The sequence below is a fragment of the Gleimia sp. 6138-11-ORH1 genome, assembly GCF_024814355.1.
Taxonomy (GTDB): Bacteria; Actinomycetota; Actinomycetes; order Actinomycetales; family Actinomycetaceae; genus Gleimia.
Window position 1 is genome coordinate 229,196 of the sequence record NZ_JANUXV010000002.1, and the last position, 88,585, is coordinate 317,780.

Annotated in this window: 70 protein-coding genes, 1 tRNA gene and 1 pseudogene (1 of these 72 only partly in view); 26 read left to right on the plus strand and 46 right to left on the minus strand. The window is 48.9% G+C overall.

Annotation, left to right across the window (positions count from 1 at the left end; translation table 11 throughout):
* The 5 genes from hemH to NXS08_RS04725 all read right to left on the minus strand — a co-directional run.
* Positions 1-230: the 5' end (the start) of a ferrochelatase gene (gene hemH / locus NXS08_RS04705; protein ID WP_259137852.1), read on the minus strand. Its footprint begins 775 nt before the window's first position; 230 of the gene's 1,005 nt are visible here — the first part of the coding sequence; it begins with the start codon at positions 228-230; the stop codon falls past the left edge of the window.
* 205 nt (positions 231-435) lie between these two features.
* Positions 436-1,275, minus strand: coding sequence for a hypothetical protein (locus NXS08_RS04710; protein WP_259137854.1), 840 nt, complete (start codon positions 1,273-1,275; stop codon positions 436-438).
* An 81-nt stretch (positions 1,276-1,356) separates the two neighbouring features.
* Positions 1,357-1,429, minus strand: a tRNA-Thr gene (locus NXS08_RS04715).
* A 92-nt stretch (positions 1,430-1,521) separates the two neighbouring features.
* Positions 1,522-2,301: a thioredoxin domain-containing protein gene (locus NXS08_RS04720; RefSeq protein ID WP_259137857.1), complete on the minus strand. Its 780-nt coding sequence runs from the start codon at positions 2,299-2,301 to the stop codon at positions 1,522-1,524.
* Between the two features lie 109 nt (positions 2,302-2,410).
* The gene (locus tag NXS08_RS04725; RefSeq protein WP_259137859.1) at positions 2,411-4,126 is read right to left on the minus strand and encodes a serine/threonine-protein kinase; all 1,716 of its coding nucleotides are present in this window, start codon (positions 4,124-4,126) and stop codon (positions 2,411-2,413) included.
* 226 nt (positions 4,127-4,352) lie between these two features.
* Here NXS08_RS04725 and NXS08_RS04730 point away from each other — a divergent pair, with 226 nt between their 5' ends.
* Complete coding sequence (locus NXS08_RS04730) at positions 4,353-5,489, plus strand: ABC transporter ATP-binding protein (protein ID WP_259137861.1); 1,137 nt, start codon at positions 4,353-4,355, stop codon at positions 5,487-5,489.
* Between the two features lie 218 nt (positions 5,490-5,707).
* Here NXS08_RS04730 and NXS08_RS04735 read toward each other — a convergent pair whose 3' ends face one another.
* The 5 genes from NXS08_RS04735 to NXS08_RS04755 all read right to left on the minus strand — a co-directional run bounded on the left by NXS08_RS04735 (position 5,708) and on the right by NXS08_RS04755 (position 13,921).
* Entirely contained in the window at positions 5,708-6,499 is a 792-nt protein-coding gene (locus NXS08_RS04735; protein WP_259137864.1) for a glycerophosphodiester phosphodiesterase family protein, read from the minus strand.
* A gap of 56 nt (positions 6,500-6,555) precedes the next feature.
* Positions 6,556-7,821 (minus strand): DUF4032 domain-containing protein, encoded by a 1,266-nt coding sequence (locus NXS08_RS04740; protein WP_259137866.1) that lies wholly within the window; start codon positions 7,819-7,821, stop codon positions 6,556-6,558.
* Positions 7,822-8,003: 182 nt separating this feature from the next.
* Entirely contained in the window at positions 8,004-10,646 is a 2,643-nt protein-coding gene (locus NXS08_RS04745) for a 5'-nucleotidase C-terminal domain-containing protein (RefSeq protein WP_259137869.1), read from the minus strand.
* A gap of 185 nt (positions 10,647-10,831) precedes the next feature.
* Positions 10,832-13,069: a 1,3-beta-galactosyl-N-acetylhexosamine phosphorylase gene (gene gnpA, locus NXS08_RS04750; RefSeq protein WP_259137872.1), complete on the minus strand. Its 2,238-nt coding sequence runs from the start codon at positions 13,067-13,069 to the stop codon at positions 10,832-10,834.
* Positions 13,070-13,123: 54 nt separating this feature from the next.
* Positions 13,124-13,921: a DeoR/GlpR family DNA-binding transcription regulator gene (locus NXS08_RS04755; RefSeq protein WP_259137874.1), complete on the minus strand. Its 798-nt coding sequence runs from the start codon at positions 13,919-13,921 to the stop codon at positions 13,124-13,126.
* 259 nt (positions 13,922-14,180) lie between these two features.
* On the opposite strand from NXS08_RS04755, the gene NXS08_RS04760 reads away from it, so the two are divergent.
* The 4 genes from NXS08_RS04760 to NXS08_RS04775 all read left to right on the plus strand — a co-directional run bounded on the left by NXS08_RS04760 (position 14,181) and on the right by NXS08_RS04775 (position 17,955).
* On the plus strand, positions 14,181-15,065 hold the full coding sequence (locus NXS08_RS04760) for an SIS domain-containing protein (RefSeq protein ID WP_259137876.1): 885 nt from the start codon (positions 14,181-14,183) through the stop codon (positions 15,063-15,065).
* A 98-nt stretch (positions 15,066-15,163) separates the two neighbouring features.
* On the plus strand, positions 15,164-16,150 hold the full coding sequence (locus tag NXS08_RS04765) for an ROK family protein (RefSeq protein WP_259137879.1): 987 nt from the start codon (positions 15,164-15,166) through the stop codon (positions 16,148-16,150).
* On the plus strand, positions 16,151-17,116 hold the full coding sequence (locus NXS08_RS04770) for a 1-phosphofructokinase family hexose kinase (RefSeq protein ID WP_259137881.1): 966 nt from the start codon (positions 16,151-16,153) through the stop codon (positions 17,114-17,116).
* Positions 17,116-17,955 carry a class II fructose-bisphosphate aldolase gene (locus NXS08_RS04775; RefSeq protein ID WP_259137883.1) on the plus strand — a complete coding sequence of 280 codons (840 nt, stop codon included), beginning with the start codon at positions 17,116-17,118 and terminating at the stop codon, positions 17,953-17,955. Before NXS08_RS04770 ends, NXS08_RS04775 begins: the two co-directional genes overlap by 1 nt.
* A 221-nt stretch (positions 17,956-18,176) precedes the next feature.
* On the opposite strand, the gene NXS08_RS04780 is transcribed toward NXS08_RS04775, so the two are convergent.
* The 6 genes from NXS08_RS04780 to NXS08_RS04805 all read right to left on the minus strand — a co-directional run bounded on the left by NXS08_RS04780 (position 18,177) and on the right by NXS08_RS04805 (position 31,300).
* Complete coding sequence (locus NXS08_RS04780; RefSeq protein ID WP_259137885.1) at positions 18,177-19,433, minus strand: anaerobic sulfatase maturase; 1,257 nt, start codon at positions 19,431-19,433, stop codon at positions 18,177-18,179.
* A gap of 185 nt (positions 19,434-19,618) precedes the next feature.
* Positions 19,619-26,731: an SdrD B-like domain-containing protein gene (locus NXS08_RS04785; RefSeq protein WP_259137888.1), complete on the minus strand. Its 7,113-nt coding sequence runs from the start codon at positions 26,729-26,731 to the stop codon at positions 19,619-19,621.
* A gap of 263 nt (positions 26,732-26,994) precedes the next feature.
* The gene (locus NXS08_RS04790) at positions 26,995-28,509 is read right to left on the minus strand and encodes a sulfatase-like hydrolase/transferase (protein WP_259137890.1); all 1,515 of its coding nucleotides are present in this window, start codon (positions 28,507-28,509) and stop codon (positions 26,995-26,997) included.
* Positions 28,510-28,616: 107 nt separating this feature from the next.
* Positions 28,617-29,636: an aliphatic sulfonate ABC transporter substrate-binding protein gene (locus tag NXS08_RS04795; RefSeq protein WP_259137892.1), complete on the minus strand. Its 1,020-nt coding sequence runs from the start codon at positions 29,634-29,636 to the stop codon at positions 28,617-28,619.
* A gap of 37 nt (positions 29,637-29,673) precedes the next feature.
* Positions 29,674-30,483 carry an ABC transporter ATP-binding protein gene (locus NXS08_RS04800; protein ID WP_259137894.1) on the minus strand — a complete coding sequence of 270 codons (810 nt, stop codon included), beginning with the start codon at positions 30,481-30,483 and terminating at the stop codon, positions 29,674-29,676.
* Between the two features lie 4 nt (positions 30,484-30,487).
* On the minus strand, positions 30,488-31,300 hold the full coding sequence (locus NXS08_RS04805) for an ABC transporter permease (protein WP_259137897.1): 813 nt from the start codon (positions 31,298-31,300) through the stop codon (positions 30,488-30,490).
* Between the two features lie 268 nt (positions 31,301-31,568).
* On the opposite strand from NXS08_RS04805, the gene NXS08_RS04810 reads away from it, so the two are divergent.
* Positions 31,569-32,729 carry an ROK family transcriptional regulator gene (locus NXS08_RS04810; RefSeq protein ID WP_259137900.1) on the plus strand — a complete coding sequence of 387 codons (1,161 nt, stop codon included), beginning with the start codon at positions 31,569-31,571 and terminating at the stop codon, positions 32,727-32,729.
* A 27-nt stretch (positions 32,730-32,756) separates the two neighbouring features.
* Here the strand turns inward: NXS08_RS04810 and NXS08_RS04815 are convergent, their stop codons facing one another.
* The 9 genes from NXS08_RS04815 to NXS08_RS04855 form a co-directional block, all read right to left on the minus strand.
* Positions 32,757-33,536: a sulfite exporter TauE/SafE family protein gene (locus NXS08_RS04815; protein WP_259137902.1), complete on the minus strand. Its 780-nt coding sequence runs from the start codon at positions 33,534-33,536 to the stop codon at positions 32,757-32,759.
* A gap of 118 nt (positions 33,537-33,654) precedes the next feature.
* Positions 33,655-34,680: a class II fructose-bisphosphate aldolase gene (gene fbaA / locus NXS08_RS04820; RefSeq protein ID WP_259137905.1), complete on the minus strand. Its 1,026-nt coding sequence runs from the start codon at positions 34,678-34,680 to the stop codon at positions 33,655-33,657.
* A gap of 188 nt (positions 34,681-34,868) precedes the next feature.
* Positions 34,869-35,519 (minus strand): RNA methyltransferase, encoded by a 651-nt coding sequence (locus NXS08_RS04825; RefSeq protein WP_259137907.1) that lies wholly within the window; start codon positions 35,517-35,519, stop codon positions 34,869-34,871.
* Between the two features lie 306 nt (positions 35,520-35,825).
* The gene (locus NXS08_RS04830; RefSeq protein WP_259137909.1) at positions 35,826-36,152 is read right to left on the minus strand and encodes a YbjQ family protein; all 327 of its coding nucleotides are present in this window, start codon (positions 36,150-36,152) and stop codon (positions 35,826-35,828) included.
* A gap of 39 nt (positions 36,153-36,191) precedes the next feature.
* A complete protein-coding gene (locus NXS08_RS04835) occupies positions 36,192-37,262 on the minus strand; it encodes a glycosyltransferase (protein ID WP_396232251.1) in 1,071 nt (356 codons plus the stop codon).
* A 271-nt stretch (positions 37,263-37,533) separates the two neighbouring features.
* Positions 37,534-37,986, minus strand: coding sequence for a PTS glucose transporter subunit IIA (locus NXS08_RS04840; RefSeq protein ID WP_259137923.1), 453 nt, complete (start codon positions 37,984-37,986; stop codon positions 37,534-37,536).
* 2 nt (positions 37,987-37,988) lie between these two features.
* The gene (locus tag NXS08_RS04845) at positions 37,989-38,252 is read right to left on the minus strand and encodes a PTS glucose/sucrose transporter subunit IIB (RefSeq protein ID WP_259138046.1); all 264 of its coding nucleotides are present in this window, start codon (positions 38,250-38,252) and stop codon (positions 37,989-37,991) included.
* A 132-nt stretch (positions 38,253-38,384) separates the two neighbouring features.
* Entirely contained in the window at positions 38,385-38,633 is a 249-nt protein-coding gene (locus NXS08_RS04850) for a PTS transporter subunit EIIB (RefSeq protein WP_259137925.1), read from the minus strand.
* A 37-nt stretch (positions 38,634-38,670) separates the two neighbouring features.
* Positions 38,671-39,396, minus strand: coding sequence for a GntR family transcriptional regulator (locus NXS08_RS04855; protein ID WP_259137927.1), 726 nt, complete (start codon positions 39,394-39,396; stop codon positions 38,671-38,673).
* Positions 39,397-39,955: 559 nt separating this feature from the next.
* On the opposite strand from NXS08_RS04855, the gene ptsP reads away from it, so the two are divergent.
* Positions 39,956-41,614, plus strand: coding sequence for a phosphoenolpyruvate--protein phosphotransferase (gene ptsP / locus NXS08_RS04860; RefSeq protein ID WP_259137929.1), 1,659 nt, complete (start codon positions 39,956-39,958; stop codon positions 41,612-41,614).
* Between the two features lie 243 nt (positions 41,615-41,857).
* A complete protein-coding gene (locus NXS08_RS04865; protein WP_259138049.1) occupies positions 41,858-42,628 on the plus strand; it encodes an HAD-IIA family hydrolase in 771 nt (256 codons plus the stop codon).
* Between the two features lie 124 nt (positions 42,629-42,752).
* Here the strand turns inward: NXS08_RS04865 and pyrE are convergent, their stop codons facing one another.
* Entirely contained in the window at positions 42,753-43,319 is a 567-nt protein-coding gene (gene pyrE / locus NXS08_RS04870) for an orotate phosphoribosyltransferase (protein ID WP_259137931.1), read from the minus strand.
* Between the two features lie 218 nt (positions 43,320-43,537).
* Positions 43,538-44,299, minus strand: a complete 762-nt coding sequence (locus NXS08_RS04875) for an SDR family oxidoreductase (RefSeq protein WP_259137933.1) — start codon at positions 44,297-44,299, stop codon at positions 43,538-43,540.
* 218 nt (positions 44,300-44,517) lie between these two features.
* On the opposite strand from NXS08_RS04875, the gene NXS08_RS04880 reads away from it, so the two are divergent.
* Positions 44,518-45,285, plus strand: a complete 768-nt coding sequence (locus NXS08_RS04880; RefSeq protein ID WP_259137935.1) for an exodeoxyribonuclease III — start codon at positions 44,518-44,520, stop codon at positions 45,283-45,285.
* Between the two features lie 93 nt (positions 45,286-45,378).
* On the plus strand, positions 45,379-46,191 hold the full coding sequence (locus NXS08_RS04885; RefSeq protein WP_259137937.1) for a serine hydrolase: 813 nt from the start codon (positions 45,379-45,381) through the stop codon (positions 46,189-46,191).
* A gap of 184 nt (positions 46,192-46,375) precedes the next feature.
* Here the strand turns inward: NXS08_RS04885 and clpB are convergent, their stop codons facing one another.
* The 5 genes from clpB to nrdF all read right to left on the minus strand — a co-directional run bounded on the left by clpB (position 46,376) and on the right by nrdF (position 52,737).
* Entirely contained in the window at positions 46,376-48,982 is a 2,607-nt protein-coding gene (gene clpB / locus NXS08_RS04890; protein WP_259137939.1) for an ATP-dependent chaperone ClpB, read from the minus strand.
* A gap of 196 nt (positions 48,983-49,178) precedes the next feature.
* On the minus strand, positions 49,179-50,024 hold the full coding sequence (locus NXS08_RS04895; protein ID WP_259137942.1) for a hemagglutinin: 846 nt from the start codon (positions 50,022-50,024) through the stop codon (positions 49,179-49,181).
* Between the two features lie 3 nt (positions 50,025-50,027).
* The gene (locus NXS08_RS04900) at positions 50,028-50,570 is read right to left on the minus strand and encodes a low molecular weight protein-tyrosine-phosphatase (protein ID WP_259137944.1); all 543 of its coding nucleotides are present in this window, start codon (positions 50,568-50,570) and stop codon (positions 50,028-50,030) included.
* A gap of 7 nt (positions 50,571-50,577) precedes the next feature.
* Complete coding sequence (locus tag NXS08_RS04905) at positions 50,578-51,645, minus strand: polysaccharide biosynthesis protein (RefSeq protein WP_259137947.1); 1,068 nt, start codon at positions 51,643-51,645, stop codon at positions 50,578-50,580.
* A 120-nt stretch (positions 51,646-51,765) separates the two neighbouring features.
* Positions 51,766-52,737 (minus strand): class 1b ribonucleoside-diphosphate reductase subunit beta, encoded by a 972-nt coding sequence (gene nrdF, locus NXS08_RS04910; protein ID WP_259137950.1) that lies wholly within the window; start codon positions 52,735-52,737, stop codon positions 51,766-51,768.
* A gap of 296 nt (positions 52,738-53,033) precedes the next feature.
* Between nrdF and NXS08_RS04915 the strand changes: the two genes are divergently transcribed.
* Genes NXS08_RS04915 through NXS08_RS04925 form a run of 3 tightly spaced genes read left to right on the plus strand, consistent with a single transcriptional unit; the run spans position 53,034 to position 56,640 of the window.
* Entirely contained in the window at positions 53,034-54,023 is a 990-nt protein-coding gene (locus tag NXS08_RS04915; RefSeq protein WP_259137952.1) for a hypothetical protein, read from the plus strand.
* A 12-nt stretch (positions 54,024-54,035) separates the two neighbouring features.
* Positions 54,036-56,141 (plus strand): alpha/beta fold hydrolase, encoded by a 2,106-nt coding sequence (locus NXS08_RS04920; protein ID WP_259137954.1) that lies wholly within the window; start codon positions 54,036-54,038, stop codon positions 56,139-56,141.
* 10 nt (positions 56,142-56,151) lie between these two features.
* Entirely contained in the window at positions 56,152-56,640 is a 489-nt protein-coding gene (locus tag NXS08_RS04925; RefSeq protein ID WP_259137956.1) for a hypothetical protein, read from the plus strand.
* 146 nt (positions 56,641-56,786) lie between these two features.
* Here the strand turns inward: NXS08_RS04925 and NXS08_RS04930 are convergent, their stop codons facing one another.
* Together NXS08_RS04930 and NXS08_RS04935 are read right to left on the minus strand one after the other, a co-directional pair.
* Positions 56,787-59,153 carry a S9 family peptidase gene (locus NXS08_RS04930; protein WP_259137957.1) on the minus strand — a complete coding sequence of 789 codons (2,367 nt, stop codon included), beginning with the start codon at positions 59,151-59,153 and terminating at the stop codon, positions 56,787-56,789.
* A 54-nt stretch (positions 59,154-59,207) separates the two neighbouring features.
* Positions 59,208-60,098 carry a hypothetical protein gene (locus NXS08_RS04935; protein WP_259138053.1) on the minus strand — a complete coding sequence of 297 codons (891 nt, stop codon included), beginning with the start codon at positions 60,096-60,098 and terminating at the stop codon, positions 59,208-59,210.
* Positions 60,099-60,465: 367 nt separating this feature from the next.
* Here NXS08_RS04935 and NXS08_RS04940 point away from each other — a divergent pair, with 367 nt between their 5' ends.
* Positions 60,466-61,170, plus strand: coding sequence for an MgtC/SapB family protein (locus tag NXS08_RS04940; protein WP_259137959.1), 705 nt, complete (start codon positions 60,466-60,468; stop codon positions 61,168-61,170).
* A gap of 135 nt (positions 61,171-61,305) precedes the next feature.
* Here NXS08_RS04940 and NXS08_RS04945 read toward each other — a convergent pair whose 3' ends face one another.
* The 6 genes and pseudogenes from NXS08_RS04945 to purD all read right to left on the minus strand — a co-directional run.
* Positions 61,306-61,764: a heat shock protein transcriptional repressor HspR gene (locus NXS08_RS04945; RefSeq protein ID WP_259137961.1), complete on the minus strand. Its 459-nt coding sequence runs from the start codon at positions 61,762-61,764 to the stop codon at positions 61,306-61,308.
* Between the two features lie 117 nt (positions 61,765-61,881).
* Positions 61,882-62,895, minus strand: a complete 1,014-nt coding sequence (locus NXS08_RS04950) for a DnaJ C-terminal domain-containing protein (protein ID WP_259137963.1) — start codon at positions 62,893-62,895, stop codon at positions 61,882-61,884.
* Positions 62,896-62,958: 63 nt separating this feature from the next.
* On the minus strand, positions 62,959-63,546 hold the full coding sequence (locus NXS08_RS04955; protein WP_259137966.1) for a nucleotide exchange factor GrpE: 588 nt from the start codon (positions 63,544-63,546) through the stop codon (positions 62,959-62,961).
* Between the two features lie 106 nt (positions 63,547-63,652).
* The gene (gene dnaK, locus NXS08_RS04960; RefSeq protein WP_259137969.1) at positions 63,653-65,512 is read right to left on the minus strand and encodes a molecular chaperone DnaK; all 1,860 of its coding nucleotides are present in this window, start codon (positions 65,510-65,512) and stop codon (positions 63,653-63,655) included.
* 236 nt (positions 65,513-65,748) lie between these two features.
* Complete coding sequence (locus NXS08_RS04965; RefSeq protein WP_259138051.1) at positions 65,749-66,669, minus strand: phosphoribosylaminoimidazolesuccinocarboxamide synthase; 921 nt, start codon at positions 66,667-66,669, stop codon at positions 65,749-65,751.
* A 27-nt stretch (positions 66,670-66,696) separates the two neighbouring features.
* A pseudogene (gene purD / locus NXS08_RS04970) lies at positions 66,697-67,935 on the minus strand (phosphoribosylamine--glycine ligase); the annotation flags it as partial.
* 273 nt (positions 67,936-68,208) lie between these two features.
* Here purD and NXS08_RS04975 point away from each other — a divergent pair.
* The 5 genes from NXS08_RS04975 (at position 68,209) to NXS08_RS04995 (ending at position 71,943) form a co-directional block, all read left to right on the plus strand.
* Entirely contained in the window at positions 68,209-68,904 is a 696-nt protein-coding gene (locus tag NXS08_RS04975; protein WP_259137972.1) for a LysE family translocator, read from the plus strand.
* A 154-nt stretch (positions 68,905-69,058) separates the two neighbouring features.
* Positions 69,059-69,487: an N-acetyltransferase gene (locus tag NXS08_RS04980; protein WP_259137974.1), complete on the plus strand. Its 429-nt coding sequence runs from the start codon at positions 69,059-69,061 to the stop codon at positions 69,485-69,487.
* 238 nt (positions 69,488-69,725) lie between these two features.
* Positions 69,726-71,054, plus strand: a complete 1,329-nt coding sequence (locus NXS08_RS04985; protein WP_259137977.1) for a M18 family aminopeptidase — start codon at positions 69,726-69,728, stop codon at positions 71,052-71,054.
* Between the two features lies 1 nt (position 71,055).
* Positions 71,056-71,340, plus strand: coding sequence for a helix-turn-helix transcriptional regulator (locus tag NXS08_RS04990; protein WP_259137980.1), 285 nt, complete (start codon positions 71,056-71,058; stop codon positions 71,338-71,340).
* A gap of 309 nt (positions 71,341-71,649) precedes the next feature.
* Positions 71,650-71,943: a hypothetical protein gene (locus NXS08_RS04995; protein WP_259137982.1), complete on the plus strand. Its 294-nt coding sequence runs from the start codon at positions 71,650-71,652 to the stop codon at positions 71,941-71,943.
* A 173-nt stretch (positions 71,944-72,116) separates the two neighbouring features.
* Here NXS08_RS04995 and NXS08_RS05000 read toward each other — a convergent pair whose 3' ends face one another.
* Positions 72,117-73,688, minus strand: a complete 1,572-nt coding sequence (locus NXS08_RS05000; protein WP_396232248.1) for an aspartate:alanine exchanger family transporter — start codon at positions 73,686-73,688, stop codon at positions 72,117-72,119.
* An 86-nt stretch (positions 73,689-73,774) separates the two neighbouring features.
* Here NXS08_RS05000 and NXS08_RS05005 point away from each other — a divergent pair, with 86 nt between their 5' ends.
* Positions 73,775-74,164 (plus strand): RNA-binding S4 domain-containing protein, encoded by a 390-nt coding sequence (locus NXS08_RS05005; RefSeq protein WP_259137988.1) that lies wholly within the window; start codon positions 73,775-73,777, stop codon positions 74,162-74,164.
* 170 nt (positions 74,165-74,334) lie between these two features.
* Here NXS08_RS05005 and NXS08_RS05010 read toward each other — a convergent pair whose 3' ends face one another.
* The gene (locus NXS08_RS05010; protein ID WP_259137991.1) at positions 74,335-74,967 is read right to left on the minus strand and encodes a hypothetical protein; all 633 of its coding nucleotides are present in this window, start codon (positions 74,965-74,967) and stop codon (positions 74,335-74,337) included.
* Between the two features lie 171 nt (positions 74,968-75,138).
* Between NXS08_RS05010 and NXS08_RS05015 the strand changes: the two genes are divergently transcribed.
* The 4 genes from NXS08_RS05015 (at position 75,139) to NXS08_RS05030 (ending at position 79,451) form a co-directional block, all read left to right on the plus strand.
* Positions 75,139-75,972: an aldo/keto reductase gene (locus NXS08_RS05015; RefSeq protein ID WP_259137995.1), complete on the plus strand. Its 834-nt coding sequence runs from the start codon at positions 75,139-75,141 to the stop codon at positions 75,970-75,972.
* Between the two features lie 329 nt (positions 75,973-76,301).
* Positions 76,302-76,709 carry an ACT domain-containing protein gene (locus NXS08_RS05020; protein WP_259137998.1) on the plus strand — a complete coding sequence of 136 codons (408 nt, stop codon included), beginning with the start codon at positions 76,302-76,304 and terminating at the stop codon, positions 76,707-76,709.
* 550 nt (positions 76,710-77,259) lie between these two features.
* A complete protein-coding gene (locus NXS08_RS05025; protein ID WP_259138000.1) occupies positions 77,260-78,573 on the plus strand; it encodes a DUF4921 family protein in 1,314 nt (437 codons plus the stop codon).
* Between the two features lie 203 nt (positions 78,574-78,776).
* The gene (locus NXS08_RS05030) at positions 78,777-79,451 is read left to right on the plus strand and encodes a phosphatase PAP2 family protein (protein ID WP_259138004.1); all 675 of its coding nucleotides are present in this window, start codon (positions 78,777-78,779) and stop codon (positions 79,449-79,451) included.
* Positions 79,452-79,550: 99 nt separating this feature from the next.
* On the opposite strand, the gene NXS08_RS05035 is transcribed toward NXS08_RS05030, so the two are convergent.
* From NXS08_RS05035 to NXS08_RS05045, 3 genes are all read right to left on the minus strand, one after another.
* Positions 79,551-80,462, minus strand: coding sequence for a metal ABC transporter permease (locus tag NXS08_RS05035; protein ID WP_259138006.1), 912 nt, complete (start codon positions 80,460-80,462; stop codon positions 79,551-79,553).
* The gene (locus NXS08_RS05040) at positions 80,459-81,229 is read right to left on the minus strand and encodes a metal ABC transporter ATP-binding protein (protein WP_259138008.1); all 771 of its coding nucleotides are present in this window, start codon (positions 81,227-81,229) and stop codon (positions 80,459-80,461) included. Before NXS08_RS05040 ends, NXS08_RS05035 begins: the two co-directional genes overlap by 4 nt.
* 157 nt (positions 81,230-81,386) lie before the next feature.
* Positions 81,387-82,316 (minus strand): metal ABC transporter substrate-binding protein, encoded by a 930-nt coding sequence (locus NXS08_RS05045; protein WP_259138011.1) that lies wholly within the window; start codon positions 82,314-82,316, stop codon positions 81,387-81,389.
* A 319-nt stretch (positions 82,317-82,635) separates the two neighbouring features.
* Here NXS08_RS05045 and NXS08_RS05050 point away from each other — a divergent pair, with 319 nt between their 5' ends.
* On the plus strand, positions 82,636-83,130 hold the full coding sequence (locus NXS08_RS05050) for a hypothetical protein (protein WP_259138013.1): 495 nt from the start codon (positions 82,636-82,638) through the stop codon (positions 83,128-83,130).
* A gap of 3 nt (positions 83,131-83,133) precedes the next feature.
* On the plus strand, positions 83,134-85,977 hold the full coding sequence (locus NXS08_RS05055; protein WP_259138015.1) for a GDSL-type esterase/lipase family protein: 2,844 nt from the start codon (positions 83,134-83,136) through the stop codon (positions 85,975-85,977).
* Between the two features lie 530 nt (positions 85,978-86,507).
* Here NXS08_RS05055 and NXS08_RS05060 read toward each other — a convergent pair.
* On the minus strand, positions 86,508-88,585 hold a 2,078-nt coding region (locus NXS08_RS05060; RefSeq protein WP_259138017.1), incomplete at its 5' end, for a DUF5979 domain-containing protein.

The window sequence follows — 88,585 nt, forward strand, 5'->3', positions numbered from 1 at the left end:
CCCGCGTCTGTCCAAATCGTCTGGTAGGCGTGGGCAACTTTTTTGGGGCGCACGCGCAAAATGATGCCTTCTAAAAGAGGGCGCCACAGGATTGGGGAATATTCAATCACCCGGCGGTCAGAGAGGAATTCTCTCAAAAACTGGCGGACTTCTTTCTTTTCCGGTGCGCTGGGAGTACCCAGATTAACAATTACGAGGGCGGTAGAAGAACCTTTTAGTTTTTCTGACATTTGCTTTCTTTCTGTCATTACTTAAGTAATCTTAGCGAAAGCTCCCTCTAGATTTAGGTAAGCCGAATGACAGTTTGTCAGAAACAAATCGTTAAAGGATTATCTCTCCGGCACCCCCAATGGGTCGCATAGACTTTCAGTACCGTAGCAGACTCTCTACCAAAACCAAGTCTCTGCGCAACCAGGTGCTGCCTGCTGGTTTTATTCAGAACGCGTTACGCTCAGGCGCGGTTTCTTGCGATACGTCTAACAAACCCACCTTTTTTAGGGCGCGTAACCGATTCCGTACCGGAACTCTGACGGTAGTCCACCGGGCGATAAAACCAAATATGCCCGGGGAATATAGTTTTTCAGAAAAATCTTCCGCCGGATTCAAATAGGGGAAATTATCTTTACCCACTGCACAAAGCGTCAAGGCACGGAACGCACCTGCAGGAATTTGCTGTGCTGCCCACGCATCAGCCGAATATTCAAGATTCTTAGCCATCGCCATCCCAAATCCTGGGGTAGCAAAACCAGTTGCAGAAAAGATCAACCAATAATTGCGATGGTGGTTAAAGACAAAATGACCTACCTGATGCGCCACCATAAACCGCAGGGCTTCAGGAGTCTGATTTTCTCTACAACCTGCTAGAAAATCAGAACTAATCACGATACTTTTTCTCAGCCCGGGAGTTTGTACACAAGGATCCACCTCTAAATCGTTTGAAAGATAGACAGAAGGTATTTTCTTTAGACCGGCTTGTTGACAAACCTCCACGACTATCTCATACACTTCCGGTAATTGCTGTGGCGAAATTGGAACTAAGTTTAACCTTAACTTAGCCAGTTTTAATCGGTGGAAAAGCACAAGCCCGATAGGAAAATATAAAATCGTAAGGGCCATATTAAAGATATCCTGATCAAGCGGAAACCAAAGAAGCAGAATAAAGGAACTGATCAATAAAAGTATCAATAGTAACGCTGATGAGATTAACCAGCTTATCCCTTGGCGGTAGTAAGCGCGTAATAGTCTTCCCTGCTTTTGGTTTAGCGTTACTTTCACAGTTGTCTCCGTGCTTGATTAGCAAAAATACTTCAACCTAGTAGTAAGGCGTCCTGCGTAAACCGCAGGACGCCTTTTCTGAGCCACCTGTCGGACTCGAACCGACGACCGTCCGCTTACAAGGCGGGAGCTCTACCAACTGAGCTAAGGTGGCACCTTCATAAGTTTGCCATTAAAAACGGTCCCTGTCACATATTATTGCTGTGGAATAGCTAATAAGTGACAGAGACCGCTAAAAGCATTTAGTTACTTAGTTAAAAATGCGTTTTCAAAGTTACTGTAGAGTTCTTCTACAGTTGCGCCACTTAGTTTGATTACTTTATTGTCTGCTTGGAACTCTGGGGTACCCAGGTTTTCGCGTCCTTCGGGAACATTACTCTGCCAGAAGTTACGGTTAGTTTCCAACAGGCCAGTTGATGCTTTAGCGTCAAACTTTTCAATCACTTCGTCAGGTACTCCAGCTTCTTTCGCCAGTTCTTTCACCTTAGCTAACGAGGCTTGATCATTTTGAATGATTGACACGTTCTTGCTATCAAACTGGGTTTTGAAGAAGGATAGGAGCGAGTTGTGGAACTTAACAAAATTCTCTGGGGATTCTGCGTAAGTTAAAGCAGCTGCGTTAGTGGCTGCGTAGTGCCAAGACATTCCCACTACGGTTACCGGCACAAAACGAATATTGTATTTACCGGCAGCTACAGCTTCATTAATTTGTGCTCCGATGAATCCGTCTACGTCAGCGCACGCATGGCAAGAGTAATCAAAATACTCTGTTACCGTGGGGACTCCTTCACGGAGTTTGCCTACACCATCGGCAGAGACAGCGAAAGCGGTTACTTCAGTAGGAGCTGGTGTAGCGCCCTCTTTACCCTTAGAATTCCAGATAACCCAAACGGAAAGAACTACCGTTAAAGCCACCAAAGTAGAAACTACCGCGATGAGAATATTCCGAGTTTTCGCGTCTTGTTTTGCCTGCGCTGCCCGGAGCTGTTCTGCTTTCAGGCGAGTAGCATCTGATTTCTTAGCCATTTAATAAAGCCTTTCTTAAATCTTCTATCCATTGGAATTATTGCCCACTACTTAACAAACTGCAATGCCAAAGACTGAAACCACACTTTAGGACTTTGCATGCCGATTTTTAAAACAACCCAAAAGACTGATTTATTCCAACCACACTGAGTGCAATCAATCCACCTACGATTACGAATCTAAGTAAACGCCCTTTGAAAATATCGCGCATAATATAGGCAGTTCCCTCACGAAATTCGCTTCCGACCGGCCCTAAAATCACTGTCATAACTGTAAAGAACCCACTGCCAAAGAATGCACCCAGATAGTAACCTAACTGATTGCGAGGAAACAGGTAGGTACCTGGCTCAAAGTAAGCGGTTCTTGTCATGATTGCTTGGTATAGGGCCAACCCGTCCCAACCCAATCTCAATCCAATCAAATACCAAACTAACAGCATGGCTGCTTGGGAAAAAACAATCGCTAAACCTAAGCCAAGCACGACTTGGAGAAGGTGGATGGGAAAACGGGCTATGGCAATTGCCCGGTCCTTTGAAGTTAGCTGTAGCTGATCGAAGTATCGCATTCTTAAGAAGCTGCGGTGGATTCCCACATAGGCAAAAACCAGTAAGATTACCCCCAGTGCTACCACTCCCCCAGCTCCGAAAGCTAACGGGAGACTCCCTAACCATAAGTAGAATAGGAGGCCGGTGATTAGAGGTATTTTTCTTCGCCGGTAAGTTTGTCCAATCGGATTTTCTACCACATTTGCTATTTCCACACCTCCCACCGGTACCGCTAATCCCTGGGTGGGAAGTAATGATGTACCTTCGGTGGGAAGCTGCGCAGTTGGCTCTGCCGGGGCGGTGGGAAGTAATGATGTACCTTCGGTGGGAAGCAGCGTGGTCCCAGCTTCCAGTACTTCAGTATTTCCCAGATTCACTCCCTCAACTGGCAGGTTTGTTGCAAAACCGCCCTCGGGAAAATCAATTGCAACCGTATTCGTAGCCTCGGCCGCACTTTCAGAAGAATAGGAAGAATGAGAGGCAACGGAATCTAAAAATGCCAGCAACTCTCGCGGCTGAGGGCGCTGCGATAAACCCCCCAAAGCCCGCTGAAAAGCATTCGCAACCGCAGAATCCAACCCAGCCGTATCCACCTGCCCTGAAGCCATCCGCGCCAAAATTGTTTCCCAACTGCCCGCCCCATAGGGAGAACGGCCCGTCAGCATAAACAAAAAAGTCGCCGCCCAACCCCACAAGTCAGCAGTCTTATCCGGGTGCTTACCATCAATCACCTCCGGAGCAACCCACCCCGGTGTCCCAGAAACTAACCCAATCGCTGTTAAACGATCATCATTAAGCGTATGCGCAATCCCAAAATCAATCAGCACCGGCCCCTGCTGCCCCAGCAAGATATTTGCAGGTTTAACGTCACGGTGAACTACCCCCACCGCATGCACAGACTCCAAAATTTCTAAAAGCTCCCGCGCAATCTGAGTTGCTTCAACAAGTGAGAGCGCACGCTGAGTCTGCACATACTGCTTCAAACTGGGACCGTGAACCAGTTCAGTCACCACGAATGGTTCAGCCCCATCTACCTCAACATCGCAAACTTGAATCACACCCGGGGACTGCACTTTTGAAAGTAACTGCGCCTCTCGTAAAATCCGCTTCCGGTAAGTCTCGTCCACAGAAAGTTGCGGATGTAAAAGTTTCAGCGCGTAGGAAGTTCCGCCTCCATCTCTAACTTCCCAAACCTTGCCGGTTCCCCCAGTGCCCAGCAGGCGCACCAATTGGTATCCCCCTATTTCATCACCGGGAAGTAGCTCGCGTTGTAAACTCATGTTAATTAAGGTAGCTAATTTCCGTTTCTAAAATGGGACATCCGCGCGGTAACTAAGAAAGTTAAAAATTGTTACCTAATAGTCACATATATAAAGATGCTAGTGTGATAAGCTGTTTTCAGTCGTTTGCATTCTAATGACGGAAGCAAATGATCGTGTCAGTGAAGACATTTGACACCTCTTACAACGGATCGTTCGACACGTACCTGTCGATGGAGGAAATTATATGGCAACCGTAACCTTTGAAAATGCTACCCGTATTTACCCGGGTAACGATACCCCATCAGTAGATAAACTGAACTTAGAAATCGCAGATGGCGAATTCCTAGTTCTAGTTGGCCCTTCTGGCTGTGGTAAATCCACTTCCCTGCGTATGCTCGCCGGGCTAGAAGATGTAAACTCTGGTCGCATTCTGATCGGTGACCGCGACGTTACCGACGTGCAGCCAAAGAACCGTGACATTGCAATGGTTTTCCAAAACTACGCACTGTACCCACACATGTCCGTACGCGACAACATGGGTTTCGCCCTGAAGATCGCTGGCGTTCCGAAGGAAGAAATCAACAAGCGCGTTGAAGAAGCTGCAGCTATCCTAGACCTCACCCAGTACCTGGATCGTAAACCAAAAGCTCTCTCTGGCGGTCAGCGTCAGCGTGTAGCTATGGGACGCGCCATCGTGCGTAAACCACAGGTATTCCTAATGGACGAACCCCTCTCCAACCTGGACGCAAAGCTACGTGTACAAACTCGTACCCAGATTGCTGCGCTCCAGCGTGAACTGGGAGTTACCACCGTTTACGTTACCCACGACCAGACTGAAGCACTCACCATGGGCGACCGGATTGCAGTTCTTAAAGACGGCGTCCTGCAGCAGTGCGACAGCCCAGCTGTCATGTACGATCGTCCAGCAAACGAATTCGTAGCTGGATTCATTGGCTCCCCAGCCATGAACATGGGTACTTTCGACGTACACGAAGATGGCACCGCAGTCCTTGGAAAAGCCCGCGTCCACGTATCTGAAGCTGCTCGCGCCGCAATGGTACCTGAAGATGGGGGCAAGATGGTTATCGGCTTCCGCCCTGAAGCACTAGAAATCGTAGAAGCCTCTGAAGACGCAATCCCTGTGAAGATCACCCTAGTTGAAGAACTCGGTTCCGACTCTTTCATCTACGGTCACTTAGTAGGTGGCGGATCCCTCGGCTCCGGCACCGACGCTAACCCAGATGATTCCGCTTCAGACCTAATCATCATCCGTACCGCTCCACGTACCGCTCCACCAATCGGTGAAACAGTTTACGTGCGGATTAGAGAAGGCAACCAGCACAACTTCTCTAAGGCCACCGGTATGCGCTTACCAGACTAATTAAATACATAGTTTTGGGGGTTCCGCTTTCTAAAGCGGAACCCCCAAAACTATATTCAACTAACCTATTTCCATCACCTCAAGCAGCCGAAGAACAGTCCCCTTCCTCAGGCCACCGAAAAGGAGTCCCGTTCCTCAATCCACCGAAAGACAGTCCCAGAGATAAACTACCCTGGAATTAAACGGCTACAAAAACAAAACTCCCGGAAATAAGTTACTTAAAACGCTGAAACTGCCCGATCAGCCTCAGGGAATAAATGAGCATTATCAGTGAAAATCGCGTCCACTCCCCACTTTGCTAACTCAGCGGCACGTTCTAAATCATTTACCGTCCACACACGCACCTGATAGCCAGCCTCATGTAAGGCGGCAACTGCCTGCGCAGTTAAACCATCATTTTCAACGTGAAGCGCTTCAATAGTTGCCCCAGTTTCCTTAAACTTCTCAGCAGTTTCTAACCAAACCTGCACCTGCTCCATAACCGGAACATCTGGTTCAATAGGAGCCAATCCGGCAAAACGACGCTCAGGCATCGCTTTACCAGCCATCAAAAGCAGCTCCGCATCAAAACTAGAAATCACCAGTCCCCGCTTCGGATCCAACTGCTGCAAAGCAACTGCAATGCGCTCAATCAATTTCTCCCGCAACACAGTTCCACCTAAACAAGGTTTAATTTCCAAGTTTGCATCCAACTGCGACTTATTCATCAGCTCGATTACCGAAGCCAGTTCAGGGATCCGTTCAAACGTGTACTTTTCGTCAAACCATTTCCCCGCGTCCAGTTTACGAATCGCCGAAAAATCAAGGTTGTAATAGCCGCCCTTACCATTGGTAGTGCGATCTAACTTGTCATCATGAATACAAATTAAAGAACCGTCCCCAATAATATCCACGTCGAATTCGAAGCATTTAACTCCGTAATCTATACAGGAAGCGAAAGCTGCCATTGTGTTTTCTGGAGCCAGTGCACTCATCCCCCGGTGGGCGATGATCTTTGGGTAATGGGACATAACTAATCCTTACTTTCTGGTTTAAAGACGACGCTTCATTGGCGCCCTCGAAATTATTATTCTCCGTCAATGTCGGAAAAATTATCCATTGAGAAAGTGCCTGTTGGATCCAACTCCAGGTAACGGGCTTCGTCAGGACGCGACGGAAGCACTTTCGCAATATAAGATTGAGTTGCTTCTGAAAGGGGCACGTCTCTTCCCTGCTGCTGCGCTAAGAACCAACGGTGGTCTAACACCTCATGGAAAATCTGTGCCGGTTCCAATTTCGCTCGGAAATGCGGCGGAACAGCTCTGATCGTCGGTTCAAATACTTCAGCCAACCACCGGTGAGCCACAATTTCATCAGCTTCATGGTTCAAACCGTTAATCGCACGATAAGTTTTCAGATCGTTAAGCATTCTTCGCGCTTGGCGTTCTTCCACATCTAAACCTGTCAAACGCATGATTTGCCGGTGATGATGGCCCGCATCAACTACACGCGGTTGCAGCACAATCCGAGTCCCATCCAAATCAGTGGACATCGTTAATTCCCCAACATCGAAACCCAGCTCATTCAAGCGTTTGATTCTTTCAGAAACCCGCCATCTTTCACCATTATAGAAAGTTTCCTCAGCAGTAAGTTCTTCCCATAGCTCGTGGTAGCGTTCTTCAATCCGGTTACCAATCGTGATTACATCAACGTCTTCGTCTAAAAGCCCTCCGGCTTGTAAGTCCATTAGCTCACCGATGATATTAACGCGAGCTACTTCCACATCGTAGTGGCGTTGGCCCTTAGTTAGCTGCGGGTGGAGCTCCCCGGTTTCCGCGTCCACCAGGTAGGCGGAAAAAGCGTCTGCGTCACGGCGAAATAGGGTGTTTGAAAGGGAGACATCTCCCCAGTAAAAGCCTAAAAGATGTAGCCGCACCAGCAGAACTGCCAGTGAGTCAATCAGGCGAGTGGCTGTTTCCGGGCGCATATACTGTGAAAATACGGCGCGGTAAGGAAGGGAAAATTGCAGGTGTTCGGTCACCAGGCAGGGGGTGAGTTCTTCCCCAGTTGGGCTGGTGCGGCCGGTGATGACGGCGCGCGGTTCCACGCTGGGAGCGTTTAGCCGATTTAGGTCGCGAAGCAACTGGTATTCGTGGTATGCCACGGTTTCGCCGATTTCTTTGACGGCGATCACTCTGCCAGATAGGTTCACGAAACGTACCACGTGGCGCGATATACCTCGTGGCAGGGCTGCCAGTACTTCTTCTGGCCATTCCTCTAGCGGTACTTCCCAGGGCAAGTCCAATAGGGCGGGGTCGAGGGAAGCTGCGGTGATCTGCATTGATTGACCCATAGTTTTATTTTCTCAAATTCAAGTTGATTTTTCGATTTCCCGAGGGCGCCATTTTAAGTTTCCTAAGTTCAAAAGCGTCTTTTCAAGGAAACTATGCGTAAGCGTGCTCGCGTTGAAATGTTTTCAACGCGAGCACGCTTTAAGGTTTTAGATTCTAAATGCCTTTTGGGCTTTGAATCTGATTAGGAGCGTTTGCGAGCAGCTAATAGTCCGCCACCTAAGGCAAACATTCCCAGAGTAAATATTCCCAGAGCGTTGAAGAGCAAAGTTAAAGAGTCAGCACCGGTGTTTGGGAGCTTCTTCATTTGCTTAGCAACGATTTCTACTGGAACTTTCGCGGTCTTACCGGTTGTTACGTCAGTGAGTACCACGTGGTGTTTACCAACGGTGATGTCAGCGGGAACTTTGAAGTTGAAAGTTACTCGTCCGTTGGCATCGGCTTTAACTACTCCCAGGGTGTAAACCTTTGAGTGTAGTTCTACCCGTACGTCTCCACCTGGGGTGAAGCCAGTTCCTTCACCTGAGAGTTGGTCTCCGGCGTGTAGAGTGGCTACTTTGACGGAGGCTTGTGGGTTTAAGCCACAGTCAATTTCAATAGCGAACTGGTTTTCAGGGGTAATCACGTCACCAAATTCGGTGGCTACGCTAAGTGGTAGCTTCTGTTTTCCGTTCAATCCGGAGCATAGTTCCAAACTGCTGAAAGCTGCGGTAGCTTGTCCAGCTCCGTCGGTGGTGATTACCGATTCAGCGGAGCTTGCGTTTGGTTCAAGTAGGGTGTTGTCTACGTTGAAGCTCTTGGAAACTGTACCAACGGTTACTTTGACGGTCTTGGTGATACCAGGGCCTTCTGAGAAGGATAGTCCGCGTAGGTTTAGTTTGATTCCGTCGGTAACTTTTTCTTCAGAAAGGCCAACCCCACGCTTTAGGTTGGAGGCTTTGAGGTTTGCGCCGCCTACCTTCTTCAGGTAGTTGTTGAATCCGTCGCGGTCTAAGACACCGAAGGTTTTAACTTCCATGCCCTTTTCAAAGTATCCGTCACCACCGTGTAATACGAAGGTCATAGAGCCTACATTGTAGGTCTTTGCCATGTCCATTGGTTTGCCGTTCAGCAAAATGGAGGTGATCCGGTTACCTTCTGCGGCGGTGGGGTCATAGGTGTAGGTTAGGTTGGAAGAGGTTAGTAACCGTAGCATGGGGCGGGAGTTCTGCGAGTTCAGATTGCTCTTCCACTGGTTTTCCAGGGCTTGCTTGAACTGTGCGCCGGTCATCGAAGAGTATCCCAGTTCGTTTGAGAATGGGAGGGCTTTGAAAGTGTCGGCGTAGGTGATGACCCCGTTATTCGGTACTAGGTCGGCGCGCAGACCCCCGGCGTTAACTACGCCGATGTCTACTGGGGTGGATCCGTCTACAGTTACCTGGTCCAAAATGGAATCGGCTACGAGGTTTCCGAAGGTGGATTCAATCCCACGGTTTGATCCTGGGCTTGGGTTGGCTTCTCCCGGTGCCAGGTAGACGCCGCGGTGCCAAGCTACGTTTACTTTATCGACAACTACTTTGTTACCAGCTTCTTTAGAGGCTTCTACTGCACGTGCCACTACCTGCCCTACGGTGCCGTTAGCTACACAGTCTGCGTCTGCTTTGGCAACTACTTCAGCGGCTGGGATTAGGATTGAGTCAGCTTTTTCAACAGTCTTAGTGGTCTTGTTGTAGGTGATGCGAACTAATCCGAGGTTGTCAGTGTATGAGCCAGAAGCGATACCTGCTAGCTTCGGGTTGGCGGATTCAAGTTTTACAGTGGAATCCACTTTGTCGAATTCGTATGGTACGTGGGTGTCGCCACCCATAATGACGTCTACTTCAGCTGGCATAGCTGGGTAGTTATTCTTCACGTCATCATCGAGCATTGCCACAACCAGGTCAGCTTTGCCTTCTTCTTTTAGTTGTTTAGCGAGGCCGGTGATCTTAGCAATTGGGTCGTTGAAGGTTAGACCTGCAGTTGCTTCTGGGCTTAGTTTGTATGGAACGTCCTGGGCAATAGCACCAATGAAAGCGACTTTTACTCCACCCAGGTTAGCGATTTTGTAGTCTCCCAGGTAGGGGAGTGTTTCGCTACCTTCTTGGTAGGTGCCCATTCCGTCTACGTTAGCACCCAGGTAGGGGAATTTGATTTTCACGAATTCGTCTGGAGCTGAACCATCTACGCGTTTTTTGAATACTGCTTGGCCCAGGTCAAGTTCGTGGTTGCCGATGGTGGAGGCAACTACGGGGAACTCGTTGAGGGCTTCGATGGTGGGGTTATCTAAGAGCGCCCCGGAAGTGAATGGGGTGGCTCCGATGTTGTCACCCAAGAGGGTGAAAGAGGAGTTAGGGTTAGTACCGTATGCGTTTGCTAGGTAGCATTGCATTGCTGGAAGTCCAGCTTCGGTTACTTTCTTTTCTTTAGTTTTACGATCTGTTTTTTCAACCAGTTCAATGTGACCGTGAATGTCGGTGAGGTTGTACAGGTCTAGGACAACTGTTTCATCTCCGTTTGCTGCGGGAGCTGGGTTGGCCTTATCACCGGCAGGAGCTGCTTGAGCTGGGGTTGCGGGTGCTTCTGCGGCAGGAGCTGTTTCAGCTGGAGTTGCTGATTCAGCTGCTGGCTCACTGTCAGTAGGCGTGGTTGGGGTGGTTTCTTCCGGTACTGCGGGGGCTTCCAGAGCGGGAGTTGGGTTCTTTGGGTCGGTAGCTGGATCAGCTTCAGTTGCGAAAGCTAGTCCTGGCATGGCCACCAAAGAAACAGCGGTTGCTACTCCCAGGCTGGAGCGTAGGAATTGTTTCTTCATTGAATTTTTCTCCGTTTGTCGGTTTGGGAAAAACAGCTCCAGTTTATCAACTTTAGTAGGGAAATATAATCCTTTCTCAAAGGTACATCATTAGTTTTTCAGCGAGAAAAACCTGTAAACAAAACAGATTCCGCGCCAAAAGCGATGCTCTGGCGCGGAATCTGTAACTTAACTGTTAGCTTATTTTACTTGTTGAACCAGATGCTTCCCAACGCGTCTAGCTCTACTTCAACGGTTTCTCCGTTGAGGTTAAACACCTGGGTCGTGACTGCTTCAAGTGAAGAGTTGTAAACGAAAACTGACCCATTATCGTAAACTGCTACATCTACCGCTGGTGAAGCAGCGTGGATAGATTCTTTGTAGGTTTCTTCTTTTCCAGCTGCCCAGTAGATGGCTTTTTGGAGCAGTCGCGCATTCTGCTGGCTAAATGGTAGTCCCGCGAAGTAAACTGAGCGCCCTGCACCAAAGTTTCGTGCAGAAAGTTCCACAGATACGCCATTCATTTGCAAAATATCGACGTCTGTAACGACGGGTACCCAGTAGCGGGCTCCGCCGGTGACATCTACCTTCAACTGTCCGCGCACGTTTCCAGCGCCCGGTCCTGCAGCGTCCCCTACTTTGGCTCCGCAAGAACAGCCACATCCTGATTCGGAAGCGGTGATAAAGTGTTCTGCAACCAGGTGCGGGTACTTGTCAGTTGAAAGTGACCAAGATTGTTCACGGTCTACCCCGAAAATGTCAGAAAGCTGGTTGAAAGCTCCTCCGTAGCTTAATCCGGCTGGTTCCCCAACCCCAATTAACCCGCCTCCGCGAGCGACAAACTGGCGGACGGTGGCTTGTAAAGCGGGGTCTGCCCAGTAGCGTCCTCCGGAAAATGCGGTTCCCGCTTCACCTACGTTGATAACTACGTCGAAGTTATCTAAGGCACCGGCCAGGGCGTCCTCGAAAGAAATGAATTTAACATCGAAAGGAAGCCCTGCGAGGGATTCTAATACGCCCACGTAGGGTTGGGTTTGTTCATAGGCGAGGGCGTGGGCAACCATGTGGGTTTGCCAGGTGCGTAAAGAACCCCAGGCGTTCATTACGGCTACGCGCACCGGGGAGTTTACGGGGGTTTTCCCTTCGGCAGCTTGGTAAATGTCTCTGAACTCTTGGCAGATGGCTTCGATCCGGTCAACGAATTCGGGGAATTTAATCGCTAGGGATAGGTATCCGCCGTAGCCGATGCGATCGAGTGGTTTGCGTACAATTGCGCGGCGCGCTGCCATCCAAGAGACGTTGGCTTCTCCTACGGGATCGCCGTTTTCGTTGAATACATCTGGGAAGAAGTAGGGAAGGAAGCGTCCTTCAGTGTATTTTACGTGTGGAATATCTGAGATCATTCGGCAGGTCGCAGCATTTCCAACTGAGCCTACTACTGCGTCCAGTCCGGTGTCTTTAAAGTGGGGGCCGTATGGTTCGGTGCCGATCCAGTTGTCGCCCAGGAACATCATCGCTTCTTTACCGGCGGCGTGTACGGCGTCAGTTAGTTCGCGGACGCGGGAGGTGACGAAACGGTGTTGGAAGTTTACCCAGTCGCGGAAGGCTTTGCTGGGGACGCGGAATGAGCAGTTGTAGTAGCCTTCGTCTACGAAATCTTCCGGGGTGATGTGGTATCCGTATTCTTCTTTGAAAGCGTTGATTGCTTCGGGGGAAACTGAGGCGGTGTAGCCGAACCAGTCTACGAATTTTTCTTTCCGGTCAGAGTTGAATACCAGGGTGAAGTGGTAGAAGAAGGTGGTGAAGCGGACTACGTCTACTTCGGAGTGTTCGTTGAGCCAGTTCCCCAGTTCGCTGCGCACGCGGTTCCAAACTTTTTCTTGGCGAACGTTGTAGGGGCGTTCTTTGTGGCGTTTGGGGTCTTCATCCCAGTTGTTGGTGATGTAGTTGTACATTTGGGTGCCGTCCCAAATTTGGCGGGCCAGGAAGTTTACGGTGTAAACGTGTCCGGTTTGGGCGCGTTTGATGCGGACTTTTCCATCTGCGTCGAGGATTTCCCAGTCTGTAGTGGGGAGGGTTTCGCCGGTGGTGCGGTCAATTACTTGCCAAAATAGTTCGCGGTCTACTTCCACGTCGGGTTGGATTTGTTCGCGCAGGTACCCTTCCATAATGTCGATTTCGAGGGTTTCTTCCATTGCTGCGGTGCGTGGTGACATTAGGTAGAGGTGGGTGGTGGTTTCTGGGTTGGCTACCGCCCATTCTTGGTCGCCGCGGGCTGGGAAATAGGTGGAGTAAACTTTGGCTGCCAGCTCATGTACCAGGTCGGGGAGTTCAGTACCGTCTGAGTTTCGCACTGCGTCAGCGCCTAAGCGTTGCATGAGGGTTTTTACCTCATCGTCGATACCAACTTCGATTGGTAGGGTTACGCGACCGGTTGTCGTCATATTGTTTCTCCTCGGTTACTTAGGGATTATTTTCCTAGGGCGGCGGTGAAGTCTTTATTTTTCTTTTTCAGCCAAAATGACTTCGATTCCTTTGGCTTGTAGGTTTTGTAGTTGTTGGTTGCTGATTCCAGTATCGGTGATAATGGTGGAAACTATTGAAAGTGGGGCGATGCGGGCGAAAGCTGTTTGTCCAAGTTTAGTTGAGTCGGTGAGGACCACTACTTTTTTAGCGGCTTTGGCTAAAGCGGCGTTTACTTCTGCTTCGCCCTCGTGATTGGCGTAGATTCCGGATTCTAAATCGACTCCGTTTACTCCCAGGAAGAGGGTATCGACGCTGATGTGTGGGAGGATGAGGGAAGCTAGCGGGCCGATGAGTTCATAGGAGCGGGCGCGGGCTACTCCCCCGGTGACAACAACGCGGACTCGAGGGCGCACTATCAGGTCGTTAGCAATGTTAATGGAATTGGTTACCAGCGTAATTCCGTCTTCTGCGAAACTGTCTTCTGCGCTGACTCGCACTCCTGTTTCGTAGGCGGCTAAGGTGGTGGTGGTGCCACCGTTGAAGCCGATTACTTCGCCTGGTTTCACTAGGTTGGCGGCGGCTAGGGCGATCGCGGTTTTTTCGTTGGTGCAGGTGACGGCGCGGTAGCGGAGGGGGAGTTCGCCGGTGGAGGCGTTGGTGGTGGCTCCGCCGCGGGTGCGGACGATTAGCTGCTGTTCGGCGAGGGTATCTAAATCTCTGCGTACGGTGGCGGCAGATACGTTTAGAACTTCGATAGCGTCTTCTACTCTGATGGAGCCTCGTTCGATTACTAAATCTACGAGTTTTGAGAGACGATCCTGTCTGTTCATTGCCGTGTTCCTAGAGTTTTATGCAGTTTTGCGCAAACATCGTTATTTGCGTTTTCTGACTATTCTGTGGGTGTATAAATCACTGTGAGTGTAGGTTCTTTGACTATTTTAATCGATCGATAATAAAGTTCCGCAGAATCACTACCGTCGATTTATTGTGATTGATATACTCTAAGTGTAATCAATATTTATCATTTGGTACAGGGACTATCGAAGGTGTAGTCAACAAATGATTAACTTTTTCAAGTGAGGTAAAAATATGAGCATCACTAGCATGGAAATTGCTTCTCAACCTGAAATTTGGGCTCGCGTAGTTGAGCTTGCCGCCGCAGACGCGCCCTTAGCTAATGACGGCGAATCCGTTGCGGTAATCGGTTGCGGTACTTCTTGGTTCATCGCTCAGTCCTACACTCGCGCCCGCGAAGTAGCTGGCAAGGGCATTTCAGATGCTTTCACCGCTACGGAATTCCCAATCGAACGCGATTACGACCGAGTTATCTGCCTGTCTCGTTCCGGTACCACTACCGAAATTATTGACATTATGAAGCACCTGCACGAAAAGGGTAAGCCAGCTACTTTGATCACTGCAGTAGCACCTGGCCCAGCTTCTCCCTATGCAGCTCGCGAAATCGTCTTGGACTTTGCCGACGAAAAATCCGTTGTCCAAACCCGTTTCGCCACCTCCGCACTGGTTTACTTCCGTGCTTCTTTGGGCGAAGACCTCACCCAAACGATTGCCGACGCTAAAACTGCTGTTGAGGTAGAAATCCCCCAGCGTTGGATTGACGCCACCCAGATTACTTTCCTGGGCACTGGCTGGACTATTGGGATCGCTAACGAAGCTGGTTTGAAGCTCCGTGAAGCAAGCCAGTCTTGGACTGAAACCTACCCGGCAATGGAATACCGTCACGGCCCCATTTCCATCGCTGAACCCGGTCGCCTCACCTGGGCTTTCGGAGAAGTTCCCGTAGGATTGCGTGAACAGACTGAAGCCACAGGCGCTGAATTTGTTCACTCAGATTTAGATCCTTTAGCAGACCTGATTGTGGCACAGCGCGTGGCAGTGGCGCGCGCTGAAGCTAAGGGACTAAACCCTGATACTCCCCGTAACTTAACTCGTTCAGTCATCCTAGACGAACAGTGAGTTTACTGCGGCGGGTATGCGCGCATACCCGCCGCTTAACTTTAACCAAAGGTACATCATTACACTTTTGGGCATGATTTCAATAAACAGGAGATAAAGTGGCTTACGCAATTGGTATTGACGTGGGAGGTACCACCATCAAAGCTGCCGTCACCAGCTCAACCGGCGCTATCTGTGACACCTGGCAAACCCTCACCCCCTCGTCTGAGCAAGAACTTATTTCCAGCCTGCAAACTATAGTCGAACGCTTCCACCAGCGCCTAGCTGCTAAAGAAATCAAAGACGGAGAAACTACCGTAACTAGTTTGCTGCAAACTGTTGGCTTCGACGTACCTGGCATTGTCAACGAAAAAACAGGGATAGCTGAGTTCTCAGCCAATCTAAATTGGAAAGACTTTCCAGCTAAAGCCAGGTTAGAATCCCGTTTAGGGACACCGGTTGCTTTTGGCCACGATGTACGTTCAGGGGCCTTAGCTGAATCATTTTGGGGAGTTAAACTTCCCGACTTCTTCTATATCGCCATTGGCACCGGTATTGCTTCAACCCTGATCCTAGATAAGCGAATTGTTGCCGCCCACCCCTGGGCAGGCGAAATTGGGCAAATCCCCGTTTTCCCTGAATACCGAGGAATTGAAGGCGCCTTACGCCCCGCAGTACTTCACCAGCCACTTCCCTTAGAACAGATTTGTTCCGCCGCGGGGATCACTCGTCGCGCTGTTGAACTGGGATTAGTTTCTGAATCTGACGGTTCCGCCGGAGTTTACGCTCTGGCTGATAAGCTCCCTAATCCAATAGATGCCAATGAGTTCCTCAAAGCCCAAAAAGCTCAGTCGATTATTGATACAGCGCTAACTACCTTAGCTCATGCGGTTGCACACTTCTTAGCTGGTGTGGGCCCGATTCCCGTAGTTTTAGGTGGCGGCTTAGCTAACCGTGGTCAGCAGTTACTTGACCATTTCCAGGCTGAACTTAAAGTCGCTTTAGGGATCGTCCCCGCCCCCAGTGTTCACCTGGCGCAGCTGGGCTCCTGGTCGCAGGTGCAGGGCGCCGCGTTACGAGCTTTTATCGCAGAAGAGGTACTTTAAATGGCTGCTATTTGGACACTTACTCCAAACCCAGCGTTAGATATTACTCACCGTATTCCCAAGCTGAACGTAGGGCTCCCCCACCGGGTTGAGAATGTTACGGTACGCCCCGGCGGAAAAGGTTTAAATGTTTCCCGCGTGTTAGCACAACTGGGTGTTCCCACTGTAGCCACCGGCTTCTTGGGGGGCACTAATGGGGCGCGGTTACAAGAGCTGCTCGCCGATTTAAATACCGGTCAGTTAATCACGTCTCGGTTCATTTCCACGTTAGGGCAAACTCGTCTTTCCCTGGCGGTTGTAGATGACGACGGGGAAGCCACGGTTTTTAACGAGGCCGGCTCTACTCCCAGCGACACGGAATGGGAGGGTCTGCTGAGTTTACTGGCAGCTTCTTTACAACCGGGCGATTTAGTTGCCTGCAGTGGTTCTTTCCCCGGGAGTTCTTCCCCCAGTTGGATGTCCCGCCTGGTCGCTTGCGCACATGATGCTGGCGCGCGGATTTTAGTGGATGCTTCCGGCCCGATTTTAGTTGCTGCCTGCGAAGCGGGAGCAGATTTTGTTAAGCCCAATGATTTGGAGTTAAAAGAAACTACCGGCTGTGACACTGTGGCAGAAGGCGCTGCACAGTTGCTTTCTAAAGGCGTGCGGGTAGTGATTACTTCCGAGGGCGCTGCCGGAATGTCAGTTTTCACTAAGACAGGTGCGTATCGGGCAAAGCCCGCCCAACTGGTAAGTGGTAATCCCACTGGGGCTGGTGACGCGTCGGTAGCTGCTTGGTGTAAACACTTAGCACAGTTATTTGCTGACCATGAGTTAGCTTGGGCGCCCTCGGCAGCAGAAATCGCCGCTGGCCTGCCAACTGCTGTAGCTCTTTCCGGCGCTGCCGTGGCCTGCCCGGTTGCCGGAGAAGTTGATTTTGAACTGTATAAAACTATGGAACCGAAAGTGAAAGTGGAGGACTACTAATGCCTTTAGTTGATATTCGTAAAATGGCGGCTGAAGCTGCCGCTCAAAAAGTTGGCTTAGGTGCTTTTAACGTGGTGCTACTTGAGTTTGCTGCCGCACAAATTGACGCAGCTGAGCGCGTTAATCGCCCGATTATTTTGCAGCTTTCGCAAAATGCGGTGAAATATCACGGTGGGCGTTTAGCGCCTTTGGGGAAGGCAATGATTGCTTTGGCTGAGGGCGCTTCTGTGCCGGTAGCTGTTCACTTAGATCACGCCGAGGACGTAGATTTGTGCCGCGCGGCAGTGGATCTGGGCTTTAACTCGGTAATGTATGACGGCTCCCATTTAGATGATGAAACTAACCGCGAAACTACTGCGAAAGTTGTGGAGTTTTGCCACGCTGCCGGAGTAGCTGTGGAAGCTGAACTGGGGGAAGTAGGCGGGAAAAACGGCGTGCACGATCCGTCAGCTCGTACTAACCCGGAAGACGCTGCGAAGTTCGTAGCCGATACGGGGGTTGATTTACTGGCAGTTGCGGTGGGTTCTTCTCATGCGATGACTACTCGCGGTGCGGTTTTGGATACTGATTTAATTGCTGCGATTCGCGATGCTGTGCCAGTTCCGCTGGTGTTGCATGGTTCTTCCGGGGTTTCCGATGAGGGTATGGTAGCTGCAATTAAGGCGGGGATGACAAAGATTAACGTCTCCACCCACTTGAATGTAGGGTTCACCGCAGTGGTACGCGAAATTTTAAGTGGTGACGAAAAGCTAGTAGATCCTCGTAAGTACATTGGTCCAGGACGCGACCATGTGACCGAGGAAGTAGCTCGTCTGCTGACTCTGTACGCCACCGCCTAATTTTTCCCCACTAAGGTACGTGCTTGCAAAAACCACTAAGGTACGTGCTTACATAAACCCTTGATTACTTAATAGTTTTCACATTTAACCAAAGGTACGTGGTTGCATTTTCGGTTCCGAAAATGCAACCACGTACCTTTAAATTATTTGAGTTTAAGTACCCTAAAGAAGTTTTAAACGGGTAACTATACTTAACTTCGCCAACGCCCTTAGCCCGGACATTAGCCTCCCAGATATTTGGCTCGAAAATCAGGATCTAAAAGCTCTTGCGGAGAACGCCCTCGGGCAAGCAACTGCCCCATCAGCCGCACAGCAGGTGCCGCATGGGAAAAGAAATCGTAGTATCCTGCGCACAAATAATTTTGCGGATAATCACCAGCTTGGCTAACAAAACGATCCTTAGGACAACCACCGTGGCAGAAAACCCGCACCGGACACGCCAAGCACTTTTTCGACAAAGTCTCTAACTTCGCCCGCCCAAACTCCTGTTGGAAAGGAGATGAAAGCATTTGAATGAAGTCCGCTCCTTCACCCAAATTGCCAAGCACGTACCCTTCTTCAACATAGTGATCGCAAGAATAAACATCCCCATTATGTTCAATCGCCAACGCCGCACCACACACCGGGGAATGCACACACACCGTAGGTACGTTCATTAAATTTCCCAACATAGTGTCAAAATGTTGCACGAAAACCCTACCAATATCCCGCGGCAACCATTCGTTGAAAATATCCTTCATAAACTGCCCAAAACCAGCCGGAGAAACAGAGCGATCCGTCACGCAATCCCCCGACTGCCGGTACATGATTTGATGCTGGCGATTAACCTGCCAACCCGCTTGGGCTAACGGTAAATACTCTTTCGGAACTCGTTCCACAATCGGAATGAACTGCAGGTAGGTAGCGTTTAACTCATCTGTGAAAAAACGATAGACTTCCGTGCCGCGCTTTTCGTTTTCCGCGTGAACTGTGCAGAGAATATTTCGCTCCACCCCATGTTTTTCTAAAAAATGCCACCCTCGTAAAACTTGGTCAAAAGACCCCCTACCCGCTTTATTCACGCGGAAAGCATCGTGAATATCCTTCGGCCCGTCAATTGAAACGCCCAGCAGAAAATTATTAGCTTTAAAGAACTCAGCCCATTCATCGTTAATCAACGTGGCGTTAGTTTGCATCGCGTGGAAAACGTTTTGGGTGGGGCGCGCGTATTTTTTCCCTAACTTCACAGCCAGCTTAAAAAAGTCCAGTCCTCGTAAAGTTGGTTCGCCGCCTTGCCACACTAAGGTTACATCGCCATCTGCGTGACTATTTAAATAGTTTTCAATATATTTTTCCAACGCTTCCGGGCTCATCATTTGTGACCCGTGATCATATAAAAGTTCTTTGGAAAGGAAAAAACAGTAGGTGCAATCTAGGTTACAAGCGGCTCCCGTAGGTTTGGCAACCACATTGAAAGGAAGATGTTTCGGTGTTTCCATCTGTCCCCTCCGCTTCATTAAAGATGTACCTTATGCAAAAACACTAAGCACGTACCTTGCTTAAATTATAGAGGTACGTGCTTAGTTTTATTTAACTGGTTTAGAGAAACTAAAAGCGGGTGGTTTTCCAAAACGTTGGAAAACCACCCGCTGATTAGGTTTAGACCTTAGGTGTCACAGAGGTCTTAGCTGTGGCGACGGCGGGAAGCTACGAGAGCCAGAACGCCAGCACCTGCTAAGGTCACTGTAGCTGCTGCCAGACCCAGTGCATCCACACCGGTCTTAGGTAGCGGAGTCTTAGGAGGTACAACACTGTGTAGGGTATCGCAGCCGACCTGAACATCACAGGTGTGACGATCCTTAATCGGGTCTTCGCTGACAACAGCGTTAACTAGATCTGCTTTAACCTTGGAGTTTACAGTCACTGAGAAAGTCACCGTGACAGTCTGGCCAGCAGCCAGATCGCCGTTCCAAGTGAGGATACCGTCCTTAACCATTAGTTCACCGGCGCCGTCAACGACCTTTGCATCATTATTGTAGGTAGCGTGAGCCAGGACCTTAGAGAGGTCATCCTTAATGGAAGCCATCTTTACGCGGTCACCGGAAGCATGCTTAACGGTAATGGTGTAGTCGATCTTGTCGCCAGCCTTAACGGCCTTTGGTGTGGTTGAGGTCTTAGAGTAAGTGTACTTACCCTTTTCAACTGTATGACGTACTTCGCAACCTACTGTGTCATCACAGGAGTGGCGTGGCTTATCGTCTAGAGACTTAACTGCGTTAATCAGTTCAGCATCTCCATCAGCATCTACTGTTACAGAGAAGGTGATGGTTACGATTTGGCCGATCGCCAGGTCGCCGTCCCACTTCAGTAAGTTACCGTTTTCAACGGTAACAGTACCGGAAGTAGCTGCTGCGTCATCATTGTAAGTCGCATTCTGAAGGACATTCTGCAGGTCATCAACAATAGATGCACCGGTGATGCGAGTACCCTCAGTATGCTTCACTGTGATTGTGTAGTTGATCTTATCGCCAGACTGAACTACCGAAGCGTTTACTGGGGTAGAGGACTTAGCGTAAGTGTACTTTCCTTCCGGAACTTCGTTGGTAACTACACAAACTTCTGCAGGAGTACAGGTTCCGCGTGGGTCACCTGGGGTAACGGTGTTAACCAAGGAAACAGCGGTATCTGCATTTACATCCACACTGAAAGTGATGGTTACGGTAGCGCCGATTGCTAAATCGCCGTTCCAGGTGAGCAGTCCATCAACAACTTCAACGGTTCCTGCGCTGGCAGTTGCGTCATTGTTGTAGGTTGCCTGACCATCGGTGAGGATCTTCTTGAAGTTATCAGTGATAGAAGCACCCTTTACACGGTCTCCGGAAGCGTGCTTTACAGTCAAGGTGTAGACGAGTTTCTCGCCTGCAACGACGCTAGTGCCATCCTTAGGAGTTCCGTCCTTAACCACGGCGGAGGCTTTAGCTACGTTGTAGGTGCCGCCTTCCACCAGGTGACGGGTAGAACATCCTTCTGGAGCACATGACCAGCGTTCCTTAACTGGGTCTTCGCTGATAACTGCGTTTAGCAGCTCAGCTGAGCCGTTTGCGTCCACAGTTACAGAGAAGGTGATTACCACTGCTTCGCTTGGAGCCAGATCACCAGTCCAGGTAAGTACGTTATCTTTAACGGCAACTGCGCCTGGGCCGGAAACTAGGGTGGCATCGTTGTTGTAAGTAGCGTTTGCCAGTAAGCCAGTAAAGTCATCCTTGATAGATGCAGCCTTTACACGGTCTCCGGATACATGGTTTACCTTCAAGGTGTAGGTAATCTTTTCACCGGAGGTTACCTTTTCAGGCTTATCAGCGGTCTTAGAGAAGGTGTACTTACCTAATTCCACGTTGTGTACAGTGGTACAGTTTTGATCTACTTGTTCTTCACAGTCGTGACGTTCTTTATCAGGATCGATAGAAGTTACGACGTTAACGAGTTCAGCTGCACCATTGGCATCAACGGTTACTGAGAAGGTGATGGTTACTACGTCGCCGATTTCCAGGTCACCGTTCCAGTTCAGGACTCCATCTTTAACCTCTACTGCTCCCTTAGACGCTTTCACGTCGTTATTGTAAGCAGAGTTGGCCAGAACGTTGGTTAGATCGTCCTTGATGGATGCCTTCTTTACGCGGTCACCGGAAGCGTGCTTAACGGTAATGGTGTAATCAATCTTCTCACCAGACTTCACTACCTTTGGAGTAGTGGAGCTCTTAGCGTAGGTGTACTTACCCTTTTCAATGGTGTGGGTGGTGGTACAGTTTTGGTCTCCGTCTTCACAGGAGCCACCGTTTCCACCTGGGGTAACTACGTTAACTGCGGTTAGGTCACCGTCAGCATTTACGCGAACGCTGTAGGTTACCTTAATAACGTCACCTGGCACGAGGTCGCCAGTCCAGGTCAGAGACTTGGTTGCGGCGTCGAAGTTTGCAGTTCCCTTATTAGGTGTTACTACAGGAGCACCAACTAGTTCTGCATCGTCTAATACACGAGTCAGGTCGTCGGTGAAGGTTGCAGCAGTAACCTTGGTTCCATCGGTGTGGCGTACGGTAACGGTGTAGTCAATAACATCGTTGCTTAGTACGGCATTGCCGGCTTTACCCTGTACTGCAGCAGCCTTCTTAACTGTGTAGGTGCCTGGTTTGAAAGTGTGGTTGGTGGTACAACCAACAGTGTCGTCACAAGATCCCTTTGGATTGGTAGGTACTACCACGTTGCGTAGTGCATTGGAGGTACCCACCTTAGCGTTAACAGAGTAGGTAATGGTAACTACCTGGTCTTTAACTAAGGTGCCGTTCCACTTGATCTTGTTATCTGCGAAGGTAACTGTTCCCTTTTCACCATTGTTGGTGGTTACTACCGCGTCATTGTTGTAATCAGCGTCAGTGAGAACTGCAGCCAGATCGTCTTCCAAGGAAGCGTTGGTTACGCGTAGGTTACCGACGTGGGAAACCTTAACGGTGTAGGTTACCTTTTGTCCTGGAACTACGGCAGTGCCGCTTGCAGGATCGGAGGTCTTGGAGACCTTGTAGGTGCCATCATCAACTGGTGGCAGTTTCTTTTCTGCCGTTGCGGTTACAGGAGTGTCACGTGGGGATACGCCGGTAACTTTCGCGGTGTTGTCGATGGTGGTTCCCAGTTCGAGGTCGCTTGCCTTAACGGTGTAGTTCGCGGTCCAAACGATCTTCTGTCCAGGAGCCATAGCGTCAACTGTTCCAGTTGATGCTGCGGTGTCCACTACGGGAGCTGCATCCAAGGTGATCGGCTGGCCGAAACCGTTGGTGAAGGCTTCTTCAGTTAGAGCAACATTGTGCAAAACTGCAGTTCCGGTGTTGGTTGCGGTGAAGGTGTACTTCACTACGTCGCCTGCACGAACTTCGTCCTTATCGGCAGTCTTTACCAGTTCGATTGCTGGCTTAACAATACCTGCGTCGATGTCGGTGCGAGCTTCACCTGGTTTGAGAACTACGTTAGTTACTACTCCAGCGCCATCTGGGTCAGAGTCGATGGTAGTGTCCGTTCCAACCTTAGTGGTGGTGAATTCGTACTTTTCAGCGACTTTGTCTGCTGGGATGGTGAAGGTTACCTTGTAGCCAGCTGCGTCAGAGGCGCGGAGGCTTGGTACTAGGTAGGTACCGTCTGCCTTAGTCTGGACGGTAACGTCAACTGGGTTACCCAAGTCGTCAGTACCGGTTACGCGCACGTCAGCACCTGCTACGGCAGGTTCGCCATCTTCGTAAAGTCCGTTACCATTTGCGTCGATGAAGAAGCGGTCGCCAATTGAAGCGGCGATGGTGGTTTCTTTACGGTTGATTGGTCCAACGGGGAAGGTTAGTCCCTGAGCAGATGCACCAACGGTGTTGATGTATTCTTCTGCTTTCTTATTGGCGATACCTTCCATGGCAACTTCGAATTCAACAGACTGGCCTACAGAGAAAGCGCCTTCACGCTTCACGTATAAACCGGTTACTTCGGTGAGGGATGCGGGGCATCCGCCGCCGTTGTCGATTACTGGGTTACCATTTACTGCCGCGTCACACCAAGTTGTGGTGCCTCCGGGGAGGTTGCTTGCATCTGAACCATGTACGTGGATGGATGCGCTGTCAGCCTTGGTGTAGAGAATCTTTTCACCAGATTTTGCAGTTGCCGATACAAAGTTGAAATCACCGTCGTAGGCGGAGCCGTTGGTGCCGCGCTTAGGTAGCACGTCGATTACAATCGGATCGCTTACTGCAGCTGCTGATGGTTCGTTGTTGTTTACCAACAGAACACGCCACTTGTGAATATCGCGATTTTGAGCTCCTGCTGGGTTTACCTGGAGAACAGGGGTTAAAGCAATCTTTGCGAGCTTCATACCAGCTGGGTTAGTGATCGAGATGGTTGCTTCAGAAGTGCGTAGGCTTACTGGAGACTGGTCGCCTTCTGCCCAGATTTCTACCTTGTTAGCGTAGGAACCGGTCTTAGCGATGTCCAGAACTTCAGTGGTGACATTAATTGGTTTCCACTTGCCGTTGATTTCGGCATTTGGGAATTCCCAACGAATGTAGGTATCGCCTGGCTTACACTTGTTGGCAAGTTTAGCATCAGCCGGTACACCATCAGTTGAAACGATGGTTGGTTCTGGGACAGAACTTACAAATGCAGATGCGCCTGGTAGACAGTCTTCAATCCAAACTGGAGCAGTGTTACCTGGTAGTTTGGTTGCATTTGAGGTGAGTGAAGGTGAAAGCTGGTATTGGACAATGTCACCACCAGAAACCTGTGGAGGAGTTGAAGTGAATTCTCCGGCTTCTCCCTTTCGTACCTTCTTATCAATACGAACCTGTACGTCACCAACAATCAGACGGTCACCCAAAACACCGTTAAATGTGTCGGAGGCAACTTCACCTGGGTTATAGGTAGAGCTGTTCCAATTCACCTTAGGATCGGCTAGGACTTCGTCAAGGGTGTAGCTGGTTCCGTCAGTACGGGTAACGCGCTTCATGCTTGCCCAGTTAGGGATTACGGTTCCTGGTTTTAGATCTGGTGCAACTTCCATACCTACTGCGAAGTTGGTACGGGTACCGTAGCCAAGTCCTTCGAATTTACCAACTGCTGGAGGTAATACTACGAAAATACGAACGCGACCAACGCCGGTGTAAACGCCTTCAGCTGCTTTGGCTGGGTCGTTACCTGGTACTGCAGCTGGGTCGTCAAACCATGGTCCCTTGTCATTTCCACAAGCAGAAACGTGATTGTTGCCGTAATCGGTAGAAGATCCACCTGGCAGAGCAGAATACTGTACTTTGATGGTCGGTACTTGAGATTTCATCGTAGCGTCCATGCTGTTAGTACCTTCTGGGTTAGCTACGTTGTCATAGCCGGTAATCCAGACTGCTTCACCTTCGGAAGGAACGCCTCGTCCCCAACCAGTTGGGCGTGGCTTGTCAAGATAAGTAGTTCCAAGCCAGTTCTTCTTCTTTAGGTAGAGTTTTGAGTTATCCCAAGAGTCACAGACAACCATAGAGTCGGTAACGTCTACCGCAGGGTTAGGGCCTGTGAAACGAATAATGGAAACTACTTCCTGGGTAGGAGCAACAGTTTGCTGTCCGTCACGGTAAGTACCTCCACCTGGTAGGCCTTCGCCTCTCCACTTATCGCTAGAGACGAATTGTTCTGGCGGAGTGTTATTTTCTACGCCAACTACACCTGCGAAGTACTTTGAAACGCTACCGGTAACAGAGATGTTAAAGGTAGTTGATCGGTAATCGTTAGTTGGATTAGCATCCCCATTTTGCACATCTGCGTCGGTGAAACCTTGAACTCGTAAATTCTTGAATTTATTTACGGATTTTAAGGATTTGCTTTCAGGATCCTTAGGGTTTGGAGTACCGAAATCTTTGGTGGTTGCTACCGGGGTGTAAACGTAGAATGCGCGTGAAATCGCGTATCCCTTGCTAACGTCCAAAGGTACTCCAGAACGAGCAGTCATAGTTGGAGAGGTACGCAGTGATAGGTCAGGATTCTCGAAAGTTAAGGTTACTTCCTTACCTGGCTGACTACCGCCGTTAGCTTGTCCGTCGATTTTCATCGTGCCGGAGTCAATTACAGCGTTAGTAGCATCTAGCTGGATGCCGTTTTCACTAACGCCAACCTTTGAACCTGCAATACCAAAGTTATTGATAGCTGGGTAAATTCGCGCCCCGTATTTGTCAATATTTGCTTTGATCTGCTGGTGCTGCTCTGGAGTTAGTTCTGGGTAGAGAGATTCTGGACTTAAATCGTCTACTAAAGTGACATCTCCGATACCAGGCATAATACCCTTACCGCCGTTAGGTGCCATTAGCATCACGCTATGGGTAACTCGGAAACAGCTTTGCTTTGTATCCCAAGGGCAAGGAGCGAATACTGGTGTGGATACGTAACCCGTATCTGGGGTGGTTTGGAAGGTGTTCTTAGAAACATCCCACTTCAGCTTCGATGAAGCAGTAACAGATGGAAGGTTCGCATTAACAACCTCTTCTGCAATTCCATCTGCCTTGTATGAGAAGGAAGCAGGGGTTAGCTTGTGTCCCTGTGGAGCTAAGTTAGATAGTTTCACGGAGAAACCGTAGTTTAGGGAAGCCCCTCCATCAACGTCACCGAGATTACAGGTAACGGTCTGCTGTGCCATCTGATCCAGCGCATTAGCAGTCAACGGGAAGGTGACACCCGCGAAAGGATCCTGTGGTTCCAGGCTTGAGCCTTCTGCTTTACAAATACCTGGCAGTTCTGCCAAGGTTACACCTTTAGGAAGAACAATCTTAGTTGTAAAGTTCTTTACTGGATCTGAACCAGTCTGGTAGTTAATCCGGTAGACGAAAGTATCGTTTACACGAACAATTCCGTTATTTGCGCTTGAGTCATTACCGGCGGTGTCGTCACCGTCGAAGCTGGCAGTACCGTCACTGGCCAGTTCTACAGAAGCGTTAATTGGACCGCCTGCAGCGAAGAAGCTGGTACGTCCAGCTGGAATCGGCTTTGCAGAAGTCTCATTCTTCGGAGCTTCAGTTACAGCTGCAGGTTCGTTAGCATTTTTTTCACCCCCCAAAACATCGTTTTCGGAGGTCTTTGAATTTGAATCTGCTACAGATTTATCGTCTGCAACAGGTGCGTTAGCTTCACTAACGTCTGTAGCAAGGGCGAGGTTTCCTGCCCCTACCATCAATGCCAAAGAGAGAGTACCTACCATGGCCGCGCGCGATGCGCGTCCAAACGGCAGTTTCTTAGACATACGTTATCCTTTCCCAACATGAACATTTTTTGTGGATTTTACGTATTTACTTGTTTTTTAGGCATAGAAATACAAATCTACATTCTTAATATAACAAACTAACTATTAACAAGAAATAGCAATGTAATGAGTTATACATTCCATACAAGCTAGTTCAATTTATTAAAAACTTATTAAAAGATTCTCATACATTCAATAAAAGGGTGGCTGGAAATGATTTGAAACAATTTCCAGCCACCGTAAAACACTATCGGCAAATTACTCTATTCTGCATCACCCAAATCATCGTAGTCATCATGACTGGTATTTCCCAGTTCCACGTCGAAATCTGTCATTGCCGCCATCCACTTAGCAAAAACTACGTCCCCGCGCTCCACTAACTGCCGGTGCAGATTCTTCGACAAGTCGGTACGCACTTCCCGATAGGTAGGTGCATCGTAAACATTATTCATCTCATACGGATCGTGCCGTAAATCGTAAAGTTCATTTACTGACTCAGGGTTAATCACCAGCTTAAAGTCCCGGGTTCGCAATCCTCTTTGCTGTAACGGGAAATGATGCCCGTGGAACTCTAAAATGATGTCTTCTCTCCAGTTAGGCACTTCCTTACCGCGAGTAAGATCAACTAAGGAACGCCCGTCCTCAACTTTAGACGCGTCTAATCCAGCCAAATCCATAATGGTGGCAGGGACATCTAAAAGCGAAACGAAAGCACTATTAGACCCGTGATGAGAAATCCCTGGAATATGCACCAGCATGGGGATATTGTAAATATCCTCATACATAGCGGGGCCCTTATCGTTTAATCGATGTGCGCCGGTAAACTCCCCATGATCGGCAGTGAAGAATACGGCAGTTTCATCTGCCAGACCCAACCGCTCTACTTCAGCTCTAATCAATCCTATTTCATTATCAATTAAAGCCACATACCCCCAGTAAACGGCGATGAGCTTCTTCCATTCCTCGTTAGAGAAAGAAGAAGTGGACCAGTAGGTAGCGTAGTTAGCTTGGATCGGTGGTTTGCCAACTAAAGTATCCCCAAAGGATGGTGGAAGAGTAACTTTTTGTGGATCAATTAAATCAAAGTACTCATCTGGAATCATGTACGGCAAGTGCGGCCCATAGTAGTGCAGGTCTAAACAAAATGGTTTCCCATTTTCCTTATAGTCTGCAGCGTACTGCCGCAATCGTTCTATGGCGCGTTCAGTGAGGAAGCGTTCAAAGGTAGCTTCTACCGGTTGCTGCAGGCGTCCCGCCAGCGTATGTCCCGGACGGCCCCCCGGTAACACTCCTTTAATTGGGTCTTTAATTTCTGGTGGCGGGTAGCCTTTTTCTTCAAGCCAAGCGCGGTAAATCGGATTATTTACCGGGTTCACTGCGCCGATGAATGAATCATCGTCCATTCCAAATTCGTCAGGTAGGTGGACTTCTCCGGCGTGGAATTTCCCCACAATTCCTACGTTGTAGTTATGGTTGCGTAACTCTTGGGTATAGGTCCAAAAATCTGGGGTGATATCTGAGGTGTAGACGATATTCCATTCGTGGTTTGCAGCTACCTTATGTTTAAAGGGGGCAAGGCCTGTTAGGAGTGAGGCGCGCGCCGGAGTGCAGATTGCAGTTGGCGTATATGCCTGCGTAAAGGCGAATCCCTGTTGCGAAAGAGCGTCTATATGGGGGGTTTGCGCGTGCGGGTTTCCGAGGGCGCCGATAGTATCGACTCGGTGCTGGTCGGTTACAATCACTAAAAAGTTTGGTATACGAGGGGAGTTTTCGCTCATGTTCTTCTTCCTACAAATTAAGCTAAGTTAGAAGATTTTGATGTTTTCGAGGGCGGTAATTCAACCGAGAAGTTAAACCACCGCCCTCGGAAAAATAATCGCGAGGATTACTTGCCAGCTGCTTCCTTCAATAGGTCAATCTTGAAGTAACTATTTGGTTCCAGCAGGTCGCTTTCTTGGACTTTGCCGTTCTTTACGAAGAAGGCGCCCATAGTTTTCAACCAGTTCTCAATGGTGCCGTTTTCCCATAGTTCAAGCTGTTCTTTGGAAGAAAGTACCTTGATGTACTTTGCTTCACCCTTTAGCTTTTCTACGTCTTGGCCTGAGAGGGCGGCTACCAGTTCTACTGTCTTATCTGGGTTTTCTGCGCGGAAATCGAGGGCTTCTGCTAGTACTTTTTCAACTCGTTTTGCCAGTTCTGGGTTTTCTTGATCCAGTCCTTTGCGCATAACGATTGCTGAGGGGAAGGCCATTTGGTCCTCGAAATCTTTATCTTCTGCCAGTTCTACCAGGTCGGGCACTTGCGCTTTAATGGTGTCTACCATCGGGTACCACAGGCCGGCAGCATCAATTTGTCCGGCTGAGAAAGCGGAAACAACCGTACCGGGGTCCATGGGGACGCGTTCAATATCGGCAGTGGTCATCCCTTCTTTTTCTAATGCCAGAGTTAAGATGGTGTCTCCGGAAGTGCCTTCTGGTACGCCAACTTTCTTTCCTTTAAGGTCTTTAATGGATTTAATACCAGGTTGGGCGATGAGCCGGTCGGCTTGAGAGGTGGCGATTAGGCAGGCCATATCGGCTTTACCTGAGGCGGGTAGCCAGAAAGCCCCGTTGCCGATATATCCGTAGTCAAGGTCTTTGGTTCCCAGAGCTTGAATCTGGAGAGGGCCGTTTGTGAAAGTCTTTAGGTTTACTTTGAGATTGTGTTTTTCCCAAAGTTTCTGATCGTTAGCAATGGCGATGAGGGCGGTGCCGTTTAGGTCAGGAATATACCCGAAGTTCACTTCCATCATTTCTGTTGCGGTGCCGGTGGTTTCAGGTTTTGTTTCTTTCGTTTCTCCGCAGGCTGCCATTGAGAATGAGAGGGCAGCTACCGCTACGAGGGCGGTGAGACGACTTAATTTCATTTCGATTCTCCTTTGAATTTCTATGTTTTGTAAGGTTTTACTGGGGCCCTACTGGGCCGGTGTAAGTATGATTGGGGTCTTGGTGGTAAACGGCTTTCCAAATCCGGTTACGTAGTTGCGCGAACTCTGGGGAGAGGCGCATTTCGTCGGTTCGCGGATAGGGTAGGTCGATGGGGATGATGTCGTAGATGCGTCCAGGTTTGGCTGCCATGACCACTACGCGGTTGGCTAGGAATACGGCTTCATCTACGTCGTGGGTGATGAACATGACGGTGCGTTTATCTTGGCTCCAGGCTTCTAATAGTTGGGATTGGAGTTGCACGCGGGTGAGGGCGTCTAATGCGCCGAAGGGTTCGTCCATGAGGAGGATCGAGGGGTTTACGGCGTAGGCTCGGGCAATCGCACAACGCTGTTTCATTCCTCCGGAGAGGGTTTTGGGCAGCGCATCAGCGAATTGAGTTAGTCCCACCATTTCGATGAAATGTTCAGCGATTTCGCGGCGTTGTTGTTTGTTGATGTCTTTGCGGGAGCGGAGTCCAAATTCGACGTTTGCGCGTACGGTGAGCCAAGGAAATAGTGCGTACTGTTGGAAGATTACGCCGCGTTCAGGTGAGGGCCCATCGACTTCTTTTCCGTCTACGGTGACGCTTCCTTCTGAGGGGGTGATAAGTCCAGCTAAGAGGTTCATCATAGTGGATTTGCCACAACCTGATGGGCCTACGACGGTTACGAATTCTGATTCGCCTAACTCTAAAGAAACGTGGTCTAATGCTTGGAAGTATTCTTTGCCCAGGCGGAATACTTTAGAGACGTCGTTGAGGATGATTTTATTCGGTTTGGTAGTCATTAGGTTACATCCTTTCCTGCCAGCCGGTTAGCTTATTTTCGGTGAACAACAAGATGCGGTCCATGATTAAGCCAAATACTCCAATGGTTACTAGAGAAACGAAGATGGTGGGCATATCGTAGTAGATTTGCGCATTTTGCATTCGGTAGCCGAGGCCCACCGATGCGGCGATAAGTTCTGCGGCTACCACTGTTGCCCAGGCGGAGCCTAAACCAACTCGCATACCTACCAAGATGAATGGCGTAGAGGCGGGAACTACAACTTTGGCGAAGATTCGTCCGTCGCCGGCTCCCAGGACGCGGGCGGCGTTGATTAGAGTTTTGTCTACGTTAATTACGCCTTGGAAAGTTGAGATTACACAGGAGAGGAAGGCGGCTAGGAAAATAACGAAGATTTTTGGTTGTTCGCCGATTCCCATTAAAACGATGGCCAGAGGAATGATTGCCAGTGGGGGGACGGTGCGGAAGAACTGAATCCAGGGTTCAAAAAGTCCGCGAGCGGGAACGTACCAGCCCATGAGGAATCCGACGGGGATGGCTAGGGTGGTTCCTAAGGCGAAGCCGGTGAGTACGCGCGCTAGTGAGGCGAGGGTGTCGCTCAGCCAGATTCCGTTTGAGAGCATGGATCCGAAACGTTGAGCTACTTCCATGGGGGTGGGGAGATTTATCCCGAGTTTTGCGAGCGCCCACCACATTCCGATACCACCGATGACGGATACGATGTTTAGGGTGAGTAGTAGGCGTTTTTTGCGTGCTTCCTCAACTTTGGGGTCACGCATTTGTGAGTCTTTGGCCGGTTTTTTAACGGCTTTACTCATTGTGATCTCCTTTCCACAATAAATGTGAAGAGAATGTTGGTTCTTCTTTGAATCCAGGTAAATCTACGGTGATTTACTTACCTACAGAAATAGCTTAATAAGAATTATTTTGTATTACTTAAAATTCATAATTAATTTAAGTAACCATATTATTAAGCGCGAAAATTAGGGTAATGAATGTACAAGATCCGCTAGAATACCATTTATGTAATCTAAAAAATACAAAAATAGTTAGATTAACCCCTCCCCCACTCAAAGGTACGTCCTTATGAAAAACCCCCCAAAAACCGCAGTAAACACCCAACATTTCAACGAAGAAAATCCCCAACCCACCCCCCAGCGCCAAACTATCGTTAATCTTCTACACACCCAGGGGCCACTAACTCGTCAAAAACTGGTAGAAATAACCGGTTACACCAGAGCCACCGTGAGCACCCTGGTAACCCAACTCCAAGAATGCAATGCTCTTTTAGCAACCGAAACACAAAAAACCAGTGGCAGAGGCCGCCCCACCCAACTACTGGCCCTCAACCGCGACTGCCCCCAATACATTGGGGTTGCCATCCAAAAACTCCGCGGCACAGCCACCATCCACAACGTTATTCACGAACCCCTACTCAGTATTGAAGTACCCAACCCCAGCGGAATAATCAGCTTAGAAATCCTAGAAAAAACTGTCCGCGAACTATCCGTAAGCGCCCGCCAACACGGACTCAACCTCCACCACCTACAAGCAGTCGGATGCGCATTTCCAGGTCTACTACCTAACCAACGCCTCAACGTCTTACCCAATACCGACAGTCGTGAACTAGCCTACGCCTTCGAAGCCTTCATAGAAGACTGGTTCGGTTACAAACCAATTATTGACGGAACCGCTCGGGTAGCCGCCCTCGCCGAACTACGCCACCGCCCCGCCCTCACCGACTGCCTCTACTTTCGCGTCTCTGACGGCGTAGCCATGACCCAAGTAGTCGCTTCAAACCTGGTGACCGGCACCTACCGACTAGCCGGAGAAATCGGACATATCACCATAGACCCCAACGGAATCCCCTGTTTTTGCGGCAAACAAGGCTGTTTGGAAACTATCATTTCCAACCCCGCACTTTGCCGCCAAAGCAACGTCCCCTCCACCTACGTGCTTTTACAAGAATGGTCTGCAGGAAACCCCCAGGTACGCACCCTACTCACACAGGCAATGCGCATAGCCGGAGCCGAACTTGCCCACGCTGCACTGATTACCGACCCCGGTTCCATAATTGTCTCGTGGAACCTCACCCAACAAATCCCCGAACTATTCACCATCTTAGAAGAATCAATCCGCAATGGACTCTTACCCGCCCTGCGCCGAAGTATCCAAATCGAACCGGCAATCCTCCCCGAAGTTACCTCTTGTTCCCGCGGAGCAGCCTACCTTGCAGCCATGAAATAAAACCAACCACAACAACACTTGAAGAAACTAAAAAACTAAAGCCACCGCAGTTGCCGCCCCAACGCCAGCCAATAAAGCAGAAAAAATAAGCGTAAGCACATAAGGTTTTGCCCGCTGCGAAAGAGGCGCCCCCACAAATGAGCCAGCCATCGAACCAGCCATAAAAGCAAAAACAATCAGCCAATCAACCTCAATCGGCTGCCCCCACCGCGAAACTAACCCAGAAAAAGCCGCCAAAATCATGATCAGCAAAGACGTACCTGCCGCTTCGCGAATGTTAAAACCCAAAACGGTAATCAAAATCGGCACAATGATGAAACCACCACCCAGGCCCAAAAAGCCAGTTAAAAAGCCCGTAACCAAAGCAGCCAGAATAACTACCCCCAAGGCTTTGCGCTCACCAGAACGCTCACTCAAATTACCGCGTTTAGCTCTCCTAGCTTCAATAAGGCCCTTGCGAAGCATCACCACCGACATGAGGGAAACCATCACCGCAAAGCTGGTCAGTAAAAAAGTTGCAGACACCCAGCCGGCAACTCGCGCCCCAAAAACTGAACCACTCATCACAATAGCTGCAAAAATCAAACCCTCTTTATAACGTACGTTGCCAGCGCGAATCCGACTAGGCAAAGCCGTCAGCGCAGTTGCCAAAACAATGGCGAGCGACCCCATAGCTGCCCCGTGCGGAGACTGCCCCAACAAATAGATCAAAGCGGGGATCGCTAAAATTCCGCCGCCGGCACCGAGGGCGCCCACAACCGTACCTACAGCAAGGCCAACAATAATCGCAATAATGATTGATTCCACGTTAAAAGTTGTACTACAGTTTTCCCTTCAGAAGCAAGAAGTCAAGCAGAGCATAAAAATCCCGACCTCAGCTGAGGTCGGGATTTTCGATTTAACTAACTAGGTAAACTAGCTTAAGTTACTTAATCTTGGTGCCTGCGGAACCGAGACGTTCACATGCTTCAACTACGCGAGCTGCCATGCCAGCTTCTGCAGCTGCACCCCAAGCACGAGGATCGTACTTCTTCTTATTGCCAACTTCGCCGTCAATCTTCAGAACACCCTCGTAGTTGGTTAGCATCCAATCAACCACTGGGCGAGTGAATGCGTACTGAGTGTCAGTGTCTACGTTCATCTTGATAACGCCGTTAGCCACAGCGGTAGCAATTTCTTCAGCAGTAGAACCGGAACCACCGTGCATAACCAGATCGAATGGGCGATCGCCAGCACCGAACTTTGCGCCAACTTCTTCCTGAATAGTACCCAAGAGTTCTGGACGCAGCTTAACTGCGCCTGGCTTGTAAACGCCGTGTACGTTACCGAAAGTCAGTGCGGTTAGGTAACGGCCCTTTTCACCCAAGCCCAGGGCTTCAACAGTCTTAATACCGTCTTCAGTGGTGGTGTAAAGCTTTTCGTTGATTTCTGCGGTCACGCCATCTTCTTCGCCACCAACAACACCAATTTCAACTTCCAAAATGGTGCGTGCACGGTAAGCCAGATCTAGCATTTCCTGAGCAATCAGCAGGTTTTCTTCCAAAGGCACAGCAGAGCCATCCCACATGTGGGACTGGAAGAAGGGGAGACGACCAGCTTCAACTTCAGCGATTTCCAGAGCCAACAGTGGCTTAATCCAGGAATCCAAGTTGCCCTTAGAGCAGTGGTCGGTGTGCAAAGCTACGGTAACATCGTAGTTCTTTGCGATTTCACGAGCGTATGCTGCCATTGCCAAAGAACCAGCTACACGGTCCTTCACAGTGGAACCGGACCAGTATTCTGCGCCACCAACAGATACCTGCAAGATACCGTCAGATTCAGCTTCTGCGAAACCACGGATTGCTGCGGTTAAAGTCTGAGAAGAGGTAACGTTAATCGCTGGGTAGGCAAACTTGCCTTCCTTAGCGCGGTCGAGCATTTCGTTGTAGACCTCAGGGGTTGCAATTGGCACTTCCCTGCCTCCTTGATCAAATAGGTGATTTTTACTTAATAATTGTCCCACACTTTGACAACTTTTTGGTAGACAGAAAGGCCCGTTAAAACAAAGTCGCTTCTCACACCAAACAAAGACTGACAAACCCTTGCATTTAGGGCATTTCCCCACCCTAAATGCTTAGACAAACCGCCCTCGGGAAATTTTTAACGGTGCTGCAACACCCAAGCCCACATCGAGATTGCTGCCGCATGCCCCACATTCATTGAACGAGTCGAACCATACTGGGTAATATGCACCACCTTTTCAGCCGCCTGCGCCATCTCTTGACTTAACCCAGCAGATTCCTCCCCCATTACCAGCACGCAATTTTGCGGCAGCTGAGTCTCTTCGAGGGCGGTAGAAGCCGGAATATTATCCACTCCCACGATCCTTAAACCAGCGGAACGCATAGCTTCAGTGAAGGTTTCCACATCCGGATAATGGTGAACTTGCAGATAACGATCCGTCACCATAGCGCCACGACGATTCCACCGACGCCGCCCCACAATATGCACGTGGCGGACTCCCATAGCGTTTGCGGTACGCACAATCGAACCGATATTAAAATCGTGGCTCAGATTTTCAATCGCCACTTCCAGCCATTCGCCGCGGTTGTTCACCGCATTCAGCTCAGCAACAATCGCGTCCATCCGCCAGTAGCGGAAATGGTCTTCCACATTCCGATAGTCGCCGTTTTCTAACAGCTCCGGATCGAACTGTTCGCCCGTAGGCCAGTTTTCACGGCCTCCCGGCCAAGGACCCACGCCTACTCCTGGCTCTGATTGGATCACCACAGATTCAGTTTCTTCATTCACCTTTCGACCTTACCACGGGATTCGATTCTCTCTAAAGCAATCCCCCCAAAGGTACGTGCTTGTGTTTTTAAGCCACCAAAGCCTATTTCCCCCAAAGGTACGTGCTTGTGTTTTTGCCTGCATTTACAAGGCTATTTCTTCAAGCACGTACCTTCAAAACTGCGCGAACTAGCTAAAAATTACTAAGCACGTACCTTTGGGAGGGTGGGTGCACTTACAGAACATAAGCAAAACGTCCTCGGAAAAATTCCGAGGACGTTTTTTCGCAAACTAAATAAAACTATTTAACTCACCGCGCGAATACCACTACCTAACTGGAGTAAAACGCACAGCCGTTCCAGTGATCGAAACCATCAGCATATTCCCTTGCCCCATCGTAGTGTAAGCATAGCGAACCCCGACAATTCCTTCGGCTCCCATTCGATGGGCCCGCGCAACCATTTCGTCATAGGCAGACAAACGCGCCTTAATCAGCTCATTCTCATATCCTTCAGCGCGGCCACCAAAAACGTTACGCACGCCCGCCCCGAAGTCTTTGAGGGCGTTAATACCAGCTACAGTTTCGCCTGAAACTACCCCTAAATATTGGCTTACGGGGTAGCCTTCAACCTGGTCAGTTGTTGTTACTAACATAATGATTTCCTATCGTTAAACCGTTTACAGTAATACCCGCTAGTTGAATCCCAATACGGCGGTGGAAACTCGATAGCCAACTATCGTGATATGTTGCCCAATCCGCCCTGGGATAGAAATTCCTCTTCCCAATGGGCCTCTTGAAAGTGAACGGTAAATATCTGGGCGTTCATTCTTCACCTTTGCCCACAGCAGTTCACGCTGTTCCAAATGCTCTTTCGAACCCGCCAAAATCAAAAATACCGAGAGCGCCGCAAAATTAATCCGCATGTAATGAATCATGTATCTAAATAAACGCGGGTGCAGGTCCTCTTTCCTTGGCATCGCATCCACCAAAGCGTTATTGACTCGCTGCAGCTGGTCAGTGCGCGTGATCATCACTTTTTCGTTGACAGACTGGTCATCGCGCCCAATGAAATAACGGTAAAGATCTACATCCACGTACCTTAGGGTCTTTACGTATGGAAGTGGCACGAATGAGTAGATGAAGTCCACGTAGAAAGTATTTTCTAAAATCCGTAACCCACTGTCGCGCACAACTTGGGTGCGGAAGGTGACGGCGTGCATCATCAAATACTGTTCGTAGCGCAGGCGCCCGAGAGATTCCCAGCCAACAGTTCTTCCGACTGGGAGGGCGTTGCGGTAGCGCATTACCGCTTTGCGGTCTCGCCCTTGTTTTTCGTAAACATAGTTGGTGACCAGCATATCGAGGGTTTCACCGCGCGCGATTGAGTCATTCAGTTCGGCGAGGACGGTTTCCATGGCTTCTCGATTTACCCAGTCGTCTGAATCGACAACCTTTAAGTAAAGTCCCGTAGCGGCAGCAATTCCTGTGTTTAATGCCCCTCCGTGCCCTTTGTTTTCTTGTTTACAAACGCGAATGTTCTGCGGGTATCGTTTCGCCCACGCTTCAGCCAGTTCTTGGGTGCCGTCTGTTGAACCATCATTAACTACGATTACTTCAACCTGATGCTGGTAATCGACCAGCGTTTCCAAGCAACGATCCAAATATTCTTCAGAATTATAGGCTGGCACTATGACACTCAGAAGCGGTTGTTGAGACTTAGCGCCCCCTTGATCAAGGTCAGTGTCTGAATGAGTCGCTGCCATATCTGCAGTTTTTTCCATGTCTAGAGAAGTTTTTTCTGTTTCCACGTTTTTAATCATGCCCAATTTTTAAGCGGTTTTACGAAATTTCAGGAGAAAAATAGCAATTAGTGGGCGTTTCAACATTTTGTGGAGCCACTTTCAAGAAGGAGTTGAACTGTTCTAATTCTTGTGTTTCCTGTTGGGCGCGCGTTTGCGGACGCAGTTAAACGCAACAAGGTGTTCTTATAGCTCAAAACTTTAAGTTCTTTCTTAAAGGTAAATTATCCTCAGTCTATTCCATAAAGCTGGCGACCAGTTGAGCTTGCTTAACTGCCGTACCGATTTCCATTAGCGTAGTTACTGGGGAAGTAGTATCTAAGACCACTATGGGGCAAATCGTAGAAACACCTTTTGCTTTAGTGCCTTTAGTGTCCCATTTGACGATTACTTGCCCTGCTTTTACCTCGTCGTTTTCAGAAGCTACTACACTAAAGCCGGCTCCGTTGAGTTTCACTGTGTCGATTCCCAAATGAACCAGCACGGTTAGGTCATCTTTCACGACGATAAACGCATGGGGAAGCACCTTAGCTAGCGTTCCAGAAATTGGGCTGACTGCTTCAACGCTTTCACCAATTTCTGGTTCTATTGCAAACCCGGGGCCAACGATTCCTTCAGCAAATACTGGGTCTGGAACGTCAGCTAAAGAACGCATTACGCCGTTTAATGGAGAGGCGAGCTGCGTCATGATTACATCAGGTCTTTAATGTCTTCTGCGATGGTGTCTGCCTCTGGGCCAACTACCACTTGAATGGAGTCAGAAGCGTGAACTACCCCGTAGGCGCCAGCTACTTTCAAACCGGCTTCATCGACAAGAGTTTCGTCCTTAACTTCAACGCGAAGGCGAGTTATACAGGCTTCGAGATCTTTGATGTTTTCTGCTCCGCCGAGTGCTTGTAGAATTTGATTTGCCTGGCTCATTTTTACTCCTAGACTAGCTTCATCTTCTCTGATAGGTATTCTATGGTCTAGACCATTCTTGTTTGCTTCGATGCAAATGGTTTTCTAATAGATAATCAGCTTATTTACTGGCAAAACTACTATTTTAGAAACTCACTTACCTACTATTCTATAGTGTAATTTAGTTTATTCCTCTTTAAGCTGGTCAATTACCTCAGCTAACAGGTTTTCAGCTTCGGGACCAACGATAACTTGCACGGCACAACCAAGTACAGTTGCCCCGTGGCAAAGTGGTTGGTGCAGTTTCGTTGCATCAACTTCGGTAGCATCTGCCACTTCAAAACGAAGCCGAGTAATACAAGGTTCTACAGCTAAAATATTGTCAGTTCCCCCTAAAGCGGCGATAAGCTGCGCGATACGTTCAGTTTCGTTCATTTTTCTATCCTTTAATAACGAGCTTTCTTTTCGAGATCTATTTTTTGCGGCTCACAGTGGCAAAGGGTTGGGCGATGGGAACCCAGAGTTTGTGCCTGTCTCCGCGGTAAAAAGATTTAGTCAAACAGATGAGTTGGTGGTCTGCGTAGGCACGTCGATTTACCAGCAGCCCAGCCGCACCGGGTTCTACTTCCAAAAGATTAGTAAGGTCTTCATCTAAAACTATGCTTTCAATAACGTCCTCGCCCCAGGTAGGAGAGTAACCGCGCGCATCTAGTTCTGCGTAAATCCCTTCAGGAGGGTGCGGGATAATAAATCCCGGCAAAAGGTGGGCGGGGAGAAGGGCTACTTCAACACACATGGGAGTTTCGTCTGCGAAACGAAGTCTACGAATGGCGTACAGGTTTTGTCCGTCTTTAAGTCCAAATACGGTAGCTTCTGAAAGCGTGGGGGTACGTTCTTCACAGTTTAAAACCCGTGTGGCTGGCACCATGCCTCGCATCCGCATTTCTTGAGAAAAACTGGTGATGCGCAATTGCAGATCTAGCTTTTCGTGGGCAACAAAAGTTCCTTTTCCTTGGATTCTCTCTAATTTTCCTTCTGCTACAAGCTCGCCAATGGCTTGCCGCACGGTCATGCGGGAGACCCCGAATTTTTCGCATAATTCGCGTTCTGAAAGGACTTTGTCACCAGGTTTAAGCTCCGTTGCAAAACTGTTGACAAGATAGTCATATATTGCTTGGTATTTCACAGTTTCTATCATATCTTCCCCAAGGTACGTGCTTAGTGTTTTTGAATTTATAAAGGTACGTGCTTAGTGTTTTTAAGTTTTTAAGTGGCAGAAAATCCCGTATTTTGGGCGATTTTTGCAAGCACGTACCTTTGGAGGGTTTCTGCGCACCCCCTCCTTGCACTCTTAAATTATTTTCTTGCACAAATGTGCACGGTGGGGTAAGTCGCTTGACTGACCCATTTACGAGACACAAACTAAAAAAGACTGGTCTAGACAACCGTTAGCTGCGTGAACCTTCGCAACCAACATGATTTCTCTCAAGGAAGTGAGAATAAAATGTCAAAAACCGAAGTACCTGCACACACAGAACCTTCAGCGATACAACCACTTCACCCACAGCTACAAGACACCTCTCCCAACACAAACTCTGATCAGCAAACAACCGCCCCCTAACGCCCTCGGAAAAGAAAATAACCAACTTTCCCCAAATAAACCACACCGGCCAACGAACCAAAACCACACGCAACAAACCCAGCGCAATAAACCCCGCAAGCCAAACGCACCAGAAAAAGATAATCTAAGGACCAACATGACCGCATACACCGGCACCCCCGTAGTTTCAGGAAAAGCCTACGCCAAAGTACTCTGGGCCAGCCCCCAAATCCAACTAGGCACCTGCACCACTTTCCTCACCCCAAACCAACACGAAACCGCTTTCGAAGCCTTCCGCAACGCCGCCCAAAAAGTCTCAGACAGGCTCTTTGAACGCTCCGCAGAATCCGTAGGCACCCCCTCAGACATCCTCGCAATGGCAGCCACCCTCGCCACCGACCCCGGCCTCGAAGAACGCGTAAAAAACTACATTTTCAACGAAAACCTCCCCGCCACCTACGCCACCGACAAAGCCGCCCACGAATTCGCTGACACCCTCCGACTAGCAGGCGGATACCTAGCCGAACGCACCACTGACCTGCTCGACGTAAAAAACCGCATCATCGCCGTCCTCCAAAACAAACCCGAACCAGGCATCCCCCAACTCAACGAACCCACCATCATCTTCGCCGAAGACCTGGCCCCCGCAGACACCGCCGGACTCAACCCCGAAATGGTAAAAGGATTCGTCACAGTCCTGGGCGGCCCCACCTCCCACACCTCAATCATCGCCCGCCAAATGGGAATCCCCTGCATCGTAGCTGCCCGCGACCTACAACAGATCCCCCAAGGTACGTGGGTACTAATCAACGGAGACTCAGGTGACATCTACACCGACCCCAACCCCGAATACGCCACCGCAGAAGTTACCCAAGACAACGTCTTAAGAGAACGCGCCCGCAACTGGCAAGGCCCCGCCCAACTTGCCGACGGACATAAAGTACAACTCCTCGCCAACGTCCAAGACGGAACCTCCGCCGAAAAAGCAGCCCGATTCCCCGTCGAAGGAGTCGGCCTACTCCGCTCAGAACTCGGCTTCCTAGCCACCTCCACCGAACCTTCCTTCGAAACACAACGCGACTTCTACACTTCCGTATTCAATAAATTCCCCAACCACAAAGTAGTAGTCCGCACCCTTGACGCAGGCTCAGATAAACCCATCGCCTGGGCCTCACTAGACGACGAAGAAAACCCCGCCCTAGGTGTACGCGGAATCCGCGCCGACGGAGTACACCCCCACATTCTGCCCACCCAAGTAGCCGCCGTTGCCGCAGCCGCCACCGGCCGAGAAACACACACCTGGATCATGGCCCCCATGGTCTCAACCGTGGCAGAAGCCCGCTGGTTTAGCTCCCTGGTAAAACCCTACGGATTAAAAGCCGGAGTCATGATCGAAGTCCCCTCAGCTGCCCTCATGATTAACGAAATCTTCGCAGAAGTCGATTTCGTATCCATCGGCACAAACGACCTCACCCAATACGTGATGGCAGCAGATCGCCTAAACTCACACCTAGCCACCTACACCAGCCACTGGCAGCCAGCCGTGCTACGCCTCATCGGACAAATCACCGCCGCCGGACAAAAAGCAGGAAAACCCGTAGGAGTCTGCGGAGAAATGGCAGCCGACCCATACCTTGCCTGCGTCTTAATTGGCTTAGGAGTAGATTCACTTTCAATGGCCGCTCCCACCGTAGGGTCAGTGGGCGTACAACTATCCGAAGTCACCTTGGAACAATGCCAACTAGCAGCCCAAGCTGCCCTAACTATCGCTGACCCAGACAAACTAAGAGAAAAAGTCCGCGAAATCCTCAGCTGAACCCCCTCTCCCCCAAAGGTACGTGCTCACATTTTTCACTGAAAAATCAACAAAAACCTTCCAAAACATAGGTACGTGGTTGCAGTTTGCATCTTCTGCAACAGCAACCACGTACCTACCCGCAAATTAAGTTAGGATAAAACTAAAAGACCACACGCACCGCCCTCGAAGGAGAAAAACGTGACCCTCAATGCCATCCGCTCCCTAGACGAACTACCCCCCGTAACCGCCTGGCTAACCGACATGGACGGAGTATTAGTCCACGAACAACACCCCATCCCCGGAGCACAAGACTTCCTGGACACCCTAAGAGAACTAAACCTTCCCTTCCTAGTTCTCACCAACAACTCCATCTACACAGCACGCGACCTCTCCGCCCGCCTAGACCACTCAGGACTACAAGTCCCCGAAGAAAACATCTGGACCTCCGCCCTGGCCACCGCCACCTTCCTCTCCCAACAATCCCCTCGCTCCACCGCCTTCGTTATCGGAGAAGCCGGGCTAATCACCGCCATGCACGAATGCGGCTACGTCATGACCGACCACAATCCCGAATTCGTAGTCCTTGGAGAAACCCGCTCATACGACTTCGCAGCCATCACCCACGCAATTCGACTCATCGAACGCGGCGCAAAATTCATTGCCACCAACCCAGATGCCACCGGCCCCTCCCAAGAAGGAACCCTCCCCGCCACCGGAGCAATCGCCGCAATGATCCAAGAAGCAACCAACAAAGCCCCCTACTTCGTAGGAAAACCCAACTCAATCATGTTCCGCGCCGCCCTCAACCGATTAGACGTCCACTCAGAAACCACTGCTATGATCGGCGACCGTATGAACACCGACGTACAAGCCGGAATCGAAGCCGGATTAAGAACCCACCTGGTACTCACCGGCTCCACCAAACGCGAAGATATTGAAAACTACCCCTACCGCGCCTACCAAGTACACGAATCAATCGCCGACCTCGTGCCACTGGTCCGCGAAAACGCAAAAGCCGCTGGACTAATCTAACAAACCACCTAAGAAAATACCTCCGCAACTTAAAAACAAAGGTACGTGGTTGCAGTTTTGAAAACTCAAACTGCAACCACGTACCTTTAATAAAAATATGAAAACTAAACTAAACTAAACCAACCTAAACTAAACCAATATCGCTCAAACTTAACGCAGCCAAATACTTATAACCAGCCGCTTCAATCTTTTCCTTAGCTCCCGTATCACGATCAACCACCACAGCAACCGCCTCAATAATCGCCCCCGCAGCCTCCAACGCTGCAGCCGCTTCCAACGGAGAACCACCCGTAGTAGAAGTATCTTCTAAAACAACTACCCGACGCCCCGTCACCGAAGGACCCTCAATCTGGCGTTTCATACCATGATCTTTCGCCGCCTTACGCACCACAAACGCATCAACAGCTAACCCACGTGAAGCCGCCGCATGCAAAATAGCCGTAGCAACCGGGTCAGCACCCATAGTTAAACCACCTACCGCATCAAAATCATACGGGGCTAAATCATTATCTTCCAACAAGTCCAACATCACGTGCCCAATCAACGGAGCAGCCTCATGATGTAAAGTTACCCGGCGCATATCAACATAAAAATCAGATTCCAAACCTGAAGCCAAAGTAACCTTCTCATGGATAACAGCGTGTTCTTTAACAAGTTCAGCCAAACGGGCTTTGCGAGGATCATTAATCATAACCCCAGTCTATCGAACGCACTCACCGTAAGGTACATCATCACCACAATCTGAGCTCGATTCTCACAAACTACATATCTCAAAGAAGAAGAAAAACATGATGATGTACCTTCAGGTGAAAGTGGAAGAAAAACGCAATGACGTACCTTGCGGTAAAACGAAACGCCACTCGCCCCCCTACCACTCACAGTAGTTTCACAAAGGCCCCTTCGGAACGCTTAAACATGAGGCAAACGAGAAGTAACTTCCCTCACCAGCCAGCGCGGAGCTAACTTCGTAACTGTTGTAGACAACTTATAACGCAAAGTAGGAGTCACCAGAACCCGACCAGCCCGCACTGCCTGCAAAGACTGCCCTACCACCTCATCAGCTTTAATCCACGCAAATGAAAACACATTCGAAGTATCATAACCAGAACGCTCATGGAAAGCAGTTGCAACCAATCCCGGCATAACTGCCGTAGCTGTCACCCCCGAGCCTTTCAGCTCTACCGCCAGCCCTTCTGTAAAAGCACGTACCCACGCTTTATGCGCTGAATAAGTTCCCATACCAGTATCAGAAGCCACAGAAGAAACATTCAAAATCGCGCCTCTTCCCCGAGCAACCATTGTCCGCGCCGCCGCGTGCGACAACTCCATCACCGCCGTAACCATCACATCTAACGCAGTTTTTTCTGTCTTGAAAGATGATTCTAAAAAAGTCACATCCTTCCCATAACCCGCATTATTTACCAACAATCCCACCGGGCGACTAGTGTCGGTAAGACGTTCACAAACCCTTGCTCGATCTTTCGCTTTCCCTAAGTCAGCAGCCATAACTTCCACTTTCACTCCCGTGTAGTTACGGATTTTCTCTGCTAAACGGTTAAGCACTTCTTCACGGCGAGCAACCACCACCAGATCATGTCCTGAAGCGGCTAATTGCCAGCAATATTCTTCTCCTAAACCGGAACTTGCGCCGGTAACTAATGCAATACCCATAGTTACTAGCCTAAATGGTTTTATCTCTAACGCATAGAGTGACAGATTTTTTGGAGGCAAGGTACATCCTTGGGTTTTTGGAGGTGGGGTACATCCTTGGGTTTTTGGAGGTAGGGTACGTCCTTGGGTTTTGAAGGCAAGGTACGTTCTTTGCTGCTTAAGTAATGGATGCTTCTGCTTGTGTTGGGTGGATTCTACTTTTGCGGTAAGTTTAAGCTATGAGAATAGTGACTTGGAATGTGAACTCTATCCGTACCCGGATCGATCGGGTAATTGATGTACTTAAACGCTGGGATATTGATGTTCTGGCCATGCAAGAGTTGAAATGTAAGCCTGAGCAGTTTCCTTACGACCGCTTTTTGGAAGCCGGTTACGAAGTTGAAATGGTGGGATTGAATCAGTGGAACGGCGTGGGAATTGCTTCTCGCGTGGGGCTTGAGAACGTGCAAATTGGTTTCCCCGGACAGCCTACTTATGAGGGGGTTTTAGAAGCTCGCGCTCTGGGAGCTACCTGCGGTGGGGTTGATGTGTGGAGTCTTTATGTTCCCAATGGTCGGGAGTTGAACCATCCGCATTATGTTTATAAGTTGGAATGGCTAACTGCATTACGTGATTATATGGTTGATTCCATGGGTGATAAGAAAGTTGCTTTAGTTGGCGACTGGAATGTGGCGCCTTTTGATCACGATGTGTGGGATATGCAAGCTTTCGAGGGCGCTACTCACGTTTCTTTACCTGAGCGGGAAGCTTTCCGCGCTTTTGCTGAGATTGGGATGACGGAAGTTACTCGCGATCGGGTTGATAACTACACTTACTGGGATTATCAAAAGCTCCGTTTTCCGAAGAATGAGGGAATGCGGATTGATTTTGTCTACGCTTCCCCTGCTTTAACTGCAACTTTATTGGATGCGCAGATTGATCGTGATGAGCGAAAGGGTAAAGGCGCTTCTGACCACGTGCCTGTAATCGTTGATTTCGCGGTTTAACTAGTTTTTAGGGTACGTCCTTGTATTTTCGAGCAAGGTACGTCCTTGTTAAATTAGTTAAGCACGTACCTTAGTTGTGTTTTGGAGTAGCCGATGATTCCCAGTTCATTAACTGCCGCTTTTCCTTTTTCTGTAGCGTTTTTTGACGCGGATGGGATTCGCTTTTCCGCGGGAGATTTGGGTTCTGAGTTTGCTTTTGCTTCGGTCACTAAGCTTTTGGCTTCGCGAGCTTTTTTAGTTGCCGTGGAACATGGTCTGATTGATTTAGATGATTCGATTTTGGTGGGTGAGCCGGCGCGTCCTACTTCTTTACGGCAGCTTTTAGCTCATGTTTCGGGGGTTTCTTTCGCGTCTGCGAAGCGCGCTGCTGAGGTTGGGGCGAAAAGGATTTATTCAAATTATGCGATTGATGTGGCGGCGCAGTGGCTCGAAAAACGTATTGACGTACCTTTTGGCGATTGGTTAGATGAGCAGGTTGTTGCCCCGCTTTTGTTGCAAGATTCTTATGTGGATGGTTCGGCTGCTCATGCGGGGCGTGGTTCGGTCCGTGATTTGGTTCGTTTTGGGCAAGAGTTGTTGGTGCCGCAGTTGATTTCTGATTCTTTGGCGCAAGAGGCTGCTTCTGTGCAGTGGCCGGGGTTGCGTGGGGTGACTCCAGGGTTTGGTCACTATGCGGATAATCAGTGGGGTTTGGCGATGGAGATTCGGGCGCGGAAAGAACACACTTGGTTTCCGTCTTTGTCCGAGGATGCTACTTTTGGTCATTTTGGTTTAGCAGGTTCTTTTTTGTGGGTGGCTCCAGAAAGTGGTTTTGGAGCGGCCTTTTTAGGTGCTGAACCAACGGGGGATTGGCATAAAACGCATTGGCAGCAGTTGAATGATTGGTTGATTTCTAACTTTGGTTAAAGAAATTTAGGGTTTTTCGGTTGCGATTATTTCCGAGGGCGAAGGTACGTCCTCATCTTAAAAGGTACGTCCAGGATTTATAGGTACGTCCCCACTTTAAAGGTACGTCCTTATCTTTAATAAAGAATTTTGGGGGGCGACTCTTATCGAGCCGCCCCCCAAAAAAGTAATATTAGTATTTCGGTTAGTGAACTGTGACGGTTAGTTCTCCTTCATTTTCGTCAACTTTCACATGGTCGCCGTCATTAACGCTACCGGAAAGGATTAGCTTAGCGAGTTTGTCGGCAACTTCTTTTTGTACTAGGCGTCGCAGTGGGCGAGCTCCGTATACTGGGTCATATCCGTTTTCAGTGAGCCATTGTTTCGCTGAATCGGAAATCTCTAGTTGAATCCGACGGTTTTCCAAGCGACGGCTAAATTCAGCTACTTGCAGGTCAACGATCTGACTAAGTTCAGCTTTGGTGAGGGGGCTGAAGATAATGATTTCATCAAGCCGGTTGAGAAACTCGGGTTTGAATGAAGCGCGTACAATATCCATGATTTTCGCTTGAGTTTCTGCTGGGTTTTGCATTGATGTACCTTGGGTGAGGTACTGCGATCCCAGGTTTGAGGTTAAGACGATGATGGTATTGCGGAAGTCTACTATGCGCCCTTGTCCATCTGTTAAACGCCCGTCGTCTAAAACTTGGAGCAAAATGTTAAAGACTTCCGGGTGAGCTTTTTCGACCTCGTCAAGGAGCACCACGGAATAGGGGCGTCGGCGCACAGCTTCGGTTAGTTGCCCGCCTTCTTCGTAACCGACGTACCCGGGAGGAGCTCCCACCAACCGGGCTACGGCATGCTTTTCTGAGTATTCACTCATGTCGATCCGCACGATTGCCCGTTCGTTATCGAAAAGGAAATCCGCTAAGGCTTTGGCAAGTTCTGTCTTACCCACTCCGGTTGGGCCTAGGAAGAGGAAGGATCCGGTGGGTCGGTTGGGATCTGCTACGCCGGCGCGTGAACGCCGAACCGCGTCAGAAACAGCGGTGACGGCAGCTCGTTGTCCGATTAGTCGTTTGCCCAGATTGGCTTCCATTTCAATAAGTTTTTGACTTTCTCCTTGCAACATTTTTCCGGTGGGGATCCCCGTCCAGGATTCGATTACTTCTGCAATCTCGGCTGCTCCGACGCGGTCAGCTACCAGTTGAGTTGGTAATGATGTACCTTCGGTGGGGGTGGTCGTTGATTTGTTTTCTGCTTCGGCAATGGCGGCTTCTACCGCGGGAATTTCGCCGTTTTGTAGGCGTCCTGCTTCTTCCCATTTGCCAGCTCGGATAGCGAGTTCAAGCTGGGTGTGTAACTCATCTAGTTTCACGCGGAGTTCACCAACTTGGTTTCGTCCTTGTTTTTCAGCTTCCCATTGGAGGGTTAGCTCGTTTAGGCGCTGGGTTTTGTCCGCTAGTTCGGCAGTTACTTTCTCAAGTTGGGCAGTTCCTGAAGCGTCAGGGTTTTCTTCTTCCTTCAAGTAGGATTGTTCCATTTTTAGGCGATCGACTTGGCGTTGAAGCGCGTCGATTTCTACAGGGGAAGAGTCTAGCTCCATGCGCAAACGTGAGGCTGCCTCATCAATCAGGTCGATTGCTTTATCCGGCAATTTCCGTCCGCTAATATAGCGGTCAGAAAGTTGCGCGGCAGCGATGAGGGCGCTGTCTGTGATGGTGATTTTGTGGTGTGCTTCGTATTTAGGGGCGATTCCTCGGAGGATTGCGATGGTGTCTTCGACACTTGGTTCGCCTACGAATACTTGCTGGAAGCGGCGTTCTAAGGCGGGGTCTTTTTCAATGTTTTCGCGGTATTCGTCTAGGGTGGTTGCGCCGACTAGGCGTAGTTCTCCGCGAGCGAGCATTGGTTTGAGCATATTTCCGGCGTCCATGGCGCCCTCGGATCCACCTCCGGCTCCAACTACGGTGTGGAGTTCGTCAATGAAGGTGATGATTTCTCCTTCGGCGGCGGAGATTTCGGCGAGGACGGCTTTGAGGCGTTCTTCAAATTCTCCGCGGTATTTTGCGCCCGCTACCATGGAGGCTATGTCTAGGGCGATTAGTCGTTTGCCTTTTAGCGAGGTAGGTACGTCACCGGTGATAATGCGTTGTGCTAGGCCTTCTACTACGGCGGTTTTTCCTACTCCGGGTTCGCCGATTAGGACGGGGTTGTTTTTGGTGCGGCGGGAGAGGACTTGTACAACGCGGCGGATTTCTTCGTCGCGTCCGATAACTGGGTCGAGTTTTCCGTTGCGGGCGACTTCGGTTAAGTCGCGTCCGTATTTTTTGAGGGTTTCGAAGGTGCCTTCTGGGTCTGGGGTGGTCACTGGTTGCGTCCTTAGGGTGTCCAGGGTTTGGGTTAGTTTTGTTTCGTTTACGTTGGCATTTGCCAGTATTTTCGCGGTTTGTTCGCTTACTTGTGGTTGGGCGAGGGCGATAAGTACGTGTTCGGTGGAGACGTATTCGTCTCCACGTTTTTCAGCGTATTCTTGGGATTTGTTGAGGGTTTTTACGATTGCTTTGCTGGTTTGGGCTTCGCGGGTAGTGGTTCCGCTGCTGGCAGGGAGATTCACGAGGGCGGTACGTGTTTGGCTGCCGATGGTTTTTAGGTCTGCTCCGCTGGCGTTTAGAAGGCTTACGGCGATGCCGTCGGTGTCTTCTAAAATGGCGTTTAGGAGGTGGAGTGGTTCGACGGTGGGGTTTTTGGCGGCGTTGGCGTGTTGTATCGCGTTACTGAGGGCTTGTTGGAGGCGGTTGGTTAGTTGCATTTTGGTTCTGCTTTCTTTTGTTTCAAGGTACGTGCTTGGTTAAAAACAGTAACCTTGAGCGTATCTGACTCAACTTTATAGGTTTAGTCTACTACGCTCAACTTTGTTTGTCTTGTAATAAACAGCGATTAACGCCCTCGAAAAAATGCAAGCACGTACCTTGCCTCGAAACTGCAAAACCGCAAAAAACCAAGCCTTACGGTTTAAACCACGCCTGATACAACCCGTAAAAATTCAAATTTCCCCAAGTTGAACAAGCCTCACTAACCCCAGATAAAGTCAGGTCACTCGGCTGATAAGGCGTGTAGTTATACAAACCTGCCGTAGCCTGATTCTCCACCCACACCGGCCGAGAACCACACGCACGATCTGGGTGAAAATAAAGCAAATTCTCTTGCTCAGCCTTCACCGCATAAAGCTGCGGGCGCAACCGGTAACGCTGAAACTGCTGCGCCGCCCCATAAACTTGATTCTCAAACCCATAAAACTGCTCATCACACTTCGCACTGTCCGGACACCCGTAACCCATCGCAATCTGATAACGCTCCGAAGTCAGTTTCCGCCCCGACGCAGTCAGCAATCCCTGCTCTTTTTGTAAAGTAACCAACAACACCTGCGGGTTCACCTGGCACGCCTGCGAAACCTGATAAATCACGCCCGCAGCATCCAAATATCCACCCGCCAACGGATAAGGACAGTACTGGCTCGCCGGACGCGGGTCCACCCGCACCGAAAAATCCGCCAAACAAGGAACATCACCATTCCCCACACACCCCTTATTCCACTCTTGAATAAAGGTACGTACTTGCGATTCGCTCATCGCATCCGCATTAAAAAACTCTGCGTCAGAAATTAAATTCCCCGGATTAAACCCCGCCAACTTTAACTGCGGAGTTCGCGGCGCACTCTGCCCACCCTCAGCAGGCAAATTAAAATGCGCAAATTCCTTTTGCATCTGCTCATAAAGATGAGAATACGCAAAATAACAAGCCACCCCCAGCCCCGCAAAAAGCAGCACTTTAAGTACATTCTTAAAACGCATAACCTACTGCTGTTCCAAACGCACTTTAATCTCAGCTAACAAAGCTGGCACGCTTCTCTCAATCGTCGCTAACGTCTCTTCAAAATCCGCTTGGTCACCATACCAAGGGTCAGGAACGTCCAAAACCCGCTCAGAAACAACTACTTCATTTCCCGAGGGCGCCCCCAAACCTCCCTGCGGATCAAAAGCTCGAAACATAACCAACCTACTAAAACCACCCTCATCCACCAAAGGAACACGAAAACGGTTTGCCAAACCCTCCACCGCTTGAAAATGACGGTACGTCATTGCCAAAATCAAGTCACACGAAAGTAAATCTTCCCCAGAAAGCTGCTTTGCACTGTGTTCTGGAAGCACGTACCCTGCGTTTTTCAACGTGCGTTGCGCTCGATAATCAATCGGATTCCCCTGCTCTTCAGCAGAAATTCCCGAAGAAACAACCTCAACTTCAAGACCAGCTTTTTGCAAATGCTCGTTAAGTACAATCTGCGCCATCACAGAACGGCAAATATTCCCAGTACACACCATCATCACACGGTACGTCATCGCCAAATCACCTTTCTAACAAAACCTCATTAAAACTAACGCCACCTACATCTAAAGGTTGTCCCTTAATAAACCAACACCGTTCACTCTCAGACACCACCACTTCCGCAGCTCCTACCAGCACTTCACGAGTCTTATCTCCCCTACGCGGCCCCGTAAAAACTAAAGGTACATCAACGCCCATTTCATCCATCACCTGCTCAGCCAATTTCACCACAGGAACTTCCTGCCCCATTTTTAACACGGCAGTCTGCCCATTTCGTGCCTTCCCAATAGATAAAAGCACCAGTTCGCAAGCTTCTTCTAAAGACATCAAAAACCTGCTTGCTTCTTCTGTAGTGATCGTCAAAGGCAAGCCCCTTTCAATTTGAAACTTAAACGTCTCAGAAACTGAACCGCGTGAACCCACCACATTTCCAAAACGCACATTGACGTACCTTAGGGATGAAGAACGAACACCGCCCGCATGAGACGAAATCGTTTGCTGTGCGCCCTCGGAAAAAGTCCTTCCAGCTTCTTTCTTAGGATGGGGATCTGTCTTTTGAATCTCCCAGCCGCCTGCAGCAACCTCAAAGCCTTGCCCCAACCCAGCTGTGGTAACTAACCGCTCAGCCAAATGCTTGGATTTTCCCAAAACCGTGGTCGGATCGGCAGCTTTATCAGTTGAAATATGCAAGAACGTACCTACGTTAAAAGCCTTAGCCAACGAAAGCAAATGCACCGTCCCCAATACGTTTGTTTTCCACGCTTCAGCGGGAAAACGCTCCAAGAGAGGCACGTGTTTAAGCGCTGCCGCGTGGATCACCACCGAAGGTACATACTTAGCGAAAACCTCCGCTAAAGCCTCCCTATCGCGAATATCAGCAAGCACAAAACGCTCATCCGAAAGCAAGCCGGTTCCCAAAAGCTCCAGCTCTAAAGTGTGCAAATGCGAACCATCTCTATCTAATAAGACAAGTTGCTCACACCCTAAGGAAAATAGTTTCCGCGCCAATTGCCTACCAACGCTTCCACCTGCGCCAGTAATCAATATCCGCCTATCTTTAAGAAAAGCTAAATCCATTTCCCCACTCATTAACACAAGCACGTACCTTCAAAACAGACGAAAAACGCTACAAACCTTACATTTTCTAATCCGTTATAAAACAGCTGGCCACCCCATATAGAGCGCCAGCTGCCTAAGAAACTTTACCTACTAGAAATCCCAGTCTTCATCTTCAGTCTCTTCAATATCACCAATCACATAAGAAGAACCAGACCCAGAGAAGAAATCGTGATTCTCATCAGCATTTGGAGACAAGGACGCTAAAATCGCTGGATTAACATCACAAGCTTCCGGTGGGAAAAGCGCTTCATAGCCAAGATTCATCAGCGCCTTATTCGCGTTATAACGCAAGAACTTTTTAACATCCTCAGTTAATCCCAGTGGATCGTAAAGATCTTCAGTGAACTTTTCTTCATTATCGTAAAGCTCATCTAACAAATCGAAAGTGTACTCTTTCAATTCTGCCTGACGCTCTGGGCTAGATTCACGCAGCCCTAACTGGTACTTGTAACCAATGTAGTATCCGTGCACTGCTTCGTCACGAATAATTAAACGAATCAAATCCGCAGTATTTGTCAGTTTCGCGTGTGAAGACCAGTACATAGGCGCATAAAAACCAGAGTAGAAAAGGAAAGACTCCAGCATCGTCGAAGCAATTTTCTTCTTCAACGGATCATCCGCCACATAATAGGAATTAACAATCTCAGCTTTCTTCTGCACTTGCTCGTTTTCTTCAGACCAACGGAAAACTTCGTTAATTTCCTGGGTAGAAAGCAAAGTAGAAAAAATAGAAGAATAGGAACGAGCATGGACTGATTCCATAAAAGCAATGTTCGTCAAAACAGCTTCTTCATGCGGAGTCCGCGCATCTGGAATTAACGAGATTGCCCCTACAGTCCCTTGCAAGGTATCTAACAAAGTCAAGTTAGTGAATACCTTATTGGTCATATCCTGTTCTTCGGGCCGCAGAGTATTCCATGAAGGAATGTCATTCGACAAAGGAATTTTTTCTGGCAACCAGAAATTACCGGTTAGCCGATCCCACACCTCTAAATCTTTTTCATCTTCAAGCTTATTCCAGTTAATAGCTTCAAAAACGTGCTTTCCTTCATGATGCAGCATGAGTCAACTCCTTTTTCCTTGTTGATTAAAGTATATCTACGCAGCCGCTGTTTTAAGTGCTGGACACCTGATCGTGAGACTATCTAATAATCTACAAACACGTACCTTTGGTAGAAAATACACTTTAGCCTTAAAAACTGGCTTTAGGTACAACAACGTACCTTTGGTGGAAACTGCGTCCCAAGGTACGCCCTCGGAGAATACCTAACTGTCCACATGCCAATTTGTAAGCAAATTATCCACAGTTTCTGAAACAGACTGCGGCGTTAAAACACATTTTTTAGTAAACAAAAGATATGCAAGCAACTTTTTCTTTAATTTCCACGGCGCATATCGCGTTAAATAAGCTCCTAAAATCACTTCCCAGCCCGCCAACTCCACCAAAAATTGTTTCCCGCCGATGGTGTGTACTATTTTTACCCACCCAACTGTGGGAACGAAATAGAATAATCCACTTAGCTCGTCTAAGAGAAACTATCGGAAACTCAGGGCCACACACATACGCTACTTTAGAGTCCGCCAGTCTCTTATATGAAACTGAAGTTTTAGACTTTAATGTTGAAGTCTACTTAACTTTTCGGGCGAATCATCAAAGAAGGAAAACACGGGTAGGAGCTTTCATTCGCGACCTGCAGGCTTCTACCGTGCATCGAATCCGCCGCAATCATTTACCTAAAGAAGCTTATACTCTTGTGCAGGGCGTCCCAACGTTAAAACCTGAATACTTGATTTTGGAATACCTGTCCTTAAAAGATACTGAAAGGGCATTCGTTGGGGCAGAAAGCCTATTTAGAAAACTCTGCGGAGATAATAAGTGGAAACGCAAAGAAGTTGAAGAAGCTGCATTAAAGTTAAAAAGAAAACTACGCGCGTTGGTGTTAAACAAAGGCTACCCGTATGCGCGTAAAAGAATCCTAGGTCGCTTAGATTTTATTGGCCCGTGGAGTGATTCTGCTGCGGAAAGCCGTTTTAAAGCACAGCTTTTCTTGCGTGGTTTTCCTACTCCGGTGCAACAAAAGCTCGTGGTTATCGATGGGCGTGTATTTTTTGTCGATGCAGCTTGGCTTAAATTTGGGGTATTCGCTGAAGTTGATGGTGACATAAAATATCAAAATGATGCGGCGGGAAAAGTTCGTTTAGCTGAAAAACGGCGGGAAAGTTTCATTCGCCGGGTTATTCCTCATGTGGTGCGGTTTAGTTGGAAAGATTTATCCGAGGACGCCAAGTTCATGTCTTTAAGTAGATTCTTCCCACCGGGCACGATGAATGTTCCACGGGTTTTGTGACATGATGAATGCATGACTATTATTGCCGCTGCAGATGGTTCTGCCTTAAAAAATCCCGGCCCTACTGGATGGGCGTGGGCGATTGATGAAAGTTCTTGGCGTGCCGGAGGGTTTGCGCATGGGACGAATAATATTGGTGAGCTTTACGCTGTTTTGGATTTGTTGCAAGCCACAGCTGAGGTAAATGAGCCCCTACATATTTTGGCTGATTCACAATACGTTATTAATACTTTTACGAAGTGGATTTACGGTTGGAAACGTAAGGGGTGGAAAAAGGCTGATGGTTCTGCCGTACTAAATGTTGAGTTAATTAAACAGATTGATGAGCTTTTGCAAGGTCGTGTAGTTACCTGGGAGTGGGTTAAGGGACACAGTGGCCATGCTTTGAATGAGTTTGTTGATAAAAAAGCTCGTGCTGCTGCCTCCGCATATAAGGAAAGTTCCCCCGTTGAAAGCGGCCCCGGTTTAAATCTTTCTAAGGTACGTGCTTACCCAACAAACTCTGAAGGTACGTCCATAGACTTTGCTGCAGAGCATACTTCCCCTGCTCAAACTGCACCAAAGAGCAGTAATGCGAAGACTGCAGCGCAAGCAGAAATGGATCTGTTTTCTTTTTCCACTTCAAGTTCCCTTTCAGGTTCCACTTTAGGTTCTGTTGAAAACTCCTCCCTCCCCAGCTCAGTACCGCCTAAAGAAACACAGGGAAACACTGAAAACCCCGCGCTCGTGGAAGAATCCGCGAAAACTGCGCCTTCCAAAACCGTTATTTCTAGCGAAAGAATAGGAGCTGAATCAGTGAACACCTATAAGGTACGTGGTCTCAATGTGGCAGATCATTTTCTGACTGTTCCTTTAGACCATGCAGATCCTAACGGAACGCAAATCACTTTATTTGTGCGTGAGATTTGCGATGGTGAGCTGGGGGATATTAAAAAACCCGCTTTGATTTATATGCAAGGTGGCCCCGGAGGAAGAGGTCCTCGCCCCGGAGATTATCGTTCCGGCTGGATTGGTGAAGCACTAAAGAAGTACCGTGTGCTTTTACTTGATCAGCGGGGTACGGGGCTTTCCACGCGCCTTGACGAAGATACGTTATCGACGTTTAGAACCGCGCCAGAAGCTGCGAATTATCTGAAGTTTTTCCGAGCTGATTCGATTGTCAAAGACGCTGAGCTGGTCCGCGCCCGCTTTAATGGGGGTAAGTCGTGGGTTAGTTTAGGCCAGTCTTATGGTGGTTTCATCAATACTACGTATTTGTCGCTTTATCCTGAGGCTTTAGAAGCGGTTTTCTTTACGGGCGGTTTGCCTGGTTTAACTAGTATTGATGAGATTTACACAAGGACGTACCTTGCAACGGCGGAGCGGAATAAGGTTTACTTTTCGCGTTTCCAGCAGGATGAACGCGTTTTACGTGATTTGATTGCGCATTTACAGTCTCATGAAGAAAAACTTCCCAATGGCGAAGTTCTTTCTGCAGGGCGTTTGAGAATGTTAGGTCTTCTTTTAGGTGGCCAGTCCGGTTTTGATCGGCTTCATTATTTCTTTGAAGCTCCTTTCTCTACGGTTAATGGTGAGAAGCGTTTAAGTAAGCAGTTCCTTGATTCGGTGTATAGGGAAGTTTCGATGGGAGATTCTCCTTTGTATGCGCTGATGCATGAAACAATCTATGCGGGGGCGCTTGCATCACTTTCGGGAACTGCAACTAACTGGGGGGCTTGGCGTTTATTAGAGCAAGTGGGGTCAAAGATTCCTGAGGGGTTTGCTTTTAATCCTGACCCGCGTGATCTTTCTACTCCTGTTTATTTGACGGGGGAGCATATTTATCCGTGGCTTTTTGAGGAAGATTTCGCGTTAAAACCGTTAAAAGAAGTTGCAGATTTGCTTGCTAAGGAAACTGCCTGGCCAGTGTTGTACGATGAGGGTATGTTGGCTTCTTCTGAGGTTCCCGCTGCCGCAGCGGTTTACTTTGAAGATATGTTTGTTCCTACTGAGCTTTCCTTGCGCACTGCCGAGCTAGCAAAAGTTCGCACGTGGGTGACGAATGAGTTCCAGCATGATGGTTTACGAATGGATGGCGCGCGTATTTTTGAGCGTTTGTCTTCTTTAGCTTTTGAATAGATTTGGAGTGATGATGTCGAGTTTTCTTGAAAGCGGCAAGGACGCTTTAGTTTCAGCGCATGTTTGGTCTGAGAATAATCCTAAGGCCTCTTACCTGTTGGTTTGGACTGGTACAACGTTTGCTTGGTATGCCCTGCCAGATTTTTGTCGCAGTAAGGTTTTGCGTTTTTTGATTAAGTCAAAATTAACTGCTGGTCTTTTCTGGCATGAGTTGCATTTAGATGCTACTGCCGCGCAGGTGTCTCAGTTTGAAGCGGCCACAGAGAAGCTGGTTTCTGACTGGCCAAAAGAGCGTATTTTGCTTGTTGGTGGCGCGGTCTTGGTTGCGTCTTTGGGAGCGGCTATTGCGTTTGAGAAGTTCCTTTTCCAGCGGGCAGAGCGCAAGCGTGCTTTGGGAAGCCGGTTTGCGCATACTAAGCAGGCTCTGGTGTTGGCTGGTTTAGCTGCTGCTGGTGCAAAGCTGGTGGGTGACAGTCTCTACAGCGAAGTTTCTGCTTAGTTTTCTTTTTCCGAGGGCGCCCCGATAGGTTTTTTAACGTTTATACCTATCGGGGTTCTCTTATTTTTAGGTTCGGTTTCTGCACTAATGTAGGTACGTGGTTGCATTTTTATTGCAACCACGTACCTTTGGGAATTTGTGGTTAGCTACTTTTGAATTCCTAGTTTATAGAGGATAAATGCTAACGATCTTGAGTATTCGTCCCATTTCTTTGATCGGCCGGATCCTCCGGCGTGCCCGGCGATTTCTTCGATTAGGCAGATTACGGGATTTTCTGTTTTTACTTTACTTACGTCCCTTAGACGCTGTACCCATTTAAGTGGTTCCACGTATGAAACACGAATGTCGTTCAAACTTGTTTCCGCAATTATCGTTGGGTACGTGGTTGGTTGCACGTTTTCATAAGGTGTGTAGGCGCGCATCACCTTATAGATGTGTGGGTCCTCTATTGGGTTTCCCCATTCGTCCCATTCACCTGTGGTAAGTGGCTTACTGGGGTCTAGAATCGTGTTAAGCGCATCCACGAAGGGTACTTGTGCGTTAACCACGGTGTAAAGCTCTGGAGCTTGATTTGCTATTGCCCCCATCAGTAAGCCACCGGCAGAGCCGCCTTGTGCCGCTAATCTTCCCGCGGCAACCCAGCCGCTGGAAATCATCCATTTAGAAACATCAACGAAATCATTGAATGTATTTGTTTTTTCCGCGAATTTCCCTTGTTCATACCAGTTTCTTCCCAGTTCTCCGCCGCCGCGAACATGAGCCATCGCATAGACTACTCCGCGATTAAGTAAACTGAGGCGATTGACTGAAAACCAGGGTTCTAAACTCACTTCATAGGAGCCGTATCCGTAAACTAGCCCAGGATTGGTTCCGTCTGCTTCCAGATCCGCACGGTACACCATTGATACGGGGATTTTTGTGCCGTCACGGCCTTCTACCCATTCCAAACGTGTTTTATATTCTGCTGGCTTAAAACCGGGGACTTTGAGTTCTTTAATGATGGTTATATTAGCGCCCTCGGGACTTTCTGTTGCTATTTGGGGGATCGTCTGCTTCCCGTCAGTTACCTGCCGGTGCACATGATAGTCGGCATAGATGATGGGCTGGGCGAAAGATTCAATGGTGAAGCGGAGCCGGTCGCTTTCCCATTCTGGGTTTGCGCTGATTTCCAGTAGGCGCACTTCTAAGGGCCAAGCAATATCAGTTGGCTGGGCGTAAATGCCCCGCAACTGCGCCTCATCTAAAGGTACGTCATTACTGTTTTGAGCCTGTTTTTGACTATTATTTCGCCCATCGACGCGTTTCCAAATGCGGATCGCTGTTTGCCCGTTAGCGCGCATTCCAAAAGCGACAAAACTTTCAAAAGCGTGGATTTCCAAAAGCCGCTCATTAGCTACCAGCGGCCAGTGCTCAATCCAGGTTTCAGAAGGGCACAGGGGTTTTTCTAATGATGTACCTTCGAATTTTTCGTGTGAAGGGGCGGCCACTAAAGCCAGTGATTCATCTGGAGTTAGCTGATTGTGCGCGATTAGAATGTGGTCTCCGGCGGGTTCAATACTGTAGCGGAGCCCTTCTGCCGGAAGTGTAAACATACGTGGCTGATGCCGTTTCCCATCTGCGGGGATCAGCCAGTGTCGGGTGCTGAGAGTAGCGTAAGCACTGATGATTATCCACTGTTTGTCCCGCGATTTGGTTACTCCAATTTCAAATTTTTCGTCGGGTTCTTCTAAAACCAGTTGGTCTTCTGTCGCGTCTGTACCGATGCGATGTACCCAGATTTGGAATGAGCGCCAGGCTTCATCAACTCGCGTATAGTAAATGTCTTCGTCAACTACGGCGATTGAGTAGGCAACTTGTTTCACTGTTTCGTCGATGATTTCTTTGGTGTCTAAATCCATGACGTAGAGGTCGAAGAGTTCTCCTCCGGTGGTGTCTTCTCCCCAGATGAACCGGTTTTTGTCTGCGTCGATAGTTTGGTTGGCGACGTTGTAGAAGGGTTTTCCACTGGCTCGTTTAGCTTGGTTTAGGATTGTTTCTTCACCGGGGTGTGGGTTTTCTACGTTAAGTGAAGGTACTTCCTTGCTTTTTACTCGCGCTAAGAGCGGGTAATCTACCCCGGCGAAGGTGCGGGTGAAGTACCAGTATTCGCCGTTTTTCACCGGCGCACTCACATCTGTTTCTTGCGTGTGGCTGCGAATTTCAGCAACGATTTTTTCGCGGAGGGGGCGGGTTGGTTCAAGCACGGCGTTTGCGTGTTCATTTTCGAGGGCGACTAGCTTCTGTACGGTTTCATAGTTAGCGTCGTTTGGGTTTACGTCCAGCCATTTCCAAGGGTCGGTTTCTGGTTTTGTGTGAAATCTGCGTACGTGGTCGCCTTTTTCGGCGATGGGCCCTTGGGGAGTTTGGGTGATGAGCATTGAGGTTCTTTCTAGTTTCTCTAATGATGTACCTTTGTTGTTAATGATAACAATCTGGAATTTTGCTTGTCTTTCCAGCGTATAAAGTGTTCCCACCTCCAAATGGAGGTGGGAACACTTTATATCTTTTCTCTATTGAAAGAGTAGAAATCACCAACCGTATGGGTTAGCTTGTAATCTGCGTTGCTTATTGACTTTCACTAGCTTCACGATTCCTACAATCAGTAGGATAATGCCGATGATTCCAACGATAGTAGAGATTATTAAACCGGCAAGTGCGGTTCCGTTCAAGAGCATCTGTACTGCTTCATCACCAGAAAAAGCAATCACCCTATCTGCGGCGGTGACATTGTCACAAGCCACCTGGTAGGTTCCGGCAGGCACATTTGGATTATCGAATTGGCCGTTACCTCTGGGGTATAGATCAACAATTCCGTCTGCACCGACTAAGCCACATATCGCAGTGTCTGAGCTTGGTCCATTAACGATCACTTGTACGTTTGGGATGTTTCCAACGACAACTTCAGTCTTGTTCGTCAGGCCGAAGTTTTGAGCGAAGCCAATTCCGATGCCACCGAAGAAGATGATTGGAGCCAGAACAAACATCATAACTAAGCCCATGACGATCATTACTATCGGCTTTGTTTTGCTTGGACCAGAGGCTGGTTTTTCACCGTATCCGGCTGCCTGTAGAGGCATCCCATAGGAAGTTTGTGTCGGCTGTTCTGCTGGGTTAGTTGGTGCTCCATACTGGTCCGCTGGTTGTGGTGCGTAGGCACCGTACTGCGGTTGAGCTGGAGCCTGTTCGTAACCACCTGCTTGTGGCTGTGGTGCGTAGGCGCCGTACTGTGGTTGGGGCGCAGCAACTGGCTGTTGCGGCGCAGCGGGTTGCTCAGGCATAACCGGCTGTTGCGACGCAGCGGGTTGTTCAGGTACAATCGGCTGCTGCGGCGGAATTGGATTTCCAAATTCGTCAATTTGCGGTTGTGCTGGAGCTTCATTCTCGGGTTGATTAATTCCCCAAGGATTCTGTTCAGACATATCTTTATCCTTACATTGTAGGTCTCTCTTACATGATACCGAGTTAAAACGTTGTCGGCTAGGTCTGCGACCGGTTATTAGAGCTTGAAAACGCTTTATTCTCACGTTTTACATCTGATGTTCGCCCTCGGAATTTTTCTTTCCTAGGGCGCTAGGAAAACTCGTTTTAACCCGGTCAGTGCGAAACCAAATGGTATCTTAAGGATAATTTTTGTTGGACTCTAAGCACGTACCTTCGGATCGTGGAAATTATCTGTATATGTAGGGACAAGCTGTTCTAAATTTACTTTCTCTTCCCGGTTTGGGCGTAACATACATTTAAGACATTCCCGCCACAGTTCTAACTCTTTAGTTTTAGGATGATTTCATGTTTGGCTTCACTGAACTTTCCCCAATCACGCAGCAGCTTCTTTCTCTCACGATCTGCTTTATCCTCTGTTCGCTGTTGGGAGTTGAACGCCATGTTCACCATAAGAATGCCGGGGTGAAAACCCATGTTTTAGTTGGCGTGGGAGCCTGTCTTTTCACGTTGGTTTCTGCTTACGGGTTTGCACATTTGGAAAGTGCAACTATTTCTACCGACCCAGCGCGAATCGCAGCGCAGATTGTTTCTGGCATCGGTTTTATTGGAGCTGGGGTTATTTTCGTAAATAATGACACTGTCAGAGGTTTAACTACCGCGGCTACGGTTTGGCTCTCAGCCGCCCTCGGAGTGGCCTGCGGGGCGGGAATGTTCCATTTGGCAATTTTCGCTCTGGTTCTTCACTATCTGGCTATTTTTGTAGTTGGACCTGTCTTAAACCGGCTTCCGCATATCAATCGAAACATACATACAATTATTGAATATGAGTCCGGGTATGGGGTGATGCGGCAGATCCTTTCCGTTGCTTCTGCGCAGGGGTATAAAGCGGCGGTTACTTCTACTTCGCAGATTGAAACTGAAGAAGGGACTGGAACGCGGGTGGTAATGAAATTTGAAGGGCCTTATCCGCAGACTGAATTAATCAACGCGATTACTACGATTTCTCGAGTAAATGCGGTGGATCAGGTGGATCGTAATGATCTTGATTAAAATAAAATCGCGGTGAACTCCCTGGGAGAGGAGGCTTCCACCGCGATTTCCAAGTTTATTATATAAACGAAATTTCGTATCATACAATGCCATTTACGTCGGTGTGACAAAGTCCATTTTTATGCACGAACAAACTCAGATAATGCCCAAATGTCTCAGCACTTTTAGTGCCTGCAAGTGATTGGCTGGAATCAGTTCCGTACCCGGCGCTTCAGCGCGGACTCGGCTGCCTCGTTTCACCGTCACCACGTCACCGGTGGAAGACGCGGCAAATACGCGTGTCCGACGTTCTTCAAGCAATTCCAATTTCGCTTGTAGTAAGGCGTTTTCGGCCTTTAACTGGGCCAGTTCATCTGTAGCGGCTTCTAGTTTTGCCTGCAGTTGTAGGATCCGTCGGATTCCTTCTAGATTAATCCCCTCGTCCTGGGAGAGTCTTTGCACTTCCCTTAGTCGCTCTACGTCACGGGTTGAGTAACGGCGTCCTTTACCTTTCGTTCGCGCTGGAATGACGATCCCTAAACGGTCATATTGCCGGAGGGTTTGCGGGTGCATTCCTGCCAGTTCCGCTGCAACTGATATTACGAAAGTAGTCATACTTTACTCGAATCGTTAGAAAGTGTTTGTCTCTAGTTTAGGAGTTTACTGTGCTTCCCAGTCAAGAGTGCCCTTACCATGAGTGTTCCGGTTATGAGCGCCCTCGCCATGAGCGCCCTAGTCAAGAGTCCCTGATAAGCCGGCTCGCGGATCCCAATCTGCTATGGCTGAAGCATAGGTATCCAGCGCTTCTAATGCTGCTGGGGAGTGCTCCGGCGGAGTCTGTACTTCCAGTTCAATCAGCAAGTCACCGCGTTTACCTTTTACTTCCAAGCCCTGCTGGCGAACCCGCAGGCGTTTCCCGCTGACGGAACCGGCCGGAATTTTCACGGTTATCTTTTCTCCGCTTAGCATCGGCACTTGAATTTGTGCTCCCCGGACTGCTTCTGGCAAAGAAATTGGCAGTTTCATTTGCAATCCTTGTGGAGTGATGCTGTATACCGGGTGCGGTTCAACGGTGATACTCACTACCAAATCTCCGGCAGGTCCTCCGTTTTTTCCGGGGCGCCCTTTGCCTGCTAAACGTAGTTTCTTCCCGTCACTAACTCCCGCGGGGATTCGCACGGTGTAAGTTTGCCCTTCTACAGTTAAGCGGACTGTGGCTCCTTCGGCGGCTTGGCGGAAAGTCAATTTTGCCGAGGTCGCTAAGTCAGCACCTTTCGCTGGTTTAGCAGTGGTATACCCAGCATTTTGTGGGGACCCTCCGGCAAATCCGGTTCCTGAACCTCCTCCGAACAGACCACTTAATAGATCTTCAAGACCGCCAAAGTTTCCTGAGAAATGGGCTTGTCCCCCATTTTGTCCGAACTGTCCCGTTTGGAAGAACGGGTTAGAGCTTCCTCCTGCGCCAGCGAACCCGTTGAAGCCACCTCCTTTGAAACCGCCGAAGCCGCTTGCACCTAAAGTGCGAATTTGGTCGTATTCTTGGCGTTGTTTTGGATCGGAAAGAACTTTGTAGGCTTCGCCAACTGCTTTGAAACGTTCTTCGGCTTTTTTGTCGCCGGGATTTTTATCCGGATGATTGTTTCGTGCTAGTTTCCGGTAGGCTTTCTTGATAGTGGCTTCGTCCGCATCTTTAGATACGCCCAAAACCTTGTAGAAGTCTTTTTCTAACCAGTCTTGTGTCGCCATTATCTTCTCCTCAAGGCACTTAAAAACGGTTCTGTTTTTAAGTTAGTTTTGTGTCTGCGTGAACTACTGTGGGTTAGCTACGATTACTTTCGCTGGGCGAATAGTAGTTTCTCCGAGTTGGTAGCCGCTTTGGATTACTTGTTGGACGGTTTCTACTTCAACTTCTGAAGAGGGTGTGGCCATAACTGCTTCGTGGAACTGTGGGTCAAAGGTGTCTCCATTAGTTCCAAAGCGAGCAAATTGGTAGCGGTTTTCTAAAAGCTGTTCAAATTTGGTGGCGATCGCAGCAAAGGGCCCCGATTCAAGCTCTCCAGCGGCGCGGGCTGCTTCAATATCGTCTAAGACGGGTAGTAGCGCTTCGATTACTTCGGCTTTACCAGCTGCTTTAGCGTTAGTTTGATCTGCTTTTGAGCGTCGAACGTAGTTATTGTATTGCTGGTCTAGGTTGTATAGGTCTGCTCGGGCGCGCGCTAGATCATCATGTAGTTGCGCATTTTCTTGCTCAAGTGCTTCAAGACGTTGTTCTACCGTGGGTTCTGCTTCGGGAATTTCTACGTCGGCCAGTTGTTCTGCTAAATGCGCGATGTCTTCACCTTCGGTTTCTTCAACTGGGGTGATTTCTTCTTCCGGGTTTTGGGGATTATTTTCCACGGATACAACCTACTTCTTAAATCAGCGTGCTATCTAGTTTTGCACTCGTGGGGGCGGAGTTATTCCGCCCCCACGAGCTGTAGTTTTTAGGTTCTGTTGAACTTAATCACTTAGTTTCTTCGTCATCAACGATTTCTGCGTCGATTACGTCATCTTCTGCGGGTGTTTCCGGTGCGGTTTCACCTGCTGCTGCTTGTTCAGCTTGGGAAGCTGCGTAGACTTCTTGACCGATCTTTAAGCTAGATTGGTTGAGTTTATCCAGTGCTGCGCGAACCTGTGCAGAGTCGTCTCCTGCCAGGGCTTCTTTCAATGAATCAATGTCAGCTTTAACTGCGGTTGCGGTTTCGTCTGAGATCTTGTCTGCTTCATCTTTAAGCACTTTTTCAATGGCGTAAACGGTTTGTTCTGCGGTGTTGCGCAGTTCAGCTTCTTCACGACGCTTCTTATCTTCTTCTGCGTGTACTTCTGCTTCTTTAACCATGCGGTCGATTTCGTCCTTGGAAAGTCCTGATCCTCCGGTGATGGTCATTGATTGTTCCTTGCCGGTACCCAGGTCTTTAGCGGATACGTGAACGATGCCGTTGGCGTCAATATCGAAGGTAACTTCAATCTGGGGAACTCCGCGTGGAGCAGGTGCGATTCCGGATAGTTCGAAGGTTCCCAGTGGCTTATTGTCGCGTGCGAACTCGCGTTCACCTTGGTATACCTGAATCAGTACGGAAGGCTGGTTGTCTTCAGCAGTTGAGAAGATTTCCGTGGACTTAGTAGGAATAGCAGTGTTACGGTCGATCAGTTTGGTCATGAAACCACCCTGAGTTTCGATCCCCAAAGAAAGTGGAGTAACGTCGATCAGCAGAACGTCTTTACGGTCCCCCTGAATAACGCCTGCTTGCAAGGCGGCGCCCATTGCTACTACTTCGTCTGGATTAACTGACTTGGATGGTTCTTTACCGCCAGTCATTTCCTTTACAACTTCAGCTACTGCTGGCATGCGGGTAGATCCGCCCACTAAAATCACGTGGTCGATTTCGCTTACGGAAATACCTGCGTCACGAATTACTGCGTGGAATGGAGCTTTGGTTCGTTCCAACAGGTCTGCGGTCATTTCTTCGAACTTTGCCCGGGTTAAGGTTTCGTCCAAGTGTACTGGCACGCCATCAACCATGGTGAGGTACTGCAATGAAATGTTGGTGGAGGTGGAGGAGGAAAGTTCCTTCTTAGCTTGTTCTGCTGCGTCGCGCAGACGTTGCATTGCTACTGGGTCTTTAGAAAGGTCGTTTCCGGTCTTTGCCTTTACTTGGATTACCAGCCAGTTAACGATAGCGCGGTCCCAGTCGTCGCCACCAAGGCGGTTATCGCCAGAGGTTGCTCGTACTTCGATGGTGGAGAAAGTGGAGCCTTCTTCAACGTCTTTGCCGATTTCCAGGAGGGAAACGTCAAAGGTGCCGCCACCTAGGTCGAATACCAGGATTAGTTCATCCTGCTTACCTTTTGCCAGGCCGTAAGCTAAGGCTGCTGCGGTTGGCTCGTTTACGATACGGGTTACGTTTAACCCCGCAACTGCGCCGGCGTCTTTAGTTGCCTGACGTTCTGCGTCGTTAAAGTAAGCTGGAACGGTGATAACCGCATCGGTTACTGGTTCACCTAGGTATTCTTCGGCGTCACGCTTTAGCTTGGAGAGGATACGTGCAGAGATTTCTTCTGCAGTGTATTTTTTGTCGTCTACGTTCATGGACCAGTCAGTGCCCATGTGGCGCTTAACTGACATGATGGTGCGATCAACGTTAGTTACTGCCTGACGTTTCGCAATTTCACCTACCAGGACTTCACCTGTCTTGGAAAACGCCACTACAGAAGGAGTGGTACGCATACCTTCTGCATTTGCGATGATAGTTGGTTCGCCACCTTCGAGGGTAGCGATTGCTGAGTTGGTGGTTCCCAGGTCAATGCCTACTGCACGTCCCATGTTTGTCCTCCTATTATCTTGAGTCTCTTTCGCTCAATTTTTCATTCTTGAGCTGCACATACTCAAGTTTACGCATCTACCAAAAACTGTCAACCTGAAAATCCGAAAGTTGAGCAAACCCTACTCAACTTCACATTACTTCCCCAAACCCCCACAACAAACAAAGGTACGTGCTTGGGTTTTTCCGCTCAATTCCAAAGAAAAACCCAAGCACGTACCTTTTGAAGAAAATAAACTCAGCTTATAAACTTCTGCCCCGTCAGCCTCTCATAGGCTTCCACATACCGCGCTCGCGTAGCTTCAACTACTTCTGCTGGCAAACTCGGCGGATTAGAAACCCGATCCCAACCAGCCTCTGCAGAAAGCAACCAATCGCGCACAAACTGTTTATCAAACGAGGGCGTAACCTGACCTTCCACCCATTGTTCAGCTTCCCAAAACCGAGACGAATCCGGTGTTAGCACCTCATCTGCTAACACCAACTTTCCACCTACAGTCCCAAACTCAAACTTAGTATCAGCCAAAATAATCCCGCGCGCAGCCGCAATCTCCGCAGCCCGTTTATAAATACTTAAAGTTGCTTCCCGCAAACTCTCAGCCACTTCAGCGCCCACCATCTCAACTACATGAGCGAAAGAAACATTCTCATCATGTTCCCCCACTTCAGCTTTCGCCGCGGGAGTGAAAATCGGTGTTTCCAAACAAGACGCTTCCTTTAACCCCTCCGGTAAAGAAACCTCACAAACTCTCCCACTAGCCTGGTACTCTTTCAACCCCGAACCAGTCAAATACCCGCGAGCGACACATTCCACTGGATACATGGAAAGCCGTTTACAAATCATTGCCCGCCCAGCCACTGCAGCTGGCACGTCCAGAGAAACTAAGTGATTTTCAACTCCCAGTTGCTCAAACCACCAGGCAGAAAGTTGAGTAAGAATTTTCCCCTTATCAGGAATCTCCGTATCTAACACGAAATCGTATGCAGAAATTCGATCCGAAGCTACCACTAATAAGAGGGAATCGTCCGCGTCATTTACGTATAAATCACGTACTTTACCCTGTGAAATATGCGTCCAACCAGAAAGCTCTAAGACCGGAAATGATAAAGGACGTACCTTCGGACCTTTTTCAGTTTCCGCATTTTTAGGTGCTGGCACAGTGATTTCTTCATTTATTGCCTTCAAAGCAATATCGGTTCGATATTGGGCGCCCTCGAACTTTATCTTTGCAACTGCTTCATATGCCAGGTCGCGAGCTGCCCGCAAATCTTCAGCCTGCGCACAGACTGTAAAAACTCGACCACCCGAAGTTTCCAAACTAGATGGGTAGTCTCCGCGCGCCCCCGCCAAAACCACCTGCACATCCGAGTGTTGCACGGCTTGTTCTACCCCGGAAATCTGCGCTCCGACGCTAACTGTTCCCGGATAACCAGCGGCAGCCATCACCACCCCTACCCCAACTTTGTTAGACCACTGTAGCGCGGGGATTTCCGCTAGCTTCCCTGTGGCCGCCGCGTACAATACTTCCGCTAAAGGCGTCTCTAACAGCGGTAGCACCACCTGTGTTTCGGGATCGCCAAAGCGCGCGTTAAACTCGATAACTTGAATCCCTTTTGAAGTGCACGCCAAACCGCAATAAAGTAACCCAACAAAAGGAGTGCCTCGCTGCGCCATTGTGTCAATCACCGGCTGAGCAACCTCAGTAACAACTTGCGCTACGAATCCTTCTGGAAGCCACGGAAGCGGAGAGTAAGCCCCCATTCCTCCTGTATTTGGGCCTTTGTCGAAATCGAAGATTCGTTTAAAATCCTGCGCCGGTTGCAGGGGCACAACTGTTTTTCCATCGGAAATACAAAAGAGCGAAACTTCTGGGCCATCTAAGTAGTCTTCAATCACCACAGCTCCGCCGGGAGCGTTAATACAATCAAGGGCGTGCTGTTTTGCAGTTTCATAATCCTCGGTAACTACCACTCCCTTTCCAGCTGCCAAACCATCATTTTTTACAACGTAGGGGGGTGCGAAATCAGCCAAAGCCGATTCCACTTCAGCTTCAGTTAAACAGGTGTAAGCTCGAGCGGTTTTCACGCCCGCGGCATTCATGATTTCTTTTGCGAACGACTTTGATCCCTCTAGCTGCGCCGCATCTTGGTTAGGGCCAAAAACAGGAATTCCGCTGGCTCGCACTGCATCTGCTACGCCGGCAACCAAAGGCGCTTCCGGGCCAATAACTACCAGGTCGATTTGGTTTTCTTGGGCCCAAGCGGAAACTGCTTGCGGGTCGGTTTCCTTGAGTTCTAGATTAGTACCCAGGGCCCTGGTTCCGGGATTGCCGGGGGCGCAGTACAGTTCGTGATTAGCATTTTGGGTGATTGCCCGAGCCAGGGCGTGTTCGCGCCCTCCGGATCCAAGCAGCAGAATTTTCATTTTTTCTCTTCCTAGAAAACCTGGGTGGGAGGCGATTTTCCGTGGAGTTTAGCTGGCTTTTCACGGCAGTTAGCTGACTTTTCCGCAGTTTTAAGCGAGTTTTCCACGGTATCTAACCGTTTTTATTGTCGCATTTTCCGCTGCCATAAAGGAGGTAACTTCCAGCTTTTGAAACGCTTTCTGCAAGTCCACCTGTTTTTTCCCGAAGGTACATCATCGTATTTTTCTTTGATTTTTAAGCTATCCTGAGATTGATTTTCGAAAGGATGTACCTTGCTTTCAACTTCAATGTGGGTCACTTTGCTGGGCACTTTTACGATTGCGGTGGCTTCTCCGGGCCCTGATTTTCTTCTTGTGTTACGCACGGCGTTACATAAGGGGCGCGCCCACGGATACGCCACTGCAGTTGGTATTGCTGCTGGCACGGCAGTTTGGATTACTGCCACTATGGCTGGTTTAGCTACTTTGCTACACACTTACCCGTCCTTGGCTAGCTTCACTCGTTATGCGGGTGCAGCGCTTTTATTCTATTTTGGGATTCGCATTTTAGTTGGCATTATTAAACAAGTTTTCTTTTCCGAGGGCGCCGCTGATCCCTCTTATTTTTCTGCTGAGACGTCTGGTTTTTCTAACGGTTCTAATCCTACGAAGCCAGGTTCTTTTAAAGGTACTTCTTCTTTAAAAACATCAGCTATTTTGGGTTTTATCACTACCACGGTAGGGAATCCTAAGGCGGCTATTTTCTTTTCCTCTTTATTTGCCACCATGTTGCCCGCGCAGCTGCAACTTTTACCCGGGTTCGTTTTGGGACTTGCCATGGTGCTGATTTCTTTTAGCTGGTTTGTTTTAGTTTCGTCGATTGCTGGGAATCCTCGCTTTATTGCTTGGTATGAGCGTTTACAAACACCTGTCGATTTCGTTTTAGGTACGTTATTTATCGGTTTAGCAGTTTTATTAGTTTGGCAGTAGCTTTACTCTCATTCCTTTGGCTGTAGCTTTGGCCCCCATCGCAAGGAACTTTTCTTTTGAAGGTACGTCCTTGCAAATTTTCCCGTATTTTTGAGTAAAATACGGAGTATATTTCTTTTCAAGAAATTTAGTTTTGGTTTGATTGGGGACTGTTATGGCCGTAGAGATTGTAAATGAAGCAACCGAAGAATTACTTGACGCGATGGCTCATCTACTACCTCAGTTATCTTCTTCCGGAAAAGCTCTTTCTGCCAACCAATTGGAAGATTTAATCAACCAAGATTGCTTGAAGCTTTTTGTATTCCGCGATCAGGTAGGAAACATTGAGGGGATGCTTTCACTGATTTTATTCATGATTCCCACCGGTACACGCGCTTGGATCGAAGATGTGGTTGTTTCTCAGGCAACTCGCGGACAAGGTGCGGGACAACAGTTAGTTGAAGCTGCAAGCCAATATGCGCTTGAAGTTGGTGCTCGCACTGTAGATTTAACTTCCCGCCCTAGTCGAGAAGCTGCTAATCGTCTTTACCAACGCTGCGGATTTGTTTTGCGCGAAACGAATGTTTACCGCTTTAGCAAATAATTCATAAAGCGTATCTTGCCAAAGCCAGTTCACTGCAAGCTCCATATTTATTGAGCTTCCCTCTGGGGTAATGGAGTGCGCTACGCCTTTATTGCTGAGTATTTTGCCCAGCTGTGTTTTTCTGCCGTGTTTTCAACTGCCATTTACCGCGGTTATTTTGTACAAAAACGCAAGCACGTACCTTCTGTGATTAAGCACGTACCTTTAGTTATAAGAAATAGATAAGTAGAATAGTTATATGACTATTTCGCTTACTGACTCTCATCGCATTCACGCTCAAGATTTTGCTGACTTTATTGTCAAGTCCCCTTCTTCTTACCACGCGGCAGCTGAGATTGCGCGTCGCTTGTTGGCCTGTGGTTTCACCCAGTTAAATGAAACTGATGTTTTCCCAGTTGCAGCGGGAGGATATTTTTTTGTGCGTGACGGAGCAGTCATGGCGTGGCATATCCCCACAACTGTAAAGCCACAAAATCCCACAGAAACCGGGTTCCGAATTTTGGGTTGCCACACTGATTCCCCCGGATTCAAACTTAAACCCAGTGGTTCCACTGTTTCCCCAGATGGGTGGGGGCAAGTTGAAGTCGAAATGTACGGCGGTCTGTTATTAAACTCTTGGCTGGATAGAGAAATCGGTTTCGCGGGGCGTTTAGTTTCCAAAACTGGAGAAACTCACCTGATTGCTACCGGCGCGGTGGCTCGCGTCCCCCAGTTAGCAGTGCATTTGGATCGGACTGTAAATACCGATGGGTTAAAACTTGATCCGCAAACTCATATGCATCCGATTTGGACTTTTGTTTACGAAAATGAGGCTGCTCCGAGCATTTTAGATCACCTGGCACAGTTAGCTGGTTTAACAGATGCTAGTGAAATCAGTGGCTTTGATGTGGTTTCATTCGCTACCGAAGCTCCCGCTACTTTTGGTTTTAATCAGGAGTTCTTTGCCGGAGGGCGCCAGGATAACCTTTCTTCAGTGCACGCGGGCTTAACCGCCCTCGAAAATTATGTTGCAAGTGAAGCCGCTAAAACGGCTAAGGATATTGCGATTTTTGCGGCTTTTGACCATGAGGAAGTTGGGTCGTCTACTCGTTCTGGGGCGTCTGGACCGATGTTGGAGTCTTTGTTGCGTCGCCTTGCCACTGCACTGGATTTGGATGAGCAGGGCTACCAGCAAATGTTGGCAGTTTCGTCTTGCATTTCAGCTGATGCGGGGCATTTTGTGCATCCTAACTATGCGGGTAATCATGATCCTGCGGTGCATCCGGTTCCGGGAAATGGGCCGATGTTGAAGTTGAATGCTAACCAGCGTTATGCCAGTGACGCGGTAGGTACTGCTTTGTGGAATCGGGTTTGTGAGCGCGCCGGAATCGCGCATCAGAGGTTCGTTTCTAATAATGCGATGCCTTGTGGTTCTACGATTGGTCCTTTGACGGCGACTCGTTTGGGGATTACCACGGTGGATGTGGGCTTAGGGTTGTTGAGTATGCACTCTGCTCGGGAGATGAGTTATGTAGTTGATCATTCCTTGTTGCGCGATGCGGTAGTGGCTTATTGGGAAGGGGCTTAGCGTGTATTCCGCTGAGGAGTTCACTTCAGTTGTTGATTTGTTTAAGGCTTTGGCTTCTAAGAAGCGTTTAGAGATTTTGCGGATTTTGTTTGATTCTCCGAAGTGTGTGCATGAGATTTGTGATTTGGTGGAGATTTCTCAGCCGTTGGCGTCCCAGCATTTGCGTGTTTTGAAGCAGGCGAAGATTATTGCGGTGGAGTCGCGTGGGCGGGAGAATATTTATTCGGTGGCTGATGATCATGTTCGTCATTTAGTTATCGATGCGATTGAGCATGTGAACGAATAGTTGGTGGAGTTTTTGTTAAGCGGGTGGAAGCAAGTTTTCCACCCGTTTTCTTTTCCCGAGGGCGTTTAGCTAAAGGTACTTGGTTATAAAAATCGAAGGTACATGCATGCTGAGCATGAAGGTACGTGCATGCAGCGAATAAAGGTACGTGGTTGCAAAAACCTAAGGTACCACCTTAGCGTTTTGGCTTATTTTCTGGGTTTTTTGCAACATGTATAAAAATACTTTTATATAAATAACTTTTTATGTATAATAGTTTCATAAGCTTTTCCTTATGTAACTTATAACCCTAACTTAAAGGAGCAAATCATGGCAGAGCACAAAACTCACGAACACACCCACCATCACGGCACCGACTGTGGACACGTAGCAGTTGAGCACGGCGACCACGTAGACTACCTACACGATGGACACGCACACCACGCTCACGAAGACCACTACGACGAATGCAATTTCGACGGGCACGTAAAGTCTGAAGATCACGCAGACCACACCCACGGCACCGACTGTGGACACGAAGCAGTTGAGCACGGCGACCACGTAGACTACCTACACGACGGACACCGCCATGCAGCTCACGAAGACCACTACGACGAACACTGAGTTTCAACCTTAAGGTTCTAAAACCTCAGGAGGGAAGTAGCAGTTTGCTACTTCCCTCCATTTAATTTTTCTAAAACGCAAGCACGCACCTTATAAATTTCACAAGCACGTACCCTCATTTCCCACAACCACGCACCTTATAAATTTCTCAAGCACGTACCTTTAGGTGGGAATTAGAGGATGAAGAAAATCAGTGGCACTAAGAGGATTTTCACCACGATCGATGTAGTGAATAATGCTGCGTAAGCTGACTCGATTCTTTCATCTGCTACCCGCGATACTGCTTCTTGTAAGATTGCTGGCTGTCCCATGAACCCCGCTACTCCTCCGGCAACTCGCGGGGCAGATAGGCGGAGGAATTTACCGATGGTCACAAGCACTAAAGTACAAACAAGTACCGTCACGGCGGCGAGTAAGGCTGCTTTCCACCCCAGGGAACTAAAAACGATTTCCTTAAATGAAGGCCCCGCCCCCAATCCTAAGGCTGAGAGGAAAAAGAGTAGCCCCAGTTGGCGGATAGTTAAATTGGCGGCCTCGGGAAGTGTCCAAATCAGCGGGCCGGTGCGTTTCAAAGCGCCCAGGACCACGCCCATCAGCAGCGGGCCAGCGGCCGCCCCTAAACTAAACTGCGCACCTCCGGGAATAGGTAAAGTGACTAACCCTAAAAACATCCCCAAGACCAGCCCTAACCCAAGGGCTAAGGCATCTACTTCTGAGACTTTCCGCTGGGAATCACCAAAATAGTCGGTTACTTCACCTAAGTATTTGTGTTCCACCGCCACAGCAATACGATCACCCAACTGTAAAGCCAGCTCATCTTTGGCTAGCATTTCCAGGTCTCCGCGCCGCACTCGGGTGATAACTGCCCCGTATTTTGCAGGTAAGTTTATTTCCGCAACAGTTTTTCCAGCCAGCTCTGGGTTTGAAACGGTGATGCGTTCAAAATCAACGTAGCGCCGATCTTCCACTAAATGTATTTGTGCCAGCTCCCCAATTTCAGCGATGGCTTCATCTACCGCGTTTTGCTCACCAACTATTGTGATTAGGTCGTTTTCCAGCAGATAGTCTCCGGGTAAAACCACTCTGGTCCACCCGTCTCTACGCAGGTAGGACATCCGTACTTTTTGCTTGCGCCAAACCTGAATATCGCGCAAACTGATTGGTTTGCTAACTTGGGCGGTTTTGGCAACCAGTTTGATTCCCGCTAAGGAGGGCGTATCGTTTTCACCTTTCCAGCTGCGCATAACCACTAAAGAAGCGACGATAATTCCCACGACTACTCCGAACGGGTATCCAACCGCGTACCCTGCTCCGGTTTCACTGCTTTTGGAGATGTTCAGCGCCGCGTCTAAAGCGGGGGCGGCGGTGAGCGAGCCGGTAAAGATTCCGGTGGCAAGGTTTTTCGGTATTCCCAGTAGTTGCGCCCCTAAAACAGTGAGCAGCGCCCCTAAAACGGCTACTGCTGCGCCGCTGAGAATCAAGCTGGTTTGGTTTCGAAGTTGCGTCAGAAAATTTGCGCCGGCCGCGATCCCTACTGTGTAGACAAATAGTGCCAGTCCAATGGATTGGAGCAGTGCCATATTTTCGCCTAAGGTGGGTTCGAGGGCGGAGAGGAAAAGCCCCACAAACAGGGCGCCGGCTGCGCCGAAGCGAAGTGGGCCGAGTTTGATCTGTCCGAGCGCTGCACCTACCGCGACTACTAAGAAGAAGGCTAAAAGGGGGTGAGTTTTGAGCATTTCTAGCACTCTATAAGAGTAGTACAATGTCCTTTTAGGGTGAAATGTTATTTTTGTGGGTCGTTGACGTTTTTTACTTAAGGTGAGGCTTTCTTATGAGCGATACGGTGCGGGTGGATATTTGGCTTTGGAGCGTGCGTAAAATGAAGTCGCGTTCTTTGGCTACAACGGCGTGCCGGGCGGGGCATGTGAAGGTCAATGGGAATACGGTAAAGGCGTCTCATAAAATCAAAGTTGGCGACATGGTGTCATACCGGTTTGAGGGATTTGATCGTTCCTTGGAAGTGTTACAAATACTTACTAAGCGGGTGGGTGCATCGCTGGCTGAGCAGGCTTACATTGATCATTCCCCTCCTCGCCCGAAATTTTCGATTGTTTTAACATCGGGGGTTAGATTGCGGGGTTCAGGTCGCCCTACAAAGCGTGAACGTCGCCAGTTAGATTCTTTGCGAGGGCGGAATACGAACCTAAATCGTTACGGGTAAACCCTTTTTAACTCCCCTGTAATCGGCTTCACTATCCGATCTTGGTTTAATAGATTTTATTTATCCCAAATTAAAGTAATCGTATATGATTGTTGCCTCCGCCAGAAGCGGAGGCAACAGTTTCATCTCAAATTATTTGCGAATCCAGCTCTACAGTTAGAGAACTATTTTCACTTACTTTCAATTCCGGCAACTTCTAGAGCTTTGGACCAGGTCCGGTAAATTTCACGCAGGAGAGCCCCGGAAGGTACCCGAGGATTTTGTTCCCGAGCCCAAACTACGTATCCGGCATATGAGGCTGTCCGGTTTTCCGCTTCGCGCTGCGCTACATATTTACGGATTGCAGCGATATGGTCATCGGTGGTGAACCGTACGTTGTGATGTCCAATTTCCACTCCGGCTGTGGCAGATAATCCACAGGCGGTCATGGCGTTGGACCAACGCCCTCCCATACGAGTGATAATGGTTTGGGAAGTAGGTGGCCAAAGCTGTAGCCCCCGCGCGGAACGTAGGCGCAGATCCCGCAGAATCTTAACTCGTTGCGCGTCATATTTGGTGACTGAGAGGACGGTGTCGTTCTCACTCACGTGATCGTGCGCTGCTGCTGCCAGAGCGACGATTTTTTTAGCTTTAGCTTCGTAGTCTTCTACACCAAGGTTTTTTAGGGTTGCGCTGAGTTCCTGCACTGTGTCTTCTGTGTTGTTGTTGGGTTCCTCCGGAGCTTCCAGATCGAACTGAAGAGCCACTGCATAGCAAACTGCAGTTTTTAGGAGGGTGTCGGAGGTGGCGTCGCGCTTTTGCATTTATGCTCCCTATTATTTCGCACCTTATGTACTTATTAAGTCTAGCTTTTGAACCTAACCTATTTTATGTCAAATAAAAAATTCATTCGTAATTATATTGGATACTCAGTTGAGTTTGTTTAGGCTGGAATAAGAAGCCTATATTGATTATTTCTACCCGGAGGTCCGATTATGAACATTCCTCATTTACTTCTGAACACCAAGGCAACTATTCCGCAGTTTGGTTTAGGCACATACAAACTAGAAGCTGATTCTACCGCGGAAATAGTAACAAAAGCAGCACATTTGGGTTATCGCCATTTCGACACGGCACAGATGTATAAAAATGAAGCTGAGGTGGCAGCCGGAATTCGTGCTTCGGGAATTCCTCGGGAAGAATTCTTTGTTACCTCAAAGTTACTGCCGGCCAATAATCAACCTGACAAAGCTCGACGTTCTTTCAGTGAATCACTTGAACGAATGCAGTTTGATTACGTGGATCTATTTTTGATTCACTGGCCCATGCCGCATTTAGCTGATGCGGATTTTTGTGTTACTTGGCGGGTTTTAGAAGAGTTTTATGCGCAGGGTTTAGCGAAAGCAATCGGGGTTTCCAACTTCTTAAAACACCATTTGCAGCGGCTTTTAGCTGAAACTGAAGTTATTCCCGCGGTTAATCAGATTGAGTCTCACCCGCACCTGCAGTTACCTGATTTACATGAGTTCTGCGCTCAGCAAGGAATTTTGATTGAAGCCTGGTCTCCTTTAGCTAGAGGACGGGTTTTTTCAGAACCAGTTTTGCTTAAAATCGCGCAGCTGCTGGGAAAGACACCGGCGCAGGTGACGTTACGTTGGGCTTTGCAGCGGGGCGATATTGTTTTCCCTAAAACTGCTTCCCCAGAGCGTTTAGCTGAAAACCTGGATATTTTTGATTTCGAGTTATCGCCTGAGCAGATGGAGGCGATTAGTGGTTTAGATCGGGGCGAGGCCGGTCGTATAGGACCCCATCCAGATCGAATGGCTTAGCACTGTCACGTTCCAGCAGGTATTCCTATCTTTCAAGTTCCAGCAGGTATTCCTATCTTTATAAGCGAGTTCTACTGTCGCTTTATTGGACGCGGTTCACGAACTAACCCCTGCTGTCTTTTATAAGCAAGTTCTACTGTCGCTTAGATAGAAAACCGAGAGCGCTTAATTGGAAAACTCGGGGCATTAAGATCGGAAAACTTAGTTAGTTAAGTGGGTGCTCGAAGGGTCTTGCAGTTTTATTTAAGTACGGATCAGCGGGGTGAGTCGATTACCAAAACATGAGACATTGCCGGTGTCTTTCTTGGGTTTGGGGTAAATTATTTCGCATGACTGTTAATAATTCCCTTGACTATGCCCTGGCAACGATGAATGTTAAGCACCAGGGCATCTACGCGTTCGTCTCTTTAGACGAAATTCCAGAAGGCGTAGAACCTTTTGCTGTGGTGCGTGAATTTGAAGGCAAGACGGTAGTTTTATCCGAAGACCGCGCGATTGCAGCTGGTTTACCGGTTAATACACGGTATGTGCGACTTTCAATTGATACTCCGCAATCTTTAGAAACGATTGGATTAGCTGCGATGATTGCCCAGAGCTTGGCGGCTCGGTCGATTATTTGCAATATTTTGGCTGGTTTCCACCGCGATCATATTTTCGTGCAGGTGGAAAAAGCAGCCGAAGCAGAAGAGATTTTGAATGACTTGAAAGAACAGGCTCGCGGCTGGTTACCTAACTAAACCAGTTCCCCATTTTCTTATTTTCCCGAGGGCGTTGCTGGAATCTTCTAGGTTCCGCGGCGCCCTCGAAATTTTGTATAACCCCAATGTCTAGCCGGCAGCTACCCACTATTTTCTTCCCAGACAGTGTAAAAATACTATTTTCAGGATTTGCGAAGAGTTTATGAAAGCTACCAAAATAGCCAAACTCAATGAAGAAACTATCTAATCGGGCTTTAGTGTCGGCTCTGCTCTTTATATCCTTCTGATTCCCCAGCTGCTTAACCTCTGCAGTGACCGCGCCAGAAACCTCTTTTAATCTAGGTTCGAAAACTCATTAAAGGGACTCGCGCTGCCCGATGGTAAGCCCGCTGCAAATAGCTGCTCGGTAAAGGCAGTTAGTTTACACTGGCGATGAACTGAAAGTTCTTTACCGCCCTACTGCCCCTGGTGAAATTCTAGTTTCCTCACCCACCTGTGGCGGTAACAGCGGGTCAGAGTATTCGACGAAAACTCCTATCGGAGATTTCGAGAAAAAGTAAAAGCGCATTAGGTTTGCTAACCTAGAAGCATGGCAAAGGCGCATTCTGAAAAACAGGCTCTGCTGCGTTGCGCAGACGGCACAATTAAGCAAAAGAATCTACTGACCGGCACGGAAGTGTGGACTGTTCCTGGGAGAGGACATCGGCCCCTGGCGATTCCCACCCAAGACGATTCTCCTGTAGATCATAGTCGGCACGGACACTACTGCGCCTTTTGTCACTTCCGCTACTTTGAAACTCCCCCTGAAAAAGCGCGGGTAATTTTTGATGAAGATACCGGGTGGAAAACTTTAGAACATGTACCAGCTTCACAGCTTTACTCCACCACCGCAGAGTTTCGGCGAATTCCCAACCTATTTGAGATTGTCTCTTACAACTATTGGAATTTAAACTACGGGCACGTTCCCTCAGCTGAGGATTCGCAGCGGATGGCCCGTTATCTGGCTGACCCAGCTGGGTTTGAACACGTTATGCGAGTGGTTAGAGCTCGTTTAGCTGCTTCGGGTTTATCTGCTGAAGAGTTAGCTGACATGCCTGACGGGGCACTTTTGCCACATGCTACGGGGTTCTTCAGTGGCGGTCACGACGTGATTATCGCTAAGAATCATTACATTCCAGATGCGGAAAATAAGTCTCAACTGGCGTCCTCGGGAACTCTCAGCGCCGATGCCCACTTTCAATACATGCAGTTCACGGCGCAAACCATGCAGGATCTCTATCAGCTTAATGAGCACGTGAAATATGTAGCGTGTTTCCAAAACTGGTTGAAACCTGCGGGGGCTTCTTTTGACCACTTGCATAAGCAGGCGGTGGCGATTGATGAAACACCGGTGCAAATCGAAGCTGAGCTTGAACGCCTCCGGATTGATCGAGAAATCTATGATGGGATTATTAGCTTAGCTGCCACCCGGAAACTTCTTTTGGCGCAAAATGAACACGCTGTAGCCCTTGCTGGGATTGGGCACAGGTTCCCATCAATCGCGATTTGGCCGCTGGGGCCAGCATACAACCCATGGGAAGCTACTCCCGAGCAGATGCGCGGAGTTTCCGATTTAGTACACGCCATGCATGCGGCTACGGGGGCGGAAGTGCCGTGTAATGAAGAGTGGTATCACCGTCCACCGTCAGTGGCATCTCCAATGCGTTGGCGGCTGCTGATTAAGTGGCGGATTTCCACGTTAGCTGGTTTCGAGGGCGGGACTCGCATCTACCTGAATACCATCAACCCCTGGCAGGTCCGTGATCGAGTGCTCCCCAAACTATACGAGCTACGTGAAGCTGGTTTAATTGCCCCGATGCAACTGGGCGACGAATGTCGGATTACCCCGAAAGACCTTCGCTAAAACCCTCCCCCAAAGGTACGTGCTTGCGTTTTACCCAAAGGTACGTGCTTGCGTTTTGCCCAAAGATACGTGCTTGCGTTTGCCCAAAGGTACGTGCTTGCGTTTTACCAAAGGTACGTGCTTGCGTTTTCCATAAGTGATTTCAGTGAAAATAAGCTATTTCAGCAAGCACGTACCTTAATAAAACCGGTACAGTAGTGCTTATGCAAAATCTACCGAAAGTACATTTTTCTAAAACCATGGGATTTGCCCTCCCTCCAATAGTTCTTTTCACCCTGGCTTCCCTTGGTTTTTATTTAAAAGAGATTTCTTTTCACGAAACAGAAATCCATGTTTCTCAGCATCTTACCCAGCTTAACTGGCCGATCCTGGACGCATTCACTCTAACTATCGCTCATGGTTTTGCACCGCTTAGCGCAACTATCATCACGCTTATAGTTGCCACCTGGTTGGGATACAAGCAGGGAACCTTTACCGGAATTTACTTCGCTTGGCTAGTCCTTTGGGGGTGGCTGGGTGCTGCCTTAATTAAGCCGATTGTAGGCCGCCCTCGGCCAAATGCGGAACTCTTATTTGACCCACTTGCCCCGGCCGAGGGATTCCTATCTTTCCCCTCTGGACACACGGCATTTGCAGTGGGCTTTTTCGTTTCTTTAACGCTTTTTCTGGTACGGATTGAAAATCGGCGTTGGGGTTTGATCTGGGCGTACTTGGCAGCTGTGGCAGTTGCCTTTTCCCGCGTCTACGTGGGCGCCCATTTCGTAACTGACACGTTAGCTGCCATCATAGCTGGCAGTATGGGAGTTCTTTTCGCCGCCACACTAGCGCAAACTCTGTTTCACCACATCCCGTTACAAAGAGCCCTCACTACCGAATAAACAGGGTACTTACCACCGGCCGAAGAGCAGCTTCTGAAGGCACGTGCTTTAGAAATTACCTAGCTTTCTTAAAGATTTACTCAACTTCTAAAAAATCGGCTAGCTTTCTAAAGTGCGTTCTCTTCCTTTGAACATTCCGCGTACTCCGTGCGGCGAAAACAGGTAAACTACCATGAATACAGCCCCGTGAGTAACTACAACCGTGGCGCCAGAAGCAGCATTAAACCAGTAGGAAAAGTAAATCCCCAAAGTTACGGAAACTGCTGATACTAAAGGTGAGAGTAATAGCATTCGGTTAAAGCTGTTAGTCAGCAAGAATGCGGTGGCACCGGGAATGATTAAAAGAGCGACGATTAGGATTGCGCCAACTGCTTGCATTGCAACTACTACGGTGATTGCCAACGCGGTAAGTAAAAGGGTGGCCAGGCGTTTGGTGGAAAGCCCAATGGCGGCCGCATGGGTGGGGTCGAATGCGAATAAGGTTAGGTCGCGTCGTTTAAGAATCACGACGATACCGGCAATGGGAGCAAGGACTACGACTTGCCAAAGATCCGCTTGGGTGATTCCTAATAGGTCACCGAAAATGATGTGCTGTAAGTCGATGTGACTGGGGTAAACGGAAATTAGCATGAGGCCGAAGGCAAACATGGTGGTGAAGATAACCCCAATTGCCGTGTCTTCTTTAATGCGTGAGGTTGAGCGAACTACGGCGATTAGTCCCACGCAAACCAGGGCCGCTAAAAATGCGCCCAAGCTAAAGGGCATGCCGATAATGTAGGCGATGACGATCCCGGGAACTACCGCGTGAGAGAGCGCGTCCCCCATTAGTGACCAGCCTACCAGCACCAGCCAGCACGAGAGAATAGCACAAACAACTGCGGCTAAAAGAGTAACGATGAAACCACGTACCATGAATTGGTGGGTCCACATTTCCCCGAAGGTTTCCCACAGCCAGTTGGCAATAAGTGGGCTGGGGTGCGTTAGTTGCATTAGATTTCCGAGGGCGCTCATGCTAATCCTCCCAGGGCAATTTGGGCGCTGCGCGCGGTACTTTCCGTGAAAGCGGCAAGTAGGTGTTCAGGGGTTAGAGTTTCAGTTGGTTTACCCACTTTAAGGATCCGGCGGTTTATTAGGGCTACTTTATGAGCGAATTTTGGTACGGCGGTTAGGTCGTGGGTTGAAACTAGCAAGGTGGTATTTTGTTCTGCCAGTTCAGAGATAAGATCCGTGATGGCATGTTCTGAGGTGTAGTCTACTCCAGCGAAGGGTTCGTCTAAGAGCATTAGTTTTGCTCCTTGGGCCAGGGCACGGGCTACGAATGCGCGTTTTCTTTGTCCTCCGGATAGGGCACCAATGGGGCGTTTGCTTAGTTCTTTCAGTCCGATTGATTCGATGGCTTCTTGGACTGCTTCGCGATCTGCTGCGCGCGGGCGTCTGAGGGGTCCCATGAAGCAGTAGCGTCCCATCATAACTACTTCTTCAACGCTGAGGGGGAAGTGGTGGTCGATGTCTTCATTTTGAGGAACGTAGCCCACCAGCCCTGCTTTTCTGGCTGTTAAACTATCCTGACCACAGATGGTTATTTTGCCTTGGCTGGTGGCTACGATCCCCATGATTGATTTGAAGAAGGTGGATTTTCCTGAACCGTTCATGCCGATGAGGGCGCAGACTTCGCCGGAGCTTAGTTGTAGGCTTGCTCCGGTGAGGGCTTTAACTTGCCCGTATGATGCGTGGAGGTTTTCGGCATTTAAAACCAGTGCAGAGGTATTTGTTTCCAAGGTTCTTCTTCACTTTTTATTGATGTACCTTTGGTTTTTGTTAAGGTACGTGCTTGTGTTTTAGGCAATGACGTACCTTAGGTAGGAAATTTTAAGTGTTTCCTTTACCTAAGGTACGTCATTGCACTTTTCTTTAATTTTACTTAGGTTAGTCTACTTACTTAGCTGTTTTAGTTAGCCCTTTAGCAATCCGTTCAGCGTCGAAAGTAAGCAGGTCTAGGAAGGTAGGAGCGTCCCCATCTGGACCGGTGAGAGAGTCAACGTAGAGTTCACCACCGAAATTAACTCCGGTAGATTCTACGATTGGCTGCATTTTGTCTCCCACGGTTGATTCGCAGAATACAGATGGAACTTGGTTATCTTTTAGGAATGCTTCCAGATCGGCGATACGCTTTGGAGTTAGCGCACCTTCAGCGTTTACTGCCCACAGGTATTTTTCGGTTAAACCAGTGTCGCGAGCCAGGTAAGAGAAAGCTCCTTCACAGGTGACCAGGGCTCGCTGGTTTTCTGGAATCTGGTTGATGGCATCCTTTAGCTTGGTGTCTACGGCTGCGAGTTTAGCTTTGTAGGTTTCACCGTTCTTTTCGTAGTCTGCCTTATGTTCTGGATCCAGTTCAGAGAAGGCTTTAACTATGTTGTCTACGTAGGTTTGCGCAGCGGTTGGTGACATCCAGGCGTGTGGGTTTGGTTTGCCTTCGTATTCACCTTCGGCAATTGGAATAGGGGTGATTCCTTCAGTGAGGACGGCAGTTTTCGCCTCAGTGTTTGCCACAAACTTTTCGAACCAGCGTTCTAAGCCCATGCCGTTGTTGAGGATTAGCTTAACGCCTTCAGCTTTTTTAATATCTGCTGGGGTTGGCTGGTAATCGTGAATTTCTGCATCTGGTTCGGTGATGGATTGTACGTCCAGGTGTTCTCCGGCAACATTTTGTGCCATATCCGCTAGGACGGTGAAGGTGGTGAGAACTTTTGGTTTCTCAGTTGCAGTTGGCTGAGTTTTATCAGCGGTTTGACCACAGGCAGAAAGAGCTAGGGCGCAAGCTGCCACGGTCGCGGTAATTGCGGTAATCATTTTATTCTTTGCCATGCCACAATCATAAACTTCGGGTTCCCGAAAAGTCTAGTTCGTAAGCCCTGTATAAGTGGGTGGGTTTTTCACCTTTTCTTTTCTACCAAACCGCCCGAAAGTCGCCTTCTACAAACCCTCATCCTTTAATCAGCAACAAAATAGATAGATAACGTTTTTGCAACAAAAACTTTGAAATAAAAGTTACATGGCTTCTTAACTACTCTTAACAAGCAGCCACTTCTTCCTTTAGACAGAACCATTAAAGAGCTAAATTTAGCGGAAAAGTTTGCACTTCCTGTAGTAAAATTAACTTCCAACAAGCGCCCTTGGAGACAAAATGCCTACTAACCCAAAACCTGCTAATGAAAAACCAAAAATGCAACCCTTTTACTTTCTTCTGGCAATCCTACTTTTCGTAGCCATTGCGCTGGGAGTGTCGGTATGGAACTGGGGTAAAAACCTGAACTACTGGGGAACTCCAGCAAGTTTGCAAACCCTCTTAGACGAAAAAGTAGCTCAACCGAATAACTTCGGGATCACAGTAAAATCCTTTTCACACACTGAGAATGTGCCCCTATTTGGGAAGACTCCCCCCTACGAAGTAAAGTACGTGTTTTCTGACGACGCAGCTAAAAGCGCCGCTGAAAGCGTGAAAAACCAAGCTCTGACTGATGGGTGGGTAGCCGACCCTTCTTGCCCTAGCAAACGCTACTGGTGTGCTAACAAAACCCCTGCTGGAAAACCCACTCTCAGACTGACAATTACTCCGCTAACTGCGGAATCCACCGAATCAAGCACTTTTACTTTTCAGGTGAGCATTTCCTATTATTAGACTATGAAATCATTAACAAAGAAGTTGCTACCCGCTGCGGTTGCATTAGTAACCTCCCTATCTATTTCAGCACCCGCTTTGGCTGCTGATTCATCTGAAGAAAAATACGTCACGCTTACTTTGCTCGGTGATTCATACACCGCTGGAAATGGGGCTGGACTCTACTACGGGCCAGAAGCCAGCTACCGAAGTATGCGCAACTGGGGTCACTACTACGCGGATCAGTTGAATGCGCGGGGCGTCCACACCACAATCCACAACTTGGCTGAATCCGGCCAGGTAACCGAGGGCGTTTTAGAAAACCAGATCGACAAAGTCCCCGTCGATTCAGACGTAGTTATGCTAACTATCGGCGGAAACGACATTAAGTTTGAAAATATCGTCACCTACTGTTTCGGCGGATCTTGGCTAAATGCTTCCTATAAGAAGTGTGTTGAAGCAATGACTGAAGCTGAACAGCTAATGCCAAAGGTAGAGGCAAATACTAAACGGATTTTGGAAGCATTAAACCAGCGCCTCCGCTCTGACGCGCAAATCGTTCTGGTGGGCTATCCCCTGCTTTCTACCAATGTTGAATACGTTTGGTGTGAACGAAGCGGCTTCTTTGGTGGCTGCTACGGGGAAAAGTACGACGCTGCGAAAGGTGTTCGCGAGTTCGGAATGAAATCCACTCAACTGCAGGAAGCTTTAGTTAATGAGTGGAACGCTAACCCAAATAACGTAAAAATCACTTATGTTCCAACTGAAGCGCACTTTGAAGGACACGAACCAGATCCTTACTTTAATGGGACTAACCCAAAGCGTTGGTTTAACGAGCTTTTAGAAACTGAAGGCATTTACAATCCTGAAACGGGGAAAACCACTGCCACGGGATCTACTACCACCCTCATGTTCTACCACCCGAATATTACCGGGCATGAAGAAATCGGTAAGCTAGTTCACCAGGCGATTGGAGTTCCAGCTTCCGCCCGCACCTCACAAAGCTACGTGCGTCCAATCGACTTAACTTTCGTAGTAGAAGCGTCACCACAATCTCTAGAGAAACTAGACGAAATTAAAAAGCAGGTACGCAGAATTGCCACCCAAACCTATGCGGCCTCGGCAAATGGCACGAAAGACGCGCGCTTTAGCCTAGTATCCTACGTTGTCCCGCAAGCACCGGCACCTGCGCCGCAACCGGGCACAAACGCTAATACTGAAACTGCCGATACTTCCGCAGGTGCCAGCGCTTCAGCAGATGCGCCTTCTGCTACCCCAGCAGAGAATAAGCCAGCTGCAAATGAGCCGGCTGCAGCTGCTGAAAACGCTGCAGACGCTAACGAAACTGCTCCCTCTGTTGAAAAGAGCACCTCAGCTGCAGAAGCAAATCCGGCTGACGCTGCTGAAACTCCCGCTGAAAATGATGCAAATCCGGCTTCCCCTAAAGCAGGAAAACCAGAAGCAGAAAAGTCTGAGGTAGAAAAATCTGAGGCCACAGCTCCAGCAGCTGAAAATTCTCCCGCACCAGCTGATTCCTCAGCTCCAGCAGCTGAAAATACCGCTGACGCCCCTGCTCCACAAGCGTCCCAGGGCGCAAAGGTTGAATTTGGTGCTATCAAGCAGGTACTTTCCGCCCTCGATAATCTTTCAACTACTGACGCAACCAACGCGAGTGATTTCTTCACCACCGTTTCAGAAGCTGCAGGCAACGCCCAGTGGCGCCCGCACGCACGAAAAATCGTTGTAGTTATCGGTGACGGGGAAACTATTGGCGAAGAATCTGTTATCGCACTGAACATTCAGAACACTTTGCTAAAGGCTTTCGGTGCAAACACTGCGGAACTGAACCTAATCGACTTCGATACAGACCGTACCGCCGGCCTACCCGCGATGTTTACTCGCACCGGTGGGCGCATTCAGCTTCTGGGTGACCTGCCGCCGCTGATCTTTGAAACTCCAACCGCTAAACTGGGGCAAGTCCCCACTCAACAAGTCGGTCACGCAACCTCTTTCAGCGCGGACGGATCTTTCTCACCTAACTCTGATTTAATCAGCTACGCGTGGGATTTCGATGGTGATAGTGTCTTCGATCTAACCACCACCACTCCAACCGTTAAGCACACTTACACAGCACCTTTCAACGGAAATGTGTCAGTTAAAGTAACCGACGCGGATGCACAAACTGCGATTGCAACTATCCCAGTTGTTGCTACTGTGGACGGGGACTTGATTGATGATGCGATTGATAACTGCCCTGCTCACCCGAACCAAATGCAAGAGGATTTAGATGGTGACGGCATCGGTGACGTTTGCGATAAGTTCCCACAGGGCGATCCAAAACGTCAGCGCGTGGAAAAGCACATCAGCATCACTGCTGAAGCGAAACAGTTTGATGTTTTGGCTCGCGTGCCAGGTGCAGAACAAATCGAGATCCGTTTGGATAAGAACCACACTATCGCACCGGGGTGGAATATTACCCTAGAAAATGGGGTAGTTACCTACAGTGCGTCTGCGGATGTGGCAGTTGATTCTAAGCAGGTAGTTGTCTTAGATATGCTAGTTCCCGTCCTACCAAGTGGCCCACGGTTATTTAATGATAATACTGGCACGCAGTTAGTTCCGTTCTCTATTGAGCTGGTTTTGATTGCTGGTCCTGCACCGTTTGATTCAGCTGAATTACTTCCCCCGGTAGTGCCTGGCAAGCAGCCTGAGCAGGGGAAGAATACTAAGCCAATCGTGGTTGTTCCTCCTAAGAAGGATACTTCCACTCTGCCTAGCACTGGAGTTGGGATTACTTTAGTCTCGCTTACTACTGCCGGCCTGTTTGTTGCGGGCGTTGGTTTACGGCGAAAGTCTAAGGCCCTTTAGAATATAGGCGCTTAAGGTAAGTTTGGGGGATCACCTGCTGGTGGTCCCCCAAACTTTTGTGCTTGCTCAGTTTTCCTTAGGGACCCTCTGTTATCCTCTGGCAGCTTTGTTATCCACTGGTTGCCCCGTTATTTTTTAGTTGCCTTGCTACTCGTGGAGCACCCCGCTTTATCCTTTGGGACACCAAATAGATTCTACCAACTGTCGGCTGGATTATTCATAGTTACGGAGGCTTGATCCACGGTACTTAGTAAGCTCCCTCGCCTTGACATAAAGGTACTTCCTTAGATTCCGAGGGCGGATTTCCAGGCGTCCTCGGATTTTTATGCCTCGCACCGGTAAGAAAATTACAAGCACGTACCTTTGGGGAGAGCTAGTGGTGGATGAGGTATGAGTATGTACCTTTGGGGAGAACTGCTGGTGGGAAAGGTATGAGTATGTACCTTTGCTTAGCTGGCGTAGAACAAAGGGCGGTGGGAAGGATTTCCTTCCCACCGCCCTTTGGTGGAGTTAAGCTAAACGCTCAATTCTTACTGTTCCTTGCGGCGACGAGCCACTGCAACAGCGCCACCACCAAGTGCCAGAGCTACCAGCGCTACGCTGGAAACGGCAAGCACGGTGCTACCAGTTGCTGGGAGTTTACCCTTCTTGCCAGGAACTGGCTTGATTGGGTCCTTAGCTGGCGGATCAACCGGCTTAGCGGTGTATTCGTTTACGAAGGTTACATCAACTACCTCGTCAGCAGCGTTGATAACTGCTTTCTGAGGAGCTGGTGTAACTACGGTGTAGCCTTCTGCTTGTGCTGCAGCAACGTCCTCGCTGATTTCACATTCAACACCAACTGGAATGCGGGTGCCCAGGGCAACAGCTACGCCGTCACCGGCAGCAGTTACCTGACCTGCAGTTCCGTCCACACAGGTGTAGTTGAATACGAACTGCTTCTTAGCAGCGTCAGTTAAGCCGTTTACGTTCTTAACAATGTTGATGACGCCACGGTCAAGGGTGTAGGTATTAACTACGCCTACATTAACGGTCTTACCATCAGCTGGAAGCTGAATGGTAACTGGGCCTGCAGGCTGTTCAGTCCCATCCACGGTGTAGGTAACTGCATGCTGGGTGTGCTCGATGGGAGCAGCAACTTCAGAGATCACGCAGGAGCCAGCGCGAGTATTAACGGAAACGCTCTGTCCTTCAGCAACCTCCACAGTTTGCTTCCCTAGGGATGCGCCACGCAGGTCAGTACATTCGTAGTTGAAGGTGAATGCCTTGCCAGTTGCTTTGGCTGCGCCGTCACCAGCTACGGACTTAGAAATCATGAAGGAACCTTCCAGTGGGGTGTAACGGTTGGTTACAACACTGGTTACCGGGGTGTCCTTAACGATAACCACGCGAGGCTTATCGATAGAAACGGCATGTGCGTAGCCAGTTTCTGCTGCGTCAGCAGTGTCTTCAGCGATTACACATTCAGTTCCGGTGGGGATGTCAGCAATAGTTTCTGACTGTCCGTTAGCGAGGGTTACTACCCCGGCTTTTACTGGGTTTTGTGCGTCACCACAGGTGTAGTTGATCTTGAATACACGGTCCGCGAAAGGTGCGTTCTTTTCAACTTCAACCTGCTTGCTGATAACCATTGATCCGAGGTCGCGAGTGTAGGTATTAGTAACGGTCACTACAGAGTCAGTTGCACGAGCAATAGTTACTTCTGGAGTGTCAATTGCTACTGTACCGGTGTAGCCAGGGAAGGCTGGTACGGTTTCGGTTACGCGACATACAGTACCTGCTGGAACGTTAGCAACGGTGTAGGCTTCATTCTTTTTCAGGTTTACTGTCTTGTTACGGAAACCGTCCGCATCACAGGTGTAGTTAATCGTAAATTCGTTATCTACAAACGGTGCGTCAGCCGGGGCAACCAGTTTCTTAGTAAGAGTTAGCGTACCTGGCTTTTCCGTGTAGGTGTTCGTTACTGTCACCAGTTGGTCAGCTTCACCAACAATCGTCACATTTGCACGGTCGATTGCCACTGCGCTAGCGTAGCCAGCATAATCTGGAGCGGTTTCGCTGATGGTACATACGGTTCCGTGTGGAATACCGTTGATAACTTCCTGTGCATTATTTGCTAAGGTCACCGTCTTATCACGGAAACCATCAGCGTCACAGGTGTAGTTAATGGTGAAAGTATCATTAGCAAACGCTGCACCCGCAGGAGCTACCAAAGACTTCTTAATGGTCAAAGAGCCCTGCTTCTTAGTGTAAGTGTTAGTTACCGTCACCAACTGTTCAGTATCGCCAACGATAGTTACTTCTGGACGGTCGATCACCACGTTCTTATTGTGGCCATCGAAGTCCGGAGCAACTTCACTGATGGTACATACGGTTCCGTGTGGAATACCGTTGATAACTTCCTGCGCATTATTTGCTAAGGTCACCGTCTTATCACGGAAACCATCCGCATCACAGGTGTAGTTAATGGTGAAAGTATCGTTAGCAAACGCTGCACCCGCAGGAGCTACCAAAGACTTCTTAATGGTCAAAGAGCCCTGCTTCTTAGTGTAAGTGTTAGTTACCGTCACCAACTGTTCAGTATCGCCAACGATAGTTACTTCTGGAC

Bases quoted from the DNA above. Each gene is read 5' to 3' on its own strand.
- NXS08_RS04720 (WP_259137857.1), bottom strand. From the start codon at position 2,301: ATGGCTAAGAAATCAGATGCTACTCGCCTGAAAGCAGAACAGCTCCGG.
- NXS08_RS04725 (WP_259137859.1), bottom strand. From the start codon at position 4,126: ATGAGTTTACAACGCGAGCTACTTCCCGGTGATGAAATAGGGGGATAC.
- NXS08_RS04730 (WP_259137861.1), top strand. From the start codon at position 4,353: ATGGCAACCGTAACCTTTGAAAATGCTACCCGTATTTACCCGGGTAAC.
- NXS08_RS04735 (WP_259137864.1), bottom strand. From the start codon at position 6,499: ATGTCCCATTACCCAAAGATCATCGCCCACCGGGGGATGAGTGCACTG.
- NXS08_RS04740 (WP_259137866.1), bottom strand. From the start codon at position 7,821: ATGGGTCAATCAATGCAGATCACCGCAGCTTCCCTCGACCCCGCCCTA.
- NXS08_RS04745 (WP_259137869.1), bottom strand. From the start codon at position 10,646: ATGAAGAAACAATTCCTACGCTCCAGCCTGGGAGTAGCAACCGCTGTT.
- gnpA (WP_259137872.1), bottom strand. From the start codon at position 13,069: ATGACGACAACCGGTCGCGTAACCCTACCAATCGAAGTTGGTATCGAC.
- NXS08_RS04755 (WP_259137874.1), bottom strand. From the start codon at position 13,921: ATGAACAGACAGGATCGTCTCTCAAAACTCGTAGATTTAGTAATCGAA.
- NXS08_RS04760 (WP_259137876.1), top strand. From the start codon at position 14,181: ATGAGCATCACTAGCATGGAAATTGCTTCTCAACCTGAAATTTGGGCT.
- NXS08_RS04770 (WP_259137881.1), top strand. From the start codon at position 16,151: ATGGCTGCTATTTGGACACTTACTCCAAACCCAGCGTTAGATATTACT.
- NXS08_RS04775 (WP_259137883.1), top strand. From the start codon at position 17,116: ATGCCTTTAGTTGATATTCGTAAAATGGCGGCTGAAGCTGCCGCTCAA.
- NXS08_RS04780 (WP_259137885.1), bottom strand. From the start codon at position 19,433: ATGGAAACACCGAAACATCTTCCTTTCAATGTGGTTGCCAAACCTACG.
- NXS08_RS04785 (WP_259137888.1), bottom strand. From the start codon at position 26,731: ATGTCTAAGAAACTGCCGTTTGGACGCGCATCGCGCGCGGCCATGGTA.
- NXS08_RS04790 (WP_259137890.1), bottom strand. From the start codon at position 28,509: ATGAGCGAAAACTCCCCTCGTATACCAAACTTTTTAGTGATTGTAACC.
- NXS08_RS04795 (WP_259137892.1), bottom strand. From the start codon at position 29,636: ATGAAATTAAGTCGTCTCACCGCCCTCGTAGCGGTAGCTGCCCTCTCA.
- NXS08_RS04800 (WP_259137894.1), bottom strand. From the start codon at position 30,483: ATGACTACCAAACCGAATAAAATCATCCTCAACGACGTCTCTAAAGTA.
- NXS08_RS04805 (WP_259137897.1), bottom strand. From the start codon at position 31,300: ATGAGTAAAGCCGTTAAAAAACCGGCCAAAGACTCACAAATGCGTGAC.
- NXS08_RS04810 (WP_259137900.1), top strand. From the start codon at position 31,569: ATGAAAAACCCCCCAAAAACCGCAGTAAACACCCAACATTTCAACGAA.
- NXS08_RS04830 (WP_259137909.1), bottom strand. From the start codon at position 36,152: ATGTTAGTAACAACAACTGACCAGGTTGAAGGCTACCCCGTAAGCCAA.
- NXS08_RS04835 (WP_396232251.1), bottom strand. From the start codon at position 37,262: ATGGCAGCGACTCATTCAGACACTGACCTTGATCAAGGGGGCGCTAAG.
- NXS08_RS04840 (WP_259137923.1), bottom strand. From the start codon at position 37,986: ATGACGCAGCTCGCCTCTCCATTAAACGGCGTAATGCGTTCTTTAGCT.
- NXS08_RS04850 (WP_259137925.1), bottom strand. From the start codon at position 38,633: ATGAACGAAACTGAACGTATCGCGCAGCTTATCGCCGCTTTAGGGGGA.
- NXS08_RS04855 (WP_259137927.1), bottom strand. From the start codon at position 39,396: ATGATAGAAACTGTGAAATACCAAGCAATATATGACTATCTTGTCAAC.
- ptsP (WP_259137929.1), top strand. From the start codon at position 39,956: ATGACCGCATACACCGGCACCCCCGTAGTTTCAGGAAAAGCCTACGCC.
- NXS08_RS04865 (WP_259138049.1), top strand. From the start codon at position 41,858: ATGGACGGAGTATTAGTCCACGAACAACACCCCATCCCCGGAGCACAA.
- pyrE (WP_259137931.1), bottom strand. From the start codon at position 43,319: ATGATTAATGATCCTCGCAAAGCCCGTTTGGCTGAACTTGTTAAAGAA.
- NXS08_RS04875 (WP_259137933.1), bottom strand. From the start codon at position 44,299: ATGGGTATTGCATTAGTTACCGGCGCAAGTTCCGGTTTAGGAGAAGAA.
- NXS08_RS04880 (WP_259137935.1), top strand. From the start codon at position 44,518: ATGAGAATAGTGACTTGGAATGTGAACTCTATCCGTACCCGGATCGAT.
- NXS08_RS04885 (WP_259137937.1), top strand. From the start codon at position 45,379: ATGATTCCCAGTTCATTAACTGCCGCTTTTCCTTTTTCTGTAGCGTTT.
- clpB (WP_259137939.1), bottom strand. From the start codon at position 48,982: ATGCAACTAACCAACCGCCTCCAACAAGCCCTCAGTAACGCGATACAA.
- NXS08_RS04895 (WP_259137942.1), bottom strand. From the start codon at position 50,024: ATGCGTTTTAAGAATGTACTTAAAGTGCTGCTTTTTGCGGGGCTGGGG.
- NXS08_RS04900 (WP_259137944.1), bottom strand. From the start codon at position 50,570: ATGACGTACCGTGTGATGATGGTGTGTACTGGGAATATTTGCCGTTCT.
- NXS08_RS04905 (WP_259137947.1), bottom strand. From the start codon at position 51,645: ATGAGTGGGGAAATGGATTTAGCTTTTCTTAAAGATAGGCGGATATTG.
- nrdF (WP_259137950.1), bottom strand. From the start codon at position 52,737: ATGCTGCATCATGAAGGAAAGCACGTTTTTGAAGCTATTAACTGGAAT.
- NXS08_RS04915 (WP_259137952.1), top strand. From the start codon at position 53,034: ATGCAAGCAACTTTTTCTTTAATTTCCACGGCGCATATCGCGTTAAAT.
- NXS08_RS04920 (WP_259137954.1), top strand. From the start codon at position 54,036: ATGACTATTATTGCCGCTGCAGATGGTTCTGCCTTAAAAAATCCCGGC.
- NXS08_RS04925 (WP_259137956.1), top strand. From the start codon at position 56,152: ATGATGTCGAGTTTTCTTGAAAGCGGCAAGGACGCTTTAGTTTCAGCG.
- NXS08_RS04935 (WP_259138053.1), bottom strand. From the start codon at position 60,098: ATGTCTGAACAGAATCCTTGGGGAATTAATCAACCCGAGAATGAAGCT.
- NXS08_RS04940 (WP_259137959.1), top strand. From the start codon at position 60,466: ATGTTTGGCTTCACTGAACTTTCCCCAATCACGCAGCAGCTTCTTTCT.
- NXS08_RS04945 (WP_259137961.1), bottom strand. From the start codon at position 61,764: ATGACTACTTTCGTAATATCAGTTGCAGCGGAACTGGCAGGAATGCAC.
- NXS08_RS04950 (WP_259137963.1), bottom strand. From the start codon at position 62,895: ATGGCGACACAAGACTGGTTAGAAAAAGACTTCTACAAGGTTTTGGGC.
- dnaK (WP_259137969.1), bottom strand. From the start codon at position 65,512: ATGGGACGTGCAGTAGGCATTGACCTGGGAACCACCAACTCAGCAATC.
- NXS08_RS04980 (WP_259137974.1), top strand. From the start codon at position 69,059: ATGGCCGTAGAGATTGTAAATGAAGCAACCGAAGAATTACTTGACGCG.
- NXS08_RS04985 (WP_259137977.1), top strand. From the start codon at position 69,726: ATGACTATTTCGCTTACTGACTCTCATCGCATTCACGCTCAAGATTTT.
- NXS08_RS04995 (WP_259137982.1), top strand. From the start codon at position 71,650: ATGGCAGAGCACAAAACTCACGAACACACCCACCATCACGGCACCGAC.
- NXS08_RS05005 (WP_259137988.1), top strand. From the start codon at position 73,775: ATGAGCGATACGGTGCGGGTGGATATTTGGCTTTGGAGCGTGCGTAAA.
- NXS08_RS05010 (WP_259137991.1), bottom strand. From the start codon at position 74,967: ATGCAAAAGCGCGACGCCACCTCCGACACCCTCCTAAAAACTGCAGTT.
- NXS08_RS05015 (WP_259137995.1), top strand. From the start codon at position 75,139: ATGAACATTCCTCATTTACTTCTGAACACCAAGGCAACTATTCCGCAG.
- NXS08_RS05020 (WP_259137998.1), top strand. From the start codon at position 76,302: ATGACTGTTAATAATTCCCTTGACTATGCCCTGGCAACGATGAATGTT.
- NXS08_RS05025 (WP_259138000.1), top strand. From the start codon at position 77,260: ATGGCAAAGGCGCATTCTGAAAAACAGGCTCTGCTGCGTTGCGCAGAC.
- NXS08_RS05030 (WP_259138004.1), top strand. From the start codon at position 78,777: ATGCAAAATCTACCGAAAGTACATTTTTCTAAAACCATGGGATTTGCC.
- NXS08_RS05035 (WP_259138006.1), bottom strand. From the start codon at position 80,462: ATGAGCGCCCTCGGAAATCTAATGCAACTAACGCACCCCAGCCCACTT.
- NXS08_RS05045 (WP_259138011.1), bottom strand. From the start codon at position 82,316: ATGGCAAAGAATAAAATGATTACCGCAATTACCGCGACCGTGGCAGCT.
- NXS08_RS05050 (WP_259138013.1), top strand. From the start codon at position 82,636: ATGCCTACTAACCCAAAACCTGCTAATGAAAAACCAAAAATGCAACCC.
- NXS08_RS05055 (WP_259138015.1), top strand. From the start codon at position 83,134: ATGAAATCATTAACAAAGAAGTTGCTACCCGCTGCGGTTGCATTAGTA.